The organism is Streptomyces sp. NPDC026522 (assembly GCF_055567555.1).
On sequence record NZ_JBVHQF010000007.1, the window covers coordinates 252,541 to 361,172 of the forward strand.

Consider the following 108,632-nt stretch of genomic DNA (forward strand, 5'->3'; position numbering starts at 1 on the left):
TACTTCACACAGACAACGATCCTCAGGCTCACGCCGACTCTCCTACCGCATCGTCTTTTTCTGGTACCGCCTTGTGCAGGCAGCATAGGCGCCTTGCCGGGCGGATCCCGATCGGGGCGGCCCGCGCCCCGAAGGGAATGTTACTCGTCAGTACACAGTGGGTCTTCCCCGGTTGCAAGGCCGTCGAACTGTGATCTGGCCAACGCCACCCGAACCCGCCCCAGCAGGGACGATTCAGTCCCGCAACGCGTTGAAGCGGCCCTGGTGGTAGAGCAGGGGACGGCCCTCGCCGCCGCCGTGCCCCGTGGGGTCCCCCGCCACCACCTCGGCGATGATCACCCGGTGCGCACCGGCGGGCACCCGCGCCACCACCCGGCACACCAGCCACGCCAGCACCCCGGACAGGACCGGCACCCCGTGCGGCCCGTCGGCCCAGTCCGTGGCCGGCCCGAAGCGGTCGGCGCCGCTGCGCGCGAACAGCCCGGCCAGCTCCCGCTGGTGCTCGGCGAGTATGTGCACGCCGAGGTGCTCGGAGTCGCGTATCGCGGGCCAGCTGGAGGAGCCGGTGCCGATGGTGAAGGAGAGCAGCGGCGGGTCGGCGGAGACGGAGTTGAGGGAGGTCGCGGTGAACCCCACCGGGGCACCGCCGCTCGTGGTGGCGGTGATGACCGCGACTCCCGCGGCGTGCTGCCGGAAGACGGAGCGCAGCAGGTCGGGGGAGCCGGCCGTGCCGGTGCCGAAACGGGGGGACGGTGCCGTCGGGGCCGTCATGAGGGGGCTTCCTTCTGCCGCGCCGGGCGCGGGCACGTTCGGGGATCGGGAGTGGGGGGCGTTCAGTGATCCCAACAGCGCGCACTCGCGTAGCGGACGAGGTCCACGTGGACCCGCCCGTAAAGCAGGAGTTCATACCTCATGCGGCCAGCCTCGCGATCTCTCGTGTACACAGTCAAGCCGCACCGGCCAGATGTCGGGCGCGTCACGCCGGGTACGGGCGCGCGCACCGGCGCGTGCGACCCCCGGCCCGCACCCGGCCCGTCATACGGCGGCTCCCAGCGCGGCGATCACGTCGGCCTTGCGCGGCAGCCCGGCGGCCCGCCGGACGACCGTCCCGGCCGCGTCCAGCACCAGCACGGTGGGAGTCTTCTCGATGCCCAGCGCGCGCACGAGTTCCAGGTTGCGCTCGGCGTCCACTTCCACGTGCGCGACGCCGTCCACCATGGAGGCGACATCGGCCAGGATCCGCCGGGTCGCCCGGCAGGGCTGGCAGAACGCGCTGGAGAACTGGACCAGGGTGGCCCGCTCCCCCGGTTCCGCGCCCAGTTCGGCCGCGCCCAGCCGCACTCCGTCCCCGTGTCCGTTCACCCCGGCTCCCCTCGCTGTCCCGGCTCCTGCTTCGGCGTACGCTGATCACGAGCGCCCCGCCGGTGCACCGCATTCCCGGCGTGACGAGAATCTCCCCGGGCACACGCGTCTGGACTGGCTCATCGGCCGGTATGTGGGGCACCATCCCCATGGTCGCGTACCTACGCTTCCGTAACTTCCAGCCGGGAGCACCTCCCCAGGCAGAAAGCGGGGTCTCCCCACCATGGCTGAGCTCGTCTACCCTCCCGTCATCGGCGCCGCGCACACGCTCTTCCGCGCGCTGGACATCCGCATCGACATGAAGGGTACGGAGAACATCCCGCGCAAGGGCGGGGCGGTCCTCGTCTCCAACCACATCGGCTACCTCGACTTCATCTTCGCCGGCCTGGCCGCGCGCCCGCAGAAGCGGCTGGTGCGGTTCATGGCGAAGGAGTCGGTGTTCCGGCACAAGGTGTCCGGCCCGCTGATGCGCGCGATGAAGCACATCCCGGTGGACCGCGCGCAGGGCGAAACGGCGTACGAGCACGCGCTGGACTCGCTGCGCTCCGGCGAGATCATCGGGGTGTTCCCCGAGGCGACCATCTCCCAGTCCTTCACGCTCAAGAGCTTCAAGTCGGGTGCGGCCCGGATGGCTCAGGAGGCCGGCGTCCCGCTGATCCCCGTCGCACTGTGGGGCACCCAGCGACTGTGGACCAAGGGCCGCCCGAAGGACCTCAAGCGCAGCCACATCCCGGTGACGATGCGGGTGGGCGAGCCGCTGGAGGCACCGGCCGACCAGTACGCCGGGGCCATCACCCGCCGGCTGCGCGAGCGGGTGCAGGAACTGCTGGACGCCGCGCAGCGGGCGTATCCGGCCAAGCCGAAGGGCCCCGAGGACGCCTGGTGGCTCCCGGCCCACCTGGGCGGCACCGCCCCGACCCCGGCCCAGGTCAAGGAAGCGGGCTGAGGGCCGTCCCGTAGCGTTTGGGCGGTTCGCCTCCGGGGGCATGGGGACGGCCGTGGTGCCGGTGGCGGCCCCGGCTTCGGCGGGGGGGGGCGACGGACTCTCCTGGCGGCCTCCGGCGCGGCGGACGCTGCTGCTCGGGAGCGCCGGGCTCCAGGCGGCCGCGCCCGTGCCCGACCCGGGGCGGCCGCGGCGGTCACAGGGCCGTCGGCAGCCTCCGCCACAGCTCCGGCCGGTCCGCGGACTCCCGGAGCGCCGTGAGGGCGCCCGCGTGCGGGGCGGCGTACAGCGTCGGGTAGTCCACCTCGCCGAGCTCGGGCCGGACGGGGAAGGCGAGTTGCTCCCGGTCCAGGTCGAACCGGGCCTCCACGCCGGGCTTGTTGCCGCGCGCGTCCAGCCGGGCCCAGCGGCCGCCGCCGGGCAGCCGAAGGGCGACGAGCCCGTGCAGGACGGGCCGGGAGCCGTCGTCCTCGGTGAGCCGCTGGTAGCAGAGGGCGGCGGGGACGCCCTTGGCGCGCAAGAGGGCGACGAGGGCGTGGGACTTGGCGTGGCAGATGCCGTTGCGCGTGTCCAGCACGTCGGAGGCGCGCCAGCTGACCCGCATGTCCCCCGAGTCGCCGGAGTGCGGGATGGTGTCGCGCACGAACTCGAACGCCGCTTCGGCGTACGCGTACGGGTCGCCGCCGACGGCGGTCCACAGCGCGTCGGCGGTCTCGCGGACGAGCGGGTGCCCGTGGTCGATGGCCCCGTCGGCGGCCAGGTAGGCGGATACGTCGGAATGCTCCTGGATCAGTTCCATGACCCAGGAGCATACCTATGCGCTTGACCGCATGACTATCGAGTCATCGCGCGAGCTCTTCCTTCAGCGCCTGGAGGAAGCCGTCGACGTCCTCCTCCTGCGTGTCGAAGCTGCACATCCAGCGGACATCGCCGGCGATCTCGTCCCAGAAGTAGAAGCGGTAACGCTTCTGCAGCCGCCGCGAGACCTCGTGCGGCAGCCGCGCGAACACCGCGTTCGCCTGCACCGGGTACAGGATCCGGACGCCGTCCGTCTCCCGCACGCCCGCCGCGAGCCGCTGCGCCATCGCGTTGGCGTGGCGGGCGTTGCGCAGCCAGAGGTCCTTCGCGAGCAGCGCTTCCAGCTGCACCGACACGAACCGCATCTTCGACGCCAGCTGCATCGACATCTTGCGGATGTGCTTCATCTGCCGCACGGCATCGGGGTTCAGGACGACCACGGCCTCGCCGGCCATCATGCCGTTCTTGGTGCCGCCGTACGAGAGCACGTCCACGCCGGCCGCGTTGGTGAAGGCGCGCATGGGCACGTCGAGCGAGGCGGCGGCGTTGGCTATCCGGGCGCCGTCGAGGTGCACCTTCATGCCCAGGGAGTGCGCGTGGTCGCAGATCGCCCGGACTTCCTCGACCGTGTAGACCGTGCCGAGTTCGGTGTTCTGGGTGATCGAGACGACCTGCGGCATGGCCCGGTGCTCGTCCTCCCAGCCCCATGCCTGCCGGTCGATCAGCTCCGGGGTGAGCTTGCCGTCGGGAGTGGGGACCGTCAGGAGCTTGAGCCCGGCCATCCGCTCGGGCGCACCGCCCTCGTCGACGTTGATGTGCGCCGACTCGGCGCACACCACGGCGCCCCAGCGGTCGGTCATCGCCTGGAGGGCGGTGACGTTGGCGCCGGTGCCGTTGAAGACCGGGAAGGCCTGCGCGTACGGCCCGAAGTGGCTGCGGAAGATCTTCTGCAGGTGTTCGGTGTACTCGTCGTCGCCGTAGGAGACCTGGTGGCCGCCGTTGGCCAGCGCAACGGCCTCCAGGATCTCCGGATGCACCCCCGCGTAGTTGTCGCTGGCGAATCCGCGCACCGCCGGGTCGTGGTGGCGGCGCGCATCGGTCGTCCCGCTCGCGGTTCTCACGGTTGCGGAGTGAGCCACAGACGCTGTCCGTTCACATCGGAGGCGGGCTCGCCCCATACGCCGGCGATGGCCTCGGCCAGCTCCTTGACGTCAGTGAAGCCCGCGAACTTCGCATTGGGGCGCTCCGCGCGCATGGCGTCGTGCACCAATGCCTTGATGACCAGGATCGCAGCCGCGGCCTGCGGGCCGTCCTCGCCCCCGGCCTTGCGGAAGGAGTCGGCCATGGCCAGGGTCCAGGCCTCGGCGGCGGCCTTGCCCGCGTTGTAGGCGGCGTTGTTGGCGACCGGCTTGTGGGCGCCGGACTGGCTGACCAGGACGTAGCGGCCGCGGTCACTGCGGAGCAGGCCGTCGTGGAACGCGATCGAGGTGTGCTGAACGGTGCGGATCAGCAGCTTCTCCAGGAAGTCCCAGTCTGCGAGGTCCGTCTCGGTGAACGAGGCGCTCCCGCGCCAGCCGCCGACGAGGTGGACCAGGCCGTCGACGCGGCCGAAGTCCTTCTCGATCCGCTCGGCCCAGGCCTTGGTGGCGGCCAGGTCGAGCAGGTCGACGGTGTCCCCGATGACGGTCGCGCCGCCGTGGGCGTAACGGGCCGCGTCCACGGCTTCGGCGAGGCGCGCCGGGTCGGCGTCCGACGCGACGACGGTCGCGCCCGCCTCGGCGAGGCGGAGCAGGGCGGCGCGCCCGGCGGGGCCGCCGGCCCCGGCCACCGCCACCACAGCCCCCTGGAGCTTCGCGTTGTCGTTCCCCGAGCCGTTCATCCGTGCAGCCTCCTGAGGGCGAGTGGTCACGCGGCCACTCGCTGCGCGTCGTCAGCGTTCACAGCAGTGATGCCCTTCGTGGAGGCGATCACTCCCTTGAGCTTCTTGGCGAGCGCCTCGTAGAACATGCTCAGCGGAAACTCGTCCGGAAGCACGTCGTCCACGAGCTTGCGCGGCGGCAGCGTCAGGTCGAGGGCGTCGGGGCCCTTGGCCCACTTGGAGCCCGGGTGGGGGGCCAGGTAGGTGGAGACGAGCTCGTACGCCTTGAACCAGTGGACGAGCTTCGGACGGTCGATGCCGGCCCGGTAGAGGTCCTCGATCTCGGCGCAGAGCTGGTTGGTGACCTGCGGGGCACGCATCCAGTCGATCTTGAGGGTGTTGTCCGTCCAGCGCACGACGTCGTGCTTGTGCAGGTAGGCGAAGAGCAGCTGGCCGCCGAGGCCGTCGTAGTTCCGGTTGCGGTCGCCGGAGACCGGGAAGCGGAACATCCGGTCGAAGAGGACGGCGTACTGCACGTCACGGCCGTGCTCGTTGCCCTCGGACTCCAGCTTCACGGCCTCCTTGAAGGCGGTGAGGTCGCAGCGCAGCTCCTCCAGGCCGTACATCCAGAACGGCTGGCGCTGCTTGATCATGAAGGGGTCGAACGGCAGGTCGCCGTGGCTGTGGGTGCGGTCGTGGACCATGTCCCACAGGACGAAGGCCTTCTCGCAGCGCTCCTGGTCCTCGACCATCCGGGCGATGTCCTCGGGCAGCTCGATGCCGAGGATGTCGACGGCGGCCGCGGTGACCTTGCGGTAGCGGGCGGCCTCGCGGTCGCAGAAGATGCCGCCCCAGGTGAACCGCTCGGGGGCCTCGCGCACGGCGATGGTCTCCGGGAAGAGGACCGCGGAGTGGGTGTCGTAGCCCGGGGTGAAGTCCTCGAAGGTGATGCCGAGGAACAGCGGGTTGTCGTACCGGGTGCGCTCCAGCTCGGAGAGCCACTCGGGCCACACCATCTTGAGCACGACGGCCTCGAGGTTGCGGTCCGGGTTCCCGTTCTGGGTGTACATCGGGAAGATCACCAGGTGCTGGAGCCCGTCGGCGCGCTCGGCCGCCGGCTGGAAGGCCAGCAGGGAGTCGAGGAAGTCCGGCACCGGGAAGCCGGCCCCGGCCCACTTGCGCAGGTCGGCGACGAGGGCCTGGTGGTAGGCGGTGGCGTGCGGGAGCAGCGGCGACAGGGCCTGCACGGCGGTGACCACGCGCTCGACGGCCGCGGCGGCGTCGGACCGGTCGGGGGCGGCCTCCGCCTCGAAGTCGATGGAACCGTCAGCGGCCTGCCACGGGCGGATCTCCTCCACGGCGGCCTTGAGCTCGGGCCACACCGGGTGGTCGACCACCCGCATCCCGGCGGTTATCACGGCGCCGCCGGTGCCCGGCACAAGAGTTTCCGTCATGTCACTTCCTCCACAGGAGAACCTCACGTCTGGGCAGCGTAAGCGCGTGAGGCTCTCCTGTTCAAGAGGAGACTCGGGAAAATATCCTGCACGACCCCCCACTCCACGGGAATTCTTCCCGTTCTACAGTGCGGAGGCAGTCGCTCCGGCCGCTCATCCGGCCCTGTGCGCCTCCGCGTTCCTGAAGTGCGGGATCACTTTCTCCCCCCACTGGCGCAAGGTCTCCAGACAGGCCTCCTGGGGGACGGTCCCCATCTGTATGAGGCACATCACCTCGTCGGCCCCGGCCGCACGGAGCCGTTCGACGTACGCGACGGCCTCCTCCGCGCTCCCGTAGGCATGGTCGGCGTTGAAGGTGGCCGTCGACGTGGGCCGTACCGGGATCTCCAGCTCGTGCAGGCGGGCCACCACCTGTTCGGCCGCCTCGCGCATCCCCGCGGCCTCGTCGGCGCCCGCCACCACGGCCTCGTCGGGGACGCCGGCCCCGCCGTACCAGTGGCCGATGGACTGGGCGAAGAAGCGCTGGCCGCGGATGCCGATCCGGCGGGCCCGCTGCGGGTCGTCGAGCACGATGGTCGGGCAGAGCACCGAGAAGTGGTCGTTCACCGCACTCGACACGAAGCGCGTGCCGTCCCGCCGGGCGATCGCGGCGTCGTAGGCCGCCCGCATCCCGGCGATCGAACCGGGTCCGGCGAAGCCCATCACCAGCGCGCCGACGCCCAGCTCGGCCGCCTGCTCCAGGGTCTCGGTCCGGCTGCAGGCCAGGAACAGCGGCGGGTGCGGCGTCTGGGCCGGCCGGGGCAGGATCGGATGCGGTCCGATGTCCAGCAGTTCCCCGTGGTACTCCAGCTCCTCCTCCTGCCAGGCCCGCCCGATGATCCGCAGCGCCTCCTCCACCTCGGCGGTGGTCCGCTCCTTGTCCACTCCGAACAGCGAGGTCTCCTGCGTGGTGCCGCCGCGGCCGGCGCCCAGGTCGAGCCGTCCGCCGGAGAGCAGGTCGAGCATCGCGGCCCGCTCGGCGACCCGGACCGGGTGGTTGAAGCGGAAGGGCATGCAGACGACGCCGTGGCCGATGCGGATGGTGCTGGTCCGGGCCGCGACCCAGGTCAGGAAGATCTCCGGGCTGGAGAGGTGTGCGTACCACTTGAGCGCATGGTGCTCGACCGCCCAGATCCGGTCGAATCCCATGCGTTCGGCGAGCACGGCCTGTTCAACGCAGTCGCGGATGACCTGGTGCTCGCGTTCCACGGTCGGGTCGGCCAGCTGTGCTTCGAAGATCACGGAAAATTTCACGGTGCCTCCAAGGTCGCGTCCGACGCGTCCCGAGTAAGGACTTGCTTCGAATAGGAATATGACTAGTAGTCATAAGTCGAAGAAGCAAGACCCCGGGCGGTACGCGTCCGCGGCGGCCGCCGGACCCCACCGTCGTCAATTCAGCGGGGACGCGCCCACCCGCGGGTGACCGCGCAGCGCGGCGGCGGGGGCGCACGGCCCTGGCGGGAAGCGGCCGGGCAGGCCTTCCGGGGCGCCGCACGGGCGGTCCCATCGCGACCGGGGCGCACTAGCATGCGTCCTCACCGCGCGCGGCCGGTCGGGACACCGCGACCGCGCGGGAGCCGCCGTCGACGGAAGCGAGAGAACCTTGACTTTCCTCACCATCGGTCACCGCGGGGTCATGGGTGTCGAACCGGAGAACACCCTGCGGTCCTTCGTCCGCGCGGAACGCTGCGGTATGGACGTCATCGCGCTGGACGTGCGCCTGAGCAAGGACGGCGCACTCGTCGTCCTCCATGACAGCGAGGTCGACCGCACGACCGACGGCGCCGGCGCCGTCGCGGAACTGACCCTGGCCGAACTGCGCGAGCTGGACGCCGGGCACGGTGAACGGGTGCCGCTGCTGGAGGAGGCGCTGGAGGCGGTGCGCATCCCGCTCCAGGTGTCGGTACAGGACGAGGCCGCGGCGCATGCGCTCACGGACCTGGTGCTGCGCCGCGACCTGGGCGCCCGTATCGAGGTGGCTTCGTTCCAGGACGCGGTCCTCGCCGGGGCGGCCCGGCGGGTGCCGGGCCTGCGCACCACCCTGTACGCGGATCCGTACGGAGCCGACGTGGTGGAGCGGGCGCTCGCCGCGCACGCCCGGACGATCGCCCTGCGGCTGCGCCGGATCACCCTGGAGACGGTGGAGGCGGCGCACTCGGCGGGGCTGCGGGTGACCGGCTGGACGGTGGACTCCCTGGACCAGCTGCGGCTGGCGCGCGCGCTCGAACTGGACGGCGCGCTGACCGGCTTCCCGGAGATCCGCAGTACGGGCCGCTTCACCGCCTGAGCGGGCGGCCCCGGCGCGCTTCCGCTACAGCGGCTTGACCAGCAGCTCGAAGGCCAGGTCGGTGCGGAGCGGGATGCCGAAGCGCTCGTCGCCGTACGGGAAGGGGCTCAGCTCGCCGGTGCGCCGGTAGCCGCGGCGCACGTAGTAGGCGATGAGCTCCTCCCGGACGTTGACCACGGTCATCCGCATCTCCTTGGCGCCCCACTCCTCGCGGGCCCGCCGCTCGGCCTCGGCCAGGACCTCCTTGCCGAGGCCGCCGCCCTGCAGCCCGGGGCGCACCGCGAACATCCCGAAGTAGGCGTGGTCGCCGCGGTGTTCCAGCTGGCAGCAGGCGACGGCTTCGCCCGCGCGCTCGACCACGAGCAGCACGCCGTCCGGGGCTCCGATGATCTGGCGGACCCCGTCCGGGTCGGTGCGCTGGCCGTCGAGGTAGTCCGCTTCGGTGGTCCAGCCGGCCCGGCTGGCGTCACCGCGGTAGGCCGACTCGACGAGTGCCACCAGTTCCGGTACGTCCGCCTCGACGGCGGGCCGGAAGCTCAGGGCGGCGGGGTGGGCGGTCGGCATCGACGACTCCGTTCTTCTGATCGGCATATGACATGCCGGGTACGGCACGCTGAGCCTATCCCGGGGCGGCGTGCCGGCCCTCGCACAGGGGCATCTCTTCCCCTGACGCCGACGAACCGGGAGGTTCCGCCGTGCACGGATCCGCACTGCCCTCCGCCGCCTCAGCCGTCTCGGGCTGGCTGCTCGTCGCGCTCTGCGCGACCAGCGGTACGTACTGCCTGCTGCGGGCGCGCAGAGCGGGCCGGCAGACGCGCGGCGCGGCGCCGGGCGAGGCCCTGATGGGCTGGGGGATGGCCGCGATGGCCGCACCCTCCGGCATCGGCCCGTGGGGGCCCGGCATCTTGCTGGGCGTCTCCTGCGGGGCGGCCGCGCACGCACTGTGGCTGCTGCGGGGCGGGCTGCGCCACACCCACCACGCGCACCACGCGGTCGGTGCCCTGACCATGGCCTACATGGCGTACCTCGGGCTGGCGGCGGGCGCCGGGCACGCGCACCGGCACGGGGCCGGGGAGAGCGCCGGGCTGCCGCTCGTGACGGGGGCGCTGCTCGTGTACTTCGCGGCGTACGTCCTGCTGGGCGGGGCCCGGCTGGTGACGGCGGGCGGCGCGCCGCCGGCCGCCGTGGGGGCCGGGCCCGCCGCGGACGCTCCGGGCGAGCTGGTCCGGGCCTGCCGACTGACCATGGGCATGGGGATGTTGGCGATGCTGCTGAGCATGTGAACGGGGCCGAAACGTGTCCTGCGTCACCAATGGTGCGGACCGTACCCGCAGGTAGCGGCTCGCTCATAGGCTGGCGGCCATGATGGTCCCCGCCGCTCTCCTGCTGCTCGGCGCACTGACCGCGGTGCTCGCCCCCCGTCTGCTGGCCCGGGCCGGGTGGCCCGACCGTGAGCCGGTCGTGGCGCTGTGGGTGTGGCAGTGCGTGGTGGGCGCGGTGCTGCTGTGCCTGGCGCTGTCGATGCTGCTGAGCGCGGCGGCGGCCTGGCAGGCGGTACGGGGACGGCTGTTCGCCGCCGCCCCGCACGGGGTGGTCGACGCCTACGCACTGGGGGCGGCGGGCGGCACCTGGGCCGCCGCCACCGCGCTGGCGCTGGCGGGCGGGGGCTTGTGGACCGGCGCGATGCTGACCCGCGAAGTGCTGCGGGCGCGGGCCCGGCGGCGCGCCCGCGGCGCCGAACTGCTGGAGCGCGCGCCGCTGTTGCCCGGGGAGGACCCGCAGGCCGCGCGGCTCGTCGTCCTGGAGGGACCGCGGCCGGAGGCGTGGTGGCAGCCGGGTACGGTGCCGCAGCTGGTGGTCACGACCGCCGCGCTGGGCCGGCTCAAGGGCAGTCAGCTGGACGCGGTCCTGGCCCACGAGCAGGGGCACGTGGCGGCCCGCCACGACTGGCTGCTGCACTGCTCGCGGGCGCTGGCCGGGGGCTTTCCGCAGGTGCCGGTGTTCGCGGCGTTCGAGGCGGAGATGCACCGCCTGGTGGAACTCGCCGCCGACGACGTGGCCTCGCGGCGGTTCGGGCGGCTGACCGTCGCGCTGGCCCTGGTCGGCCTGAACGAGGACCGCGGGGTGTTCGGTCTGGGCGCCGCCCCGGAGGCGCACGTCCCGCAGCGGGTGCGCCGGCTGCTGTCCGCCACCCCGCGGCTGTCCCCCGCCCGGCGGCTGCGGCTGACGGCGCTGGCGACGCTGCTGCCCGCCCTGCCGCTGGCGGTGGCCGTCGTCCCGGGGCTGAGCGCGCTCGCCCAGGGCGTGTTTCGAAGGTAGCGCCGGCCGCCCGGACGGCGGGCCCCGCGGCGTCCGGTGCGTGCGATCGCAAGGCGGAGGGTCGCCCTCGTACCGGGCGTACGCGGGCGATCCCGACAACGCTGGGGGCACCTCCCAGCGGTAGCTGGGGGACGAGCGCGCGTGCCGGGCGTCGCGGGGCGGGCGGGACCTTCGAAACCCGCCCTAGCCGGCCCTGTGGCCGGGTGCCGAGGAGTGGGTGTGCTGTTCGTAGAGGCGGTCGGCGAGCAGGGCGTGCGCGAGGGTGCCGCCCGCGCGGACGGAGGCGGTCACGAAGGCGGCCTCGGCCAGTTCCTCGGGGGTTACGCCGTGGCGGCGGGCGGCGGCCGTGTGTACGTCCAGGCAGTAGGAGCACTGGGTGACGAGCGCGACCGCCACGGAGATCAGCTCGCGGTAGCGGCGCGGCACCGCCCCGTCCTCCCGGTCCACGGCCTGCTGGAAGGCGACCCATGCGGCGAACTCCGCCGGGGCGTTGCCGCCGACGGAGCGGGCGCGGTGGAGGTCGTCGGGGTGTGCGTACATGGGCGGGCTCCTGAAGCTCTGGGCTGGGGTGGTCGCGGCGGGCCTGTTGCCCGGCGCCCGGCACCAGCTCACCGCGGGTGCTGCGGTGGTGTCCAAGACCAGTTGCGGGGGGATGGGTTCGTTCTCGGTATCGTGGCTGGTCATGGACTTGCGGGCCTTGCGCTGTTTCGTCGCCGTCGCCGAGGAGGGCCACTTCGGCCGCGCCGCCGTACGCCTGCGTCTGGCCCAGCCGCCGCTGAGCCGCCGTATCCGGGAGCTGGAGGCCGACCTCGGGTACCGGCTGTTCGAGCGGATCCCCACCGGGGCGCGGCTCACCCCTGCGGGCGAGGTGCTGCTGGCGGAGGCGCGCGATCTTCTGGAGCGTGCCGAACGCGCGCGCGAGCGGGTCCGCGGCGCGGTGGCCGACCGGGTGCTCGTACTGGGCACGGTCGCCGGCGCGGGCCTGGAGGTAGGCCCGGCAGCGCTGGCCGCCTTTCGGCGCACGCGCCCGGGGGTGCGGGTGCGGCTGCGCGAGGCGGCGGTCACCGATCCGACGGCCGGCCTGCGCGAGGGCCGGGTGGACCTCGCACTGACCCGTCTGCCCTTCGACACCGCCGGCCTGACGGTTCGGCTGCTCGGCGAGGAGCCGCTGGTCGCGGCCGTCCCTGCGGATGATCCGCTGGCGGGCCGGCCGCGCCTGCACGTCACGGAGCTGGCCGACCGGCCGCGGTTCCGCCTGCCCCGGGGAGCCGATGCCCGGTGGCGGGCCTACTGGCTCGCTGCCGAGGAGGACGCGCCCGGCCCGGTCGTGGCGTCGGTCGAGGAGTGCCTGCACGCCGTCCTGTGGGAGGGCGCGGTCGGCCTCCTCCCGGCCGGGGCCGCGCTGCGGCACGCGCGGTCCGGCATCGCCTTCGTACCCGTCGACGGCCATCCGCCGAGCCGTGTCGTCACTGCCCGGCCGGCCGGAGTCACCGACCCGCTCGTCGATGCGCTCGCGGACGCCCTCGACGCCGCGGGGCAGGCACCGGCGCGACGGGGGCGGCGCGAGGCGCCCGGCGCCCGGCCCTGATGACGAGCTGCCCGGCCGCCTGACAGGCTGGGCTCATGGACACCCCCACCCCCGGTGCCTGGCTGCGCGCCGGAATCAGCCGCGACGGCGGACCGCTGCGCGAGGCCGAGCACGTCGTCTGGCTCCAGAGCGGCCCCTGTTACGCCGACAGCCGCGGCTTCGCCGGAACCACCTCGTACGACGGGCAGCGGGTCACCTTCCACCACGAGGTCGGCTCCCCCGGCGAGGACACCGGAACCCTGCGACCGGAGGGCGACGGCATGGTCGAGACCGGCACGAACACCGACGGGAGCACGTTCCTGGAGGTGTGGACGCCGCTGAGCGGCGCCGAAGGGCCCGAGGGCTCCTGGCGCGCGGGCGCAAGCCAGACCGTCCGCGTCGGCCGGCACGTCGTCCACGTCGACGGTGCCGGCACGGGCGCCCACTTCGTGCTGCCCGACGGCGGGCAGGCCTGAGCGCTCGGCGGCGGCCCCGACCGCGCCGAGCGTCCCGTACGGGCTTGCTGGATCGGGCCGGCTGTTCTGGGCGATCCCCCGCGTCGCCCAGAACAGCAGACCCGCGCGCTGAGTATATTGGCTCGGAGCCAGTCAACGCAGGAGTAAGCATGGTCCCGCGCAGCCCATCGGTCAATGAAGAACTGCGCAGACGTTCCCGGGAACGGCTGCTCCAGGCGACGGTGGAGCTCGTCGGCGAGCGCGGCTACGAAGCCACCACCCTCGGCGACATCGCCGACCGGGCCGGCGCTGCCCGGGGCCTGGTCTCGTACTACTTCCCCGGCAAACGCCAGCTGCTCCAGTCCGCCGTCCACCGGCTGATGCACCAGACCCTGGAGGCGGCCCTGGAGCGGCCGCCCCGCACCGACGACGGCCGCGAGCGCATGGCCCGCGCCATCGACGCGATCCTCGGGCTGGCCGTGGACCGGCCCCGGCTGATGCGCACGCACATGGCGGGCATCCTCCAGGCGGAGGGTTTCGTCCGGTGCGCCGAGCAGCAGCGCCTCGCGGAGCTGCTGACGGACACCGTCACCCGGTACGGCTCGGCGGACGTGGACACCGACTACCCGCTCCTTCGGGCGTTGTTGATGGGCGCCGTGGTGGCGGTCCTGCTGCCGGGGGCGCCGATGCCCGCCGCCCGGCTGCGGGCCGAGCTGTTCCAGCGGTACGGACTGGAGTGGGAGCTGGGCGCCCCGCCGGCCGGCGGACCGTCCGGCGGAACCTTTCCGCCGCCGCGGCAGTGAGCGGCCCCGTCAGTGGTAGGCGGGCTGGCTCTGCACGTTGAGCCGGTCCTGCCACACCCACTTGGCGCTGTCCGTGCGCCGGTCGTCGAGCCGGAGCACGTCGAGGCCCTTGACGATGTCGTTCGAGTAGATGTGGCCCCGGTAGTAGTACGCCGACCACGAGCCGCCGAGTCCGAGCTTGTCGGTGGTCAGCGGACCGCGCTCGAAGTAACCGATCTCCTGGGGACGGTCGGAGTCGGTGAAGTCCCACACGGACACTCCGCCCTGGTACCAGGCCTGGACCATGACGTCCCGGCCGCCGCCGACCGGGATCAGCGAGCCGTTGTGGGCCACGCAGTTCTCCGTGTCGGCCTGGTGGCGCGGGATCTTGAAGTAGCTCTTGAAGACCAGCTTGCGCTGGTCGCCGCGGCCGGTGATGTCGTAGATGCCGTCGGCGCCCCGGTCCGGACCGGTGGCCTCGTTGCAGGTGGCGCTGCCGCCGCCGCCCAGCTCGTCGGTGAACACCACCTTGTCCGCCCGCTCGTTGAAGGTGGCGGAGTGCCAGAACGAGAAGTTGACGTTGTCCTGCACCCGGTCGATCACGCGCGGCTGCTCGGGCTCGCTGATGTCGAAGAGGATGCCGTCGCCCATGCAGGCGCCCGCGGCCAGGTTCTTGGCGGGCAGCACCGTGATGTCGTGGCAGCCGGTGGTCTTGGAGACGCCCGGGTTGGTGGGCGCGCCCGGGTTTCCGCCGTCCGGGAAGAGGACCGGGAAGGCGACGACCGCCGCCCGGGTCGGGTCCTTCCTCGGGACCTTGACGACCGAGATGCCGTCGTGCGGCGGCAGGCAGTCCGGGAAGGCCTCGCTCGGCGAGTACGAGGAGACGTAGAGGTAGACGTCGCGGCCGCCCGGCACCAGGGTGTGGGTGTGGGAGCCGCAGGAGGTCTCCACGGACTTGATGTACTTCGGGTGCTTCTTGTCCTTGATGTCGAAGATCTTGATGCCCTCCCAGGAGGACTTCTCCGTCGCGGGCTGCGAGACGCTGTGGCAGGAGTCGTCGCTGCGGGAGGAGTCGGTGGAGAGGAAGAGCAGGTCGCCGTAGACGGAGACGTCGTTCTGGCCGCCGGGGCAGAGCACGGTGGCGACGGTCCTGGGGGCCTTGGGGTTGCCGATGTCGTAGATGGTGAAGCCGTCGTAGCTGCCCGCGTAGGCGTACTGGTCCTGGAAGGCGAGGTCGGAGTTGATGCCGCTCGGATAGCTGCTCGGGACGTTGGCCAGGGGGGTGATGTTCTTGCTGTGCACGATCTCGTCCTGGCCCGGTACCTCGCCCGGGGCGAGTTCGCGGTCCGGCGCGGCGGCGGCGCTGCGCGGGGTGCCGGCGCCGGAGGAGGAGCCGGGCGTCAGATCGCCCGGGTCGGGGGTGGCGGACGCCGGTCCGGCGCCCGCGAGGAGCGCCGTGAGGAGCCCGGCGGCCGCGAGGGCCGCCCCCAGGCTCCGGGGCCGCACTCCGGTGGTGTGCAACAAGGTCACTGTGCCTCCCGTGGGGGCCCGTGCGTTTCCGTTCGTACGGGGAACGGAACCTGGACCCCGGCAGTATGTTCCTTCCCATGGACATGGCAAATGCGTTACTCGGCCGATTCCTGGGCGCGGCGGCCCTCGCCGCGGGACTCCTGTTCACCGTCACCGGCTGCCAGACGGACGGCGGGTCCGACGAGGCGGATGACGGCAGGCCGTTCGTGATCGCCCCCGGCAGTCCGGGCGAGGAGGCCCGGACGCTCTCGCCCGGACAGGCCGCGAAGGAGCGGCCCGACGACACGCCCAACGCCGCCGACCACGCCTACGTGCGCCACATGATCGAGCACCACCGCCAGGCCCTGGCGATGAGCGCGCTGGCGCCCGGACGGGCCTCGGCGGACGGGGTCAAGCGCCTCGCGGAGCGGATCGCCGCCGCGCAGGGGCCCGAGATCGCGGCGATGGAGAAGTGGCTGGCGCGCTACCCCGAGCCCTCCCCCGCCGACGGCGCGGGGGCCGGCCACGGGCACGGCGCGATGCCGGGGATGGCGACGGAGCAGCAGCTGGGAGAGCTGGCCGGGGCCGGCGGGCCGGAGTTCGACCGGCTCTTCCTGCGCCTGATGACCGCCCACCACGAGGGCGCCCTGAAGATGGCCGGCGACGCGCTGGCCCGGGGCAACAACGTCGCCGTCGAGGAGATGGCGACCGAGGTGGTGGCCACGCAGAGCGCCGAGATCCACCGGATGCGCGCGATGGGCTGACGGGTACGGCACCCGGTGTCATGCTGGGAAGCACCTGCGGGAGGAGCTCCGCCGTGCTTCGTGTCGCCGTCGTCGGTTCGGGCCCCAGCGGGGTCTACGCCGCGCAGACCCTGGTCCAGCAGCGCGAGGTGCCGGGCGTCCGGGTGGACGTACTGGACCGGCTGCCGGCCCCGTACGGGCTCGTGCGGTACGGGGTGGCCCCCGACCACGAGAAGATCAAATCGCTGACCGGAAGTCTGCGCTCCGTGCTGGAGGACGAACGGATCCGCTTCCTCGGCAACGTGGAGGTGGGCGGTCCGGCCCTGCCGACGGCCCGGCTGCGCGAGCTGTACCACGCGGTGGTGTACTGCGTCGGCGCCGCCCAGGACCGCCATCTGGGCATCCCCGGCGAGGAGTTGGCCGGCGTGCACTCCGCGACGGCCTTCGTGTCCTGGTACAGCGGGCACCCCGACGCGGCGGACGCGGACTTCGACCTCTCCGGCGTCGCGTCGGCCGTGGTGGTCGGCGCGGGAAACGTGGCGGTCGACGTGACCCGGATCCTGGCCCGCGGGGTACCCGAGCTGACGCCGACCGACATGCCGCAGGCCGCGCTCGGCGCCCTGGGGGCCAGCGGGGTGCGCGCGGTGTCGATGGTGGCGCGGCGGGGCCCTTCGCAGGGCAAGTTCACCACCAAGGAGTTGCGGGAGCTGGGCACGCTGCCGGGCGTGGGCGTCCGGGTGGATCCCGCCGAGCTCGCGCTGGACCCCGCGTACGAGGACCCGGGGGCGGCGGCCGCGCTGCCCGCGGTGGCCCGGCGGAACCTGGAGGTGCTGCGCACCTGGAGCGCGACGGAGCCGCAGGGGGCGGAGCGGAACATCACGCTGCGGTTCTACCTGCGGCCGGTGGAAGTGCTGGCCGGGCCCGACGGCAGGGCCGCCGCGGTGCGCTTCGAGCGGACCGCCCCCGACGGCGGCGGCGGGGTGAGCGGCACGGGCGCGTACGAGGACGTCGAGGCGCAGCTGGTGCTGCGCTCGGTGGGCTACCGGGGCGTGCCACTGCCCGGGCTGCCCTTCGACCCGGCGACGGGCACCGTCCCGCACGCGGCGGGCCGGGTGCTGCGCGGGGGCCGGGCCTCGGTCGGCGAATACGTCGCGGGCTGGATCAAGCGCGGCCCGACCGGGGTGATCGGCACCAACCGGCCGTGCGCCAAGGAGACGGCGTCCTCGCTGCTCCAGGACGCGGGGGTACTGGCCGCCCGGGAGCTGGCGCAGGACCCGCTGGACGTCCTGCGCGCGGCGGGCCTGCGGCCGGTGCGGTGGCCCGGCTGGCTGGCCATCGAGACGGCGGAGGCCGATCTGGGCCGCTCCCTGGGCCGCGGCTCGGTGAAGATCCCGGACTGGGCCGGCCTGCTGGGTGCGGCGGGAACGTAGCGCTCAGGAACGGGCGGCCGGTCCGGTCAGCCGGGCCGCTTCGGCGGTGGCCGCCGCGAGGACGGTGTCCAGCAGGCCCGGGAAGAGGGTTTCCAGGTCGGCGCGGCGCAGGCCGTTCAGCTTGGTGGTGCCCCGGTAGGTCTGGCGGACGACGCCGGCCTCGCGCAGCACGCGGAAGTGGTGCGTGGTGGTGGACTTGGTGACCGGCAGCAGGAAGGTGGAGCAGCCCAGTTCCTCGGTGGCCGCGGCAAGTTCCCGCACGATGGACAGCCGGACCGGGTCTGAGAGGGCGTGCAGGACGCCCTCCAGCCGGATCTCGGCGGTCTCGGGGTGGGCGAGCGGGCGAGTGGGGGCGGCCGGTTCCGGCATCTGCTCCTCCACTCGCTCGCTCGTTTCGTACACGTGGTCGGCTCGGTCGGCTCCGCGCGGCGCGCTCGGACACCGAGGTACGAGATCCATCGTAGGACACGTCGGGCCGGGCGGGCGGCGATCGACGCCGCCCGCGGTTCACCAGGCCCGGTGGTAGGGGGCGGGCGTACGGGGCTCCACGCCCAGTTCGACGGCGGCGCGCCGGGCCCAGTAGGGGTCCCGCAGCAGTTCACGGCCGAGCAGGACCGCGTCGGCCTCGCCGTTGGCCAGGATCTTCTCCGCCTGGGCGGGCTCGGTGATCAGCCCCACCACGGCCGTCGGCAGGCCGGTTTCGCGCTTGACCTGCGCCGCGAAGGGCACCTGGTAGCCGGGGGCGACCGGGATCTCGGCGTGCGGGGCGAGTCCGCCGGTGGAGACGTCCAGCAGGTCCACGCCGTGCTCGCGCAGCAGTCCGGCCAGCCGGACGGTGTCGTCGGCGGTCCAGCCCCGCTCCGCCAGCCAGTCGGTGGCGGAGATCCGGAAGAACAGCGGCAGTTCCTCCGGCCACACCGCCCGTACGGCGTCCACGACGTCGAGGGCGAGGCGGGTGCGGTTCTCGAAGGAGCCGCCGTACTCGTCGGTGCGCCGGTTGCTGTACGGGGAGAGGAACTCGCCGATGAGGTAGCCGTGGGCGCCGTGGATCTCCAGGAGTTCGTAGCCGGCCTCCAGCGCGCGCCGGGCGGCGTCGGCGAACTGGCCGACGAGCGTGCGGATCTCCTCCCTCGTCAGCTCGTGCGGTACGGGGTCGCCTTCGGCGAACGGCACCGGGCTGGGGGCGAGGGGCTGCCAGCCGTGCCCCTCGGCCCCGACCGGCCGGCCGCCCTTCCAGGGGCGCTCGGTGGAGCCCTTGCGGCCGCTGTGGGCGATCTGGATGCCCGGGACGGCGCCCTGCGCCTTGATGAAGGCGGTGATCGGGCGCAGCGCCCCGGCCTGGGTGTCGTTCCAGAGGCCCAGGTCGTAGGGGCTGATCCGGCCCTCCGGGGAGACGGCGGTGGCCTCCTGGATGATCAGGCCGGTGCCGCCGACGGCACGGGCCGCGTAGTGGGCGACGTGCCACTCGTTGGCCACGCCCGCGCCGGGGCCGGCGGGCTCGGCGCTGTACTGGCACATCGGGGCCATCCACACGCGGTTCGGGATGGTCACCGATCGCACGGTGTAGGGCTGGAACAAGGCGGCGAAGGCGGCGGGGGCTGCACTCATCAGGCTCTCCAGGGGTGACCGGGGACGCGCGCCGGGACTCGGCGGCAAGTACGAGGATCACCGTACTACGAATGTCCTCGTACTACGAGACCTCTCGTAGTACCTGTCGCCGCGCCCCCTCGCTCCCCGCGCCGCACCGCCGCTGCGCGCCACTGTCAGCGGCCGGGTGCACACTGGCCGGAAAGCTGCCGTGAAGGACAAGAACGTCCGGAGGTGTCGGCCATGTCCGACGTGCTACTGCTCGCTGGTACCCGCAAGGGGCTGTTCATCGGCCGGCGGGGGGAGGCCGGCGCCTGGGAGTTCGACGGGCCCCACTTCAACGCCCAGGCGGTGTCCGCAGTCGCCATCGACCTACGGGGCCCCGCACCACGGCTGCTGGCGGGCGGCGACAGCTCGCACTGGGGGCCGTCCGTCTTCCACTCCGACGACCTGGGCGCCACCTGGCGCGAGCCGGCCGCCGCGGCCGTCAGGTTCCCGCGGGACACCGGCGCCTCGCTGGAGCGGGTCTGGCAGCTCCAGCCCGCCGGGCCGGAGGCCCCCGACGTGGTCTACGCCGGTACGGAACCGGCGGCGCTCTTCCGCTCCACCGACCGCGGCGAATCCTTCGAACTGGTCCGCGCCCTGTGGGAGCACCCCACCCGCTCGCGCTGGGTGCCGGGCGGCGGCGGCGAGGGCCTGCACACGGTGATCACCCACCCGGCCGACCCGCAGGCGGTCACGGTGGCCGTCTCCACCGCCGGCGTCTTCCGCACGAAGGACGGCGGCGCCAGCTGGATCCCGGCCAACCACGGGGTATCCGCGGTGTTCCTGCCCGATCCGCAGCCCGAGTTCGGGCAGTGCGTCCACAAGATCGCCCGGGATCCCGCCGACCCGGACCGGCTCTACCTCCAGAACCACTGGGGGGTCTACCGCAGCGACGACGCGGGCGACGCCTGGACCGACATCGGCGCCGGGCTGCCGTCCGACTTCGGCTTCACGGTGGCCGCCCACCCGCACCGCCGGGACACCGCCTACGTCTTCCCGCTCAACGCCGACTCCGACCGGGTCCCGGCCGGGCACCGCTGCCGGGTCTTCCGCACCCGGGACGCGGGGGCGAGCTGGGAACCGCTGTCGAAGGGCCTGCCGCCCGAGGACCACTACGGGACGGTACTGCGGGACGCGCTCTGCACGGACGACGCGGATCCGGCGGGCATCTACTTCGGCAACCGCAACGGCGAGCTGTACGCCAGCCATGACGACGGGGACAGCTGGCAGTTGCTGGCGGAGCACCTGCCGGACGTCCTGTGCGTGCGGGCGGCGGTCCTGCGTCGATAGGGCGGCGGATGGGCCAGTAGAGTGACTGCCCGTGGCAGCACGACCGTTGAACGAGATCGTCGAGCCGGGCTGGGCCCGGGCTCTGGAGCCGGTGGCGGCGCAGGTCGCCGCGATGGGCGACTTCCTGCGCGCCGAGATCGCGGCGGGCAGAACGTACCTGCCGGCCGGAGCGAACGTGCTGCGCGCCTTCCAGCAGCCCTTCGACGAGGTCAAGGTGCTGATCGTCGGGCAGGACCCCTACCCGACGCCGGGCCACGCGATGGGCCTGTCCTTCTCCGTCGCGCCCGAGGTCAGCCCGTGGCCGCCGAGCCTGGACAACATCTTCCGCGAGCTGCACGCGGACCTCGGTGTGCCCCGGCCGGCGAACGGCGACCTGACGCCGTGGACCCGCCAGGGCGTGCTGCTCCTCAACCGGGCGCTCACCACCGCCCCGCGCAAGACCGGCGGCCACCGCGGCAAGGGCTGGGAGGCGGTCACCGAGCAGGCGATCCGCGCGCTGGCCGCGCGCGGGAAGCCGCTGGTGTCGGTGCTGTGGGGCCGGGACGCCCGGAACCTGCGCCCGCTGCTCGGCGAGCTGCCGGCCGTCGAGTCCGTGCACCCCTCCCCGATGTCGGCCGCCAACGGCTTCTTCGGCTCCAGGCCGTTCAGCAAGGTGAACGACCTGCTGGCGCGCCAGGGCGCGGCTCCGGTGGACTGGCGCCTGCCGACGGCCGGTTGAACCGTTCCGGCCAATACGTGGCCTGTACAGCCGACCGTGTCTCACATTCAGCGGATAAATACGGACAGAAGCCGCCGGAAATGACCCTGCTTGAACAACCGGTTCCGATAAACCAGTAGCATGCGGCGCCATGAGCTCCCCCACTGGGCCCGCAAATGGCCTGCCCGTACGAATGCCGCGACCCCGCCCTGCCGGACGGCACCGCCGCCCCGAGCCCGCGGTGGCGCCCGAGGGCGCGCCCGCGCTGGTGCTCGCCGTGCCCGGTGCCCCTTCGGCCGCCTCGCGCGGGCTCGCGGAAGAGATCCTGAGCATCGGCCGCTCCGAGCTGCCCGGCCTGGACGGCCGGATCGGCTACCTGGAGGGTGACGACTCCGAGGGCGCCGAGTTCCCGTCGCTGTCCGGTGTGCTCACCGCCGTCGCGCAGGAGCGCGCCGCGCGCGCCGAGTTCGCCCGCGCCGCCGGCCACGAGGTGCCCGCGGCCACCGGTCCGGACGCCGTGGTCGTGCCCCTGCTGGTCGGCCCGGACGGCGACCTGCTGCGCCGCGTCCGCCAGGCGCTGATGGACTCATCGGCAGCCGCCGAGCTGGCCGACGTACTCGGTCCGCACCCGCTGCTCGCCGAGGGGCTGCACGTGCGGCTCTCGGAGGCGGGGCTGGCCCGCGCCGACCGGGCCCGGCTGTTCACCGTCACCACCGCCGCCGACGGCATCATCCTGGCCACCACCGGCGGCGAGGAGGCCGTCCAGGCCGCCGGGATCACCGGCATGCTGCTGGCCGCACGCCTCGCGGTGCCGGTGAAGGCCGCCGCGCTGGACCAGGAGGGCTCGGTGGCCTCGATCGCCGAGCAGCTGCGCGCCGAGGGCTCGACGCAGCTCGCCCTGGCGCCGTACCTGATCGGCCCGGAGGCGGCCGAGGGGCTGCTGGACACCGCGTGCAAGGAGGCCGACTGCGCCACCGCCGAGGTGCTCGGGGCCTACCCGGCGCTCGGCAAGCTGGCCGTCGCGCAGTACAGCGCGGCCCTCGGGATCGCCCTGGGCGCCTCCGCCCACTGATCGGCTCCCCGCACGACGAGGGGCCCGCGGACCGCCGTCACCGGCGCGCCGCGGGCCCCTCGTGCGTCCGGGGCTACGGCCCGAAGACCACGCAGGCGGCGGCCGGCACCTCGATGGAGCCGGCCGCCCGCGGTTCGCCGGTCAGCGGGTCCAGGTCGAACCAGGTGACGTCACCGGACCACTCGTTGGCCACGTACAGCCTGCGCCCCGCGGGATCCACCACGAGGTCGCGCGGCCAGCTGCCGCCGCAGTCCACGCTCCCGGTGAGACGGGGTTTGGCCGGCCCGTCGGCGAGGGAGAAGGCGGCGATGGTGTTGACGCCCCGTACGGCCGCCCACGCGAACCGGCCGTCGGGCGAGACGGCGACGACCGAGGGGTACGGCCGGGTGCCCGCCGGGGCGTCCCCGGAGAGCACCGGAACCTCCGTGGCCGGTTCCAGCCGCCCCTCCCGCGCGTCCCAGCGGCAGACGGTGAGCACCGGCTCCAGCTCGTGCAGGACGTAGACCGTCTCCCCGTCCGGGTGGAAGGCGAGGTGGCGCGGTCCGGAGCCGGCCCGCAGCTTCGTCTCCGCGTGCGGGCGCGGGCCGCCTTCGGCCGGGTCGAGGGCGTGCACCCGTACGGAGTCGGTCCCGAGGTCCACGCTGAGCACCCAGCGGCCGCTCGGGTCGGGCGTCACGTGGTGGGCGTGCGGCCCCTCCTGGCGTTCCGTGTCGGGCCCCGACCCCTGGTGGGCCACGACGGCCGGCGGCCCGGAGGGGATGCCTTCCGCGTCGAGCGGGAGGCTGCTGACGCTGCCCGAGGTGTAGTTGGCGGTGAGCAGGCGCCGACCGGCGAGGCTCAGGTGGGTGGGGCCCGATGCGCCGACCGGGGCGGGCGAGCCGTGGGCGGTCAGCCCGTCGGCGCCGGTCAGGAAGGCGGCGACCGCACCGTGTTCGGCCTCGCTCACGGCGTAGAGCACGCCCCGGTCCGGGGCGAGGACGAGGCACGACGGGTTCTCGGCCGTCCCGGTGACCGCCAGGGGCGTCAGCGCCCCGGTGGCCGGATCCACGGCCGCGGTGGTGATGCCGCGGCCGCCCCCCGAGGTGAACGAGCCGATGTAGGCCCGGTGTCCGCCGCCCTGGTCCGTGCTGCGCGCGCCATCCACAGGTGCCTCGTTCCGCCGTCCCGGATCCGGTCGCAACGACGGTAACAGAAGGTCTAGACCAAGTCCCGTCCCTTGGCCCGTTCGTGGGCCGCGGCGTGGTGGACGTACGTGGTGCTGCTCGGCCGGTCCTCGTACGTGCGGTGGAAGACCGGGGTCGCCGCCCCGGAGATCGGCGGCACGATCCAGGACCAGTCGGCGCCCACCTGGCGGCCCTTGCGCTCCTCGCGCTCCAGGTGCGAGAGGAACCGCCGGGACTCGGTGTGGTGGTCGGAGATGCTCACCCCGGCCTCGTCGAAGGAGTGCAGGACCGCCCGGTTCAGCTCCACCAGGGCGCGGTCCTTCCAGAGCGAGCGGTCGCTGGAGGTGTCGAGGCCCATCCTGCGGGCAACAGCGGGAAGCAGGTTGTACCGGTCGGTGTCGGCGAGGTTGCGGGCGCCGATCTCGGTGCCCATGTACCAGCCGTTGAACGGCGCGGCCGGGTAGTGGATGCCGCCGATCTCCAGGCACATGTTGGAGATGGCGGGGACGGCGTGCCAGCGCAGGCCCCAGTCGTCCCAGTGGTCGGGACCGTCGGGGTGGCGGATCGGCACCTCCAGCACGGCGTCGGCCGGGGTGTCGAACCAGCGGGGCTTGTCGTCGACGCCCTGGACGACGAGCGGCAGGAGGTCGAAGGGGGTGCCGGGACCGCCCGGCCAGCCGAGGTCGAGCAGGGCTCTGGTGAGCGGGGCGCTGCGGGCGTCGCCGACGGTTATGGAGGGGTGGTCGCCGTACCCGGCGTAGCGGATGAGCTGCTCGCTCCAGATGAGCGGTCCCGGGCGGTCCGGGGCGTCGGGGGCGAAGACCGTGATGGTGGGCCGGATCCGGCCGCCGTTGGTGGCTTCCCGCAGGTGCGCGAAGCACTCCTCGGCGATGGAGTCGGCGTCGGTGAGCTCGCGGCGGTCGCGGACCCGCAGCGAGTTCCAGTAGAGCCTGCCTATGCAGCGGTTGCTGTTGCGCCAGGCCACCCGGGCGCCGTGGACGAGTTCGGCCTCGGTGTGCCGGTAGGTTCCGGTCCCGTCGAGTTCGGCGCGCACGGCCGCCAGCCGGGCCTGCGGATCTCCGGCTTCCGGGTTCTCGCGGTGGAAGAGCCGGATGAACTCCTCGGCGGCTTCCCACACCTGAGCGGTGTCCGAGCGCTGTTCAAGAATTTCCATTCCGGGCCGTTACCCCCTGTCCGTTCAGATCCACCCTGTACATGCCGAATGAATGTGCTGTGAACATCACCCGTTGTACACGGGGCAGGTCAGCGGCGCGGGCGGGTGACGGCCGGAACACTCCTCCGGGTGGTCTCCGGGGGCCGGCCGGGAGGCGGATCTGCAAGGGGCCTAGTATGCGCGCCTGTTCGAGCCCGGCCGGCGCCGGGGGTCAGGCGCTGACGACGAGCGGGGCGCGCGGGTGGGTCCGCAGCGGGACGTGCAGTGCCACGAGGGCGTGCTCCAGGCCGTGCAGGTGCGCGAGGACCGGCTCCGCCGGGGCGGGGGCGGTCGCCGGAACGACGGGGTGGTTGCCCGCATGCGGCGCGGTCAGCGCTTCCACCGCCGACTCGACCCGCCAGCACGCGGCGGCGAGCCGGGCGTCGTGCGAGGCCTGCGGATCGGCGGCGACGGCCACCAGGCCCCGCACCTCCCGCGCGCACGCGTCGAGCAGTTCCAGCACCTGCCGCGCGCGGGCCTTGCGGGCGCGCAGCGGGCTCAGCGGGTGCACCAGGGGCGCGAGTGCCATCCGGACCCGGCCCAGCAGCAGTTCGAGTTCGGCGGCGTGCGGGGCCGGGTCGGCGTCGGGGTGACCGGCGAGGCGGTCGAGGGACGCCGCCGTGGAGGCCCGTACGCAGTGCAGGGCGCGCTGGATCCAGGCGTCGTTGGCGGCGTGCGTGGTGACGGGGAGCACCAGCACCACGGCGAGCGCGGCGCCCAGCGCGCCGATGGCGGTCTCCTGGAAGCGCAACAGGAGCAGGCCGGGGTGCAGCACGCCGAGGAGCCCGTAGAGCAGACCGGCCATCACGGTGACGAAGAACATCATCCACGAGTACGACGGCGCGGCGGTGTAGAAGATCCCGAAGACGCATACGGCGACCAGCGCGGCGGTCGGTACCGGCGCGCCGTGCAGCGGTACGGCGACCAGCAGTCCGGCGGCGATCCCGGTGACGGTCCCGACGACCCGGCGGAAGCCTCGCACGAGGGTCTCGCCCCGCGAGGCGGTGTTCACGAAGATCCACCAGGCGGTGCCCACCGCCCAGTACCAGCGGTCTTCGGAGAGGGCCTGGCCGATGCCGAGCGCGAAGGCGCACGCGGCGGTGGCCTGGAAGGCCTGCCGGGTGGTGGGCCGGGCCAGCCCGGTCCCGGGCAGCCCGGGCGGGGCGGCGGGGGGCGGTGTGCGGCGCTCGATGGGCCAGAGCACGAACCGGGCGGCGCCGGCCGCGAGCAGGGCCAGCCCGACGGCGGCGAACAGCTCGGGCAGCTGGGCGGGCACCGCGTGCAGGAACTGGGTGATGAAGAAGTTCATGAACGCGAAGACGCCGAGGGCGTGGCCGCGCGGCCCCCAGCGGCGGGCGTAGACACCGGCGAAGACGACGGCGAGGAAGGCGAGGTCGCGGGCGAGGGGCAGCCCGTGCAGGGCGGTGGCCAGGGCGAGGACGGGGAATCCGGCGGCGGGCAGCAGGACGGTGGTCTCCCGCTGGGCGCGCACGGTCGGGTCGAGCACGGTGAACAGCGCGAGCAGGGCGGCCAGTCCCCCGGTGATGGAGGCGGTCAGCGAGAGCCCCACGGCTTGGGCCGCGGCGACGGCGAGCCCCACGCCGACGACCGCGCGCAGCGAGTTCCGCAGTCTCATCAGCCCCGGATCCGGAGCCACGAACATCCTCTTCACGGCGGTGTGCCGCCCCCCTCGCGATGGTGCGCGCCGGGCCCGCTGGCCGCCCGGGGTGGTGGGCGGCGTACGGGCACGGCGAAGGCGCCACGGTCCGGAGCGGCGTCGTTGCCGTCCGGCGCTGCGTGGCGCCGTCAGTTGCATGGATACGACACAGATAACCATCCGGGGGCCCACTGGCTCAACCGAGCCCAGGGACGCTGGGCCATTGGTATTGCCGATGTGGCGTTCTTCCGGCCATTGGATGCCAACGGACCAGTCGGTCATGCCTCACCGATGCGCAGCAGTGCCAGGGTGATGTTGTCCGGCCCTCCGGCGTCGATGGCGGCCTTCCACAGCTCGAAGGCGGCGCGCCCGTCGTCGTGGTCCCGCAGCAGCCCGTCCAGGACCTCCTGGGGAACCGGGTCGGTCAGCCCGTCCGTACAGATCAGGTAGCGGCCGCCGACGGCGAGCGGGGACGTACGGACGTGCGGCGTGACGGCCTGGAAGCCACGGGCGCCGCCGAGGGCCTGGGTGATCAGGGAGGTGGTCCGGCGGCCCGCCGGAAGCGGGGGGCTGTCATCGACGCTCATCTGGCGCAGCGCCCCGTCCGAGGCGTCGAGGACCCTGCTGTCGCCGACGTTGAAGGTCAGCAGGGAATCGGGCAGGACGACCGCACCGGCGACAGTGGTGCCCATGCCGGCCAGCTCCGGGGCGCGCTCGGCGGCTTCGTACACCGCGCGGTTGCACCGTTCCAGCGCCTCGCGGACGGCCTCCTCGCCGTCCAGCGACGGACCGAGCTCCGCGAGCCGCCGTACGACGAGCGCGCTGGCCACCTCGCCGGCCGGCTGCCCGCCGATGCCGTCGGCGACCGCGACGACGAGCGGCGCACCCAGGGGGAACACCAGCAGCTGCGGGTTGCGGGTCTCGGTGGCGCACAGCGTCCAGGGCCCGATCACCAGGCTGTCCTCGTTGTGCTCGCGCAGCAGCCCGGCGTGGCTCAGTGCGCTGACGGCTGCGTACGGCATCGGTTCCGCCTCTCCGGCGCCCGCGGGGGACCCGCCCCTCTCATTGTGGCCCCGCGGGCGGGGCCCGGCGGAGCCGGGCGAGGACGAGGACGGTGTCGTCGGTCGCCGGCTCGGACAGCAGGTTGGCGAGGATGCGGTCCGCCGCCTGCTCCAGGCAGTCCACGGGGGCGCGCAGCTGGGCGCACAGGGCGTCGATGCCCGTGTCGATGTCCTGGCCGCGGGCTTCCACGAGCCCGTCGGTGTAGAGGGCGACGACGGCGCCGTCGGGGATCCGCGTCCCGGTCGAGCGGAACGGCACGCCGCCCACCCCGAGCGGGACGCCCAGGACGTCGCCGATCCTCTCCACGGTTCCGTCGGGGTGGCGCAGCAGGGGCGGGGGGTGTCCGGCGCTGGCGACGCGCGCGTGGCCCGTGTGGGGGTCGTAGCGGATGTACAGGCAGGTCGCGAGTTCGATGCCGGCCTCCTGCGCGCAGTCGTCGAGTTCCGTGAGCAGGGCTTCGGGGTCGCGGGTGTGCCGGGCGAGCGTCTTGGCGGTGATGCGGAGCCGGCCCATGGCGGCGGCGGCCGGGACGCCGTGGCCCATCACGTCCCCGACGAGCAGGGCGAGCTCGTCGCCGGGCAGCGGGATGACGTCGTACCAGTCGCCGCCGACCTCGGTGCCCCGGCTGCCGGGCAGGTAGCGGTGGGCGATGTCGGCGTGCGGGCCGGAGACGGGGGCGCTGGGCAGCAGCGCGCGCTGGAGGGTGAGGGCGATGTCCTGGACCCGGCCGTAGAGGCGGGCGTTGTCCAGGCACAGGGCGGCGCGCGAGGCCAGCTCGCCCGCGAGACTGAGGTCGGGCTCGGCGAAGGCCGGGCGGGCGGCGGAGCGGCCGAACATGGTGATTCCCTGGACGGTGCCGCGGGCGACGAGCGGTGCCATGAGGATGCCCTCGATGCCGCTGCCCAGGAGCAGCCGGGCGCGTTCCTGGTGGGCGACGGTGCTGGTCACGAACTCTTCGTTCACCGCGACGCAGAGCGGGCGGCCGGTTTCGAGCATCGCGTGGATGCTGGAGCCGGGCGGGTACGTGACCTGCTCCAGGCCGCCCACCAGCTCCCCGGCGGGCGGGGGCAGGGTGGTGCCGTGCGCGATCCGGTGGGTGACGAGCGGCAGCCGGGGATCGAAGACCTCCGGCTCGTGCATCCACTGGACCAGTTCCACCACGGCGGCGTCGCAGAACTCCGGGACCACCGCCTCGACCAGCTCGCGCGCGGTGACGTTCAGGTCCAGGGTGGTGCCGATGCGGGCGGCGGCGCGGTCCAGGAGCGCGAGCCGCTGCCGGGCCGCGGTGGCCTCCATGATGGCCCGTTCCCGGTCGGTGACGTCCACCAGCAGGCCGCCCACCCCGCGCCGGGTGCCGACCGCACCGCTCAGCGGGAACAGGCTCACCGACCGCACCTGGTCGCGGTCCGGGTGGCCGGGGGTGCGCAGTCCGACGAGGGTGTCCACCACGGTCCGGCCCTCCCGGGCGACGGCCCGCAGCAGGCGCTCGTACTCCCCGGCGTCGGAGGTGAGCATGATGTCCGTCATCCGGCGGCCGATGTGGTCGGCCAGGGGGATGCCGTCCATGTCGGCGAGGGCCTGGTTGAGGTGGACGTAGCGCAGTTCCTCGTCGAGCAGGACCAGGCCGATCGGGCAGGTCTCGAAGAGCGCGTCGAGGAAGGCCAGGTTGGTCTTGACCCGGTCCAGCTCGACGCTCCGGCTCGCCAGGGCCAGCACCACGGAGCGGCCCGTGCTGCCTGTGAGCGGGAAGACCCGGAAGCCGCAGTCGAACACCGAGCCGTCCAGGTGGAGCGCGGGCATCCGGACGCGCCAGTACCCGAGGGTGCGGGCGCGCTCGGCGAGCAGGGGGGCCGCGCCGGGGTCCGGGAAGAGCACCGCCGCGGGCCGGTCCAGTACGGCCGGGGCCTCGTGGCCGAACAGGCCGCGCGCGCCGGGACCCCAATAGCAGATCCGGTCGGCGTCGTCGATGCCGAGGACGGCGACCGGGACGTGCTCCAGCAGCGAGCCGGGTTCCGACCAGAGGGGGCCGGGATCCGGCTCGCCGCCCCCTTCCCGGTCCGGTGGCATCGCTGCCCCCTTCTGTGCGCCGCGCGCGGGGTGGCTGTCCGGCGCCCGTGCGGCGGGCTCGGGCGGCCCCTTCAATTCTGCCCGCCGGGCCGGTCGGCGGCCCGCCGAGGTGCGCGGGGCCGGGCGGGTGGCGAGACTGGTCCCATGACGACCATGGCGACCACGGCGGCCCTCGAGGGCGGCCCGGACGATCTTCCGGAGCGTCTTGTCCCGGCCCCCGCACCGGGCGAGGACGTGAAGGTGGCGCACCGCGGCGGGTACGAGCACTTCAGGGCCACCTCCCGGTTCCGGGACGCCCCGCAGGGCCGGGTTCCCGTCTACGAGTGGTGGGAGCGCACGGAAATCGCCGAGTGAGCTCAGCGGCCGCCCCGCGCCTGGGCCACGCGGAGGTGGAGCGTGGCCAGGTCCAGGAGGGGCGTGGGGACGTTCAGGGCGCGGGCGCGGGTGGTCAGGTCGGCGAAGACGTGCTCGACCTCGGTCGGGCGGCCGGCGAGCAGGTCCCGGTACATCGAGGGGGTGAGCGGTGAGCCGGGCGCGGTCACGGTGCGGGCGGTGGCGTCCAGTTCGCCCGCGGGGACGGGGTGTCCCGCCGCGGCGGCGACGGAGGCGGCCTCCGCGAGGACGGCCCGGGCGAGTTCGGGGCCGCCCGGAGCGGCGCTGACCTCGCCCACGGATCCGCGCATCAGGCAGGTCACGGCGGCGAGGGTGGTGATGAAGACCCACTTGTGCCACATGGCGGCGACGATGTCGGGGACTTCGGGGCTGTCGATGCCCGCGCCGCCGAGCAGGGCCCGGACGGCCTCGACGCGGGCGGAGGGCCGGCCGTCGCGCTCCCCGGTGAGGACCGCGGAGGGCGGGGCCATGCGGACGATGTCGCCGTGTTCGTCCAGGGTGGTGACCACCTTGGCCACGCCGCCGAGTACGGCCCCCGCGCCGAAGTGGTGGGCCAGCAGGTCGAGATGGGCCATGCCGTTCAGCAGCGGCACGATCGCGGTGCCGGGGCCCACGGCCGGGGCGAGGTCGCGTACCGCCTGGTCGAGCGCCGTCGACTTCACCGACAGCAGGACCAGGTCGTAGCTGCCCTCCAGCGCATCGGCCGTCACCAGCGGGGGCCGCAGGACGAGTTCCTCCCCGAGTCCCGTGACGCGCAGTCCGCGCGCGGTCAGGGCCGCGGCCCGCCGGGGCCGGACGAGGAAGGTGACGTCCTGTCCGGCCTGGGCGAGGCGGGCGCCGAAGTAACCGCCGGTGGCGCCGGCGCCGACCGTCAGGATTCTCATGCCCGGGATCCTTTCGTGAGGGGTATCGGCCGCAGCAGCCGGTGGGGCCGGTGCAGGGCCGCGGTGACGGGGTCGTCGGCGGCGGACGGTGCGGGCAGTCCCGGGCCGGGTGCGACGAGGAGTTCCGCGACGTCCACGGCCGCTCCGCAGTCCGCGCAGCGGCCGTCCTCGCCGACGGGCGCGTCATCGGTGGCGTGCCGGAACACGCGGCGGGGACCGCCGGGAGCGGGGCGGTGCTCCTCGCCCCACTGGGACAGGGCCCGGACGGCCGGCCAGAGCCGGATGCCCTTGGGGGTGAGTACGTACCCCTCCCGCGGCGCCCCCTCGGTCACCCGGGCCAGCACTCCGGCCTCGGTGAGGAGGGCGAGCCGGTCGGTGAGGACGGCGCGCGGGATGCCGAGATGGGCGGCGAAGTCGCCGAACCGCCGCACCCCGAAGAAGGCGTCGCGCACGATCAGCAGGGTCCAGCGCTCTCCGACGACCTCCATCGCGCGGGAGAGCGAGCAGGCCTGACCGCGGTAGTCGCGTGGCAGCGTCATGTCCGCACCCTACCGCATCAGTTCGGTGACCGAACCGATAACTGCGCGGCCGCGTTGGCCCGTTCCTCACCCGGCCCCGGCGTTGATCCGCCGGATCCCCTACACCGGCTGCTCCGTCGGCACGCACAGCACCGGTACCGGTGACAGGTGCAGCAGTTTGTGCGGCGTCGAGCCGAGGAGCGCGCCGCGGATGGGGCTGTCGCCCCAGGTGCCGACGATGATGACCCGCGCCCCGTGGCGCTCGGCGGCGTCGAGGAGGGCCTGGGCCGGCTTCTCGTCGGCCACCTCGACCGCCGAGGGGACGCCCGCCTCGTCGGCGGCCGCGACGGCCCGGGCCAGGGCACTGCGGCCGGCCTGGCGGACGGCTTCGCGGTGGGCCCGGTACTCCTCCCCGCCGGGCCCCGGCGCGGCCGCGCCGAAGACGAGGACGAGGGGCTCGCCGAAGGCGGCGGCGACCTCCAGGGCGACCCGCAGGGCCCGTTCCGCGCCGGGCGATTCGTCGTACCCCAGGACCACGGACATCGCGTACTCCTCCCTTTCCCGGTCCACGCCCTCAGGGCGACCGCCGGTGCCGGCCCGGGACGAGCGCCGGGTCGGCCACCCCGCGCCGCTCCTGCCAGAAACGCCCGTCCCGGATCCGCCAGAAACACATGACCAGCACTCCGACGACGGCGATGCCGATCCCGATCAGCAGCGGGGGGCTGATGCCCAGCCAGGAGACGCCCCCGGCCGACTTCCGCGGATCCGACATGTCGTTGACGGATTCCACCAGCAGCCAGGCCAGCAGTCCGGCGCCGACGACCGGGCCGACCCCGATGAGCAGGAAGTTGTGCGGGCTCTCCAGCAGGTGGCGCCGGTAGTAGACGGCGCAGGCCAGGCCGGTGAGCGCGTAGTAGAAGGCGATGAGCAGCGAGAGCGCGGTGAGCGAGTCGAGGAGGGCGTTCTCGCTGATCTGGTTGACCACGAGGTACCAGCCGATGGCGATGCCGGCCACCCACCAGGTGCTCACGTCCGGGGTCTGGAACCGGGGGTGGATGCGCGCCAGCGACGGCGGCAGCGCGTGCCGACGGGCCATCGACAGGGCGGTGCGGGAGGCGGGGATGATCGTGGTCTGGGTGGAGGCGAGCGCCGAGGTGCAGACCGCGAGGAGCACCACCCAGTCCCAGCCGCCCATCACCTCGTGCGCGAGCACGCCGAAGACGGCCTCCTCCTCGCCCGCGTTCTGCGCCAGGAACCCGGTCCCGGCGTAGGCGACGACGGCGTACCCGACGGACAGGTAGGTCACCAGCAGCACGACGGTCGACCAGATGCCCGCCTTGCCGGGCGCGGTGGCGGAGTCCTCGACCTCCTCGGTCAGGTTGACCGCGGACTCCCAGCCCCAGTAGATGAACACGCCGAGCAGCAGTCCGCCGGTGAGCGCGGCGCTGCCGGCTCCGAACGGGTTGAGCCAGTCGACGGACGGTTCCATCGCGTCGAGGCTGCTGGTGCCCGCGTAGACGCGGTAGAGGGCGACCACCGCGAAGACCAGGAGGAAGAACACCTGGGCCAGGATCAGCACGTCCTGGAGCCGGGCGGACATCTCGGTGCCGATGACGCAGACGGCGGTCATGGCCAGGATGACGACGACCGCGAGCGTCTGGCGGACCACCTCGTTCCCGGCGAGGCCGTCGAGGCCGGCGGCGAGCAGCCCGAAGCGCACCGCGACGTCCGCGAGCGAACCGATCACGAGGACGCCCGTCATGGTGATCGCCCAGCCGCCGAACCAGCCCGCCCAGGGGCCCATGGCCCGGGTCACCCAGGAGAAGGTGGTCCCGCAGTCCTGGTCGACCTTGTTGAGGTAGTAGAAGGCGGCGGCGATCAGCAGCATCGGTACGAAGGACGCCAGCATGACGCCCGGCGCGTAGATGCCGGCCACGGCGACGATGGGGCCGATGACGGCGGCCAGCGAGTAGGCGGGCGAGGTGGAGTTCAGGCCGATGACGAGTGCGTCGAGGAAACCGATCGCGTCGGCCTTGAGCCCCGCGTCGGCCTCCGCGGTGTGCTGCTCCTGACCGCCGCCGCCCCTACCGTCCTGCGCCATATACGCATGCTCGGGTACGGGGCGGCGGGGCGCGAGGCGGGGCTGCGGCCCCGGGCCGGCGGCCGGGCGCGGCGCGGCGGCGCCGCGGGCGGGCTCAGGGGCGGGTGTTCCAGCCGGCGACGACCGGCAGGCCGTGTTCGGTGGACAGGACGCCGACCGTGCCGGTGCGCAGCAGGAACAGCCGTCCGTCCTGCGGGGCCAGGCCGAGGTAGCGCGCCGTGAGGACGCGCAGGAAGTGGCCGTGGGCGACGACGACGGCGTCGCCCCGGTCCTCGCGGAGCACCTTGTCGACCCGGGCCAGCGCGCGGTCGGCGCGGGCGCCGACCTGCTCGGCGTTCTCCCCGGGGTGCTCCGCGTCGCCGGGCGGGACCCCCTCGGTCCACAGCGACCACTCCGGCCGGGTCCGCCGGATCTCGGCCGTGGTGATGCCCTCGTAGCCGCCGTAGTCCCATTCGTGCAGGTCGGGGTCGGTGGTGCCGCCGGACAGCCCGGCGAGTTCCGCAGTGGCCACGGCCCGGCGCAGCGGGCTGGTCAGGACCAGGGCGGGATGTCGGTCCCGGAAGAACGGGGCGAGGGAGATGGCCTCCTCGACCCCGCGCGCGGTCAGCGGTACGTCGGTCAGGCCGGTGTGCCGCCCGGTGGCGCTCCACGCCGTCTCACCGTGTCTCACCAGCAACAAGTCGCTCATCCTTGGACCCTAGACGGTCCACCGCGCCGACGGGGTGACCGGAGCGTGTCATGTACGCCACGGGCCGTGATTCGCTGCGGAAACGATGCGAGTTGGCCGGGCGGGTCCCGCTGGCCAGGCTCGGTCCATGGACGACCTGATCCACGAGCGGGCCCGGGCGGCCCGTCCGAGCGGCGGCCCGGCCCAGGAGGCCCGCATAGCGGCCGCTTTCGCGGCGGGTGACGAGCGCTCCATGGAGGCGGCCTACCGCCGCTGGCGGCCGCTGGTGCACTCGCTCGCGCGGCGCGCGCTGGGCGACGAGCGCGAGGCGGAGGACGTGACCCAGCAGGTCTTCCTCGCCGCCTGGCGCGGCCGGGGCCGGTACCGCCCCGGCCCCGGCGGACTCGGCGCCTGGCTCACGGGCATCACCCGCCACAAGGTGGCCGACGCGCTGGAGGCCCGGACCCGGCGGACCCGGGCCGCCGCGGCCGCCGCGCACGCCCTGCACGAACACATCCGGTCCCCCGCCGCCCACGCCCCGCCGGAGCCCGAACAGGCGCTGGACCGGTTGCTGGTGCTCGGCGAACTGGCCCGGCTGCCCGCGGCCCAGCAGCGCGTGCTGTGGCTGGCGTTCTACGGGGACCTGACCCAGTCCCAGATCGCGGACCGCACCGGGCTGCCGCTGGGCACCGTCAAGAGCCATATGCGCCGGGCGTTGCAGGTCCTGCGCCGGTCGCTCGGGGACCCGGCGCCGTCACGAGCCGCTCGATGACGGCGAGGCCGGAGCGCAGGCCGAACAGCCGCTCGGTACGCGGGCCGGGCGGCCGCGTACCCCAGCCGGGCCCCGCCAGCAGCAGCGTCGAGTGTCCGCGGGCGCCGTGCGGCCCCCATTCGATGCGGGCGACCGCCCGGGCCAGGGCGCGGTCCGCGGTGCCGCCCGACTGGGACCAGAGCACGGCGGCGCGCGGCCCCGTGCGGCGTACGGCCTCGCGCAGCGCCTCGGCGGGCAGGGCCGGGCCGAACATCAGGGCGGGCAGGCCCCGTTCCCCGAGGGCGGCGGCCAGCGCCTCGATGGGCAGGCTGTGCTGCTCCTCCGGGGCGCAGGCTAGGAGCACGGGCGGCGCCCCCTGCCGTCGGGGGGCGGGCCGCAGCCGGCGCAGGGCGCCGGAGACGTGCCAGGACAGCAGGTGCTCGACCTCGACGTAACGCTCCCCCGCCGAGGCCCATTTGCGGCCCACGGCGTGCAGGGTCGGCGCGATGACCTCCTCCCACGCCGCGACCGGGCCGAGCTCCGCCAGCGCGGTGTCCAGCAGGTGCTCCACCGCCGGCGCGTCCAGTCGTACGGCGGCCCGTGCGAGCCCCCTGCATTCCGCCCGCACCTCCCCGAGCGGAAGGGCGGTGGGGCCGCCCGGCTTCCCGGCCGCCGGGCGGGCCGCCGCGGAGCTGCCGGGGGCTGCGCCGAGCGCGGCCCTGGCCGCCGCCGAGGGGGGAACGCCCTGCGCGGTGAGCCGGCACATCAGTTCCAGGCGGGCGATGTCGGCGGGCGTCCAGCGGCGGTGCCGACCGCCCTCGCGGCGGGCGGGGCCGATGGCGTACCGGCGCTCCCAGGACCGCAGCGTGGTCGGCGAGACCCCGAGGCGGCGGGCGACGGCGCCGGTACTCAGTGCGGCGGCGGGCAGCGGGGGCGGACCGGCGGCGGGCGGTACGGGGTCGGCGGGCGGAATGGGGTCGGCGGGCGGAATGGGGTCGGCGGGCGGAATGGGGTCGGCGGGCGGCACGGGGTCCACCCGCTCACGATAGGGCGCCGGAGCGCCCCGAGGGGGTCACCCGCTCCCCCGCCCCTGCCGGAAACGGGCGAGCCCGTCGCCGAGTTCCACCACCGGCCCGGGGTAGTCGTACCGGGCGCGCTCCGCCGCGGGCAGCCGCCACGGTTCGTGCACCCGGGGCGCGGGCAGCCCCGCGAGTTCGGGCACCCAGCGGTGCACGTAGGCGCCGTCGGGGTCGTAGCGCAGGCCCTGGCGGACCGGGTTGAGGACACGGTTGGGCCGGGTGTCGGTGCCGGTACCGGCGACCCACTGCCAGTTGAGCTGGTTGTTGGCCAGGTCCCCGTCCACGAGCAGGTCCAGGAAGTGTTGGGCGCCGATCCGCCAGTCCACGTACAGGGTCTTGGCGAGGAAGCTGGCCGCCAGCAGCCGCCCCCGGTTGTGCATCCAGCCCTCGTGGCGCAGCTGGCGCATGGCCGCGTCGACGATCGGATAACCGGTGCGGCCCTCCTTCCAGGCCTGGATCTCCTCCTCGGCTTCGGGGCCGCCGCGCCAGCGGTCGTGCCGGGCGCGGTAGTCGTGGGCGGCCGCGCCGGGGCGGGCGGCCAGCACCTGGTGGTGGAAGTCGCGCCAGCACAGCTGCCGGACGAACGCCTCGGCGCCGGGGCCCTTGACCGCACGGGCCCGCTGGACGGCCTCGGCGGCCGAGACGGTGCCGAAGTGCAGGTGGGGAGAGAGCCGGGAGGTGGCGTCGCCCGCCAGGTCGTCGTGGGCCTCGTGGTAGCCGTCGACGCCCGAGCGCAGCCAGCCGGCCAGCAGCCGGCGGCCCTCGCGTTCGCCGCCGCGCGCCAGGGCCGGGGAGATCCCGGTGACGGCGGCGCGCTCGGGCACCGGATCGGAGCGCACGGAGCCGGGCACCCGCAGCGCGCGCGGGGCGGCCGTGACGGCACGCGGGGGCTGCTCCGTCCAGCGGCGCAGGTAGGGGGTGAAGACGGAGAAGTGGTCGGCGGCGGCGGGCCGCAGCACGCCGGGGGCCACGGCCGTCACCACCATGTCGTGCACGTACAGCCGCCGGCCTTCCGCTTCCAGGGCGGTGCGCAGCCGTTCCTCGCGGGAATGGGCGTACGCGCTCACCCCGGCCGCCATGTGCACCTCGTCGGCGTCCGACTCGCGTACGAGGGCCAGCACTTCCCGGACGGCGTCGCCGGAGCGGATCACCAGGCGGCCGCCCCGCTCGCGCAGTGCGTCGTCGAGCCCGGCGAGGCAGTCGGCGAGGAAGGCCCGGCGGTTGGGCGCGCCGAACCCGGATTCCTCGATGGCCCGGTCCCGGACGAAGAGCGGGACCACCTGGTCGCACGAGGACAGCGCGGCACGCAGCGGCGGATGGTCGTGCACGCGCAGGTCGGAGGTGTACAGGACCACCGCGACGTTCATGGGTTCACGCTCCGGCTCAGGGCTGTGGGGTACTGCTCGCGCCGGGTACTTCGGCACCGCCCGCCGGAACGGATGCGTCCTTCGGCCTCCCGCGTTCCAGCCGCTCGGCTGCCTTGGCGATGTTGCGCGCCATTCCGCCGAACACCACGGCGTGGAAGGGGGACACGCTCCACCAGTACATGTGGCCGAGCAACCCGCGCGGATGGAACAGCGCGCGCTGACGGAAGCGCGAGCGCCGGCGGTCCGCCGGGTCGGGGTCGGCATGCAGTTCCAGCCAGGCCAGGCCGGGCAGCCGCATCTCGGCGCGCAGCCGCAGCAGGGCGCCGGGCTCGATCTCCTCCACCCGCCAGAAGTCGAGGCTGTCGCCCACCCGCAGCCTGGCCGCGTCCCGGCGGCCGCGCCGGATGCCGACCCCGCCGACGAGCCGGTCGAGCCAGCCCCGTACGGCCCAGGCCAGCGGGAAGGAGTACCAGCCGTTGTCCCCGCCGATGCCTTCGACCACCTGCCACAGCGCGGCGGGCGACGCCTCGACGGGCAGCTCCCGCCGGTCGGTGTAGAGGCTGCCGCCCGCCCAGTCGGGGTCGGTGGGCAGCGGGTCGCTGGGCGCGCCGGGGACGCCGGCCGAGGACCAGCGGGTGGTGACCTTGGCCTCCCGCACCCGCTGGAGGGCGAGCACCAGGGCCCGGTCGAAGGAGAGCGGGGCGCCGGGCGGATCCGGCACGTAGGCGGCGATGTCGTGCTCGTGGCAGACCACCTCGTGCCGCAGCGACTCGGCGAGCGGCCGGGCCAGCGCCCTCGGGACGGGGGTGACCAGGCCGATCCAGTGGCTGGAGAGCCCGGGGGTGAGCATCGGGACCCGCATGATGAGCCGTTTGGGGAGCTCCGCGACCTCCGCGTAGCGACGCATCATCTCCTCGTAGGTGACCACGTCGGGGCCGCCGACGTCGAAGGCCCGGTTGACCTCCGGCGGCATGCCGGCGCTGCCGACGAGGTAGCGCAGCACGTCGCGGACGGCGATCGGCTGGCAGCGGGTGCCGACCCAGCTGGGGGTGACCATGACGGGCAGCCGCTCGGTCAGGTAGCGCAGCATCTCGAAGGAGGCGGAGCCGGAGCCGATGATGACGGCGGCGCGCAGCACGGTGGCCGGTACGGCGGCGGCGAGGAAGATCTCGCCGACCTCGGCGCGGGAGCGCAGGTGCGGGGAGAGTTCCGGGCGCGGGATCCCCTCCGGGGTGAGGCCGCCGAGGTAGACGATGCGCCGGACCCCGGCCGCCCGGGCCTGTTCGGCGAAGACGTGCGCGGCCGCGCGGTCGCGGTCCTCGAAGCCGGAGCCGGAGCCGAGGGCGTGCACGAGGTAGTAGGCGACGTCGATGCCGCGCATCGCCTCGGCGACCGATCCGGGGTCGGTGACGTCGCCGCGCACCGCCTCGGCGCGGCCCGCCCAGGGGTGGTCGCGCAGTTTCTCCGGCGTCCGGGCCAGGCACCGCACCCGGTGTCCGGCGTCCAGCAGCTCCGGCACCAAGCGGCCGCCGATGTAGCCGGTGGCCCCGGTGACCAGGCAGTGCAGGGATCCGCCGCCCGTCATCGCTGTCCCGTCATGGCCGTCTCCGCTCTCCTGCCCCCGCTCCCGTGCCCCCGTACAGGATTCCGCACGGGTTCGCGCTCGGCATTCCGTAGGGGATTCCGCGCGGCGGGCGGCTGCGGATGCACTCGGGCGCGGTGACGCCCGGACGCGCAGGCGGCGCAGGCGGCGCACGGGCCGTCCCCCGGGGCATCGGGAGGCCATCCGCGCCCCTTCCGGCTCCGAACCCACCGCCGGAAGGAGGACGCGATGACCGAGCGAGGACGAGCACGGCCGCGTACGGCTGTCGTCGGCGGGGGCGTCTCCGGGCTGACGGCGGCCTACGTACTGGCGCGCTCGCACGAGGTGACCGTGTACGAGGCCGACGACCGGCTGGGGGGCCACGCCCACACCCATGCGCTGACGGGCCGGGACGGCCGCGTGCGCGGGGTGGACTCCGGGTTCGCCGTGCACGACGACCGGACCTATCCCCACCTCCTACGGCTGTTCGGGGAACTGGGCGTGGCCACGCGGGCGACCACGATGAGCCTTTCGGTGCGGTGCGAGGGCTGCGGGCTGGAGTACGCGGGTCCGCGCGGGCTGCTGGCCCGGCCCCGGTCTGCGGCGCGGCCCGCCTACCTGCGCATGCTGGCCCAGGTGCCGCTGTTCCACCGGCAGGCCCGGCTGCTGCTGGCGACCCCGGCCGTCTCGGCGGAGGTCACCCTGGGCGAGTTCCTGCGCGAGTGCGGATTCGGACCGTACTTCACCGCCCACTTCGCGGTACCGCTGGCGGCGTCGGTGTGGTCCTGTCCGCCGCGCACGGCGCTGCGCTACCCCGCCCGGTACCTGTTCCGCTTCCTGGCCCACCACGGGATGCTCTCGGTGGGCGGCTCCCCGCGCCGGCGGACGGTCGAGGGCGGCTCGGCGCGGTACGTCGAGCGGTTGCGGGGGCACCTCGGTGCGGACGCGGTCCGGGCGGGCACCCCCGTGCGGGGCCTCGCGCGCACCGCGGACGGGGTCCGCGTCTGCACCGCCGACGGCGCCGTCACCTACGACTCGGTGGTCGTCGCCGTCCACGCCGACCAGGCGCTGCGGCTGCTGGCGGACCCGACGGACGCCGAACGGTCGGTGCTCGGCGCCTTCCTCTACTCCCGCAACCGGACGGTGCTGCACACCGACGCCTCGGTGCTGCCGCGGTCGCCGGGGGCGCAGGCCTGCTGGAACTTCCGGCTGTCCGGCTGCGACCCGCACGACGCCCGGGTCCACGTCAGCTACGACATGAACCGCCTCCAGGGGCTGGACGCGCCGGAGCGGTACCTGGTGACCCTGAACGCCGACGACCGGGTGCGGCCCGAGCTGGTGCTGGCCGAGATGGCCTACGAACACCCCGTGTACACGCCGGAGTCGGTGGCGGCCCAGCGGCTGCTGCCCGCGCTCTCGGGTCCGGTGACGGCCTTCGCGGGGGCGTACCACGGGTGGGGGTTCCACGAGGACGGCTGCCGGTCGGGCGTGGAGGCGGCCGCCGCGCTGGGGGTGTGCTGGTGAAGGCGGTGGTGTACGAGGCGGACGTCCGGCACGTGCGCTCCGGGGAGCGGGCGTACGCCCTGCGCCACCGGACCTACCTGTGGCTGGTGGACCTCGATGAACTGCCCCGGTTCCCGGCGCCGTTGCGGTTCCTGGCCCGGTTCGACCCGCGGGACCACTTCGGCGGCCGGCCGCCGAGCATCCGGGCGGGGCTGGAACGGTTCCTCGCCGCGCGCGGCGCCGGACTCCCGCCGGGCTCGACGGTGTTGATGCTGGCGAACGCCCGGGTACTCGGTTTCGCCTTCAACCCGCTGTCCGTGTACTGGTGCCACGGTCCGGACGGGACCCTGCGACAGGTCGTCGCCGAGGTGCACAACACGTACGGCGAGCGGCACTGCTACCTGCTGGGCCCGCAGGTCGCGGCGGGGACGGCCCGGGTGGCCAAGGAGTTCTGCGTCTCCCCCTTCCTGGAGGTGGACGGCGGGTACCGGATGCGGCTCCCGGTGCCGGGCGAGCGCCTGGCCCTGAGCGTGGGCCTTGCGGGCGGGGCGGACGGCGCCCGGCTGACGGCGACGGTGCGGGGCTCGCGCCGGGCCGCCGGCGTACGGGGGCTGCTGCGGGCCTCGCTGCGCCACCCGTGGCCCACCGCGGCCGTGGCGGTGGGTATCCGCTACCACCTCGTCCGACTGTGGCTGCGCGGACTGCCGCTGCTGCCGCGGCCCCGGCACGATCTCCAGGAAGGGATGGAAGAAGGGGTGAAATGAGCGCGGTGGACCACCCCGGCGGCGCCGTCCCGGGTGGCCGGGCCGTTGGTACAGTCGCGGCATGGCGGTGGACGAGCTCGACACCCGGATCCTGCGCCTGCTGATCGAGCAGCCGCGCACCAGCGTGCGCGAGTACGCCCGGCTGCTGGGCGTCGCTCGCGGCACCCTCCAGGCGCGGCTGGACCGGCTGGAGCGCACCGGGGTGATCACCGGAACGGGTCCCTTCCTGTCCCCCGCGGCGCTCGGCCACCCGGTGCTGGCCTTCGTCCACATCGAAGTCACCCAGGGGCACCTGGACGAGGTGGGTGACGCCCTCGCGGCGGTGCCCGAGATCATCGAGGCGTTCTCGATCACCGGTGGCGGTGACCTGCTGACCCGGGTGGCGGCCCGCGACAACGCGCACCTGGAGGACGTCATCCAGCGGCTCATCCGGCTTCCGGGTGTCGTCCGCACCCGTACCGAGGTCGCGCTGCGCGAGCGGGTGCCGCACCGGCTGCTCCCGCTGGTCGAGGCAGTGGGAAGATCAGCGGGCAAATCCTGACAAGATGGTCGAGACACGTATACGACCGGCAGGACAGGCAGAACGGATGCTTTCCGTCATATTCGATCTCGACGGCACCCTCGTGGACAGCGAGCCGAACTACTACGAGTCCGGGCGGCGCACCTTGGAGCGGCACGGGGTCCTCGATTTCACCTGGGAGCAGCACGCCCCCTTCATCGGCATCGGGACGATGGAGACGCTGGAGATCCTCAAGGAGCGGTACGGGCTGCGCGCGCCGGTCTCGCGGCTGCTCGCGGAGCAGAACGCCGCCTACCTGGAACTGGCCCGCGCGGGGACCCGGACGTTTCCCGAGATGCGCAGGTTCGTGGAGCGGCTGCACGCCGACGGCGTTCCGATGGCGGTGGCGTCCGGCTCCTCGCGCGAGGCGATCGAAGCGGTGCTGGCCGGGACCGGCCTGGACGCCCTGCTGAGCGTCACGGTCTCCGCCGAGGAGGTCGCGCGCGGGAAGCCCGCCCCGGACGTGTTCCTGGAGGCGGCCCGACGGCTCGGCGCGGAACCCGCCGACTGCGTGGTGGTCGAGGACGCGGCGCCGGGCGCGGAGGCCGCCCGGGCGGCGGGTATGGAGTGCCTGGCGATCCCGTCCGTGGCGGCCGCCGCCCACCAGCCCGCCTTCGCCTCGGCCGGGCTCCTCTTCCGCGGCGGGCCGGGGGAGTTCGACGTGGAGACCGCCTACGAATGGCTCGGCGAACACCGGGCGGCCTGATCGCCCGGCCGCGGGAAGAGGGCGGGCCGGTCCGAGGTTGGTAGAACCGTGAACGACTTCGTGGAGCGGGACCCGGCGGCGGTGGACGTGGTGGTCATCGGCGCCGGGCAGGCGGGCCTGTCCGGCGCCTACCACCTGGCCCGGGCGGGCATCGGCCACGTCGTCCTGGACCGGTCGCCCCGCCCCGGCGGGGCCTGGCAGTTCCGCTGGCCCACCCTCACGTACGGCAAGGTGCACGGCATGCACGCGCTGCCCGGCATGGAGCTGACCGGCGCCGATCCGCTGCGGCCGTCCGCCGAGGTCATCGGGGAGTACTTCGCCGCGTACGAGGACCGCTTCGGCCTGCGCGTGCGCCGCCCGGTGGCCGTGACGGCGGTGCGGAACGGCCCGGGCGGGCGGCTGCTGGTGGAGTCCGCGTCCGGCGACCGGTGGTCCACGCGGGCGCTGATCAACGCCACCGGCACCTGGGAGCGGCCGTTCTGGCCCCGCTATCCGGGCCAGGAGACCTTCCGGGGCCGCCAGCTGCACACCGCGGATTACCCGGGGCCGGCCGCGTTCGCCGGGGCCCGGGTGGTGGTCGTGGGCGGCGGCACCTCGGCGGTGCAGCACCTGCTGGAGATCTCCGAGGTGGCGACGGAGACCACCTGGATGACGCGCCGCCCGCCGGTGTTCCGCGACTCCCGCTTCGGCGAGGCCGAGGGCCGGGCGGCGGTGGCGCTGGTCGAGGAGCGGGTGCGCCGTGGGCTGCCCCCGCAGAGCGTGGTCAGTGTGACCGGGCTGGCGCTGAACGATGCCGTACGGGCCGGGCTGGAGTCTGGGGTGCTGGAGCGCAGGCCGATGTTCGACCGGATCACCCCGGCCGGCGTCGGCTGGGCCGACGGGCGGAGCGTGGAGGCCGACGTGATCCTGTGGGCCACCGGTTTCCGGGCGGCCGTCGACCACCTGGCTCCGCTGCGCCTGCGGGAACCGGGCGGCGGCATCAAGCTGGCGGGCACCCGGGCGGTCCGCGACGAGCGGATCCACCTGGTCGGCTACGGCCCTTCGGCCTCCACCATCGGGGCCAACCGCGCGGGCGGCGCCGCCGTCCGCGAGATCCGCCGCCTCCTGGCCCGCGAAACGGCCGCGGCCCCGGCAAACCGCCCCGCCCTGACGGAGGCCGTCGCCCGCTGACCCTCCCGTTGATGTTCCCGCTAGTCGGGACGGGGGGCCGCCTTGCCGGTCGCCGCGGCGCGCAGTGCGTTGAACTCCGCGACGTGCTTCTGGTGTTCCTCGTACGTCGCCGAGAAGCGGGTGTCACCGGGTTTCACGGTGACGAAGAACAGCCAGTCGCCGGGCGGTGGCGCGACCGCCGCCGCCATGGCGTCGAGGCCGGGGCTGTCGATGGGAGTGGGCGGCAGGCCCTGGCGCCGGTAGGTGTTGAAGGGGGTGTCGAGCCGGGTCTCGCCGAAGGTGGTGTCGACCGTCCTGCGGTTCAGCGCGTAATGGAGGGTGGAGTCCATCTGGAGCGGCATCGACCGCGCCAGCCGGTTGTGGACGACCCGGGCGACCTTGCCCATGTCCGCGCGGGTGTCGGCCTCCGCCTCGATGATGCTGGCCAGGACGACCGTCTGGTACGGGGTGATGCCGAGGGCCGTGGCTGCGGCCGCGACGGCCGGGGTGGCCAGCTTCTGGTTCGCCGTCCCCACCATCGCCCTGAGCAGCGTGGCCGGGGTGGACTTCGCGGTCACCGGATACGTGGCCGGGAAGAGGTAGCCCTCCGGGTTGCCCTTCGCCTCCGGCGGCAGGTCCAGTCCGGCCGTGGCGACGGCTGACCGTGCGGAGCCCGCGGGCAGCTTCAGTTCCCGGTCGATGGCGGCGTAGATCTGGGCGGCTCGGTGTCCCTCGGGGATCAGCAACCGGCGTGGTTGCTCCGGCTCCGGTGCGTCGGGACGCAGCAACGGGATCAGGAGCACGGCCCCGAGCCCGAGACCGAGGAGGGTGCCGAGGATGAGCGCCATCCGGCCCCGGCGGGTGAGCCGGGAGCGGCGCTGCGACGACCGGTAGCCATGACGCATGCGGGCACGCTAACCCGCTGGGCGTCGCATTCCGGGCAGCCGGCCGGTGTGCCCGTCATACCGTCACACGTTCACCGGGGCCGGCACGGCGTCCTTCGCCGGGCCGCCGTGAGCGGTGTTCCCGTTCAGCGCCTTGGTACGCGGCGTGCCGGTACGGGAGGCGGGCTCGCCGTCGGCCGGTCGCGGCGCCGACTCGGCGTCCCGGTCCCGGCGGACGAGGGCGGCGTACCGTCCGTCGGCGGCGAGGAGTTCCTCGTGGGTACCGCGTTCGGCTATGCGTCCGGCGTCCAGGACCACGATCTGGTCGGCGTCGCGCACGGTGGAGAGCCGGTGCGCGATGGTGATGGTGGTGCGGCCCGCGGACAGTTTGTCGATGGCCTGCTGCACCGCGTGCTCGGTACGGGTGTCCAGCGCACTGGTCGCCTCGTCGAGGATCAGGACCGGCGGGTCGCGCAGGATGGTCCGGGCGATGGCCAGGCGCTGCTTCTCGCCTCCGGAGAACCGGTAGCCGCGTTCACCGACCAGCGTGTCGTACCCGTCGGGCAGGGACTCGATGTGGTCGTGGATCTGGGCGGCGCGGGCGGCGTCGGCTATCTCCTCGTCGGTGGCGTCGGGCTTGGCGAAGCGCAGGTTGTCGGCGACGGAGGCGTGGAAGAGGTAGGTCTCCTGGGAGACCACTCCTATGGACCGGGCCAGCGAGTCGAAGTCGAGGTCGCGGACATCGATCCCGTCGAGGGCGACCCGGCCGCCGGTGACGTCGTAGAGCCGGGGCACCAGGTAGCTGAGGGTGCTCTTGCCGGATCCGGTGGGGCCGACCACGGCGAGGGAGCCGCCGGCCGGGACGGTGAGGTCGATGCCGGTGAGCGTGGGCCCGCTCTTGCCGTCGTAGGCGAAGTGCACGTCCTCCAGCCGGATCTCGCCCTTCGCGCGGCCGATGCGGACCGCGTCCTCGCGTTCGGTGATGTCCACCGGCAGGTCGAGGTACTCGAAGATGCGCGCGAACAGCGCGAGCGAGGTCTGGATCTGCACACCGGTCGACAGCAGGCTCACCGCGGGCCGGAACAGGCCCTGCTGGAGGGTGACGAAGGCGACGAGGGTACCGACGGAGAGCGACGGCGCGCCGGTCTGGAGGGCTATGCCGGCGGCCCAGTAGATCAGCGCGGGCATGGCGGCCATGACGATGCCGATGGTGGACATCCGCCAGCGGCCGGCCATGCTGGAGCGCACTTCGAGGCCGACCAGCTTCTCGGATTCCTCGGAGAAGGACCGGGTCAGGGAGTCCGCCCGGCCCATGGTGCGGCCGAGCAGGATGCCGCTGACCGACAGGGATTCGGTGACGGTGGCGGCCATGGCCGCCATCTGCTTCTGCCGCTGGGTGGTGATCTTCTTGCGCTCGCGCCCGACCCGCCGGCTGATCCACACGAAGACCGGCAGCAGCAGGAGCGAGACGAGGGTCAGCCGCCAGTCGAGTGCGAGCATCGCGACGACGGAGGCGATCACGGCCGTGAGGTTGGAGACCAGGGAGGTCGCGGTAGAGGTGACCGTGGCCTGCATACCGCCGATGTCGTTGGCTATCCGGGACTGGACCTCACCGGTACGGGTGCGGGTGAAGAAGGCCAGCGGCATGCGCTGGAGCTGGGCGTAGACGGCGGTGCGCAGGTCGTGCATCACGCGCTGGCCGACGGTGGTGGAGATCAGGGTCTGGAGCACGCCGAACACGCTGGTGACCACGGCGGTGAGGATCATGCCGAGGGCGAGCAGGCTCAGCAGGCCCGTCCTCCCCTGGGGGATCGCCACGTCGAGGATCGCCTTGAGCAGGAACGGCGAGGCCACGGCGACCAGTGAGGAGGCGGCGACGAGCGCCCCGACCACGGCGAGCCGGCCCCGGTAGGGCCGGAACAGACCCATGATGCGGCGCAGCTGGCGCGGCTGCTCCGCCGGGTCCGGGCGGTTGGGGTCGAGGGATTCCTTGGACGGCGTCCATTCGGGTTCTTTGGGGCGCATGGGCCTCCTTCTGACGAGACTCCGCTGAGCATAGCTCATTGTTACCTATACTCACAATGAGTCTGGTCCTGATACTCTTCCCATTATGAGGACCGCAGCATGAGCACCGCTTCCGATTCCACCGTGACCAGCCCGGACGGCGCGGACGGCGTCGACGCCCCCGACAGCGACGACGGCGTCCTCGCCGAGCAGCTGCTGCGCCTGACCCGCCGGCTCCACCGCATCCAGAAGCGCCATCTCGAACCCCTCGGGATCACTCCAGCCCAGTCAAGGCTGCTCCGGCTGGTCTCGCACTACGACAGCGGCGAACCGCCCCGGATGGCGGAACTCGCCGCCCGCCTCGAAGTCGTCCCCCGGGCCGTGACCACGCTGGTCGACGGCCTGGAGTCGGCCGACTGCGTGCGCCGCGCGCCCGACCCCGCGAACCGGCGGGTCATCCGGATCGAGCTGACCGACACCGGACGCGCCACCCTGCGCCGCCTGCGCAACGCGCGGACCGCCGCGGCCGAGGAGATCCTCGCCCCCCTGACCGCCGCGCAGCGCGAGGTGCTCGGCGGCCTGCTCGACGCCCTGGCCGGCGCCCCGGCGGAGCACGACTGCTGAGCGCCTGCACGGCGCGGCAGTTGACCTGCCCGTAGGCCAACCGGCGTGCCCGCAAACCTCGCTGCCGACGCCCCCGCCCGGAGAAAATCGTTTGCCCGGGCCCGGTCCGGAAGACGAACCTTGTGTGGTTTGAGTCACTCGACCGTCATGGGGCGTCATGCAGATCAGCGATCTTCCGCATCCGGACCCCGGGGTACCCGACGCCCGCTCCGGCCCCCGGTTCCTGCTCTGGCTGGGCGGCACCCAACTGGGCGGGCAGGCCAGGAGCCTGGGCTGGGGCCTGCTCCACCACTGCGCCATCGCCGGGCTGCCGTTCGCGGTCGGCCTCGGCGTCGAGGCGGCCGTGCACGGCGACGGCCACCGGCTGCTGCTCGTCGGCGCGCTGGTCGCGCTGCTCGGGGTCGCCATCTCCCTCGGCGACACCATGCTGCACCGGACCAGCGTCACCAACTGGATCACCGCCGCCGCCCGGGTGCAGCAGCTGCTCGCCCGCAAGACCGCCGACCTGGGCTCCGCCCTCACCCGCCAGGTGGCGGCCGGCGAGGTGGTCGCCGTATCCACGGCCGACGTGGAGAAGATCGGCTGGTTCGTCGAAGCGGTCTCCCGCTTCCTCGCGGCGGCCGTCGCGATCGTCGCCGTCTGCGTGGCCCTCGTCCTGTACGCGCCGTCCCTCGGCGTCGTCGTCGCCGTCGGGATGCCGCTGCTGGCCCTGTCCTCCCTGCCCCTGCTCCCCCGCGCCACCCGGCGCGCCGACGTCCAGCGGGAGAAGGCGGGCAAGGCGACCGAACTGGCCTCGGACACCGTGGCGGGGCTGCGCGTCCTGCGCGGCATCGGCGGCGAGGAACTGTTCCTGGGCCGCTACCGCGAGGCCTCGCAGGAGGTGCGCACGGCCGCGGTGCGCAGTGCGCGCATGTGGGCGCTGATCTCGGCCGTCCAGGTGTTCCTGCCGGGGGCGCTGCTGATCACGGTGGTCTGGTACGGCTCCTCGCTCGTCGTGGCCGGCCGGCTCGCCGTCGGTGAACTCGTCGCGGTGTTCAGCGCGGTGTCGCTGCTGCTCTACCCCTTGCGCAGCGTGGAGGAGATCGCCATGGCCTACTCGTTCTCGCGGCCTTCCGCCACCCGCGCGGCCCGGGTGCTGCGCCTGACGCGCGACGAGGGCGCGCCGCCGGCCGAGGCCGCCGCCCCCGTCGGGGCCCCCGCTCCGGGCGGGGACCTGTACGACCCGCAGACCGGGCTGCTGGTCCCCGCGGGCCGGTTCACCGCCGTCGTGTGCGGGGATCCCGACCTCGCGGGGCGGCTCGCGGAACGGCTGGGCGGCCATCCCACGGGCGCCGGGGACGGCACCGCGTCGGCGCTGCTGGGGGGCGTGGCGCTGGGCGAGCTCGCGCTGGACACGGCGCGCCGGCTGGTCCTCGTACAGGACAAGGACCCGGTGCTGCTGTCCGGCACGCTGCGCGAGCTGTTCGACGTACCGGCGTCCGGGGCGGTGACCCCGGGGGCGGCCCTGGAGGCGGCCCAGTGCGGCGACGTGCTGGCAGCCGTGCTCCAGTCGGCCCCCGAGGGCGTGCGGGACCCGATGGACGCCCGGATCACCGAGCGGGGCCGGTCGCTGTCGGGCGGTCAGCGCCAACGGCTCGCGCTGGCCCGCTCGCTGGTCACCGACCCGGAGGTGCTGGTGCTGGACGAGCCCACGTCGGCGGTCGACTCGCACACCGAGGCCCGCATCGCCGACGGCGTCGCGGGACTGCGCGCCGGGCGCACGACCGTGGTCCTGACCTCCTCGCCGCTGGTGCTGGACCGCGCCGACCGGGTCGTCCTCATCCACGGGGGCGTGGCCCTGCCGGCCGGGACCCACCGCGAACTGCTGCGCGAGGAGCCGCGGTACCGGGCGGTCGTCACCCGCGAGAGCGAGGCGGAGCAGCGCCCCGACGGGCTGCCGCTGACCGCGCCGGACGCGGAGATCACCGGCCGGCTCGACGAAGAACTCACCGAAATCGAGGAATCCGCATGATCGGCGTCGCACCGCCGCACTACGATCCGGCGGCCCCGGAGTCGGCCGCGACGCTGCCCGTCGGCACGTCGGCGACCGTACGGGGCTACGTGCGCGGCCTGTTGCGCCGGCACCGGCGGGCCTTCGTGCTGCTGGTGAGCGTCAACGCGGTCGCGGTGATCGCCTCCATGGCGGGTCCGTACCTGCTCGGGCGGGTCGTGGACGACCTCGCGGCGGGGGCGCGCGAACTCCACCTGGCGCGCGTGGGCCTGTTGTTCGCGCTGGCGCTCGCCGTCCAGACCTGCTTCGTACGCCTGGTCCGGCTGCGCGGGGCGATGCTCGGCGAGGAGATGCTGGCCGACCTGCGCGAGGACTTCCTCGTGCGTTCGGTCGGGCTGCCGCCCGGCGTACTGGAGCGGGCCGGGACCGGTGACCTGCTGTCCCGGATCACCACCGACATCGACCGGCTGGCCAACGCAATGCGGGAGGCCGTGCCGCAGCTGTCCGTCGGGGTGGTGTGGGCGGGTCTGCTCTTCGGGGCGCTGGCGGTGACCGCGCCGCCGCTCGCGCTGGCCGCGCTGGTGGCGCTGCCGGTGCTGGTGGCCGGCTGCCGCTGGTACTTCCGGCGGGCGCCCTCCGCGTACCGCTCCGAGGCGGCCGGCTACGCGGCGGTCTCGGCGGCGCTGACCGAGACGGTGGACGCGGGGCGCACGATCGAGGCGCACCGGCTCGGGCGGCGCCGGGTGGCGCTGTCGGAACAGCGCATCGGCCAGTGGACCGCGTGGGAGCGCTACACCCTGTACCTGCGGTCCGTCCTCTTCCCGGTCATCAACGTCACCTATGTGACGATCCTCGGCTCCGTGCTGATGATCGGCGGCTACTGCGTGCTGCACGGCTGGATGACGGTGGGGCAGCTGACGACGGGTGCGCTGCTGGCCCAGATGATGGTCGACCCGATCGGCCTGATCCTGCGCTGGTACGACGAACTCCAGGTCGCCCAGGTCTCCCTGGGCCGCCTGGTCGGCATCCACGAGATCGAGCCCGACGGCGGTGACGCGAGCGTCGCTCCGCGGGGGCGGACGGTCCGGGCCGATGAGGTGCACTTCGGCTACCGGGAGGGCGTCGACGTCCTGCACCGGGTGTCGATGTCCGTGCCGCCGGGGACCCGGATGGCGCTGGTCGGGCCGTCGGGGGCAGGGAAGTCGACCCTGGGCCGGCTGCTGGCGGGCATCTACGCGCCACGGGCCGGCGAGGTCACCCTCGGCGGGGCGCGGCTGTCGCGGATGCCGGCGGAGCGGGTGCGCGAGCACGTGGCGCTGGTCAACCAGGAGCACCACGTCTTCGTGGGCTCGCTCCGGGACAACCTGCGGCTGGCGCGGACCGGCGCCGGGGACGCCGAACTCTGGTCGGCGCTGGCGGCGGTGGACGCGGACGGCTGGGCGCGGGCGCTGGAGGCGGGGCTGGACACCGAGGTCGGTTCGGGCGCCGCGGCGCTGACCCCGGCCCAGGCGCAGCAGGTGGCGCTGGCCCGGCTGGTGCTGGCGGATCCGCACACGCTGGTACTGGACGAGGCGACCTCGCTGCTGGATCCGCGGGCGGCGCGGCACCTGGAGCGTTCGCTGGCCCGGGTACTGGAGGGCCGTACGGTCATCGCGATCGCGCACCGGCTGCACACCGCGCACGACGCGGATGTGATCGCGGTGGTCGAGGGCGGCCGGATCAGCGAGTACGGCTCGCACGAGGAACTCGTCGCGGCGGACGGCGCCTACGCGGCCCTGTGGCGGTCCTGGCACGGGTGAGGCCGGACCCCCGGCGGTGCGGCGGGCCGCGCCGCCAGGGGGACCGCGCGGACGCCACGCGGGGGTCGGTGGCGTCCCCGCGGCCGCTCGGGGGCCGTTACGCCTTGCGGAGGCGGTCGATGATCCCGTCGAGGTCGCGCCACATCATGTAGTCGCGGACGAAGTGGCCGCCGGGCTCCTCGTGCCACTCGTGCGGGATCCCGGCCCGGTCGAGGAGGCCGCGGAACTCCCGCTGGCCCGCGAGGACCTGCGTTTCGTTGAACGAGTCGAACGCGTTGGTCGGGTCGGGGCTGGTTCCGGCGACGAGGAAGACCCGCTTGTTGCGGTAGCTCTCGATGCGCTCGACCGGGTTGTCCGCGGTGACCCGGGCCTGGTCCCAGGGCACGCCGTAGACGGTGCCGCCGGCCAGGTCCAGGGCGGCGGAGGACAGGTTGGCCCAGTGCACGACCGCCCCGTTGTCCCGGCGCACGCTGGCGGGCCCGGAGTGGGAGCTCACCGAGGCGAAGTGGCCCCAGTACTTGGCCGCGTACTTGAGGGCGCCGAAGCCGCCCATCGAGAACCCGGCGACGGCGCGGCCGTCGTACTCGGCGAACGCCCGGAAGTTCGCCTCGACCCAGGGCAGCAGCTGGTTGATGTGGAAGGCCTCCCAGTTGCGGGGGCCGGTGTTGGAGCTGACGGCGTTGGAGTACCACCCCGCGTGTCCGCCGTCCGGCATGACCACGATGATCGGCCTGCCCGCGGTCCAGGCACGGATGCCGAGGCGGTCGAAGGTGATGAAGTCCTGGTCGGTGCCGCCGCCGTGGAAGAGGTAGAGGACGGGGTACGTGCGTCCGCTGGTGTGGTAGTCGTCGGGGAGCAGGACGTTGACGGCGGGCTGCCAGCCGATCGCGTCGGTCTGGAAGCGGTAGTACCACATGCGGGCGTCGCCCTCGTTGCGGTCGACGATGCGCAGCCCGAAACCGTCGCCGGCCGCGCTCGCCGCCGAGGCCGTCCCGAGGACGCCGGCGCCGCCGAGGGCCATGGCGGCGGAGAATCCGCCGACGGACTTCAGGACGCTCCTGCGGGTGGGGCGGTGCTCGCTCACGGTGACCTCCTGGTCGATGGGTAAGGGTGGTACGTCAGTTGGTGGTGGTCCAGGTGCCGCGGTCGGGGCTCCAGTGGATCGAGGCCTTCTGGAACCGCTGGACCTTGCCGCCCGGCTCGTCGCCCTCGTCACCGACCGGGTAGCCGAACACGCCCTCGTGACCACCCGCGTGGAACGCCTGGTAGATCGCACCGTGCACCACGTGCGTGCCCGTCTTCGGCGACCACATGAACAGACCCTGCTCGAAGAACTGGTACCGGCCCCGCGTCCCGTCCGGAGCCTGCGCCGCATCCGCCTCGTCCATCGTCGGGAAACCCCAACGCCGCTCCGCGTCCGACGCCCAGAACTTGCTCAGGATCTCCCCGTACACCGCGAACGCCGCATCCGGATGCCAGATCACGATCCCGTTGCGGAAGCCCTGGAAGCGGCCGCCCATCATGGAGTCGCGTTCACCGGAGGTCGGCGGCCCCAGCACGCTGTCCAGGCCGCCCATGCTGTCGTACTTGACCCTGATCGCGCCGTACGGCATCAAGTCGTCCAGCGTGTTGTAGCGCCGGGGCGTGAATCCGCGCAGGCCGTTGGCCCACACCCGCTCCTCGGCCACGTGCCCGAAGTCGTACGTCTCGCGCACCACCGGCTGGGTGTGGGCGGCGTCGGCCCAGCGGACGAACAGCGCCACGTGGTCGGTGCCGTCGGAGTCGCGCAGCAGGGCGTCGCCGGGCTGCAGGTCGGCGGCCGGGATGTCGGAGGTGACGTTCCACAGGCTCCAGGTCGTCAGTGACGTACCCAGGTGCCAGGCCATCGACACGAAGCCCGAGCAGTCGGGGCGGTAGCAGCCGAACTGGTTGGGGTAGCAGCCGCTCTGGCTGTAGGGCACCTGCTCGGCGACCCAGGACCAGGCGCGGTCCATGACCTCACCGCGCCCGATCGGGCCGTCCGGTTCGGAGGCGCTCGCGGCCGGCGCCGGGAAGAGGGTGACCGCGATGGCGGCGAGCAGCGGCGCCGTGGCCTTGGCCAGGCGCCGGAGGATCAGCGATCTCATGGCGTCTCCCGGTCAGTTGGTGGTGGTCCAGGTGCCCCGGTCGGGGCTCCAGTGGATCGAGGCCTTCTGGAACCGCTGGACCTTGCCGCCCGGCTCGTCGCCCTCGTCACCGACCGGGTAGCCGAACACGCCCTCGTGACCACCCGCGTGGAACGCCTGGTAGATCGCACCGTGCACCACGTGCGTGCCCGTCTTCGGCGACCACATGAACAGACCCTGCTCGAAGAACTGGTACCGGCCCCGCGTCCCGTCCGGAGCCTGCGCCGCATCCGCCTCGTCCATCGTCGGGAAACCCCAACGCCGCTCCGCGTCCGACGCCCAGAACTTGCTCAGGATCTCCCCGTACACCGCGAACGCCGCATCCGGATGCCAGATCACGATCCCGTTCTGGAACAGCTGGAACCGTCCGCCGAGCTGGGCGGCTTCCTCGGCGCGCAGCGGCCATCCCAGGGGGCCGTCGTGGCCGCCCGTGCCGTAGTACTTGGCGCCGATCGTCCCGTAGGGCTGGAAGGCCTCGTCCCGCATCTGCCGGGCGATGTCCTCCGCCTGGGGGTAGCGTTCCGGGTAGCCGGACCGCTGGACGGCCTGGGCGAGTTCCCCGGCGCTGCTGCCCTCCATGCCGGGCTCCATCTGCTGGGCCACCTCGAAGAACTTGTTCGCCGCGTAGTCGACGTCCAGGACCTGCTCGGGGGTGCCCCAGCCCTGGGAGGGCCGCTGCTGGAAGACGCCGAGCGAGTCCCGGTCGCCGCAGTCCAGGTTGTTCATCCGGGACTCCACCCAGCCCGTCTCGAAGCCGGCCAGCATCACCTTGTCGGACACTCCCCGGCGCTGTCCGACCTCGTAGACCTTACGGGTCACTGCTATGTCGCGGTCCGGGGGGATGTCGCAGTACGACTCGGCCGTCCTGGCGTGCCCGAGGGGGCCGGGCACGCCGGCCGCGTCGCGGGCGGACGCGGGGCCGCCGCCGAGGGCGGACACGGCCGCCGCGACCAGGAGGACCGCCGTCACGGATCTCGCGCGCCCAGCTGTTGTGCCACGCACGTTCCAGCTCCTTTTCATCGCAATCACGGTGTGGTGCGGGGGTGTTGGACGGGGCTGGCTACGTGCGCGGCCGGCCCGCCGACAGCCGCAAGCTAGCCGCGGGCCCGGCGGGCAGGGCATCCGGAACGATCCGGAGTGACAGCGCCGGAGCCGCTGCGATAGGGATGGGCGGTACGACCGGCCGCGCGGGCCACGGGTCAGCGTCCGGGGGCGGGCACCGGGCAGGGCGGGACGCCGGGGCGGTCCTTGGTGCGTACGGCCGGCAGCCAGGCGGTGGGCCGCGACGAACCGGCGGGCAGCCGGACGCGGAACCACTGGGGGGACCAGGTGTCGCGCTCGTCGATGATGGGGATGCCGTGCGCCAGCAGGCACTCGACGGCCAGTTCGTCGCCCTGCCACACCCGGGTCGGGACGACGTTGTCCGCGGTGTAGGGCCGCTGGGGGTCGATCGCGAGGCCGAGGCTGCAGTCGGGGTCCCGGTCGGTGCGGGCGGTGCAGCTCGGCTCCGCGTTGAACACCCGGATGCGGCCACCGGCTCGGGTGGGGGCGGACGGGGCGTCAGGCGCGACGTACGGCCCGCTCGCCGCGGCAGTCCCGCACACCAGCGCGGACACGAGCGCGGCGCGGACCGCCCTGCGCATCCGGCCCGCCGCGGTCTGCCGGGGTTCCTTCGGGGCGTCCGGCCGGGCGGTGACGCGCGCCAGGAGGCGCTCCGCCGTGTGGGCGGCGCGGGCGGCGTGGGTGGGGGCCAGGCAGTCGGCGGCCAGGGCGCGCCAGAACGGCGGTACGGCGGGGTCCAGGCGCAGCGGGGCGCGCCCGTCGGCGTACTCCTGTGCCGCCGCGCCGCGCGCCATGGGCGTGGCGCCGGGGAACGGCGGGGTGCCGGACGCGAACACCTCGTGGATCACTATCCCGAGGGCCCAGATGTCGGCGCTCGGCCGGACCTGGACGCCGTGTTCACCGAGGGGGGCCTTCCAGCGCTCGGGCGGGAGGTAGTCGAAGGTGCCCATCGGGGGCGCGTAGCCGTGCGTGCCGCGGGTGCCGGTGAGTTCGGCGGCGAGACCGAAGTCGGAGAGTCTGACCGAACCGTCCGCCATGAGCAGGATGTTGTCCGGTTTGAGGTCGCCGTGTACCCAGCCGGTGCGGTGCAGGTGGGCGAGGCCCTCGCAGATCTCGGTGATCAGGCGCGCGCCTTCGGGCTCGCTGACGGCGCCCGCCCGGAGGAGGTCCCGCAGACTGCGCCGGGCCCGCTCCATGACGAGGACGAGCGCACCGTCCAGGAACGGGTGGTCCGGCTCGCTGAGCACGACGGAGTCCAGGAGCCGGATCAGCCTGGGATGGCCGGCGCGGCGGCCGAGTTCGACCTCGCGCCGGGCGGTGTCCACGACGTTGCGGGCCTGGCGCGGGGCGAGCCCGGAGGTCGGCAGGAACTTGAGCGCGACCCCGTCCCCCACGGGGTTCTCCGCGCCGATCGGGCGGCCGGCGTAGACCGTTCCCCAGCCGCCGGCCGCGATGGGCCCGGTGACTTCCCAGCGCCCGACGCGGTAGCCGCGCGGAAGCAGCTCCGTAGAGTCAGTTCCCGAGGTGTCGGCCGGGCCGTGCACCTTCCCCTCCTCCGGTCGGCTCGGTGCGCTGGCTCGTCCCGTTCCGGGGCGGCAGCAGCGCCAGGTGGTCTTCCCGTACGAGCCCGAACCGCAGGGCGAGGCCGACGATCGACTCCCGCTTGCCGTTGCGGCGGGCGGCGCGGCCGGGATCCTGCTCGACGGGCGGGGCGACCCGCATCTTCTCCTCGGCGAGGTAGTCGATGTGCGAGCTGACCGCGCGTGCCGTGAGCCGGCCGCAGGCCGGGTGGTCCCTGAGCCGTTCGACGATCTGGGGCGTGGTGGGCACCGCGACCGGTGACTCGTCACGCAGCCGCGGTTCGCAGAGCGCCACCAGGACGAGGAAGTAGGTGGCCGTCTCGTCCAGGGAGTACGCGGTCACGGTGCGGCCGCCCCACTGGCCGCCGGCGCCGCCCAGGGCGCCCGGGTCGAGGTAGACGTGGTCGGGGGCGAAGACCTGGAAGGAGACGGTGGTGTCGCGGCGGGTGGGCAGTACGACGCGGGAGAACTCGAAGGGGATGGGCGCTCCAGCCCGGCGCGGCGGGACCCGCAGGTACTCGCCGGCCCCTTCGGGGTTCTCCACGAGGTAGCTCTGGGTCGCGCTGAGGTTGCTGAGCTGCCAGTGGTCGTCGGTCACCCGGATCTCCCCCGCCAGCCGGGAGATCGCCGCGTCGACGAGGCGGAGTTCGACCGGCGTGGTGGCCGACCCCCGGCCGAACCGGGCCACTTCCCCCGGACCGAGGCGCAACGTCACCGCCTCGTCGCCCGGTTCCGCCCCGCCCGTGCCGCCACTCCCTGGTGGCAGGTAGATCACTATCCCGCTCACAACCTGCTCCTCGCCCCCCGTACGGGCGGTCGTCACGCCCGCCGAACGTTATACATCCCGGGGAAACCGGCAGTGCCCGGTCTTTGGCCGTAATGAGCCGGTACGCACCGTGCCGCCGCCGGGCCGGGCCCGGGCGTATCCGGCTGTACGGGGCGCCGGACGGACCTGCCCATGCGGCCTTCGCGGAGGCGGCCCGACCGCCCGGCCGGTCAGTCCCGCCCGCGCCGAAACGGCGCGAACCGCACCCCTCGCCGGCTCAGTAGACGACGCTGATCCGGCGCGCCGGGCCGTCCACCCGGATCCGTCCGCCGACGGGAATCACGAGCTGGGGATCGGTGTGGCCGAGATCGACGTCGAACACCACCGTCGCTTCGGGGGCGTACTGCCGCAGGGCACGCAGGACGGCTTCCCGCTGCTCCCGGCGGAAGTGCTGCTTCTCCCGCGCGTCGAGCCGGTTCTCGAACGACCAGCTCCTGGCCCGGCCCATCAGCAGCGCGGGGAACTGCCGGAGCAGTCCGCGTTCGCCCATGCTCCGAAGGACCCGGTAGACCTCCTCGGCGCGCGGCATCTCTTCGGAGGTTTCGAGGAAGAGCACGTTCCCGGCGTAGGTCTCGACGGGCAGTACCGCACGATCGGCCATCAGCAGCCAGGAGATGATCTCCAGGTTGCCGCCCCAGCTGATCCCTTCGACCACGCGGTCGTCGTTGTGCCAGGACCAGCCGTCGGCGGGTTCCATCTCGGGTTCGGAATCGAAGGTGCGGGGGTCGTCCCAGGGTCGGCCGATGTCCCCGTAGCCGACGGCGGGGGTGAGCTCGTACTCGCCGGAGGTGAACAGCGCCGCCCTGAGGGAGTCCGCGGTCAGCGGGTGCATGGTGCCGGGGCGCCCGAACTCCACCATGACCGTGCCGCCGTGGTATCCGACGATGCCCAGGTTCCTCAGGTACAGCAGCAGGTTGGTGTTGTCGCTGTACCCCAGGAACGGCTTGGGGTTGGCGCGCAGGAGGCCGGGGTCGAGGTGGGGCAGGACGGTCAGCTGGTCGTCGCCGCCGATGCTGGCGATCGGGTCGTCGGGTATTCCACCGGCTGCAACCCGAAGTCGTCCCGGAGCCTGCGCAGCCCCAGTTCGTAGGGCAGGGGGAAGGCACCCGGCAGACCGGACGAGGGGGACAGCACGGCGACCCGGTCTCCGGGACGGGGCTTCGCGGGGTAGCGGGGGTCTGTCATCCCATGATCATAGGAATCGGCGGCCCCCTTCCTCGCCGGCTCCCTTGACCCCGGCCCCGGCACTAGATGAAGTTCAGGGCCCCCGCGCCGCCCGCCGCGCCGAGGAGCATGAACACCGGCATGAGGACCTTGAGCTCTACCCAGCTGCCGGCCCGGAAGCGCATCGGCTTGGGCGGACCGATCGGGTACCAGCGCTTGCCCGCGATGGGGAGCGGCCACAGGATCGGGCACCCCGAGACGGTCAGCGCGTCGCCGATGTCGTGGACCAGGGCTCCGAGCACGATCGGCAGGCCGAGCCACAGGTACTCCTGGCCGGGCTCCGCGAACAGCCAGCCCGCGCCGTTGCCGGGCTGGTCGAGCACGCCGGCCAGGATCCAGGCGCTGGTGGCGCCCAGCAGCCACACCAGGATGTCGCTGGACATCCTGGCGGCCCGCCACAGCAGGCCCTCGACGGCGAGCACCAGGTGCACGAAGAGCAGGAGCAGGACACCCCAGCGGTCGGTGGTGACCGCCAGGACGGAGGACCCGGCGCCGATGAGCACGGCCCACAGCCAGGTGTGCGTCAGGGTGCGGTGTCCGCCGCTGCGGCGGGCGTCGCGCGGGGCGCGGGTCGCTTTGTAGACGGCGTAGGAGATCTTGTCGACCACCTCGCACAGCCCCCGGGACAGGGGGCCGAAGGCCCGCGAGATCGTCGCCGACTTGTGGTCCAGGTCGGGAGCGAGGGCGGCTCCGGCGCAGATGAGCGCGCCGACGACGAGCACGGGCCACGGCATCGGGTGCCCGGCGGCCGCGGCCGCCGCCCCCACCCCCAGCCAGGCCGCCGCGCCGGACAGAGAGTGCGCCGGACCCATCATGTTTCTTTTCCCGCCCCGGTTCGGTCGTGTCGGGCCCCGGTGACTGATTCGCTCGGGCCGCGTCGACGGCACAGCGTACAGTCGATGATCTTCCTTCCGGCCGCCGGTTGCCTGATCCGGCGGGAAGCCAGGCAAGATGGGGGGTGTGACCCTCATTGATCAGCTCCCGCCGACCGCCGACCCCGACGCCCTCTTCGAGGCTTTCTCCTCGTGGGCGGAGGACCAGGGCATCACCCTGTACCCGGCGCAGGAGGAGGCCCTGATCGAGGTCGTCTCCGGGGCGAACGTGGTCCTGTCCACCCCGACCGGCTCCGGAAAGAGCCTGGTCGCCGCGGGTGCGCACTTCACCGCCCTGGCCCAGGACAAGGTCACCTTCTACACCGCTCCGATCAAGGCGCTGGTGTCGGAGAAGTTCTTCGACCTGTGCAAGCTCTTCGGCACCGAGAACGTCGGCATGCTGACCGGCGACGCCTCGGTCAACGCGGACGCACCGGTGATCTGCTGCACCGCGGAGGTACTGGCCTCGATCGCGCTGCGCGACGGGAAGTACGCCGACATCGGCCAGGTCGTCATGGACGAGTTCCACTTCTATGCCGAGCCGGACCGCGGCTGGGCGTGGCAGATCCCGCTGCTGGAGCTGCCGCAGGCACAGTTCGTCCTGATGTCGGCGACCCTCGGTGACATGAAGCGGTTCGAGGAGGACCTGACCCGGCGCACCGGGCGGCCGACCTCGGTGGTCCGCTCCGCGACCCGGCCCGTGCCGCTGTCGTACGAGTACGTCACCACGCCGATCACCGACACCATCACCGAGCTGCTGGAGACCCGGCAGGCTCCGGTGTACATCGTGCACTTCACCCAGGCCCAGGCGGTCGAGCGGGCGCAGTCGCTGATGAGCATCAACATGTGCACCCGCGAGGAGAAGGACAAGATCGCGGAGTTGATCGGCAACTTCCGCTTCACCACCAAGTTCGGCCAGAACCTCTCCCGCTACGTGCGCCACGGCATCGGCGTGCACCACGCGGGCATGCTGCCCAAGTACCGCCGCCTGGTGGAGAAGCTCGCGCAGGCCGGCCTGCTGAAGGTCATCTGCGGTACCGACACGCTCGGCGTGGGTGTCAACGTGCCCATCCGCACGGTGCTGTTCACCGCGCTCACCAAGTACGACGGCAACCGGGTGCGGACGCTGCGCGCCCGCGAATTCCATCAGATCGCCGGCCGGGCCGGGCGGGCCGGCTTCGACACGGCGGGCTACGTCGTGGCGCAGGCGCCCGAGCACGTCATCGAGAACGAGAAGGCGCTCGCCAAGGCGGGCGACGACCCGAAGAAGCGCCGCAAGGTGGTCCGCAAAAAGGCGCCCGAGGGCTTCGTGGCGTGGTCGGACACCACCTTCGAGAAGCTGATCGCCGCCGACCCGGAGCCGCTCACCTCGCGCTTCAAGGTCACCAACATCATGCTGTTGTCGGTGATCGCCCGTCCGGGCGACGCCTTCCAGGCGATGCGGCACCTCCTGGAGGACAACCACGAGCCGCGCAAGGCACAGCTGCGCCACATCCGCCGGGCCATCGCCATCTACCGCTCGCTGCTCGACGGCGGCGTGGTCGAGCGGCTCGACACCCCGGACGCGGAGGGCCGCAGCATCCGGCTCACCGTCGACCTCCAGCAGGACTTCGCGTTGAACCAGCCGCTGTCCACCTTCGCGCTCGCCGCCTTCGACCTGCTCGACCCGGAATCCCCCTCCTATGCCCTGGACATGGTGTCGGTCGTCGAATCCACCCTGGACGACCCCCGCCAGATCCTGGCCGCGCAGCAGAACAAGGAACGCGGCATGGCCGTGGGCGCGATGAAGGCCGACGGGATCGAGTACGAGGAGCGGATGGAACGGCTCCAGGACGTCACGTACCCCAAGCCCCTCGAAGAGCTGCTCCTGCACGCCTATGACGTGTACAGCAAGAGCCACCCCTGGGTCCGGGACCACCCGGTCTCCCCGAAGTCGATCATCCGCGACATGTACGAGCGGGCGATGACCTTCACCGAGTTCACCTCCTACTACGAGCTGGCCCGCACCGAGGGCATCGTGCTGCGCTACCTGGCCAGCGCGTACAAGGCGCTGGACCACACCATCCCCGACGACCTCAAGTCCGAGGACCTCCAGGACCTCATCGCCTGGCTCGGCGAGCTGGTGCGCCAGGTGGACTCCAGCCTGCTGGACGAGTGGGAGCAGCTGGCGAACCCGGAGGTGGAGACGGCGGAGGAGGCGCAGGAGAAGGCCGACCAGGTCAAGCCCGTCACCGCGAACTCGCGGGCCTTCCGGGTCCTCGTCCGCAACGCCATGTTCCGCCGGGTGGAGCTGGCCGCCCTGGACCACGTCAACGTGCTGGGCGAGCTGGACGGCGACTCCGGCTGGGACGCCGACGCCTGGGGCGAGGCCCTGGACCGCTATTGGGACGAATACGACGACCTGGGTACCGGCCCCGGCGCGCGCGGGCCCAAGCTGCTGCAGATCGAGGAGGACGCGGCGCACGGCCTGTGGCGCGTCCGGCAGACCTTCGCCGACCCGAACGGGGACCATGGCTGGGGCATCAGTGCCGAGGTCGACCTCGCGGCCTCCGACGAGGAGGGCCGGGCGGTCATCCGCGTCACCTCGGTCGGCGAGCTCGGCCAGCTCTGACCCGGCCCCGCAAGCCCGCGCCGCCGGACCCGACGGACCCGACAGTGGAGAACCCCTGATGACCAACCCCGCCGAGAGACTGGTCGATCTGCTCGACCTGGAGCAGATCGAGGTCAACATCTTCCGGGGCGCCAGCCCCCAGGAGTCCCTCCAGCGCGTGTTCGGCGGGCAGGTCGCCGGCCAGGCGCTGGTGGCCGCCGGACGCACCACCGAGAGCGACCGTCCCGTCCACTCGCTGCACGCGTACTTCCTGCGCCCCGGCATCCCCGGGGTGCCCATCGTGTACCAGGTGGAGCGGGTGCGCGACGGGCGTTCCTTCACCACCCGCCGCGTCACCGCGGTCCAGCAGGGCAAGACCATCTTCAATCTGACCGCTTCCTTCCATCACCCGGAGGAGGGCGGCATCGAGCACCAGCTGCCTCCTCGTCTGGACTTCCCGCACCCGGACACGCTCCCGAAGGTGGTCGACGAGATCCGCGAGCACCTGGGCGCGCTGCCCGAGGCGCTGGAGCGGATGGCCCGCCGGCAGCCCTTCGACATCCGGTACGTGGACCGGCTCCGCTGGACTCCCGAGGAGCTCAAGGACGCCGATCCCCGCAGCGCGGTGTGGATGCGCGCCGTCGGCCCGCTGGGCGACGACCCCCTCGTCCACACCTGCGCCCTCACCTACGCCAGTGACATGACCCTCCTCGACGCCGTGCGCATCCCCGTCGAACCCCTGTGGGGGATGCGCGGTTTCGACATGGCCTCCTTGGACCACGCCATGTGGTTCCACCGGCCGTTCCGGGCGGACGAGTGGTTCCTGTATGACCAGGAGTCACCCATCTCGCACGGCGGCCGGGGCCTGGCCCGCGGCCGTATCTACGACCTGGAGGGCAGGCTGCTCGTCTCGGTGGTCCAGGAAGGCCTCTTCCGTCCCTATCCGGCCCCGCCGGCCGTGCCGTCCACCTCCTCCACCTGATCCGCGCCGTCGTCCCAGGAGAACTGAGCCCCACCGTGACCACGCCTGCCCTCCCCTGTCCCTGCGGGCTGCCCGCCGCCTATCCGCAGTGCTGCGGCCGCTTTCACTCCGGTGAGCGGCAGGCCCCCACCGCCGAACTGCTCATGCGCTCCCGGTTCAGCGCGTTCGCCGTCGGCGACACCGGCTACCTGCTGCGCTCCTGGCACTCCTCGACCCGCCCGGCCGGGCTCGAACTGGACCCGGGCCAGCGCTGGGAACGGCTGGAGGTCCTCGCGACGGAGCGCGGCGGGATGTTCGAGACGGAAGGTTCGGTGGAGTTCCGGGCGCACTACCGCGAGGGCCGGCACACCGGATCCCTGCACGAACTCAGCAGCTTCTGCCGGGAGGAGGGGGCCTGGGTCTACGTCGGCCCCCTCTCCCCCGTCGACTTCGACTGACCGCGCGCCCCGGTGAGGGCGAAGTCCAGGCTGGTGCGGTACCAGTGGATCTCGTCCGGATCCTGGGCCCGCAGCAGCCGCAGCGCCACGGCCGCGGCCGCCGGAAGCTGCGGATGCCCGTACGGCAACGGTGGAGCAAGTGCGGCGAGCACGATCCGTTCCGCCGGGTCGGGCACCACCGCCCGCACTTCTTCCTCCGGGAGGACGGAGGCCAGTACGGCCGCCCGCTCCCAGGGATCGGCGGTTCGTCTCAGCAGCAGTCCCACATGCCGTCCGCGCCACGCCCGCGGCCGCAGGTCCGTCTTGGCCGCGATCAGCTCGCGGTCCGCAGGAGGCGCGATCCCCCTCAGCATTCCGGCCTCCCGGACGGCGAACTCCCGCAGTTCCGCCGCCAGGTAGAGCCACACCACGGCCCGGTACCGGTTGATCCGGTAGCCGACCGGGATGAGGTGCCCGCAGCGCGCAAGCCGGGTCACCCGGCTCGGCCCGACACCCAGGACCTCGGCCGCCGCGTCCGCGCCTGCCACGGTCTCGACCCGCGCGCGCAGCGCCTCGGGAAATCCCTCGGCCGCGCGGACCCGGTCCAGCTCGGCGCGGGTGAAACGGACCGCCCCGCTGGGCGCCCGCGGGCCGGCGCGCACCAGCCCCAGCTGCACGGCCCGGGCGAACTCACTCCGTTTCAGACCCAGTTCCCGGGCCGCCGGGACAGCGCCCGACAGCTGCTCCTGCGGTGCGTCCGCCGACGTCTCCGCCCGCGCTCCGGGCGCGGTACGCCCCGGCCCGGTCCGCCCGGGCACGTCCAAGACGGCGCAGGCCTGCAGATCACTCTTCATCACGGTCCTCCCCCACGAGTGGCGATCACTCTGTGTGAAGACCGTAACCGCAAGTCATGACAGGGCGCAGGGCCTGTGGATAACTCCGGCTCGGGCCGCCCGGCCACGCCCCGGACCCCGCGGGCCGTCAGCCCCCCGTGATCCGCCGCTCCGTGACGCCCAGGTGCTCGCCCACCCGGTTCACCATCAGCGTCATCTCGTACGCGACCTGAACGATGTCCGCCTCCGCCGCACTCAGCGCGCACAGGCAGCTGCCCGCGCCCGCCGCCATCACGAACAGGAACCCCTCGTCGTACTCGACCATCGTCTGCCGGACGTCACCCGCCCTGAAGTGCCGCCCCGAGCCCTTCGCCAGGCTCTGCAGTCCGGCCGCGACCGCCGCCAGGTGCTCGGCGTCCTCCCGGGCCAGCCCGGCGCTCGCGCCGGTGACCAGCCCGTCGTTGGACAGCACCACCGCGTGCCGGACCTGCGGCACCCTGCGCGTGAGATCGTCCAGTAGCCAGTCGAGCTGCTTGTCCAGTGCCATGTGGAGCCCCTCCCCGTCGGCGCGGCCCACGTGGCCGCGCCCCGCCCTGCTCGGTCGTCCGCAAGCCTTCCCCACCAGCTGCTTTCCGGCAAGGAGGACGGACCTCCGGCGCAGAAATGACTCAAGAGGAACGGCGGGTGCCCGCCCGGGCACCCCCGCCGCACCGGCCATCCCCCATCGCCGCCGGTCAGGACGGCCCCGCCGGCAGACCCACGGAGTCGAGCAGCCGGGCGGTGTGCACCCGCCCGGCGTATTCGACCAGTCTGACCAGCACTTCCTTCCCCGAATCCTTGTCCCGCGCGTCACACAGCACCACCGGGGTCCCCTGCTCCAGGTCCAGGGCCCGTGCCACCTCGTCCGCCCCGTACCGCCGTGCCTGCCTGAAGCAGTTGACGGCCACGACGAACGGGATCCCCCGGTGCTCGAAGTAGTCCACGGCCGGAAAGCAGTCCTCCAGGCGGCGCGTGTCCGCCAGTACCACCGCACCCAGCGCGCCCTGCGACAACTCGTCCCAGAGGAACCAGAACCGGTCCTGCCCGGGTGTCCCGAACAGGTACAGCGACAGGCCGGCCCTGATGGTGATCCGCCCGAAGTCCATCGCCACCGTCGTGGTCGTCTTCCGGCCGACGCCGCCGGTGTCGTCGACGAGCTCCCCCGCCCGGCTGAGCGCCTCCTCGGTCCGCAGCGGCCTGATCTCGCTGACCGCTCCGACCAGGGTGGTCTTGCCGGCCCCGAAACCGCCGGCCACGAGGATCTTGAGTGCGAGCGGAGCCGAATCCGCCTCCGCTCCGGCGGCCGGGGCCGGTCCGTCGTCCTGCAGTTCCATCACAGCGCTCGCAATCCTTCGATGACTTCCCGCAGAATCCGTTCGTCGGGCAGCCGGGCGGGCGGTACCGGCCGGCTGACCTTCACGTGACCGCCCTCCAGCAGGTCCCCCAGCAGGACCCGCACGACGCCCACCGGCAGGTCGGCGTCGGCGGCGAGTTCCGCCACCGACTGCGTCTGCGCCCGGCAGAGCCCGAGCAGCGCCCGGTGTTCGGGTCCGAGCAGCGCCTCGTCCGCCGCGTCCGCGCCCGACCGGTCGACCACGACCAGGGCGATCAGATCGAACCTCACGCCGTGCGGGCCCGGCTTGGTGCGCCCTCCGGTCACGGCGTACGGGCGCACGAGCGGGCCCGCCTCGGCGTCGTACCACTGGCCTTCCATCCGCGCGGCCGCCGCCCTCAACCGGCGGCCGGCGGCCGCGCCGGGAACCGCGGCGGGGTGTAGAGGTGTTCACCGACGCGCTTCACCAGCCGCGCCATCTCGTAGGCGATCAGTCCGATGTCGGCGCCCGCGGAACTGAGCACGGCCAAGCAGGAGCCCTCCCCGGCAGCCGCCACGAAGAGGAAACCGTCGTCCATCTCCACCATCGTCTGGCGCACGCCCCCGGCGTGGAAGTGCCGCCCCGCGCCCTTGGCGAGACTCTGGAAGCCCGAGGCCACGGCGGCCAGGTGCTCGGCGTCCTCACGGCTCAGCCGGCTGGAGGAACCCACCGCGAGACCGTCATTGGACAGGACCACCGCATGGCGGACCTCCCGGACCCGTACCACCAGGTCGTCCAGCAGCCAGTCCAGCTCGCCGGACCCGTGGACCGAGTCGGGGCCGGGTCTCTGGTGTTCGGTCATCGCCATTCTCCTTCGCTGTCTTCGTGCGGGGACTGTTCCCGGGCGCCGCGGTCCCAGCCGGTCCGGTACGCCGCCATCCGGTCCCGGGCCTGCTCGGGGCTGCGGCCCGGCGGATCCCCGAAGCGGCGTTCCCCGGCCGGGTCCACCGGGGCGGGGACCTCGCGCAGTTGCGGGACCAGGCTGGCCTGGCGGACCCGGCGCGGCAGTCCGGTCACCGGGGCGGTGGCGGGCGACGGGGCCGCCGGGACCTGCCCCCGGAGGTCATCGCGGCCGGCACCGCGCGGCCGGAGCGGGGCCACCGGAGCGGGCCGCCGCCCCTCGGGCTCCTCGGCGTACGCCGGGTCCCCGTCCGGATCCCGGTCCGGGACGCCGCGCGCCGGCTCCCGCAGGACACCGGCCGCGGGCTCCGCTTCCGGCGGTGCGGGAGCTTCGGCCCCGGCCGGGGCCGCGGGCCCCGCGCTGCGTGGCGCGGCGCCGTCCGTGATCGCGCCCTGCATAACGGAGTTGGGCAGCAGCACCACCGCGGTGGTCCCCCCGTACGGTGACGTGCGCAGGTGTACCCGGATCCCGTGCCGGGCCGCGAGCCTGCTGACGACGAACAGTCCGAGGCGGTCGCTGTCGAAGAGGTCGAGGGCCTCGGACTGCTCGATGCGGCGGTTCGCCTCCTCGAGCGAAGCGCAACCCATGCCGAGCCCGCGGTCCTCGACCTCGATGACGTAACCGGCGCCCACCGGCTCGCCGGTGACCCGGACCTTGGTGTGCGGAGGCGAGAACTGGGCGGCGTTCTCCACGAGTTCGGCGAGCAGGTGGGTGAGGTCGGCGACGGCGCCGCCCACGACGGCGGCCTCGGCGAGCCGGCGGACTTCGACGCGCGGGTAGTCCTCGATCTCGGCGACGGCGGCGCGCACGACACTGGTCAGCGGCACCGGCATCCGCCACGCCCGACCGGGGGCGGCGCCGGAGAGGATGATCAGGCTCTCGGCGTGCCGCCGCATCCGGGTGGTGAGGTGGTCGAGCCGGAAGAGGTCACCGAGCTCGCCCGGGTCGTCGGCGCGCCGTTCCATCGAGTCGAGCAGGCTGAGCTGCTTGTGCACCAGGACCTGACTGCGCCGGGCGAGGTTGACGAAGACGCCGCTGACGCCGTCGGCGAGTTCGGCGCGTTCGACGGCGGCGCTCAGGGCGGCCCGGTGGACGGTGGACAGCGCCTCGCCCACCTGGGTGATCTCGTCGTCGGCCGCCGGCCCGGGCGCGGTCTCCGCGTCGATGTCGATCTCCTGTCCGGACCGCAGCCGCTCCATGGCGTGCGGGAGCTTGCGGTGGGCGATCTCCAGGGCGGTGTTGCGCAGCGCGACCAGCTCGACGACCAGGGCGCGCCCGATGCGCACGGAGATGACGAGGGACGCGGCGACCGCGGCCAGACCCAGCAGCACGGCGGCGCCGGCCGCCCCGAACGCTCCTTCGGCGAACGGGGCGGCGCGGCCGGCGGCTCCGACGCCGGCCGCGTCCGCGATCTGCCGCAGGGAAGCGCTGACGCCGGCGTAGGCGGCGTCCCATCCGGCCGGTACTCCGTGGGTGTCCTTCGCAGCCGTCCCCGGGGCGGTCGTGCTCAGCACTCGTTCCTCGGCGCCGGTGAGCTCCCCGTACGGGGCGCTCCCGGTCACCTCCTCCCAGGCCCGCCGCCCGGCGCCCGGCAGGTCCCGCGCGGCGGCTTCGGTCACCGCGCGCCGGGTCTCGATGACCCCGGTCAGGCGGCGCAGCGTCTCCGCGCTCCGCGCTCCCGGCAGGGCGAGCAGCGCGTCCTCCCGGGACAGCAGTTCCCCGGCGCGGCCGAACTCCAGCAGTACCCGGTCCGCGGCGCCGAGTTCGGGGGCCGTGCCGCCGGACAGGGCTCCGGCGGCGGCGAGGGCGGAGTCGGCCACGCGGGTGTAGGTCTCGTAAGCGGTGGCGGGGTCCGCGCCCCGGGCGGTGATCTGCTCGCGGAACGGCCCGAGCGCTTCTGCGGCGGCCACGAAGGCCCCGAGCCGGGTGGCCACCTCCCTCGGGTGGTCACCGGAGTCGGCCACCGTGTTCCGGTCGCCGAGCCGCAGGCGGCGTACGGCGGCGTCGGTGCGCCGGGCCTGCTGCTCCAGGGCGGCGTCCGGGCCGGCCCCGGGATCGGCCAGGAAGCGGACGGCCGCCCGCCGCTCGGCCTGGAGTTCCGTGAGGGCTGCTGTCAGGGGGGCGCGTATCTGCGCGTCGACCCGCTGGACACGGCTGAGGCGGGCGATGTCCTGCGCGGTGCTGACCGTCGCGAAGGCCCACAGGCCGAGCAACGAGACCACCGGGACCATCAGCAGGGAGACGACCTTGGCGCGCACGGTGGCGGGGCGCAGGCGCAGCCCGGGTCGGGCGGTGGAGGCCGCGGTCCGTGGGGCCCGGCCCGCCGGGCCGCCCGGCGGCTCCTCGGCCGGTGGCCCGGCGTGCGCCCGGCGGCCGGGCGCCGGGGGCGCGGGCGGTCTCGGCGGCGCTGCTTCCGGTCTCCTGCGGGGTGTGCGCATGGGACTCCTCGTCCAGGGCGGTACGTCATCGCGGTCGGTGCGGGCGTTGGCCGGAGCGGGACGGACAGAGCCGGCCCGGTCGCTCAGCTGGCTGTCACGGCGCTCTCCCCGAGGCTGCGTGCCGACTCCGAAGCGGCCCGCTCACCGGCGGTCGGGGACAGGGCCACGAACGCGGCGGTGAGGAAGAGGTAGGAGCCGAGCCCGACCGCGAGGGGGAAGACGAACTGCATGGCGCTCGCCCCGGGCAGTGCCGTGTCAGAGGGGGTGACGCGGACGGTGACGGCCAGCATCCCGGTGTAGTGCATGCTGCTGACGGCTGCGCCCATGACGAGCGAGGCGACCGCGACGGCCAGCGGCGACTCGATGTGGAGCGCGGCCCACAGCGCGGCCGTCGCGGCGACGACGGCGATGGCGACCGAGAGCCCGACGGTGAGCGGCCGGTAGGAGACCGCTCCGTGCAGTCGAAGGGCGGCCATACCGAGGTAGTGCATGCTCGCGACCCCGAGGCCGGTGGTGAGGCCGCCGAGGACCAGGGCCCGGCCGCGACCCTTGCCGTAACCGACGGCGAAGACCCCCGCACCGACGACCAGGACGGCGACGAGCAGGCTGAGGATGGTCAGCGGCACGTCGTAGTGGATGTCGGTGCCCGTGACCTCGAACCCGAGCATGGCGACGAAGTGCATCGTCCAGATGCCGGTGCCGATGGCGGAGGCGGCGGTGAGGAGCCAGTTGCGGCGGGTGGATCCGGTCGCGGCGAGGGCACGGACGGTGCAGCGCAGCCCGAGGGCGGCGCCGATGCAGGCCATCACGTATGACAGCGCGGGTGTCAGCCAGCCATAGGCGGCGTGGTGCAGGTGTCCCATGGCCAACGGACGCTAGTGCGGGTGAGGGCGCGAACAAGGGGCGCATTCCGAAAGCCACTGGAACTGCTGGAATATGACAGAGCTACGTTCGTCTTCGATCAGGCCGCATGTCACCTTGTCCACGGCCGCCGCGCGGACGGGACCCGCACGGCATACGGCTGGGAGATCATGGGCTCATGAGCGAAGACCACACGCATGTCCAGGAGTTCTTCGGGGCGCGCGCCGCGGACTGGGACCGCAAGTTCCCCGGGGACGGCCCGGCCTTCTCGCGCGCCGTGGCCGAGTTCGGGCTGCGGCCGGGAGACCGGGTGCTCGACGCGGGCTGCGGCACCGGACGGGCGCTGCCCGCGCTGCGCGCGGCCGTCGGCTCCTCGGGGACGGTGATCGGCGCGGATCTCACCCCGCAGATGCTCACCGCCGCGCGGCAGGCCGGCCGGGGCGACGACGCGGCGCTGCTGCTCACGGACGTCGCCCGGCTGCCGTTGCGTGACGGGGTACTGGACGCGGTGTTCGCCGCCGGCCTGATCGCGCACCTGCCCGATCCGGAGTCGGACCTGCGCGAGCTCGCCCGGGTGGTCCGCCCCGGCGGGCTCCTCGCGCTGTTCCACCCGATCGGGCGGGCGGCACTGGCCGCGCGCCACGGTCGCGAACTGAGCCCGGACGACCTGCGGGCCGCGGCGAACCTGGGCCCGCTGCTGTCCGCGGCGGGCTGGGAGATGACCTCGTACGCCGACGAGGACGACCGCTTCCTGGTACTGGCCGCCCGCCGCCCCTGACCCCCGCACCCGGAGTCGCGGAGGCGGTACGGGGGATGCGGCGACGGAGCCAGCCCCGGCCGGCTTCCCGCGCCACCCGCGTGAGCGGCTTGGAATTCGAAGGCCGCCGACTCTCGACGGGTGAGTTACCCACTGGTTAAGGTGCGCCGACGAGCGAGCGACCGGATCGGGAGGAGGCCACGTGTCAGAAGCGGAGGACGGGGGTTCGCTGTACGTGCTGACCGCCGTGCTGGTGACCCCGACCCAGTTCCCGGCCGTTCTCGGCGACGACTTCCCCGAAGCGTGCGCGCTCCTGGGCGTGCAGCCGGTCGCGGACGGGTACGGGCTGGTGCTCGGGCAGGACGAGGAGGGCGCACGCTGGACGGTCGTCGTGGACGACGTCGCGCTGGTGGCGACTGCGATCGCCTCCTGGGACTGCGGGATGGAGTACGACCTGTCCCCCGACGAGCGGACCATCGTGGTGTCGCTGGCGGGCTGGCCACTGGAGCTGACGGTCTCCGCCTCCGCCCTTCCCGCGCCGCACGATCCCGAGCAGGGCGCGGACGGCACCGGGCGGGTGCCGCTGGCCCCGCCCTCGGCAGAGGTGTGGGGGCCGGTGCAGCGCCGGTTGGGCGCGGACCAGATCGCCCGGGACTGGTCCAACTGGCTCGACCGGGTCGCGTCGGACGGCGGGGCGGCCGCCGCCGCGCACCCGGGGCTGGCCCGGGCGCTGGAGGAGGCCGCAGGCTACGCGGAGCAGGCGCCGCCGCCCGGCAGGGTGCGGTCCTCCTTCGCGGAGGAGGGCGCGCGGACGCTCCGGGCGGACGGGCCCGGATGGTCACTGGTGGCACGCACCGGTGAGGCGGCGTTCGTCCTGCTCGACGACGAGCCCGGCGAGGTGCTGGCGGTACCGCGCGAGGGCTACCCCGACCGCCCGGAGCTGCCCGCGCTGCCCGGCTTGCTGGCGGCGCTGCACCGCATCGCGGTGCGGCCCGTCTGACGGCCCGCGAAGGCTGCGCCGCCGGGCGCCCGCCCGTCAGACGCGTTCGAGCGGGGTGTGCGGGGACGGCGGCAGGGTGACGGCTATGGGGTCGCCCGCGCGGACGGTACCGCCCTGCCGGACCACGCCAATGACGCCGGCCTTGAGCACCGGGCGGCCCGCTTCGTCCCGGCCGACGACCTGCTTGAGCAGCCCGCGCCGGAACTTGTCGATCTGCAGGCACGGGTTGCGCAGGCCGGTCACTTCCACCACCGCCTCCTCGCCGAGGCGCAGCAGCGTCCCGACGGGCAGGCCGAGGAGGTCTACGCCCTCCGTGGTCACGTTCTCGCCTAGCTGGCCCGGTTCGACGGTGAAGCCTGATCCGGCGACCTCGTCGAACAGTTCCCGGTGGATCAGGTGGACCTGCCGCAGGTTCGGCCGGGTCGGATCCTGTGCCACCCGTGAACGGTGCTTGACGGTGACCCCGGCGTGCACGTCTCCCTCGACGCCGAGCCCGGCGAGCAGGGTGATGCTCTCCCGCCGGGGCTTGGTGAACGAGTAGACGCCGTTGCTGCTGACCGCCGTAACCCGCGCGCTGTCCGTGTGCATGTCCCTGTACGCCCCCCTGGCCGCCGTCAGCGGCCGATCTGCTTCCTGGATACGCCCCGAAGCCGACGCCGCTGAGAGGAGTCCAGCATGAAGTACGCCACTGCGGGCACCCCGATCAGGACCAGGAGCCCGGCCCAGAATCCGACCGTGGCGAACAGCACGATGGCTGCCACCACTCCGGCAACCGCGACCTTTCCGCCTGTGGACATCTGCGGACACCTCCTTCTGCGTCGGCCACTGCCCCTTCAACGCGTGACCCCCGCCTCGCGTTCCCGCGCCCGGGGGCCGGCTCCCGCCCGAAGGCGTGTTCCCGGCCAGGGCGAGCGCTCCACGCACCGCCTTCCGGACAGATCCGCGGCGCCGGACCGGCGCCGCGACGGGCGCACTACGGTGGACGCGGAACTCCGGCCACGGCGGCACCAGGGGAGGCTGACATGGGCGGTCCGTCGGTGGCGCTGCCGGACGGGTCCGACCCCGCGGAACGGGCCCGGGTGCTGCTCCGCGCCCATGACTCCTTCACGCTGGACGGCCGCGTCGAGCCCCCCGTGCGGGCGGTGATCGCGAAGTCCTGGCGGCGCTGCGCCCGGGCCGGGGTCAGCCCGGAGTGCGCCCCGCGCGTGGACCTGGCGGAGGCGGAGCTGCGCGCGTACCGCGAGCAGCACCCGCTGGCCCGGGTGATGCCGGTGGTCCGGGAACTGGTGGGTGCCTTCGCCGCGCACGGCGCGCACCTGCTGGCGGTCTGCGACGCGCGGGGCACGCTGCTCTGGGTGGAGGGCGAGCCGGGCACCCTCCGCCGGGCCGAGCGGCTCGGCTTCGTCCCCGGCGCGCGCTGGGCGGAGGCCGCGATGGGAACCAACGCACCCGGCACGGCGGTCGCGGCCGGGGAACCCGTCCAGGTCTTCGGGGCCGAACACTTCAACCGCCGCGTGCACCCCTGGACCTGCGCCGCGGCTCCCGTACGCGATCCCCGTACGGGCGCGCTGCTCGGCGCCGTGGACATCACTGGCGGCGACGGGCTGGCGCACCCGCACTCGCTGGCGTTCGTACAGGCGGTGGCCCGCGCGGCGGAAGCCCAGCCGGCCCTGCTGGAGCCGGCCCCGCGGGCGGCTCCGGACACCCTGACGGCACTGGGCCGGGACGAGGCGCTGCTGGTCAGCGGTGGCCGCCGGATCCCGCTCGGCCGCCGGCACAGCGAGATCGTGGCGTTGCTCGCCCACCACCCCGAGGGGCTGTCCGGCGAGGAGCTGGCGGTCGCCCTGTACGAGGACGAGTCGGTGTCGGCGGTCACGCTGCGCGCGGAGATCTCCCGGCTGCGGGGCCTGTGGGGTGCGCGGAACCTGCTGTCCCGCCCGTACCGGACGGCCGCGGCGCTGGAGGCCGACTTCACCGCCGTGACCCGGCACCTGGCGGCCGGCGCCGTCTCGGCCGCCCTGTCCCGGTACCCGGGGCCCCTGCTGCCGTCCTCCACCGCTCCCGGGATCACCCGGCTGCGGCGCCGGATCGAGGAGCAGGCGCGGGCCGCCGTGATCGCCCGGGCGGACCCGGGGCTGCTGGCCGACTGGGTGTGCAGTCCGTGGGGCGCGGACGACCCGGAGGTGTGGCGGGCGCTGGCCGGGGCGCTGCCCGCCGAGGGGCGCCCGGCCGCGCTGGCCCTCGTACGGTCGCTGGACCGCGAGCTGTCCGCCCGCCCGGCGGATCCGCGTTCCCGGACGGCCGGGTGAGTGCCCGCGCCGGCGCGGGGGCCGGGGGTTCGCTCAGGCCTCGCGCACCAGTCCGGTGACGTGGTCGGTGATCATGTCCAGGATCTCCGCCGCGGCCTTCTCGTCCCCGAGGACGAGGAAGTTCAGGGTCAGTCCGTCCGTCATGGCGGCCAGGTACCGTGCGAGGACATCGGCCGGGGCGCCGAGTTCGAAGTCCATGGCGGCGGCGAGCTGTTCGATGAGTTCGACGTAGGTGTCGGAGTACAGCTGGTACTGCCGTCGCGCCAGGTGGCCGAAGTCGGGGTGGCGCACGGCGTACTGGGTGAGTTCGTAGGTGAGCATGTGCTCGCCGGGATGGGCCACCACGTGGTCCCAGTAGGCCTGGAAGCCGGCCCGGATGGTTTCGTGGAGGGTGGCCCGGGGGCGGAGCGCCTCCCGGACCACCCGGATGCAGTGTTCGGTGATCGTCTCGATGACGGATTCCAGCAGCGCCTGCTTCGAGTCGAAGCAGTAGTGGAAGACGCTCAGGGACAGCCCGGCCTCGGCGGCGATGGACCGGGTGGTCGTCCGGGCGACGCCGTCGCGGGTCATCGCCCGGATCGCCGCCTCCGTCAGCTGGCGCCGCCGGTCGGCCAGGGGCATGCGTCCCATGCGTGTTCCTTCCGTACGCGTTCGCCGCCGGGACGGGGGCCGCGCGGTCAGCTGCTGTAGACGCCGACCTCGTTGAGGGAGTAGCCCCACTGCGTGCCGCGGGCCTGCCCGTGGATGCGGACGTAGCGGGCCGGGACCCCCGCGAACTGGGCGGTGTCCAGGCCGCCGTCACCCGTGGTGGTGGACCAGACGGTTTGCCAGTGGGCGCCGTCGGCGGAGGTCTCGATGCGGTAGGCCCGGCCGTAGGCGCGCTCCCAGTCCAGCGTGACGCGCTTGACGAGCTTCGAGGAGCCGAGGTCGATGCCGAGCCACTGGTCGTCGCTCCAGTCGCTGGCCCAGCGCGTGCCCCGGTCGCCGTCGACCGCACGGCCGGGCGCGTAGCTGGTGAACGGGTTCCACTCGGACGCACTGGCCGTCGCCGTCGCGCCCGCCGCCAGGTTGACCCCGGCCTGGTGGTGCTCGGACGCGCCCCACGTCCGGAGATACGATTCGGCGCCGCGGAAGAGGTCGTCCACGACGCCCTGGCCACCGACGATCCGGATGTCCTCGATCCAGTCCGGGACCAGCCCGTAGTGGGCGGCTCCGTCGGTGTTGAGGTCCCAGGTGCGCTGTCCGGCGGTCTGCCGGTCGATGACGGACCCGCCGTCGGTGCTGCGGAACGGGTACGTGACCGGGTTCGGGGTGTCCGCGCCGCGCGGGCCGGGCCAGCCGCCGACGCCGTTCATGTCGGTGCCGTAGCCGTAGCCGACGTGGTACTTCTCGCGCAGCGCCTTGGTCCGCTGCGCTTCCGCGCTGAAGCCTTCGGAGCCGTTCATGTACTGGGCGGCGAATCCGCCGAGCTGGTAGAGCCGCTCGGTCCAGCCGAGGTCCATCCAGCTGTGCGAGGAGATCACGCCCGGGTAGGACTCGGTCTCCAGGATGTCGAAGGCCTGCCCGGCGGCCTTGACGCTCATGTGGTCGACTTCGAGCATCATCTTGCGTTTCATCATCCCGCGCACCGCGTACTCGCCGAGTGCCGTGAGTCCCCGGGTGTTGCACTGGGCGTCGGCCGCGTAGGCCGGAACGCTGACGCCCGGCGGCAGTTCGCTCTGCGCCTGCGGCGCCGGGGCGAGGCCGATGGGGTTGTCGTGCTGCGGGCCGGTGCACTTCTCGGTCTGCCAGAAGGTGCCGGTCGACAGGAACTGTCCGACGTTGATGGCCGTGCCGAGGGCGCCTTCGTCGAAGCGGACGCCGCAGAGGGCGTTGTCGAACTTGTGGCAGAGGAACATGCTGCGGACACCGAGGCGGTAGAGCTCGTCCAGGCCCCGGTCGACGTCTTCCTTGCTGCACTGGGCGACGTCGAGGATCTGCTTGCAGCCGAACGGCTCGGAGGTCTCGACGCCGAGGACGACGGCGAGCTTGCCCTGTTTGACGACGTCGCGGGCCTGGGCGGAGTCGGTGACGATCCGGAACCAGCCCTTGCCCGGGCCGCCGTACATCTTGTCGACGAAGGCCTGCATGTCGTACGACTTCTGCGCTTCGAGACGGATGGCGGCCATCTCGTCACAGCCGCGGTCCTTGAAGAAGTAGACCGAGCAGATGACCCCGTTGGTGACGAGGTCGTTGACGAGCACCCGCTGGCCGCCGCGCCAGGCGCGTTCGATCCAGGCGTAGTAGTTCTGCTGGTGGGTCAGCGAGTCGTGGGCGGGCCAGTCCTTGAAGGTGGGCCAGCCGACGGGGTCGTGCCTGCCGTCGCCGCCCTTGGTGATGAAGTCGAAGACGGCGAGGGAGCCGTCGGGGTAGTGCTCGGGGCAGTCCTTGAGGGCGTCGGCGACGCCGAGGTCGGAGAAGGGCTTGCCGCAGATGAGGCGGCCGCCGAAGCCCTCGTTGGACATGATGTGGTCGTGGGCGTCGACGAAGCCGCGTACGTTGCCCTGCGCGTCGGTGCCCTTGAAGGGCTCGCCGGCGACGTTGATCCCGGAGTCCGGTGCCGGGCGGGCCACGGGGTCCCACCAGTTGGGGTCGGCCGCGGCGGCCCCCTGGGTGGGGCCGAGGACCATGGCGAGCATGGCGATGAGTAAGGACAGGACCGCGATCGGCCTGCCTCCGCTGTGCGGCTGTCGGGTCACGGCCATCACCATGTCTCCGGTCGGCGGACGGCGCGGGATTGTCATGTCCCGCGCAAGATGTCCCGAGGATCCCGACTGCGGGCACCAGAGTCAAGGGTCCGGGACGCTTGACCTGACGACCCGTCGGATCCGCTCGGCCGCCGGTCGGCGCATACCCCGGTCCATCCCTTTTGAGCCGGATCCGGGAAGCGGCCGCCGGTACCGGAGGCCCGCAATCACCGCCGTCGCGGCGCCCGGCGGCCACCTCGGTCCGATTCGCGCCCTTGCGGCCGGATCCCGCCCGCCGCCACCGTCGGTGCAGGCACTCGTGCCGATCACGAAGGGGGATACGTTGGCCAATCCGACCGCACCCGAACCCCATCCGATCGCCCACTGGACCGGCCGCGCGTCGCTGTACTGGGCGTTGCTGCTCCAACGCACCGTCACCGGTGCCGCCCGGCGTCAAGCCCTGCTCGCCCGCCGGAACGCGGCCATGCGTGCCGCGCACCGGCGCGGGGTGGACCGCGCCACCATCGCCCGGGCCGTGGGCCTGGGCCCCGATACGGTCCGCAAGGCGTTGAAGGGTGAGCCCACCCCGGAGTAGTCGCCGCCCCGTGCGGCCTGGCCGTTCGGCCGGGCCGCACCGCCCGCTGCGAGGGGGGCGGAAGTGGTGCCGCCGCCCTGCGCCACGACTCCTGCGCCCCGGGACCTCCCGGAGGGCGAAGCCGCCGGCCCGCAGCAGCGGCACCGTGCTGGCGAAGTCGCGTGCGGTGGCCGCGAGCCGGATCGAGCTGACGTCCCGCATCAGGTGTTCCCGGTAGCCGTCGGACAGGTACCGCTTCGCGGCCGAGGTCACCTGGCGAGCTGGGCGGCTCGGTGTTGCCGCGCGGATCGGCGCAGTACTCCGGCCGGTACTCCGTGCCCCGGGCGCCGAATGCGTCGTACTGGTCGGTGGTGAGCACGGCGTCGAACCAGGGCGCCGGGACCCCGTCCCCGAAATCCCGCGTCCGGAGGGAAGCCGATCGGGCTGGGTACGCCGAGGCCGGGCAGGCGCCGGGGCACCGTGGCCAGGTCGCCGGCGCGTTCGACCGAGAGCCCCGTGCCGCCGGCACCGAGCGTTCCGTCCCGGCCCGGGAGGTCGCCCACGCCGAACAGTTCGAGACAGGTCTCGCGCCCCGTCAGGTAGCGGCCGGTCCAGCTCTCCCCGCCCGAGCCGGTCGTGGTGCGCACCTGGAAGCCGGCGAACTCCCGCAGCTGGTCGCAGTGCTCGATGGCATCGGCGGTCTCGCGGTCGAAGACACCGTAGGCGTGGTTGCAGAACAGCAGTCGCGGGCTCGTGGGCGATCCGTACCCGTCGGCCCACGCGGCGCTCGTGGCACCTCCGGCCGCCCAGGTCAGGGCCACGGCGAGGACGAGCAACATGCCGGGCACCTGCCGGGCAAGGGCTGCCCCGCCTTCGTTCCGGCAGGGAGGCCGGGGAGCAGCGGGCCGCCCTCAGACCACGGAGAGCAGGTCCACCACGAAGACGAGCGTAGAACCCGCCGGGATCAACGGCGAGGGGGACTGGTTGCCGTAGCCGAGGCGCGGGGGAACGATGATCTCGCGCCGGCCGCCGACCTTCATCCCCCTGATTCCCCGGTCCCAGCCCTTGATGACCCTGCCGCCACCCACGGCGAACTTGAACGGCTCGCCCCGGTCCCAGGAGGCGTCGAACTCCGTTCCGGACTCGAAGGTGACCCCGACGTAGTGAACCCGGACAACCCTGCCCGGCTTCGCCTCGGGGCCGTCCCCGACGACGAGGTCCCGGATGGTCAGTTCCTGGGGAGCGTCACCCCCCGGAAGTTCGATCTCGGGCTTCGTCGGTTCGCTCATCGCCGCCTCGTTGCTCTCCGCCGGAGTCCCTCGTCCGGACCGGCCGGGCGCATGGTCACTCCATGCAGTAGATGATCAGGCTACCCAGAGGCCGATCGACTGAAGTACATCACGAACGATCACACCATGAGACGGGACGCCCTAGAAGAGGCCGAGCTTCTTCGGGGAGTAGCTGACCAGCATGTTCTTCGTCTGCTGGTAGTGCTCCAGCATCATCTTGTGCGTCTCGCGGCCGATGCCGGACTGCTTGTAGCCGCCGAACGCCGCATGCGCGGGGTAGGCGTGGTAGCAGTTCGTCCAGACCCGGCCGGCCTGGATGGCGCGGCCGGCCCGGTAGGCCGTGTTGATGTCGCGGGTCCAGACCCCGGCGCCCAGTCCGTACGCCGTGTCGTTGGCGATCCGGACGGCGTCGTCGAAGTCGTGGAAGGAGGTCACCGACACCACCGGCCCGAAGATCTCCTCCTGGAAGATCCGCATCCGGTTGTCGCCCTCGAAGATCGTCGGCTGGACGTAGAAGCCGCCCGCCAACTCGCCGCCGTGCTCCACCCGCTCACCGCCCGTCAGGATCTTCGCTCCCTCCTGCCGGCCGATCTCCACGTACGACAGGACTTTCCTCAGCTGCTCCTCCGACGCCTGCGCCCCGATCATCGTCGCGGTGTCCAGCGGGTGCCCCGGCACGATCAGTTCCGTACGGGCGACGGCCGCGTCGAGGAAGTCCCCGTAGCGCCCGCGCTCGATCAGCGCGCGGGAGGGGCTGGTGCACACCTCGCCCTGGTTGAGGGCGAACATGGTGAAACCTTCCAGCGCCTTGTCACGCAGGTCGTCGTCCGTCGACCAGATGTCGTCGAAGAACAGGTTGGGGCTCTTGCCCCCGAGCTCCAGGGTGACCGGCTTGAGGTGCTCCGCCGCGTACTTCATGATCAGCCGCCCGGTGGACGTCTCCCCCGTGAAGGCCACCTTCGCCACCCGCGGGCTGGAGGCCAGCGGCTTGCCGGCCTCCTCGCCGAAGCCGTTGACGACGTTGACCACACCCGGCGGCAGCAGGTCCGCCACCAGGCTCAGCCAGTAGTGCACCGAGGCCGGGGTCTGCTCCGCCGGCTTGAGCACCACCGTGTTCCCGGCCGCCAGCGCCGGCGCCAGCTTCCACACCGCCATCAGGAGGGGGAAGTTCCACGGGATGATCTGGGCGACCACGCCGAGCGGTTCGTGGAAGTGGTAGGCGACCGTGTCCTCGTCCAGCTGGCTGAGCGCCCCTTCCTGGGCGCGCAGCGCACCCGCGAAGTACCGGAACTGGTCGATGGCCAGCGGCAGGTCGGCGGCCAGCGTCTCGCGGACCGGCTTGCCGTTCTCCCAGGTCTCGGCGACCGCGAGCGCCTCCAGGTGCTGCTCCATCCGGTCCGCCATGCTCAGCAGGACCGCGGAGCGTTCGGTGACCGAGGTGCGGCCCCAGGCGGGCGCGGCGGCGTGCGCGGCGTCCAGGGCGCGCTCCACGTCCTCGGCGGTGCCGCGCGCGACCTCGGTGAACGTCTCGCCGTTGACGGGCGAGGGGTTGGCGAAGTAACCGCCCCGGGCGGGCGGTACGTACGCGCCGCCGATGAAGTGGTCGTAGCGCGACGCGTACGACATGAGCGCGCCTTCGGTACCGGGCGCAGCGTAACGGGCCATGGTTCCTCCCCTTGCCGGGCTCCGGCCGCCGTCGGCCGGAGCTCGGGGGAAGGCTAGGAGCGGGAAGGTTGCGCCTGGGTTGCACAGCCCGACGGCCGTCCCGGGCGCTCCCGCGTACCGGTCAGAGGCCGATGTCGCGGGCCCGGAAGTCCTCGAGCGACTCGCGCCGCACGAGGAGCCGCACCCGGCCGTCGGCAACGGCGACCACCGGGGGCCGCCCGACCAGGTTGTAGCCGGAGGCCATCGAGAGGTGGTAGGCACCGGCCACCGGGACGGCGAGCAGGTCGCCGGGGCGGACGTCCGCGGGGAGTTCGGTGTCGGTGGCGAGCACGTCACCGGCTTCGCAGTGCCGGCCCACCACCGTCGCCCGGCCGGGCGGGGCGGCCGAACGGCGTCCGATCAGCCGGGGCGCGTACCGCACCCCGTACAGGGCGGGCCGGGGATTGTCGCTCATGCCTCCGTCGACGGCGACGAACACCTGCTCGCCGCTGCGCTTGACGGCGAGTACCCGGTAGAGCGCGATCCCGGCGGGCCCGGCCACCGCCCGGCCCGGTTCGACGGTCAGCCTGGGCACGGGCAGCCGGGCGGCCGCGCAGCTCGCGGCGAGTTCGGTACGCATCCGGCCGGCCAGCACACCGGGGTCGAGGGCCGCCTCGCCGGGGCGGTAGGCGACGGCGTGCCCGCCGCCCATGTCGAGTTCGGGCAGCACCACCCCGTGGGTGTCCCGGACCCGGGCGATCAGGCCGACCATCCGGCGGACGGCGGCCAGGTACGGCTTGACCGAGGTGATCTGCGATCCCAGGTGGCAGTGCGGGCCGGTCAGTTCGAGTTGCGGCTGGGCGAGGATCCTGGCGATGGCGTGCTGGGCGGAGCCGTCGGTGAGGGACAGGCCGAACTTCTGGTCGTCGGTGCCCGTACGGATCTTCTCGTGGCCGCCGGCCGAGATGCCGGGGGTGATGCGCACCATCACCCGCTGGCGCCCCCGCGGCCCGACCGCGGCGGCCAGCCGGGCGATCTCGGACGCGCTGTCGATGACGATGCGGCCCACTCCGAGCCGGAGGGCGGCTGCCATGTCCTGGGGGGACTTGGCGTTGCCGTGCAGGGTGATCCGCTCGGGCGGGAACCCGGCGGTGACGGCGAGTTCCAGCTCACCGGCCGAGCAGACGTCGAGGCCGAGGCCTTCTTCGTCGACCCAGCGCACCATGGCGCGGCAGAGGAAGGCCTTCGCGGCGTAGAGGACTTCGGCGTCCGGGAAGGCCCGGCGGTAGCGGCGGCAGCGCTCGCGGACCTCGCCCTCGTCCAGGACGTAGACCGGGGTGCCGAAGCGTTCGGCGACTTCGGTGAGCGCGACCGCGGCTACGGTGAGGCCGCCGTCGGGGAGCCCGGTGGCCGAGGCGGGCCACACCGACAGGTCGTCCGGGGCGGCCGGAAGGGCGTCCGGCGGCACGTGCGGATTGGCCAGGGCATGGGTGGTCATGGCATGGGTGGTCATGGCATGGGTGGTCATGGCGTGGGTTCCCTTCTCCGCGTGCGCGCGGTCAGCCGGTCCGCAGGGCGAGGGCCGCCCCGACGGGCTCGGCGTCCGCGGGAGCCGGGGCCGCGCCGCACGCGGGGCGCGGCGGTGCGGAGCGCGGGATGCACAGCTGTGGGTCCACCGTGACCGTGGTGATGCCGAGCGGCCGGACCAGCGCCCGCAGCGCGGGTTCGGCGAGCCGGATCCAGGGCTGGTCGGGGCCGAGGGTGGCGGCCAGCCGGTCCGGGGTGGTGAAGCCGACGGCGGTACGGCCGCCGAGGGGCGTGCGGAAGGTACGGGCCGCATACCCCGGGGGTCCCGGCCGGACGGGGACGCAGAGCGGTCCGGCCGGGACGCGTTCGCAGGGTTCGGGGTCTTCGCCGTACGACAGCGCTGCCATGGGTTTCCTCCTGGAGGACCCTCGGTGGGGACTGGCGCCCCGGCGCGGGGAGGCGGCCCGGGGCGTGCCCCCGACGCTACTCGGGCCGCCCCGGGCCCGTGGGACCTCCTGACACGACGCTGACGGGCAACGGCCCGGCGTTGACGGACTCCTTACGGGGCCCGTCGCGTCGGCGGGTCCCACCCGGCCGGGCGGGGCGTCGGCCCCGGCCCGGCAGGACCTCGTCCGGGGCACCCCGGACCGTTCCGGCTCAGCGGCACTGGCCGGACCGGGGCCCGGCGACGGTGTTGTCCGCCTGGTGCGGGGCCGGCGCGTTGTCCGCGCAGCGCAGCGGACCGGTGACCCGGTTGCCCGCGAGCACCACTCCCCCGGTGTTGGCGTCGAGGTTGACGGGTCCGGTGAGCCGGTTGCCGCCGCACGCCCGCGCCTCGGTGCTGCCGTCCTCGTCGGAGCCGAGCAGCACCTGGCCGGTGCTGCCCCGCACGCCGATGGGGCCGGTCAGTTCGGAGCGGCAGACCGTGAGGGCGCGGGCCCCGTCGGCCGATACCGGGCCGGTGATCTCGGCGTCCAGTACGGCCAGTGCCCCGCCGGGCCGTACGGTGACGGGACCGGTCTGCCTGCCACCGGAGGACAGGCAGACGGCCTGGCCGGCGCCCACGGTCAGCGGGCCGGAGCGGGCCGTCGTGACGCAGGGGCCGCTGAATCCGACCGTGACGCCGGTCGGCTCCGCCGTGGCGCCGGCCGCGTCGGCGGCGTCTCCGCCGTAGGAGGCGGTGAGGGCGTGCGCTCCGGGCTGGAGCCCGCTGGTGCTGAACGCCGCCTGACCGCCCGACAGCGGAACGGTCGCCAGCTGCCGGGTCCCGTCGGAGAAGGTGACGGACCCGGTCGGGGCGGCCGCCGGGTTCGCCGGGGTGACCGTCGCGGTGAGCGTGACGGGGTGTCCGAACAGCGGGGTGGCGGTGTCCGCGGTGAGGGTGGTCGCCGTGTCGTAGCGGAACGAGACGACCGCCTTGCCGTCGCCGTGGCGCACCCCGGGGAGGAGGACCGCCCCGGTCGCCGGCGCGGCCGCGTAGCTGCTGCCCCCGCCGCCGCCCGCGGCGTAGAGGTTGCCGGGGTTGCCGCCGCCGGAGCCGCCACCGCCACCGAAGTAGCCGCCGCCTCCGCCGCCTCCGCCGTTGCCGCCCCGGGCGCCGTTGCCGCCGGTGCCGCCGCTGCCGGGGTTGGGCTGGCCGGTGTTCTGGTCGGTGTCGCTCGCGTTGCCGCCGGGCGCGCCGAGCGGGGAGGTGCGTACGCCGGTGCCGGGTCCGGTCTGGCTGCCGCCGGTGCCGCCGAGTCCGGAGCCCTCCGGTCCACCGCCCTGGCCGCCGGACTCGGCCGTGGTGCCGCCGCCGTCGCCACCGCGCAGCAGGGGTCCGCCGTTGCCGGCGCCTCCCCCGCCGCCCGCGACGAGGAGCCGCCCGGCGGGACCGGAGCCGTCGGCCCGTACGTCCGAACCGCCGCCGCCGGAGCCGCCGCCGCCGTGCGCTCCGCCCCCGCCGGACCCGTGGCCGTAGCCGCCGGGGCGGGCGAATTCGCCGTGCCGGGACGATCCGGGGATGCCGGCGGCGCCCAGGGTGATCGCGAAGCGCTGCCCCGGGGTCACGGGCAGGGTCGCCCGGGTCTCGCCGCCGAGGCCGCCGCGTGCTCCGGTGTTCGGCGGGTTGGGGTCGACGTAGCCGGCCGCGCTGCCGCCTTCGGCGCCGAACAGGTCGATGTCGACCGCGCTCACGCCCTGGGGCACGGTGAAGGTGTCCGTGCCCGGCGCCGTGTAGACGCAGGAGGGTGTCCCGGCGGTGAAGGTTCCGCCGGAGCCGCACGGGCCGGGGGCGCCGGTGGAGTCGAGGGTGTCGGCGCCCGCGGCGAGGGGGGTGACGAGGGCGGCGAGGAGGACCGCCGCCCCCAGGACGGCCGTGGTCCTGCTCTTCGTTCTGTGGTGCACGGCTCAGACTCCGTCGTTGGCGCAGAGGGCCCACGCGTCGGTGTAGGTGCTCGGCGAGCTGCCGCCGCCGGTGTGGGCGTAGGCGGTCCAGTAGGCGGCCGTGGTGGTGCCGTCCGCGACCGGGCTGCCGCCGGAGTCGCTCGGGTAGTCGCCGTTGAGGTGGTCACCGGGCGAGCCCGGTCCGGTGAAGTCGGTGGTGGTGACGCTGCCGCCGCTGACGGCGGCGCCGCCGCTGATCAGCTTGCCGTCGTTGCCGGAGCAGCCGGCCGTCGCGCTCTGGCCGGCGGTGGCCGCGGTGGGGCCGCTCACCTCGGTGAAGCGGACGGTTACGGTCGCGCCGCTGACGCCGATGCCGCTCCCGCTGCAGATGGCATAGGCGTAGGTCTCGTTGTTCGAGCCGCCGCCACCGCCGTTCCAGCCCACCGCCGTCCAGGAGTCGGGGTTGGTCTCGCCGTTCGCCGCGGCCTTCTGCCCGTAGTCGTGGGCCGCGTTGTTGAAGGTGGGGAAGCTCGCGATCGGCTTGAGGCTGCCGACGTCGGCGGGGGTGATCCGGGCGCCGCCGCCCAGCAGCCGGGTGTTGGCCGGGCAGGTGGCGGTGACCAGGCCCACGGTGGAGGCGGAGGTGGGTCCGGCGACCTTGTTCATGACCACCTGGGTGTGGTTGATCAGGTTGCTGGTGAAGCACATCGCGTACGGGGTGGAGGAGAACGAGGCGTTGACCGCGCCGCCGCTGCCGCCGATGCCGAGCCAGTGCGTGACGTCCGTGCCCACGACGCCGGTCGAGCCGGTGTACTCGGTGGTGCCGTCGGGGCTGGGCGAAGTGCCGTTGATCTTGTTGCCGTTGGACGAGGTACCGGTCCCGATGGCCTGGTTGATGCCGCCGCCGGCGACCAGGCCGGTGGAACAGTCCGCGTGGGTCGATATCTCGGCGAAGGCGGCGGCCGGGCCGGAGGTGGCTCCGGGTGTCTTGACGGTCACGCCCACGGTGTTGGCGTATGCGGTCGCCGGTACGGCCAGGGCCAGTGCGGCGCCGATGACGAGCGCCTTCCCGGTGACGCGGTGGAGCAGAAGCCCCTTGGTCATGGAGTCTCCCTTGTGGGATGCGCGGCGGGGAACGCGGGACGGCGACGGGTGCGGAAGCGCCGGGCCCGCGGGAAGTGCCGAACGCTGGCGGTGAGGGCGGGCGAGCCGGGTGTGCCGGCCCGTGGGGAGGGGCCCCGGGATGGTGGGGCCGGATACGGAACGGCCGGTTCGCCGCTCTCACCTGCATTGCGCCTGCGGACTCTAACAGGCTTCTTACGCCGCATCTACGGCACGAACCAATACCACCGGGTAGCATCTGCGGCCTCCGCGCGAGGGCTGCGCGAGGATGTGACGGAAGTCTGACGGCGCGCCGTTTCCCCTGGTGGCGGGCTCCCCTTCGGTGGTCCAATCGGCGCGTGAGAACAGACCGGACCGGCACACCGCCACCCGAAACGGATCCCGACCCCGACGCGACCGGCACACCGGTCGGCCGCAGGCTGGTCCTCGGCATGGTCGGGCTCGGCGCGGCCGGGCTGCTGGCCGCGCCCGTCCTGCAGCGCGGGGTCGAAGCCGCGCTCGGCGCGGCCGCCGACAAGGATCCGACGGGGCTCACCGGGCTGCTGCCGAACGGCGGCGGGTTCCGGTACTACTCGGTCGCCTCCTCCGTTCCTGAACGTGGCCCGGCGAACTACCGCCTGACCGTGGACGGGCTGGTCGAGCGACCGGCCGCGTACGACCTCGACGCGCTGCGGCGGCTCCCGCAGACCCGCGTGGTCCGGGACGTCCAGTGCGTGACCGGCTGGCGCGTGCCCGGTACGGCGTTCGAGGGCGTTCCGGTGTCACGGCTGCTGGACGCGGCCGGGGTGCGGCCCGAGGCGCGGGCCATCCGGTTCAGCTGCTTCGACGGCGCCTACACCGAGAGCCTCACCCTCCCGCAGGCCCGCCGGGACGACGTCATGGTGGCCTTGCGGATGCAGGACGAACCGCTGAGCCACTCCCACGGCGGGCCGGCGCGGCTGTACGTGGCCCCCATGTACTTCTACAAGTCCGCGAAGTGGCTCTCGGGCATCACCGTCACCGACGAGGTGGAACCGGGTTACTGGGAGCGGCTCGGCTACGACGTCGACGCGTGGGTCGGTAAATCGAACGGACGCGACGATGCCCCCACTGTCTGAAGGGCCGGGACGGGTGCACCGGTTCGGCGGGTCCCAGCGCTGGGTGCACCGGGCCACGGCGGCCCTGACGGGCGTGTGCGTGGCGTCCGCCGGGTGCCTCTACCTGCCGCCGCTCGCGGAGCTGGTGGGGCGCCGCCACCTGGTGGTCACGGTCCACGAGTGGTCGGGGACGCTGCTGGTGGTCCCGGTCCTGCTCGGTCTGGCGTCCCGGTCCCTGCGCGCCGACCTCGGGCGCCTCGGCCGGTTCGGGCCGCACGACCGGGTCTGGCTGCGCAGCGCCTTCGGGAGGGGCGCGGAGCGGCCCGCGGGGAAGTTCAACGCCGGGCAGAAGGTGTACGCGGGTTGGCTGGCCGGGGCGGTGCTGGTGATGCTGGGCACCGGGCTGCTGATGTGGCTGACCGGCCTCGCCCCGCTGGTGCTGCGGACCGGCGCCACCTTCGTGCACGACTGGCTCGCCCTGACCCTGGGCATCGTCCTCGCCGGGCACATCGGGATGGCCCTGCGCGATCCGGAGGCCCGGCGCGGCCTGCGCACGGGCTCAGTCGACCGGCGGTGGGCGGAGCGCGAGCATCCGCTCTGGCGGCACGGCGGGTGAGGGGCGGCGCTCCGGATGCGCCGCCGCCGCCCGTTCCAGCGCCCGTCAACTGCCGTCGCGTACGGCGACGATGCCGTTGAACACGCCGACGTAGGCCGTACCGTCGGGGCCGAGCGTGATCGGTGCCCAGTTGTTGTCGTACAGGGGTCCGGTACCCGTCAGTCGGCGCCAGCGGCGCTCGCCGGTACGGAAGTCCACCGCGGTGAGGTACCAGGCGTCGATGCCCCAGGCGTTGGGCTCCTTCTCGTAGAAGTAGAGCAGCCCGTTGCCGGTGGACAGCTTGGGTACGACGGAGGGTGAGCGGACGGCGCTCTGCCAGACCGTGTCGCAGCCGCTGCCGTCGGGGCGCACGTCGATCCGGCTGACTCCGCCGACGACCGACTTGCCGAGCAGCAGGCTGGTGGGGTTCTCGTAGCCGTAGTTGTTCTCGACGACGATGCTGTTGCCCCAGGTGATCAGGGAGTTGTCGGTGGTGGAGGCGCCGGAGCCGAACACCGGGACCTTGCAGACCAGCCGCCGGTCTGCCGGCACGTCCGCCCCTCGCCGGTAGACCAGTACGTTCATCCGGTCGTCGGCGTTGTCCGTGATGGCGACGTAGCCGTCACCGAAGAGGTCCGGGGTGGTGCCGGATCCCTGGTTGACCGAGCCGGGTTTGGTCCCGGTCCCGCGGTCGTAGGTCTGGCGCCACTGGACCTCAGGGGTGCCGTCGGCGGCGGCCCGGAAGCTGTACAGCGCGTGGTCGGTGACGATGGAGACGCCGTCCTCGGCGACCGAGAAGGAGTTCTGGATCTCCTCGCCGTCCAGCCGGACGGAGCGGATCCGGGAGGTGGCCGGGTCCACGGTGCCCACCCGGCCCTGGCGGGTGACCCACCAGATGCGGCCGGTCCAGTCGGGCATCACGGAGGTGACCGGGTCACAGGTGCCGCTGGGCCACAGGTTGGTCCAGCCGACGCAGTCGTGCGGGACGTGGCCGGTGAGGTCCCAGTCGGCGTCGATGGTGAACTTCCAGGTGCCGTCGGCGTTCTGGGAGTGGGCGAGGCGCAGGACGTGCTGCCGGGAGTCGGCCAGCACGGCCCGGTCCTGGTCGTCCAGGTAGAAGTAGGCGCCGCCCGAGGTGTCCTTGAAGATCTTGGAGAAGTCGAGGGAGGTGATCGCCTCGACGGTGGAGGAGCGCTGCGGCAGCTGGTACTCGGCGAGGGTGGCCAGGGTCTTCGGGTCGAGGAGTTTGACCTCGAAGCCGGAGAAGGTGCCGCAGACGGTGGCCAGCCGGCCGCCCGCGTCGAAGGTGGCGGTGGCGCACTCGCCGCCGAGAGCGGCGATCTTCTCGCTGGTCACCTTCGGGTTCCGGCCGAGGGGGCCGGACCAGGGCGACGTGGCGCTGCCGGCCGCGTCGGAGTGCATGCCGCTGCGGCCGTTGGGCGCGAGGTAGGGGTGCTGCGGCGGGGCGTCGCCGGGCAGCGGCACGGCGGCGGCCGGGCTGCCGTCGTACTGGCTGACCAGGCGGTGGCCGGGGGTCTGGGGTATCTCCTCCGCCTGCGCCGGGGAGATCCCGTACGTCGCCACGAAGACGGCGACGGCGGGGATCACGGCGCAGTTCAGCGCTCTTCGCACCATCTGGACTTCCTCCATTCCTGTCGGTTCTGCTGACACCACGTCTGATATCGCGCCGCCGCCAGACGCTAGGCCGAACCGTGGGAGGAGTCCATGGAGGAGCCGGATGATTCACGAACGCGCAACAGACGGTCACCGTGCCCGGTTCAGGGGTTGAGTCCGGAGACGACGCTCGCCGTGGCTTCGAGACCGCTGTGGATGGTCGCGGCGATGCTGCTGCTCGCGAGGTAGAAGCCGAGCAGGACACAGACGAGGGCGTGGGAGACCTTGAGGCCGCCGCCGCGCAGGAAGATCCACGCGAGGACGAGGAGCAGGACGATCACGGAGAGGGAAATCACCATCGAAACCTCCTTCGGGCGCCCGCCATGGTGGCGCAGCGCAGGGGGCCGGCGTGCGAAACCGGTGTCCGCCGTACGGGTGTTGACCGTGCGTGACCCGTCCCGGGCAGGTGGCGCACGGGACTTGCCCGGCCCGGCCAGGCCGTGCCATATATGTCTAGACCTTTACGAGGCCTGCGGCGGAAGGCGCTCCCCGTGCGAGAACCCGCGCGTCACCCCCTGGGGCGGACCACCGCCGCACTCTCCCTCTGCCTGGCCCTGGCCGGCTGCTCGGGTGACGGGGCATCGCCGCCGGCCGCCCCGGTCGGCGTCACCGCCCGGGCCGGCAGCGCCACTTCGGTCCACGTGATGTGGGAAGCGGCCGAGGGGGGCACACCGGTGACCGGGTACCAGCTGTTCCAGGCGGACCGGCTGATCCGGGACCTGCCCGTCGACAAGACGATGGTGGACGTCACCGGGCTCAGCCCGCTGACCGCCTACGCCTTCACCGTCCGGGCCAAGGACGCCGCCGGACACCGCTCGGCCCTCAGTGCGGCGGCCCGGGTCACCACTCCGGCCGCGCGGCCGGAGGACCGTCGCGCCCCCACCGCCCCGGCCGCCACCACCGGCCGCGCCGACGGTCCCCGGGCGGCCCGGCTGACCTGGACGCCGGCGAGCGACGACACGGGGGTGACGGCCTACGACGTCTACCAGGGCGGGGTCCGCATCCACACCACCGGCCCGGACGAGACCGCCACCGCCCTGACCGGCCTCCAGCCCGGCACGCGCTACGAGTTCACCGTCCGGGCCCGGGACGGGGCCGACAACGTCTCCCCGGACGGCCCGGTCGCCGAGGTGACCACGGCCTCCGACCCGGGGCAGGGGCCGGACACGGCGCCCTCCGGCTTCACGGCGGCCCCTTCCCCGGGTGCGGTCACCCTGTCCTGGACCCCTCCCGACACCGGGCACGAGACCTCCGAGTACCAGCTCTACGTCAACGGACAGCCCGTCACCGTCATCCAGTTCGGGGCCGGCGCCGTTCCCCACGGCACGGTGGAGCACCGGCTGACGGTGACCGAGCCGGCGGGGACGCCCTGGTCGCTGAAACTGCGGGCCAGACTGCCCGACGGCACCTGGGGCGCCTTCACGCCCGAGCGGCGGATCGTCCTCGCCGGCTGAACGGTCCACTTGAGATCCGGTGGTGATTCCGACGCGAACGGCGCGACCGCGAAAGAAGATCACGCACAATACATCCGTGTTCGGTGAGTACTCGGTCAACAACAGTCAGGCACACTCCGCAGGTGACGGCCCTGGGCCAGACTCCCGCGGCGTGCCCGGAAACCTGCCGCCGGAGCCGGCGGGATTCGTCGGCCGGGAGCGCGAACTGACGGATTTACGGGAGCTGTTGGAGCTGAGCCGACTGGTCACCCTGACCGGGGTGGGCGGTGTCGGCAAGTCCCGGCTCGCCCTCCGTGTCGCCTCCACCGGCCGGCCCCGCCGCGACGGGGCCTGGTGGGTCGAGCTGTCACCGCTGCGCGATCCCGCACTGCTCACCACCACCGTGGCGCACGCCGTCGGGCTCGCGGACCACTCCGCACGCCCCCTCGACGAGGAACTGTGCGCGTGGATGGCGGACAAGGAACTGCTCCTGGTCCTGGACACCTGTGAGCACCTGATTCCCGCGTGCCGCCACCTCGTCGGTGAACTCCTGCAGTCGGCGCCCGGCCTGACGGTCCTCGTCACCTCGCGCGAACCGCTGGGCAGCCCGCGCGAGATGGTCTTCGAGGTGCGCCCGCTGCCGTACGAGGAACCGGACAGCGACGCCGTCGCCCTATTCCGCGCCCGCGCCGTCGCCGCGCTGCCCGAGGCCGCCGACGCGTTCCGGGATCCCGAACGGGCACTGCTGGCCGCCGAGGTGTGCCGCCGGCTCGACGGGATCCCGCTCGCCCTGGAACTGGCCGGCGCCCGGATGCGGCGGTGGACGCTGGAGCAGATGGTGCGACGGCTGGACGCGCGGTTCGAGGTCCTGGCCGACACCCGGGCGCTGCTGCCGCGCCACCAGACCCTGCGGACCGCGATCGGCTGGAGCCACGAGCTGTGCGAGCCGGTGGAGCGGTTGCTGTGGGCCCGGCTGTCGGTCTTCACCGGGGACTTCGACGTGGCCGCCGCCCGGACGGTCTGCGCCGGCGGCCCGCTGCCCGCGGCCCGGGTGGAGCGGGTACTGGCCGCACTGGTGGCGAAGTCCGTGGTCCGGCGGACCGACGAGCGCGGTGCGGGGACCCGCTACCGGATGCTGGACACGATCCGGGAGTACGGGCACGACTGGCTGTCCGAGCTCGGGGAGGTGCGCACGCTCGCGGACCGGCACGCCCACTGGTACGCGGCGCTGTGCCGGGCGGCGGAACGCGGCTGGATGGGGCCGGGGCAGGTCGACTGGTACCGCCGCACGACCGCCGAACACGCCCAGCTGCGGACCGCCCTGGAGCACCTGCTGCGCACCGATCCGGCGGCGGCGCAGGAGATGGCCGGGGCGCTGTGGTTCTTCTGGTTCGCCTGCGGCCACGTCCACGAGGGCCGCGGCTTCCTGGAACGGGCGCTCGCGGCCGGCCCGCGCTCCGGGCCTGCGTACGCCCAGGCGGTGTGGGCGCTCGGGCTGACCGCCCTGGTCCAGGGTGACATGGAGGCTGCCGCGGCACTCGGCCGCCGCTCGGCCCGCGAAGCGGCCCGGCTCGGCGACCCGGAACCGGAGCTGCGCGCCGCCTACCTGCGCGCCGTCTCGGTCCTGATGCCGGGCGACCCGGTCGGGGCGCTCGCGCTGGCGGGCCCCCGGGCGCGGGCGGCCCACGGCGGCCGGCCGGACGGGACGGGCCGGCTGCTGTGCCGGTTGGCCTCCGGCTACGCGCTGTGCGACGAGCGGCGGTTCGAGGAGGCGGCCGAGGAGGCGCGGGGGCTGCGCGAGGCGTGTGCGGAGCTGGGTGAGCGCTGGCTGCGGGCCTACGCCGACTACATCCTGGCCGTCGCGGCGCTGGGCGTCGGCAACCACGGGGAGGCGGCCCGCCACGTCCGGGCCATGCTGTCCGGCAAACGGCTGCTGGGCGACCGCTTCGGCATCGCGCTCGGCCTGGACCTGCTCGCGGCGGCCGTGGCGGGGCTGGGCGACGGCGAACTGGCGGCGCGCCTGCTCGGGACCGGGCACGCGTGGTGGCGCACGGTGGGGCGCCCGCAGATGGGCTCCCCGTCCCTGACGGCCCTGCGGGACGAGGGCGAGCGGCAGGCCCGCGCGGCGATCGGCGACGCGGCGTACGAGAGCGCCTTCCGGGGCGGCGCGGCAGCGGCCACCGCCTGAGCGCGCGCCCGCCGCCGGCCCCGGCTCCCGGGCCGGCGGCGGGCGGGCTGCCGTCAGTACGGGAGGGGCCTGCCCGACGGGGTGCGCAGGTCCAGGTCTCGGGGGGCGGGCTTGGGGACGGGCTTGCGGATCAGCTGCTGGCGCATGCTGCCTCCTGGCTCAGACCAGGGCCGGTCGGCGGGGTTCCACCGTGCGGCCGTCGGGGAGCAGCTCCCCGGTGTCGTCGAACACCACCAGACCGTTGCAGAGCAGGCTCCATCCCTGTTCCGGGTGGAAGGCCACGGTGCGGGCAGCGTCGTGATCGGCGCTGTCGGCGGACGGGCAGGGGGGCTGGTGGGAGCACATGGCGCACCTCCTCGCAGTGTGGGGCGGGAGGGCCGGTGGTCACCCGGTCGAATCCGCGATCCACGGTGGCGGTGAGTATTACTGATCGCCGCCCCCGGACGGAACCCATATTGACGGTCGAGTTCAGGGTGTGTATGCCCGATTACCATGCGCTCATGCCCCCGATCCGGATCGTTCACCGCACCTCCCTCCCGGCGGCCGAGGCCTGGCTGAGGCTCACGGACTGGCCGCGCCACGGGGCGCAGGTCCCGCTCACCCGGACGACCGTCGAGACGGCGCCGCCCACGCGTACCGGAACGCGTTTCACGGCGCGTACGGGAGTGGGGAGGGTCACCTTCGACGACCCGATGGAAGTCACCGTCTGGCGGCCCCCGACGGCGTCTTCGGCGGGGCTGGTGCGGCTGGTCAAGCGCGGGCGCGTCGTCCTGGGCTGGGCGGAGATCGAGGTCCGGCCGCTGGAGCCGGCCGGCGCGGAGGTCGAGTGGCGCGAGGAGCTGCGGGTACGGGGGCTCGGGCGGCCCTTCGACCCGGTCGTGGCGGCGGCCGGCCGGCTCCTGTTCGGCCGCGCGCTCATCCGGTTGCTGCGTTCCTGACAAGTCGGGCTAGGGTGCCGTGATCACCGCGCCCGGTGATCACGTCACGTCTCCCGAGGGACCGCCATGGCCACTCCGCCACCCCCGCAGCAGGGCGCCGCCCCGCAGAACCCGTACAGCACGCCGCCGCAGCAGGGCGCGGCCCCGCAGCACAACCCGTACGCGACGGCGCAGCAGCCGCCGGGGGCTCCGTACGGCTACGCCTACCCGGCCCACCCGCAGCAGCCCCAGTACGCCGGGTACGCCTGCCGCGTCTGCGGAGCCCAGCCGGCCGCGCCCGGCACCGTGCGCGGCCACCAGGGGATGGTGCTGATGATGCGGTTCCTGAGCACGCACGGCCCCTTCTGCCGTGACTGCGGCACCTCCGTCGTGCGCGAGATGTCGTCGAAGACCCTGTGGCAGGGCTGGTGGGGCCCGGCGTCCCTGTTCATCACGCCGCTCACGGTGCTGGTCAACCTGGTGCCGCGCGCGGCGTTCCGCAAACTCGCCCCGCCGGTGGGCGGCTTCCGGCCGCCGCTCGACCCGGGCAAGCCGCTCTGGCAGCGGCCCCCGGCGCTGATCATCGCGACGCCGATGGCCCTGATCGCCCTGGCGATCGTCGCGCTGATCGTGATCGGCGCCGTGACGAGCTGAACGCCGACCGCCCCCGTACCCCATGAGGGGGGACGGGGGCGGCCGGACCGCACTAACGGATCGGCATCTGCGAGATCGTGCGGGCGATCACCAGGCGCTGGATCTCGCTCGTGCCCTCGAAGATGGTGTAAATCGCACTGTCGCGGTGCATGCGCTCCACCGGGTACTCCCGGGTGAAACCGTTGCCGCCGAGGATCTGGACCGCCTGGGCCGTCACCTTCTTGGCGACCTCGCTCGCGAAGAGCTTGGACATCGAGCCTTCCGCCGAGGTGAACGGCTTGCCCGCGACCGCCATCCAGGAAGCGCGCCACACCAGCAGCCGGGCCGCGTCGATCTGCGTCCGCATGTCGGCGAGCTGGAAGGCGACGCCCTGGTTGTCGATGATCGGACGGCCGAACTGGGTACGGGTCCTGGCGTAGTCCAGCGCGACCTCGTAGGCGGCGCGCGCCGTACCGACGGCCATCGCGCCCACCGCCGGGCGGGACGCCTCGAAGGTGGCCATCGCCGCGTTCTTCAGCCGCTCGCCGCCGCCCGCGCGGGCCCGCTCGCGGGCGCGCGCGAGGCGCTCGTCCAGCTTGTCCTTGCCGCCGAGCAGGCAGGAGCCGGGGACCCGGCAGTCCTCCAGCACCACCTCGGCGGTGTGCGAGGCACGGATGCCGTGCTTCTTGAACTTCTGCCCCTGGGCCAGGCCGTGGGTGTTCGGCGGCACGATGAAGGAGGCGTGGCCCTTCGTCCCGAGTTCGGGGTCGACCACGGCGACGACGATGTGGACGTTGGCGATGCCGCCGTTGGTCGCCCAGGTCTTGGTGCCGTTCAGCACCCACTCGTCCTTGGCCTCGTCGTAGACGGCGCGGGTACGCATGGCCCCCACGTCGGAGCCGGCGTCGGGCTCGGAGGAGCAGAAGGCGGCGACCTTGACGTCGGTCGCGTCGCCGTACATCTGCGGGATCCAGGTGCCGATCTGCTCCTCGGTGCCGTTGGCGAGGACGCCGATGGCCGCGAGGCCGGTGCCGACGATCGACAGGGCGATGCCGGCGTCACCCCAGAAGAGTTCCTCCATCGCCATCGGGATGCCGAGGCCGGTCGGGTCGAAGAACTGCTGGGCGTAGAAGTCGAGGGAGTAGATGCCGACCTTGGCCGCCTCCTGGATGACGGGCCACGGAGTCTCTTCGCGTTCGTCCCATTCGGCGGCCGCGGGCCGGATCACATCGGCGGCGAACCCGTGGATCCAGTCACGCACCTGCTTCTGGTCGTCGTTGAGCTCCATGGTGAACTCCGCCATGTCCCCTCCAGCTGTCTCGCGTGCACGCCGTCACCGGCAGGCCGTTACCTGCGGTAACCAGGCACGGCGCCCCAGTCTGTTACCGACGAGTAAGCACTGTCAAGCGAGGCACGGACCGGCCAGGGACCGCCGTCGATTCGATCGACAGGGTGTGCGGGGTGTTACGTTGCGTGGGCGTCACGCACATCGCAAGGGCGGGGAGAGAAACACGTCATGGAGACCACGCATCAGGCCGGGGAACCGGGAGCCGCCGAGCGCCGGCGGCGGGAACTGCTCGAAGCGGCCGACCGCGTCGTACTCAGGGACGGGCCCAGGGCCTCGATGAACGCCATCGCCGCGGAGGCGGGCATCACCAAGCCCATCCTCTACCGCCACTTCGGCGACAAGGCCGGCCTCTACCAGGCGCTCGCCGTCCGGCACACCGACGCCCTGCTGGACTCGCTGCGGGCCGCGCTGGACGCGCCGGCCGAGCGCCGCAGCCGGGTGGAGTCCACGCTCGACACCTACCTCGCGGCCATCGAGGCGCGGCCGCAGGTGTACCGGTTCCTGATGCACCCGGCGGAGGACTCGCACTCCGCCGAACGCGGCTTCGACGTGGGCCTGCACTCGGCCCCGCTGCTGCGCCGGCTCGGCGAGGAACTGGCCCAGGTCATCGGCGAACGCGTCGACCTCGGCCCGGGCAGCGAACGCCTGGCCCGGGTATGGGGACACGGCATCGTCGGCATGATGCACGCGGCGGGCGACTGGTGGCTCGGGGAACGACCCTGCGAGCGCGCCGAGTTGGTGGCGGCGCTCACCGACCTCCTGTGGGGGCGCCTGGCCACGGCCGGCAACCGCGTGGGCGGGCCCGGCTTCTGAGCGCCGCCCGGCTCCCGTCAGGCCTGTGGGCCCGGTTCCGCGACGAGTGCCCGCGCACCCCACGCCGTCCTGCCGATCGCCCGGCGCAGCCGGCGGGCCCGCAGCCCGGTGACCCGGTCCGCGTAGACCGTGCCCTCCAGGTGGTCGCACTCGTGCTGGAGGCAGCGGGCGAAGAACCCCGTCCCCGAGATCCGGACCGGCGCGCCGCCGGAGGTGACCCCCTCGACCACCGCGTGGTCGAAGCGGACCGTCCCGGCCTCCAGGCCGGGCAGCGACAGACACCCCTCCGGGCCGCGGAAGGCGTCACCGTCCGCGGTCACCAGGCGGGGGTTGACGACGTGTCCGACGTGCCGGACGTCCTCGTCGTCGGGGCAGTCGTAGACGAACACCCGCTGCCCGACCCCGATCTGGTTGGCGGCGAGGCCGACGCCCTGGGCCGCGTACATCGTCGCGAACATGTCCTCGATGAGCCGGTCGAGGGCGGGACCGAACTCGGTGACCTCCGCGCACGGCGAGTGGAGCACCGGATCGCCCAGCAGGCTCATGGTGCGGACGAGTCCGGTGGTACCGGGGAGGGTGCGCTGTCGCATGGCCGTAAGCGTACGACGGGCGAAGATATGAGCAGATCCGCGCCGCCCCTGGGGCGCCGCGGTCAAGGCCCCGGCAGGTACTGGATAGGCTGGGGCCGACCGACGCTAGGAGGACAAGGGACGATGGCAGGCAACACGGAGCCGCTTTCGCCGCGGGCCAAGCTGGCCGTGACGGCGGGCAAGGCCGCGGCGGCGGTGTCGCGGGCCGCGGGACGCGGAAGCGGATCGGTGATCGGCGGCAAGGTCGCACTCAGGCTGGACCCCGATCTTCTCGGCGCGCTGGCGCAGCATCTCGATGTCGTCCTCGTCTCCGCGACGAACGGCAAGACCACGACCACCCGGCTGATCGCGGAGGCCCTGCGGGCCAGCGGTCCGGTGGTCTCCAACGCCCTCGGCGCGAACATGCCGGCCGGCATCACCTCCGCGCTGGCGGGCGGCTCGGACGCCAAGTACGGCGTCATCGAGGTCGACGAGAAGTACCTCGCCGGAGTGGCCAGGGACGTCACCCCCAAGGTGATCGCCCTGCTCAACCTCTCCCGCGACCAGCTGGACCGCGCCGCCGAGACCCGCATGCTCGCCGAGAAGTGGCGCGAGGGGCTCCAGGGCTCCAAGGCCGTCATCGTGGCCAACTGCGACGACCCCCTGATCGTGTGGTCCGCGTCCTCCTCGCAGAACGTGGTGTGGGTCGCGGCCGGCCAGGAGTGGAAGGACGACGCCTGGTCGTGCCCCTCCTGCGGTGGCGTCATGCAGCGCCCGGGAGACGACTGGTTCTGCGGCGAGTGCGGCTTCCGCCGCCCCACCCCCAGCTGGGTGCTCTCCGGCGACCACGTACTGGACCCGCACGGCAGCGCCTGGCCGATCCACCTCCAGCTGCCCGGCCGCGCCAACAAGGCCAACGCCGCGACCTCGGCGGCCGTGGCCGCCGTGTTCGGCGTCCCGCCGCAGGTCGCGCTGGAGCGGATGTACCAGGTCCAGGCCGTCGCCGGCCGCTACGACGTGGTCTCCTTCCAGGGCCGGGAGCTGCGGCTGCTGCTCGCCAAGAACCCGGCGGGCTGGCTCGAAACGTTTTCGCTGATCGACCCGCCGCCCACGCCGGTGATCCTGTCCGTCAACGCGCGCGGCGCCGACGGCACGGACACCTCCTGGCTGTGGGACGTGGACTACCCGCGCCTGGCCGGGCACCCGATCTTCGTGATCGGCGACCGCAAGCTGGACCTCGCGGTCCGGCTGGAGGTCGCGGGCCTGGACTTCCGGGTCTGCGAGAGTCTCGACGAGGCCGTGCAGCTGGCCCCGCCCGGGCAGATCGAGCTGATCGCGAACTACACCGCCTTCCAGGACGTGCGCCGCCGCGTCGGCAACTAGTACCCGTACCCTCTAAGGACACAAGAGCATGAGCGACAACAGCCTGCGTCTGGTGTGGGTCTACCCCGACCTGCTCAGCACGTACGGAGACCAGGGCAACGCCCTCGTGGTGGAGCGCCGGGCGCGCCAGCGCGGCCTGGACGTGCAGCGCGTGGACGTGCGCAGCGACCAGCCCATCCCGACCTCGGGTGACATCTACCTGATCGGCGGCGGCGAGGACCGGCCACAGCGCCTGGCGGCGGAGCGCCTGCTGCGCGACGGCGGCCTGGAGCGGGCCGTCTCGAACGGGGCGATCGTCTTCTCGGTCTGCGCCGGTTACCAGATCCTCGGCAACGAGTTCGTCAACGACATGGGCGAGCGCCAGCAGGGCCTGGGCCTGCTGGACGTGGTCACCGTGCGCGGCGAGGGCGAGCGGTGCGTCGGCGACGTGCTCGCCGACATCGACCCGCGGCTGAACCTGCCCCCGCTGACGGGCTTCGAGAACCACCAGGGCGTGACCCACCTCGGCCCGACGGCCAAGCCCTTCGCCCGCACCCGGCTGGGCCGCGGCAACGGCACCGGCGACGGCACCGAAGGCGCGTACAACGACACCGTGTTCGGCACCTACATGCACGGTCCCGTGATGGCCCGCAACCCGCAGATCGCGGACCTGCTGCTGAAGCTGGCCCTCGATGTGAACGCGCTGCCGGGCCTGGACGACCGCTGGTACGAGGCGCTGCGCGACGAGCGCATCGCGGCCGCCACACAGCCCGCGTAACGTCCGCGTCACGCACCGTTCGGCCCGGATTCCCCCGGTGGATCCGGGCCGACGTGCGTTCGCACCACGGATGTGACCAGCATGTGGAGGATGGTGCAGTCCAGTGGGGATCCGCTTGTAGGCTGGCTGTCAGTACCAACCGGACGACGTGGTCCGGTCGTCGGCCCACGTTGCAAAGGTTCTTCCTGCCATGCGCATTGGTGTGCTCACTTCCGGAGGCGACTGCCCCGGCCTCAATGCCGTCATCCGCTCCGTCGTGCACCGCGCCGTCGTCGACCACGGGGACGAGGTGATCGGCTTCCACGACGGCTGGCGAGGCCTGCTGGAGTGCGATTACCGCAAGCTCGACCTGGACGCCGTCAGCGGCATCCTGGCCCGTGGCGGCACCATCCTCGGCTCCTCCCGGGTCCAGCCCGCGCACCTGCGCGACGGCGTGGAGCGGGCCCGCGGTCACCTCGCCGACCTCGGTCTGGACGCCATCATCCCGATCGGCGGAGAGGGCACGCTGAAGGCGGCGAACCTGCTGTCCCAGGGCGGCCTGCCCATCGTCGGGGTCCCCAAGACCATCGACAACGACATCGCCTCGACCGACGTGACCTTCGGTTTCGACACCGCCGTCGGGGTCGCCACCGAGGCCCTGGACCGGCTCAAGACCACCGCCGAATCGCACCAGCGCGTGATGGTCGTCGAGGTCATGGGCCGGCACACCGGCTGGATCGCGCTCCACTCGGGCATGGCTGCGGGCGCGCACGCCATCGTCGTGCCGGAGCGCCCCTTCGACATCGACGAGCTGACCGCGATCGTCGGCGAGCGGTTCTCGGCCGGCAAGCGGTTCGCCATCGTCGTCGTCGCCGAGGGTGCCAAGCCCGCCGCGGGCAGCTCGATGGCACTGGAGGCGGGCGGCACCGACATGTACGGCCACGAGCGGTTCGCCGGCATCGGCAACCGGCTCGCCGTCGAGCTCGAGGACCGCCTCGGCAAGGAAGCCCGCCCGGTGATCCTCGGTCACGTGCAGCGCGGCGGCACGCCGACCGCGTACGACCGCGTCCTGGCCACCCGCTTCGGCTGGCACGCGGTGGAGGCCGCGCACCGCGGCGAGTTCGGGATGCTGACCGCGCTGCGCGGCACCGACATCGTGATGGTGCCGCTCGCCGACGCCGTGCGGACCCTCAAGACGGTCCCGGCCGAGCGCTACGCCGAGGCGGAGACCGTTCTGTGATGTTTCCCCCCTTCTGACTGCCGCCCCCGGACGCTTCGACGTCCGGGGGCGGCACTACTGTGGTGGAGCGCCACAGTCAAGGGAGTGAAGAGATGGATCACAGCGGTCACGGCATGGACATGAATATGGACATGGACATGGACCTGCCGCCGTTCACTCTCGGGCGCGGGCTGGAGTTCTCCTTCGACGCCTTCTTCCTGATCGGCTCGGTGCTGGGGCTCGCCCTGTACGTGTGGGGCGTGGCGCGGCTGCGGCGGCGCGGGGACGCGTGGCCGGTGGGGCGGACCGTCTCCTTCACCGCCGGTGTGCTGACCGTGGCCCTGATGATGTGCACCAAGCTGAACGACTACGGCATGGTCATGTTCAGCGTGCACATGGTGCAGCACATGGTGATCAGCATGCTCTCCCCGATCCTGTTGCTGCTCGGCGCTCCGGTCACGCTGACCCTGCGGGCGCTTCCGCCGGCCGCGCGGGGCGACAAGGGGCCGCGCGAGGTGTTGCTGATGCTGCTGCACAGCCGCTACCTCAAGGTGATCACCCACCCGGCCTTCACGATTCCCCTGTTCATCGCCAGCCTCTACGGCCTCTACTTCACCCCGCTGTTCGACACCCTGATGCAGAGCCGGGCCGGGCACATCGGGATGATGGTCCACTTCCTGGCCGTCGGTCTGATCTTCTTCTGGCCGATCATGGGCGTGGACCCGGGCCCGCACCGCCCCGGATACGTGATGCGGATGCTGGAGCTGTTCGCCGGCATGCCGTTCCACGCCTTCTTCGGCATCGCGCTGATGATGGCGAGCGAGCCGATGATCAAGACGTACCGGAACCCCCCGGCCTCCCTGGGCGTCGACGCGCTCCTCGACCAGCAGTGGGGCGGCGGCATCGCCTGGGCGTTCAGCGAGATCCCCTCGGTGCTGGTGCTGATCGCGCTCGTCTACCAGTGGTACCGCTCGGAGCAGCGGGCCGCGAAGCGCTCGGACCGGGCGGCGGAGCGCAACGGCGACCAGGAGCTGGAGGCGTACAACTCGTACCTGGCCTCGCTCCAGGGGCGTGGCCGGTAGCGCGGCGGCCCCTCCCCGCGCCACCATGGGGCATGAGCGGATCCGTTAAGGCGATGGCCGTGATGACCTTCGGCTCTCTGGTGGCCGTCGCCGCTTACTCCGTGGCGCTCGGCAGCAACGGCTGGCTGTGGTTCGTGTGGGTGGTGCTCGGGCTGCTGACCGCCGGAATGGCCGCCGCCCGCGGTACGTGAGCCTGCCGCCTCGCCCCGTCGGCCCGCCTGCGGGCGAGCCGACCCGTGCTGCCCTCGTGCGCCGCCCGGCGGCCCGCTCGCCGCTTTGGCCGATTCCCGACCGTACTCGAGTGAACTCCGGGCGACGCCGTCCGTTCTATCTGGCAACGGAAGTCCGTGCGACACCCCCCACCCGCCCGGAGGAGCCCATGTCCAACGGCGTTGCGCGCATCGGGAAACCCGCGAACGGCACCGGCGGCACCGACGCCGGAGAAGACGAACAGGCATGCAAGGCCTACGCCGAGATACTCCAGGAGGTGCGCATCGCCCAGACGGCGGTGCAGTTCCTCCTCGGTTTCCTGATGGCCGTGGCGGTCACACCGCGGTTCGCGAACCTCGCGGCGGCCGACCGGACGGTGTACGTCACCGCGCTGATCCTGGCCTTCGGATCGGTCGGCCTGCTGACCGCACCCGCACCCCTGCACCGGCTGGTGTGCGACTCCATGGACAAGGACCGGCTGGTGCGCATCGCGGGCCGGCTCGCCCTGTGGGGAGTCCTGCTGCTGATGCTGGCGATGTCCTCGGCCGTCCTGCTGGTATTGAGCCTGGTGATGAGCCTGTCGCGGGCCGGACTGCTGTCGTCGGTCGTCATGCTCTGGCTGATCGGGTTCTGGTTCGCCATGCCCATCTGGCACCGGGTGCGCCACACTGACCTGTCCACCAGGTGAAGGGAGACGGCCGGTGTTCTACCACCTGCTCAAGCACGTGCTGCTCGGCCCGCTGCTGCGGCTGCTGTTCCGGCCGCGGATCGAGGGCCTGGAGAACATCCCGCCGGAGGGCGCGGCGATCGTCGCCGGCAATCACCTGTCGTTCTCCGACCACTTCCTGATGCCGGCGATCCTCAAACGCAGGATCACCTTCCTGGCGAAGGCCGAGTACTTCACCGGCCCCGGGATCAAAGGGCGGCTGACGGCGGCCTTCTTCCGCAGCGCCGGCCAGATCCCGGTGGACCGCTCCGGCAAGGACGCCGGACAGGCCGCGCTGCGCGAGGGGCTCGGGGTCCTGGCCAAGGGAGAGTTGCTCGGCATCTACCCGGAGGGCACCCGCTCGCACGACGGCCGGCTCTACAAGGGCAAGGTCGGGGTGGCGGCGATGGCGCTCGGCGCCGGCGTCCCCGTCGTGCCGTGCGCGATGGTCGGCACCTTCGAGATCCAGCCGCCCGGGCAGAAGCTCCCGAAGATCCGGCGGGTCACGATCCGTTTCGGCCGGCCGCTGGAGTTCTCCCGCTACGCGGGCCTGGAGGGCGAGCGGGCGATCCTGCGGGCCGTCACCGACGAGATCATGTACGCGGTCCTGGAGCTGTCCGGCCAGGAGTACGTCGACCGGTACGCGGCCGAGGTGAAGGCGGAGGAGGAGCAGGCGCGGAAGAAGGCCCGGCGCAGGACGCGCTGAGCCTTCTCCCTGTGGCATGCCCGGGTGCCGCCGGCGTCCTAGCGGACGGCCGGGAGCTCCTCGTGCTTGGCCAGTTCGGCGCCCGAGGCCTGCGCCGACGACTTGGCGGCGGCCGGAGCCGGGGCGACCGGGGTGGCGTGCGGCTCGCACGTCACGTCCTGGGCGTCCACCTTGCCGGTCAGCAGGTAGCTGTCCACGCGGGTGTTGATGCAGGGGTTCACCAGGCTGGTGACACCGTGCGAGCCCGCGTTCTTCTCGGTGATCAGACGCGAACCGCCGAGGCGGCGGTGCATCTCGACGCCGCCCGCGTACGGGGTGGCCGCGTCGCGCTCGCTCTGGACGACGAGGACCGGCGGCAGACCGCGCTTGGCGCTCGCGCCGACCTCGATCGGGGTGCTCTGCTTGGCCTTCCAGGTCGCGCAGGGCAGGTTCATCCACGCGTTGGACCAGGTCAAGAAGGGGTACTGCTTGTTCAGCGCCGTGTTGTCCTTGTCCCACTTGGCCCAGCTGGTGGGCCACTTGGCGTCGGCGCACTCCACCGCGGTGTAGACGGCGTTGCCGTTCTCCGTCGCGATGTTGCCCTTGATGTCCGAGAGGTCCGGGGTGACCGCGTCGATCAGCGGCTTCTCGTCACCCGCGACGTACGCGCTCAGGGCCTGGGCGGTGGGCACCCACGAGGAGTCGTAGTACGGGGCGCTCTGGAAGAAGCCGATGAGCTCCGCCGGACCGGCCACGCCGCCGAGCGGGCTGGCCTTGGCCTTGGCGCGCAGTTCCAGCCACTTGGCCTCGACCTTGGCGCGGGTGTCGCCGATGTGGAAGACGCTGTCGTTCTTGGCGACCCAGTCCTCCCAGTCGTTCCAGCGCACCTGGAAGGCGACGTCCTGCTCCAGGTTGGCCTGGTACCAGATGTTGTCCTGGTCCGGGTTGACCACGCTGTCGACGATCATGCGGCGCACGTGGCCCGGGAACAGGGTCGCGTAGACCCCGCCGAGGTAGGTGCCGTAGGAGACGCCGAGGTAGTTCAGCTTCTTCTCGCCGAGCGCGGCCCGGATGACGTCCAGGTCACGCGCGGTGTTCGGCGTGGTCATGAACGGCAGCATCTCGCCGCTGCGCTCCTTGCAGCCGTCCGCGTACTCCGCGGCGAGCTTGCGCTGGGCGCGCTTGTCGGCCTCGTTGGACGGGACCGGGTCCGCCTTGGGGACCTTGACGTACTCCTGCGGGTCGACGCAGGAGATGGGCGCCGAGTGGCCGACGCCGCGCGGGTCGAAGCCCACGAAGTCGTACGCCTTGGCGGTGTTGACCCACAGCGGGGACTTGGTGGTGATCCGGCGCGGGAAGCGCATGCCGGAACCGCCCGGGCCACCGGGGTTGTAGACGAGCGCGCCCTGGCGCTCCTCCTTGGTGCCGGTGCTCACCGCGCGGTCGACGGCGAGGTCGATGGTCTTGCCGTACGGCTTGGCGTAGTCGACCGGGACCTTCACCCAGCCGCACTGGATCGGCTTCTCGAAGCCCCAGTCGGCCGGGCAGTCCTTCCAATCGATCCCGGTGCGGGCCGCGCGGGCGGCGGCGACCTGAACGCCGATCGCCTCGTTGTAGCCGTTGCCGCCGGAGACCGGGGCGGCCTCGGCGGTCGGGGCGAGCAGCAGGCTCGCCGCCAGCGCACCGGTGATCAGAGTGGCAGCGCTCCCCAGCGCCGCGGTGCGTATCACGTGGTTGATCCCCCTGCGTCATCTGCCGTCGTGGGCAGCCGTATTGGTCGATTCGGTCGTTGACGTGCAGGGGGATCCTTGCGCCTGACCGGGACCGGGCGACAGAGCACGGTCCGGTTCTTTGCCAACCCGATATGCGGACGGGAGTGTACCGCTGAGCGGTGTCCGGTTCGCCCCGGGTCCGCCCTCCCGTTACCAGCCGTACGCCGAGCAGGCCGCGTCGAGCAGTTCCCGCAGCCCCAGCGCGTCCGGGGCGAGGGCGGTCACCAGGACGGCCGGTCCGGCGAGCGGGGTCACCGCCGCGAACTCGCCCAGCAGCGCCGCCTGCGGCGGGGCCTCGGCGAATGCCGGGTCGACCACCAGGAGTTGGCCCAGCGCCCGGTGGCCCGCGAGCCCCGCGGGGCCGTCCCAACCGCCGGGGGCGCCCGGTCCGCAGGCCAGTTCCTGGTCCAGCAGCGGGCGGCCGCCCCGGAAGACGGTGAGCCGGCTGCGGAGCAGGCCCGGGACCTCCCCCGTACGGCCGAGCACCTGCTCCTCGCGCAGCAGCAGCCGGGCGGTGGGGGCGAGTTCCACGCGGGTGCGCACGCGCAGGTCGCTGCCGCGTACGGAGACCAGCGGTTCGGGGAGCCAGCGCACCGCCGCGTCCTCGGCCAGCGTCAGCCGTACGTCGTACCGCGCGGGCGCGCCGCCCCGGCCGGGCAGCGCCAGGGTGGCCGCCGCCGAGCGGAGCCCGAGCCGGGCCCCCGGTCCGGCGTCGGCCTCCACGCTCAGGTGGTCCCCGCCGAGCGGCGCGCTCATCGCGCCGACCAGCATCACGCCGGCCTCGGCGCCCTCGCCCCGGGTGCGGCGCAGCGCGAGCGGGCCGTCCCCGGCCAGCAGCGGCAGGGCGGTGCCGCCCCGGCCGTCGGCGACGGCGGCGATCTTGGCGGTGGCCCGCAGGCCCGCCGGAGCGAGGGCTCCCGGGGCGACGGGGGGCGCGCTGGTCACCGTACGACCCAGGCGGCGATCCGGTCGCGCACCCAGTCGGCGACCGGGGTGACGCCCTCGGGCCCGCGCAGGGACTGGAACGCCACGGGCAGGTCGCCACGCTGTTCGGCGGCGTCGCGGGCCATCCGGTCCAGGTCGGAGCCGACGTGCGGGGCGAGGTCGGTCTTGTTGACGATGAGCAGGTCGGCGGTGGTGACGCCGGGTCCGCCCTTGCGCGGGATGTCGTCGCCGCCGGCCACGTCGATGACGAAGATCTGGGCGTCGACCAGGCCCCGGGAGAAGGTGGCGGTCAGGTTGTCCCCGCCGGACTCCACCAGGATCAGGTCGAGCGGTGCGGTGTGCCGGTGGGCTTCCTCCAGTTCCTCGACGGCCTCCAGGTTGGCGGAGATGTCGTCCCGGATGGCGGTGTGCGGGCAGGCTCCGGTCTCCACGGCGCTGATCCGCTCGGGCGGCAGGACCGCCTCGCGGAGCAGGAACTCGGCGTCCTCACGCGTGTAGATGTCGTTGGTGACGACGGCCATGGACAGTTCGGCGCGCAGGGCCCGGCACAGCGCCGCCACGGTGGCGGTCTTGCCGGAACCGACCGGTCCGCCGAGGCCGACGCGCAGGGCGCGGCGGGTGCCGTCGGCGCGTACGGGCTCGGCGCTGTGGGTGTGGCGGTGGGGGTAGCTGCCGCCGTGGTCGAGGTGCATGGTTCTCCTTGGGTGGGGGCGGTCAGGAGGCGAAGAGCCGGACCGGCCAGTCGGCATGGGCCTGCGCCGCGATGTCCAGCAGCGGGGAGGAGGCGGCCGGCAGTGCCTCCAGACCCTCGTGCCGGGCCAGCAGGGCGGCGCTCGCCGCCCGGCCGGACACGGCGTCGAGTTCGGGCGCGAGACCGGCCAGGACCGCGCTCGCCTCGAAGGGGTCCAGGCCCAGCAGCCGGACGGTGGCGGTGGCGGGACCGCTGACGCTCTCGTACGCCGCCACGTGCGCGGCGTCCAGCGGCCCGAGCCCGGCGGCCCTGGCCGTGACGCCGAGCACCACGGGCTGGTGGGCCCCGCGCGGGAAGGCCGCGGCCAGCGCGTCGAGTTCGGCGGCCGGCCAGGTGGCCCGGGCGGCCCGCATCAGCTGCCGGCCGAGCCGCCGCGCGGCCAGGCGCAGCGCGGGCGAGGGGGTGCGGGCGTCGGCGGCGGCATCGAGTTCCACCGGGTCGAGGCCGTGGGCGGCGGCCGCGGCGAGGCCGGCGGCGACGAGGCCGGAGGTGTGCAGCCGCCCCCGGCAGAACTCCGCGAGGGTGGCGGCGTCGTGGATCCGGCCCGCCTTGCAGGCGGCCTCCGCCCCGCCGGAGTGGGCGTGCCCTCCGGCGGGGAAGCGGCCGTCGGCGAGGACGAGCAGCGCGGCGAGGCTCATCGGGCGAGGCCTCCGCCGGTCACGGTCCGCGCATCGGAAGGGGCGCCCATCAGAACAGGAAGTATCTCTGTGCCATGGGCAGTTCCGCCGCCGGAGCCGGCTCCACGACCTCGCCGTCGATGGTGACGGTGAAGGTGTCGGCGTCGACCTCGACCCGGGGCATGGCGTCGTTGTTGCGCATGTCCGTCTTGCCCACCTTCCGGGTGCTCTCGATGGCCACGAACTGCTTGTCGAGGCCCAGCCGTTCGGGCAGCCCGTCGTCGAGTGCGGCTTGCGCGGTGAAGTTCAGCGAGTTGAGGGCCGGCGCGCGCCCGTAGGCCCCGTACATGGGGCGGGGCAGGACGGGCTGCGGGGTGGGGATGGAGGCGTTGGCGTCGCCCATCTGCGCATAGGCGATCTGGCCGCCCTTGACGACGACCTCCGGCTTGACCCCGAAGAAGGCGGGGCTCCACAGGACCAGGTCGGCGAGCTTGCCGACCTCGACCGAGCCGATCTCGCGGGCGAGGCCCTGGGCGACCGCGGGGTTGATCGTGTACTTGGCGACGTAGCGGCGGGCCCGGTGGTTGTCGGCCGGGCCGTCGCCGGGCAGGAAGCCGCGCCGCTTCTTCATCACGTGGGCGGTCTGCCAGGTGCGCAGTACGACCTCGCCGACCCGGCCCATGGCCTGCGAGTCGGAGGAGATGATGGAGATGGCCCCGAGGTCGTGCAGGACGTCCTCGGCGGCGATGGTGGAGGGCCGGATCCGGGACTCGGCGAAGGCGAGGTCCTCGGGTACGGCGGGGTTGAGGTGGTGGCAGACCATCAGCATGTCGAGGTGTTCCTCGATGGTGTTGACGGTGTGCGGCCGGGTGGGGTTGGTGGAGCTGGGCAGGATGTTCGGCTCGGAGACCACGGTGATGATGTCGGGCGCGTGTCCGCCGCCCGCGCCCTCGGTGTGGTACGAGTGGATGGTCCGCCCGGCGATCGCCGCGAGCGTGTCCGCGACGAATCCGGCCTCGTTGAGGGTGTCGGTGTGGATGGCGACCTGGGCGCCGGTCTCTTCCGCGACGGTCAGGCAGGCGTCGATGGCCGCGGGCGTCGCCCCCCAGTCCTCGTGGATCTTGAAGCCGAGGGCGCCGCCGCGCAGCTGGGAGTACATGCCCTCGCGGGACATGGTGTTGCCCTTGCCGAGCAGGCCGATGTTGACGGGGTAGGCCTCCAGCGCGGCGAACATCCTGGCCAGGTGCCAGGGTCCGGGCGTGACGGTGGTGGCCTTGGAGCCCTCCGCGGGTCCGGTGCCGCCGCCGACGAGGGTGGTGATGCCGGACGCGAGGGCCTCGTCGATCACGGTGGGGGCGATGAAGTGCACGTGGGCGTCGATGGCCCCGGCGGTGACGATCTTCCCGTTGCCGGCGATGATCTCGGTCTCGGGGCCGATGACCAGGGAGGGGTCGACCCCGTCCATGGTGTCGGGGTTGCCGGCCTTGCCGATCCCGCAGATCCGGCCGTCGCGGATGCCGAGGTCCGCCTTGACGATGCCCCAGTGGTCGAGGATCACCACTCCGGTGATCACCGTGTCGGGGGCGCCTTCGGCGCGGGTGGTGCGGGCCTGGCCCATGGACTCGCGGATGACCTTGCCGCCGCCGAAGACGGCTTCGTCCCCCGACTGTCCGGGGCCGCCGCTGAGGTCCTGTTCGATCTCCACGAAGAGGTCGGTGTCGGCGAGCCGGATCCGGTCGCCCTTGGTCGGTCCGAAGAGGTCCGCGTACGTCTGGCGGGAGATCTCAGCCATCGAGCGGCCCTCCGGTTTCCCCGCGCAGGCCCGGCACGGTGCGCAGACCGCCCAGCGGGACGAGTTCGACGGAGACGGGGATGCCCGGCTCGAAGCGGACGGCGGTACCGGCGGCGATGTTGAGCCGGAGCCCGTGGGCGGCGGCACGGTCGAAGTCGAGACCCGGGTTGACTTCGGCGAAGTGGTAGTGCGAGCCGACCTGCACGGGGCGGTCGGCGGCGTTGAGCACGGTGAGACGGGTGATGGCGCGGCCTTCGTTCAGGCGCACCGGACCGTCCCCGAAGGCGATTTCGCCGGGGATCATGCTGGTGCTCCCGTTCAGACGATGGGGTCGTGGACAGTGACGAGCTTGGTGCCGTCCGGGAAGGTCGCCTCGACCTGGACGTCGTGGATCATCTCGGGGATCCCCTCCATGACCTCGTCGCGGCGCAGCACGGTGCGGCCGGAGGCCATGAGCTCGGCCACGGTCCGCCCGTCACGGGCGCCTTCGAGGATGTGCGAGGTGATCAGCGCCACGGCTTCGGGGTGGTTGAGGCGCACCCCGCGCGCCCTGCGCTTCTCGGCCACGTCGGCCGCGACGTGGATGAGCAGTCTTTCCTGCTCGTGCGGTGTCAGTTGCACACGTATCACCAAGCTTCCGGGACAAGATCAACTTCGCGCCAAGAAGACCCTAATCGCCTTCAACACTTTGTTGACCTGCGCATATCCGTGCCAAGCATCTCTTGCCCAACACAGGGAGAGGCTTTCCGTCCCGATCACCAGTCCTTTACCGGCCCATGGGTGATCATTGGCGGAAGGCCGCGGGCGCCATAGTAGGACCCGCAGTTTTCCGCCGAGTTAAGCCACGTTTCCGGGAGGCTCCCGGTTCAGCCCCGGGCGCCGTCCATGGAGGTCTTCGTATACGGAAGCACCCCGCGGCGCGGCGTGGAGCGGCGGCGGCACCTCGGCCGCGGCGCCCTCAACAACCGGTGGTGGTCCGCGCCGGGGCCGCGACGGCCCAGGGGAGCGCGATCCACACGGTCTTGCCGCCGTCTTCGGTCGGGGTGACCGAGAGGCGGCCGCCCGCCTCCGCGGCGAGCCAGCGGATGATCACCATCCCCCGGCCGTTGTCCTGCTGGACGGCGGCCGGCAGTCGCCGGGGCCGGCGCGGGTGACTGTCCGTCACACCGACCCGCAGCCATTCACCGCGCTCCAGCCGGAGGTCCACGGTGAAGGTGGGCGACTGGCCGAAGGTGTGCTGCACCGCGTTGGTCGCGAGCTCCGAGACGATCAGCCGGACGGTGTCGGCCGT

Annotated in this window: 108 protein-coding genes and 4 pseudogenes (2 of these 112 only partly in view); 43 read left to right on the forward strand and 69 right to left on the reverse strand. The window is 73.3% G+C overall.

The genetic code is table 11. The annotated features are described in order from the left end of the window. The 4 genes from ACZ4M3_RS20100 to ACZ4M3_RS20115 form a co-directional block, all read right to left on the reverse strand. On the reverse strand, nt 1-32 hold the beginning of the coding sequence (locus tag ACZ4M3_RS20100; protein ID WP_467734414.1) for an electron transfer flavoprotein subunit beta/FixA family protein. The gene continues 754 nt to the left of window position 1, outside the view; the window shows 32 of its 786 coding nt (coding positions 1-32); the start codon lies at nt 30-32; its stop codon lies beyond the left edge, outside the window. Nucleotides 33-234: 202 nt separating this feature from the next. Then, nucleotides 235-771 carry a flavin reductase family protein gene (locus tag ACZ4M3_RS20105; RefSeq protein WP_467734416.1) on the reverse strand — a complete coding sequence of 179 codons (537 nt, stop codon included), beginning with the start codon at nt 769-771 and terminating at the stop codon, nt 235-237. 62 nt (nt 772-833) lie between these two features. Further along, nucleotides 834-914, reverse strand: coding sequence for a putative leader peptide (locus ACZ4M3_RS20110; protein ID WP_356870695.1), 81 nt, complete (start codon nt 912-914; stop codon nt 834-836). Between the two features lie 121 nt (nt 915-1,035). Further along, a complete protein-coding gene (locus ACZ4M3_RS20115) occupies nt 1,036-1,362 on the reverse strand; it encodes a thioredoxin family protein (protein WP_467734418.1) in 327 nt (108 codons plus the stop codon). Between the two features lie 223 nt (nt 1,363-1,585). On the opposite strand from ACZ4M3_RS20115, the gene ACZ4M3_RS20120 reads away from it, so the two are divergent. Continuing rightward, on the forward strand, nt 1,586-2,308 hold the full coding sequence (locus tag ACZ4M3_RS20120) for a lysophospholipid acyltransferase family protein (protein WP_453356279.1): 723 nt from the start codon (nt 1,586-1,588) through the stop codon (nt 2,306-2,308). Between the two features lie 193 nt (nt 2,309-2,501). Here ACZ4M3_RS20120 and ACZ4M3_RS20125 read toward each other — a convergent pair whose 3' ends face one another. From ACZ4M3_RS20125 to ACZ4M3_RS20145, 5 genes are all read right to left on the reverse strand, one after another. Then, nucleotides 2,502-3,104: a transglutaminase-like domain-containing protein gene (locus tag ACZ4M3_RS20125; protein WP_467734420.1), complete on the reverse strand. Its 603-nt coding sequence runs from the start codon at nt 3,102-3,104 to the stop codon at nt 2,502-2,504. Between the two features lie 43 nt (nt 3,105-3,147). Beyond that, entirely contained in the window at nt 3,148-4,242 is a 1,095-nt protein-coding gene (locus tag ACZ4M3_RS20130; RefSeq protein ID WP_467734422.1) for a threonine aldolase family protein, read from the reverse strand. Further along, complete coding sequence (locus ACZ4M3_RS20135) at nt 4,221-4,982, reverse strand: SDR family NAD(P)-dependent oxidoreductase (protein ID WP_453354062.1); 762 nt, start codon at nt 4,980-4,982, stop codon at nt 4,221-4,223. Before ACZ4M3_RS20135 ends, ACZ4M3_RS20130 begins: the two co-directional genes overlap by 22 nt. 26 nt (nt 4,983-5,008) lie before the next feature. After that, nucleotides 5,009-6,415 (reverse strand): DUF6421 family protein, encoded by a 1,407-nt coding sequence (locus tag ACZ4M3_RS20140; RefSeq protein WP_467734424.1) that lies wholly within the window; start codon nt 6,413-6,415, stop codon nt 5,009-5,011. Nucleotides 6,416-6,568: 153 nt separating this feature from the next. Then, nucleotides 6,569-7,708 (reverse strand): LLM class flavin-dependent oxidoreductase, encoded by a 1,140-nt coding sequence (locus ACZ4M3_RS20145; RefSeq protein ID WP_467734426.1) that lies wholly within the window; start codon nt 7,706-7,708, stop codon nt 6,569-6,571. A gap of 349 nt (nt 7,709-8,057) precedes the next feature. Here ACZ4M3_RS20145 and ACZ4M3_RS20150 point away from each other — a divergent pair, with 349 nt between their 5' ends. Beyond that, entirely contained in the window at nt 8,058-8,741 is a 684-nt protein-coding gene (locus ACZ4M3_RS20150) for a glycerophosphodiester phosphodiesterase (RefSeq protein WP_467734428.1), read from the forward strand. Between the two features lie 24 nt (nt 8,742-8,765). Here ACZ4M3_RS20150 and ACZ4M3_RS20155 read toward each other — a convergent pair whose 3' ends face one another. Then, nucleotides 8,766-9,305, reverse strand: a complete 540-nt coding sequence (locus tag ACZ4M3_RS20155; protein ID WP_467734430.1) for a GNAT family N-acetyltransferase — start codon at nt 9,303-9,305, stop codon at nt 8,766-8,768. Between the two features lie 131 nt (nt 9,306-9,436). Between ACZ4M3_RS20155 and ACZ4M3_RS20160 the strand changes: the two genes are divergently transcribed. Continuing rightward, a complete protein-coding gene (locus tag ACZ4M3_RS20160; RefSeq protein ID WP_467734432.1) occupies nt 9,437-10,024 on the forward strand; it encodes a DUF5134 domain-containing protein in 588 nt (195 codons plus the stop codon). A gap of 79 nt (nt 10,025-10,103) precedes the next feature. Beyond that, complete coding sequence (locus ACZ4M3_RS20165; RefSeq protein ID WP_467734434.1) at nt 10,104-11,060, forward strand: M56 family metallopeptidase; 957 nt, start codon at nt 10,104-10,106, stop codon at nt 11,058-11,060. 183 nt (nt 11,061-11,243) lie between these two features. On the opposite strand, the gene ACZ4M3_RS20170 is transcribed toward ACZ4M3_RS20165, so the two are convergent. Beyond that, complete coding sequence (locus tag ACZ4M3_RS20170) at nt 11,244-11,600, reverse strand: carboxymuconolactone decarboxylase family protein (protein WP_467734436.1); 357 nt, start codon at nt 11,598-11,600, stop codon at nt 11,244-11,246. A 142-nt stretch (nt 11,601-11,742) separates the two neighbouring features. Here ACZ4M3_RS20170 and ACZ4M3_RS20175 point away from each other — a divergent pair, with 142 nt between their 5' ends. The 3 genes from ACZ4M3_RS20175 (at nt 11,743) to ACZ4M3_RS20185 (ending at nt 13,885) form a co-directional block, all read left to right on the forward strand. Continuing rightward, entirely contained in the window at nt 11,743-12,648 is a 906-nt protein-coding gene (locus tag ACZ4M3_RS20175) for a LysR family transcriptional regulator (protein ID WP_467734758.1), read from the forward strand. 35 nt (nt 12,649-12,683) lie between these two features. Next, nucleotides 12,684-13,103, forward strand: a complete 420-nt coding sequence (locus ACZ4M3_RS20180) for a hypothetical protein (RefSeq protein ID WP_467734438.1) — start codon at nt 12,684-12,686, stop codon at nt 13,101-13,103. Between the two features lie 149 nt (nt 13,104-13,252). Next, nucleotides 13,253-13,885 carry a TetR/AcrR family transcriptional regulator gene (locus ACZ4M3_RS20185; protein ID WP_467734440.1) on the forward strand — a complete coding sequence of 211 codons (633 nt, stop codon included), beginning with the start codon at nt 13,253-13,255 and terminating at the stop codon, nt 13,883-13,885. A 9-nt stretch (nt 13,886-13,894) separates the two neighbouring features. Here the strand turns inward: ACZ4M3_RS20185 and ACZ4M3_RS20190 are convergent, their stop codons facing one another. Further along, nucleotides 13,895-15,394, reverse strand: a complete 1,500-nt coding sequence (locus ACZ4M3_RS20190) for an LVIVD repeat-containing protein (protein ID WP_467734442.1) — start codon at nt 15,392-15,394, stop codon at nt 13,895-13,897. Between the two features lie 77 nt (nt 15,395-15,471). Between ACZ4M3_RS20190 and ACZ4M3_RS20195 the strand changes: the two genes are divergently transcribed. Both ACZ4M3_RS20195 and ACZ4M3_RS20200 read left to right on the forward strand, forming a co-directional pair. Then, nucleotides 15,472-16,137: a DUF305 domain-containing protein gene (locus ACZ4M3_RS20195; RefSeq protein ID WP_467734444.1), complete on the forward strand. Its 666-nt coding sequence runs from the start codon at nt 15,472-15,474 to the stop codon at nt 16,135-16,137. A gap of 53 nt (nt 16,138-16,190) precedes the next feature. Continuing rightward, nucleotides 16,191-17,546, forward strand: coding sequence for an FAD-dependent oxidoreductase (locus ACZ4M3_RS20200; protein WP_467734446.1), 1,356 nt, complete (start codon nt 16,191-16,193; stop codon nt 17,544-17,546). Between the two features lie 3 nt (nt 17,547-17,549). On the opposite strand, the gene ACZ4M3_RS20205 is transcribed toward ACZ4M3_RS20200, so the two are convergent. Both ACZ4M3_RS20205 and ACZ4M3_RS20210 read right to left on the reverse strand, forming a co-directional pair. After that, a complete protein-coding gene (locus ACZ4M3_RS20205) occupies nt 17,550-17,915 on the reverse strand; it encodes an ArsR/SmtB family transcription factor (protein ID WP_467734448.1) in 366 nt (121 codons plus the stop codon). Between the two features lie 138 nt (nt 17,916-18,053). Beyond that, complete coding sequence (locus ACZ4M3_RS20210; protein ID WP_467734450.1) at nt 18,054-19,154, reverse strand: NADH:flavin oxidoreductase/NADH oxidase; 1,101 nt, start codon at nt 19,152-19,154, stop codon at nt 18,054-18,056. A 222-nt stretch (nt 19,155-19,376) separates the two neighbouring features. Here ACZ4M3_RS20210 and ACZ4M3_RS20215 point away from each other — a divergent pair, with 222 nt between their 5' ends. From ACZ4M3_RS20215 to ACZ4M3_RS20225, 3 genes are all read left to right on the forward strand, one after another. Next, nucleotides 19,377-20,468 (forward strand): WD40/YVTN/BNR-like repeat-containing protein, encoded by a 1,092-nt coding sequence (locus ACZ4M3_RS20215; protein WP_467734451.1) that lies wholly within the window; start codon nt 19,377-19,379, stop codon nt 20,466-20,468. Nucleotides 20,469-20,499: 31 nt separating this feature from the next. Beyond that, complete coding sequence (locus ACZ4M3_RS20220; RefSeq protein WP_467734453.1) at nt 20,500-21,186, forward strand: uracil-DNA glycosylase; 687 nt, start codon at nt 20,500-20,502, stop codon at nt 21,184-21,186. 130 nt (nt 21,187-21,316) lie between these two features. Next, nucleotides 21,317-22,237, forward strand: coding sequence for a sirohydrochlorin chelatase (locus ACZ4M3_RS20225; protein WP_467734455.1), 921 nt, complete (start codon nt 21,317-21,319; stop codon nt 22,235-22,237). A gap of 73 nt (nt 22,238-22,310) precedes the next feature. Here ACZ4M3_RS20225 and ACZ4M3_RS20230 read toward each other — a convergent pair whose 3' ends face one another. From ACZ4M3_RS20230 to ACZ4M3_RS20250, 5 genes are all read right to left on the reverse strand, one after another. After that, complete coding sequence (locus ACZ4M3_RS20230) at nt 22,311-23,381, reverse strand: lactonase family protein (protein ID WP_467734457.1); 1,071 nt, start codon at nt 23,379-23,381, stop codon at nt 22,311-22,313. A gap of 53 nt (nt 23,382-23,434) precedes the next feature. Then, nucleotides 23,435-24,574 (reverse strand): nitric oxide synthase oxygenase, encoded by a 1,140-nt coding sequence (locus tag ACZ4M3_RS20235; protein ID WP_467734459.1) that lies wholly within the window; start codon nt 24,572-24,574, stop codon nt 23,435-23,437. A 211-nt stretch (nt 24,575-24,785) separates the two neighbouring features. After that, nucleotides 24,786-26,276 carry an FUSC family protein gene (locus ACZ4M3_RS20240; protein WP_467734760.1) on the reverse strand — a complete coding sequence of 497 codons (1,491 nt, stop codon included), beginning with the start codon at nt 26,274-26,276 and terminating at the stop codon, nt 24,786-24,788. Nucleotides 26,277-26,548: 272 nt separating this feature from the next. After that, nucleotides 26,549-27,292, reverse strand: a complete 744-nt coding sequence (locus ACZ4M3_RS20245) for a PP2C family protein-serine/threonine phosphatase (protein WP_467734461.1) — start codon at nt 27,290-27,292, stop codon at nt 26,549-26,551. Nucleotides 27,293-27,332: 40 nt separating this feature from the next. Further along, nucleotides 27,333-29,399: a SpoIIE family protein phosphatase gene (locus ACZ4M3_RS20250; protein WP_467734463.1), complete on the reverse strand. Its 2,067-nt coding sequence runs from the start codon at nt 29,397-29,399 to the stop codon at nt 27,333-27,335. 153 nt (nt 29,400-29,552) lie between these two features. Between ACZ4M3_RS20250 and ACZ4M3_RS20255 the strand changes: the two genes are divergently transcribed. After that, complete coding sequence (locus ACZ4M3_RS20255) at nt 29,553-29,753, forward strand: DUF5988 family protein (protein WP_389658622.1); 201 nt, start codon at nt 29,553-29,555, stop codon at nt 29,751-29,753. Between the two features lie 2 nt (nt 29,754-29,755). On the opposite strand, the gene ACZ4M3_RS20260 is transcribed toward ACZ4M3_RS20255, so the two are convergent. The 5 genes from ACZ4M3_RS20260 to ACZ4M3_RS20280 form a co-directional block, all read right to left on the reverse strand. Continuing rightward, nucleotides 29,756-30,676: a ketopantoate reductase family protein gene (locus tag ACZ4M3_RS20260; protein WP_467734465.1), complete on the reverse strand. Its 921-nt coding sequence runs from the start codon at nt 30,674-30,676 to the stop codon at nt 29,756-29,758. After that, nucleotides 30,673-31,215 carry a winged helix-turn-helix transcriptional regulator gene (locus tag ACZ4M3_RS20265; RefSeq protein ID WP_467734467.1) on the reverse strand — a complete coding sequence of 181 codons (543 nt, stop codon included), beginning with the start codon at nt 31,213-31,215 and terminating at the stop codon, nt 30,673-30,675. The genes ACZ4M3_RS20260 and ACZ4M3_RS20265 overlap by 4 nt, the downstream gene beginning before the upstream one ends. 99 nt (nt 31,216-31,314) lie before the next feature. Beyond that, nucleotides 31,315-31,737 (reverse strand): universal stress protein, encoded by a 423-nt coding sequence (locus tag ACZ4M3_RS20270; protein WP_467734469.1) that lies wholly within the window; start codon nt 31,735-31,737, stop codon nt 31,315-31,317. A 31-nt stretch (nt 31,738-31,768) separates the two neighbouring features. Further along, nucleotides 31,769-33,295: an APC family permease gene (locus ACZ4M3_RS20275; RefSeq protein WP_467734471.1), complete on the reverse strand. Its 1,527-nt coding sequence runs from the start codon at nt 33,293-33,295 to the stop codon at nt 31,769-31,771. A gap of 94 nt (nt 33,296-33,389) precedes the next feature. Beyond that, the gene (locus ACZ4M3_RS20280; protein WP_467734473.1) at nt 33,390-33,983 is read right to left on the reverse strand and encodes a histidine phosphatase family protein; all 594 of its coding nucleotides are present in this window, start codon (nt 33,981-33,983) and stop codon (nt 33,390-33,392) included. Between the two features lie 127 nt (nt 33,984-34,110). Here ACZ4M3_RS20280 and ACZ4M3_RS20285 point away from each other — a divergent pair, with 127 nt between their 5' ends. Continuing rightward, the gene (locus ACZ4M3_RS20285; protein WP_467734475.1) at nt 34,111-34,734 is read left to right on the forward strand and encodes an RNA polymerase sigma factor; all 624 of its coding nucleotides are present in this window, start codon (nt 34,111-34,113) and stop codon (nt 34,732-34,734) included. Here the strand turns inward: ACZ4M3_RS20285 and ACZ4M3_RS20290 are convergent. From ACZ4M3_RS20290 to ACZ4M3_RS20300, 3 genes are all read right to left on the reverse strand, one after another. After that, complete coding sequence (locus tag ACZ4M3_RS20290; RefSeq protein WP_467734762.1) at nt 34,655-35,686, reverse strand: MerR family transcriptional regulator; 1,032 nt, start codon at nt 35,684-35,686, stop codon at nt 34,655-34,657. The genes ACZ4M3_RS20285 and ACZ4M3_RS20290 overlap by 80 nt on opposite strands. A 99-nt stretch (nt 35,687-35,785) precedes the next feature. Beyond that, complete coding sequence (locus tag ACZ4M3_RS20295; protein WP_467734477.1) at nt 35,786-37,159, reverse strand: cryptochrome/photolyase family protein; 1,374 nt, start codon at nt 37,157-37,159, stop codon at nt 35,786-35,788. A gap of 16 nt (nt 37,160-37,175) precedes the next feature. Then, nucleotides 37,176-38,744, reverse strand: coding sequence for an SDR family oxidoreductase (locus ACZ4M3_RS20300; protein ID WP_467734479.1), 1,569 nt, complete (start codon nt 38,742-38,744; stop codon nt 37,176-37,178). 246 nt (nt 38,745-38,990) lie between these two features. On the opposite strand from ACZ4M3_RS20300, the gene ACZ4M3_RS20305 reads away from it, so the two are divergent. From ACZ4M3_RS20305 to ACZ4M3_RS20325, 5 genes are all read left to right on the forward strand, one after another. Next, on the forward strand, nt 38,991-40,265 hold the full coding sequence (locus ACZ4M3_RS20305; RefSeq protein ID WP_467734481.1) for an NAD(P)/FAD-dependent oxidoreductase: 1,275 nt from the start codon (nt 38,991-38,993) through the stop codon (nt 40,263-40,265). After that, the gene (locus tag ACZ4M3_RS20310) at nt 40,259-41,008 is read left to right on the forward strand and encodes a DUF1365 domain-containing protein (RefSeq protein WP_467734764.1); all 750 of its coding nucleotides are present in this window, start codon (nt 40,259-40,261) and stop codon (nt 41,006-41,008) included. The genes ACZ4M3_RS20305 and ACZ4M3_RS20310 overlap by 7 nt, the downstream gene beginning before the upstream one ends. Nucleotides 41,009-41,069: 61 nt before the next feature. Beyond that, nucleotides 41,070-41,549, forward strand: coding sequence for an Lrp/AsnC family transcriptional regulator (locus ACZ4M3_RS20315; RefSeq protein ID WP_467734483.1), 480 nt, complete (start codon nt 41,070-41,072; stop codon nt 41,547-41,549). A 46-nt stretch (nt 41,550-41,595) separates the two neighbouring features. After that, entirely contained in the window at nt 41,596-42,273 is a 678-nt protein-coding gene (locus ACZ4M3_RS20320; protein WP_467734485.1) for an HAD family hydrolase, read from the forward strand. Nucleotides 42,274-42,321: 48 nt separating this feature from the next. Continuing rightward, nucleotides 42,322-43,443 (forward strand): FAD-dependent oxidoreductase, encoded by a 1,122-nt coding sequence (locus tag ACZ4M3_RS20325; RefSeq protein WP_467734487.1) that lies wholly within the window; start codon nt 42,322-42,324, stop codon nt 43,441-43,443. A gap of 20 nt (nt 43,444-43,463) precedes the next feature. On the opposite strand, the gene mltG is transcribed toward ACZ4M3_RS20325, so the two are convergent. Next, nucleotides 43,464-44,327: an endolytic transglycosylase MltG gene (gene mltG / locus ACZ4M3_RS20330; protein ID WP_467734489.1), complete on the reverse strand. Its 864-nt coding sequence runs from the start codon at nt 44,325-44,327 to the stop codon at nt 43,464-43,466. Nucleotides 44,328-44,390: 63 nt separating this feature from the next. After that, nucleotides 44,391-46,331 carry an ABC transporter ATP-binding protein gene (locus tag ACZ4M3_RS20335; protein ID WP_467734491.1) on the reverse strand — a complete coding sequence of 647 codons (1,941 nt, stop codon included), beginning with the start codon at nt 46,329-46,331 and terminating at the stop codon, nt 44,391-44,393. A gap of 99 nt (nt 46,332-46,430) precedes the next feature. On the opposite strand from ACZ4M3_RS20335, the gene ACZ4M3_RS20340 reads away from it, so the two are divergent. The 3 genes from ACZ4M3_RS20340 (at nt 46,431) to ACZ4M3_RS20350 (ending at nt 50,723) form a co-directional block, all read left to right on the forward strand. Beyond that, nucleotides 46,431-46,934, forward strand: a complete 504-nt coding sequence (locus ACZ4M3_RS20340; protein ID WP_467734493.1) for a MarR family winged helix-turn-helix transcriptional regulator — start codon at nt 46,431-46,433, stop codon at nt 46,932-46,934. A 157-nt stretch (nt 46,935-47,091) separates the two neighbouring features. Next, nucleotides 47,092-48,945 carry an ABC transporter transmembrane domain-containing protein gene (locus ACZ4M3_RS20345; protein WP_467734495.1) on the forward strand — a complete coding sequence of 618 codons (1,854 nt, stop codon included), beginning with the start codon at nt 47,092-47,094 and terminating at the stop codon, nt 48,943-48,945. After that, a complete protein-coding gene (locus tag ACZ4M3_RS20350) occupies nt 48,942-50,723 on the forward strand; it encodes an ABC transporter ATP-binding protein (protein WP_467734497.1) in 1,782 nt (593 codons plus the stop codon). Before ACZ4M3_RS20345 ends, ACZ4M3_RS20350 begins: the two co-directional genes overlap by 4 nt. Nucleotides 50,724-50,820: 97 nt before the next feature. Here the strand turns inward: ACZ4M3_RS20350 and ACZ4M3_RS20355 are convergent, their stop codons facing one another. From ACZ4M3_RS20355 to ACZ4M3_RS20385, 7 genes and pseudogenes are all read right to left on the reverse strand, one after another. Continuing rightward, nucleotides 50,821-51,807 carry an alpha/beta hydrolase gene (locus tag ACZ4M3_RS20355; RefSeq protein ID WP_467734499.1) on the reverse strand — a complete coding sequence of 329 codons (987 nt, stop codon included), beginning with the start codon at nt 51,805-51,807 and terminating at the stop codon, nt 50,821-50,823. A gap of 34 nt (nt 51,808-51,841) precedes the next feature. After that, nucleotides 51,842-52,849, reverse strand: coding sequence for a hypothetical protein (locus tag ACZ4M3_RS20360; RefSeq protein ID WP_467734501.1), 1,008 nt, complete (start codon nt 52,847-52,849; stop codon nt 51,842-51,844). 12 nt (nt 52,850-52,861) lie between these two features. After that, complete coding sequence (locus ACZ4M3_RS20365; protein WP_467734503.1) at nt 52,862-53,890, reverse strand: LGFP repeat-containing protein; 1,029 nt, start codon at nt 53,888-53,890, stop codon at nt 52,862-52,864. Nucleotides 53,891-54,087: 197 nt separating this feature from the next. Continuing rightward, nucleotides 54,088-55,494: a serine/threonine-protein kinase gene (locus ACZ4M3_RS20370; RefSeq protein ID WP_467734505.1), complete on the reverse strand. Its 1,407-nt coding sequence runs from the start codon at nt 55,492-55,494 to the stop codon at nt 54,088-54,090. Continuing rightward, nucleotides 55,463-56,317, reverse strand: coding sequence for a serine/threonine protein kinase (locus ACZ4M3_RS20375; protein WP_467734507.1), 855 nt, complete (start codon nt 56,315-56,317; stop codon nt 55,463-55,465). Before ACZ4M3_RS20375 ends, ACZ4M3_RS20370 begins: the two co-directional genes overlap by 32 nt. Before the next feature lie 256 nt (nt 56,318-56,573). After that, a pseudogene (locus ACZ4M3_RS20380) lies at nt 56,574-57,541 on the reverse strand (S66 family peptidase). 62 nt (nt 57,542-57,603) lie between these two features. Beyond that, a complete protein-coding gene (locus ACZ4M3_RS20385; RefSeq protein ID WP_467734509.1) occupies nt 57,604-58,395 on the reverse strand; it encodes a metal-dependent hydrolase in 792 nt (263 codons plus the stop codon). 145 nt (nt 58,396-58,540) lie between these two features. Here ACZ4M3_RS20385 and ACZ4M3_RS20390 point away from each other — a divergent pair, with 145 nt between their 5' ends. From ACZ4M3_RS20390 to ACZ4M3_RS20400, 3 genes are read left to right on the forward strand one after another with little or no spacing between them, the layout of a single operon-like run. Further along, complete coding sequence (locus ACZ4M3_RS20390) at nt 58,541-61,063, forward strand: DEAD/DEAH box helicase (protein WP_467734511.1); 2,523 nt, start codon at nt 58,541-58,543, stop codon at nt 61,061-61,063. 58 nt (nt 61,064-61,121) lie between these two features. Beyond that, nucleotides 61,122-62,024 (forward strand): acyl-CoA thioesterase, encoded by a 903-nt coding sequence (locus ACZ4M3_RS20395; RefSeq protein ID WP_467734513.1) that lies wholly within the window; start codon nt 61,122-61,124, stop codon nt 62,022-62,024. A 35-nt stretch (nt 62,025-62,059) separates the two neighbouring features. Beyond that, a complete protein-coding gene (locus tag ACZ4M3_RS20400; RefSeq protein WP_467734515.1) occupies nt 62,060-62,461 on the forward strand; it encodes a YchJ family protein in 402 nt (133 codons plus the stop codon). Here the strand turns inward: ACZ4M3_RS20400 and ACZ4M3_RS20405 are convergent. The 7 genes from ACZ4M3_RS20405 to ACZ4M3_RS20435 all read right to left on the reverse strand — a co-directional run bounded on the left by ACZ4M3_RS20405 (nt 62,425) and on the right by ACZ4M3_RS20435 (nt 68,887). Further along, nucleotides 62,425-63,294 (reverse strand): DUF6397 family protein, encoded by an 870-nt coding sequence (locus ACZ4M3_RS20405; protein WP_467734517.1) that lies wholly within the window; start codon nt 63,292-63,294, stop codon nt 62,425-62,427. The genes ACZ4M3_RS20400 and ACZ4M3_RS20405 overlap by 37 nt on opposite strands. Nucleotides 63,295-63,421: 127 nt before the next feature. After that, nucleotides 63,422-63,820: a roadblock/LC7 domain-containing protein gene (locus ACZ4M3_RS20410; RefSeq protein WP_136211471.1), complete on the reverse strand. Its 399-nt coding sequence runs from the start codon at nt 63,818-63,820 to the stop codon at nt 63,422-63,424. A 187-nt stretch (nt 63,821-64,007) separates the two neighbouring features. Then, nucleotides 64,008-64,646: a GTP-binding protein gene (locus ACZ4M3_RS20415; RefSeq protein WP_467734519.1), complete on the reverse strand. Its 639-nt coding sequence runs from the start codon at nt 64,644-64,646 to the stop codon at nt 64,008-64,010. Beyond that, nucleotides 64,646-65,026, reverse strand: a complete 381-nt coding sequence (locus ACZ4M3_RS20420; RefSeq protein WP_467734521.1) for a DUF742 domain-containing protein — start codon at nt 65,024-65,026, stop codon at nt 64,646-64,648. Before ACZ4M3_RS20420 ends, ACZ4M3_RS20415 begins: the two co-directional genes overlap by 1 nt. A 17-nt stretch (nt 65,027-65,043) precedes the next feature. Further along, complete coding sequence (locus tag ACZ4M3_RS20425; protein ID WP_467734523.1) at nt 65,044-65,487, reverse strand: roadblock/LC7 domain-containing protein; 444 nt, start codon at nt 65,485-65,487, stop codon at nt 65,044-65,046. After that, nucleotides 65,484-68,024 carry a sensor histidine kinase gene (locus tag ACZ4M3_RS20430; protein ID WP_467734525.1) on the reverse strand — a complete coding sequence of 847 codons (2,541 nt, stop codon included), beginning with the start codon at nt 68,022-68,024 and terminating at the stop codon, nt 65,484-65,486. The genes ACZ4M3_RS20425 and ACZ4M3_RS20430 overlap by 4 nt, the downstream gene beginning before the upstream one ends. Nucleotides 68,025-68,107: 83 nt before the next feature. Beyond that, nucleotides 68,108-68,887, reverse strand: a complete 780-nt coding sequence (locus ACZ4M3_RS20435) for an MHYT domain-containing protein (RefSeq protein WP_467734527.1) — start codon at nt 68,885-68,887, stop codon at nt 68,108-68,110. Nucleotides 68,888-69,063: 176 nt separating this feature from the next. Here ACZ4M3_RS20435 and ACZ4M3_RS20440 point away from each other — a divergent pair, with 176 nt between their 5' ends. Together ACZ4M3_RS20440 and ACZ4M3_RS20445 are read left to right on the forward strand one after the other, a co-directional pair. Next, nucleotides 69,064-69,663, forward strand: a complete 600-nt coding sequence (locus ACZ4M3_RS20440) for a class I SAM-dependent methyltransferase (protein ID WP_467734529.1) — start codon at nt 69,064-69,066, stop codon at nt 69,661-69,663. A gap of 181 nt (nt 69,664-69,844) precedes the next feature. Continuing rightward, nucleotides 69,845-70,642 carry a hypothetical protein gene (locus tag ACZ4M3_RS20445; protein ID WP_467734531.1) on the forward strand — a complete coding sequence of 266 codons (798 nt, stop codon included), beginning with the start codon at nt 69,845-69,847 and terminating at the stop codon, nt 70,640-70,642. A gap of 36 nt (nt 70,643-70,678) precedes the next feature. On the opposite strand, the gene ACZ4M3_RS20450 is transcribed toward ACZ4M3_RS20445, so the two are convergent. Together ACZ4M3_RS20450 and ACZ4M3_RS20455 are read right to left on the reverse strand one after the other, a co-directional pair. Further along, the gene (locus tag ACZ4M3_RS20450; protein WP_467734532.1) at nt 70,679-71,230 is read right to left on the reverse strand and encodes an MOSC domain-containing protein; all 552 of its coding nucleotides are present in this window, start codon (nt 71,228-71,230) and stop codon (nt 70,679-70,681) included. Nucleotides 71,231-71,256: 26 nt separating this feature from the next. Next, complete coding sequence (locus ACZ4M3_RS20455; RefSeq protein WP_467734534.1) at nt 71,257-71,439, reverse strand: hypothetical protein; 183 nt, start codon at nt 71,437-71,439, stop codon at nt 71,257-71,259. Between the two features lie 225 nt (nt 71,440-71,664). Between ACZ4M3_RS20455 and ACZ4M3_RS20460 the strand changes: the two genes are divergently transcribed. Then, nucleotides 71,665-72,951: a GAF domain-containing protein gene (locus ACZ4M3_RS20460; protein ID WP_467734536.1), complete on the forward strand. Its 1,287-nt coding sequence runs from the start codon at nt 71,665-71,667 to the stop codon at nt 72,949-72,951. Nucleotides 72,952-72,984: 33 nt separating this feature from the next. On the opposite strand, the gene ACZ4M3_RS20465 is transcribed toward ACZ4M3_RS20460, so the two are convergent. Continuing rightward, nucleotides 72,985-73,581, reverse strand: coding sequence for a TetR/AcrR family transcriptional regulator (locus ACZ4M3_RS20465; protein WP_467734538.1), 597 nt, complete (start codon nt 73,579-73,581; stop codon nt 72,985-72,987). A gap of 47 nt (nt 73,582-73,628) precedes the next feature. Continuing rightward, nucleotides 73,629-75,620 (reverse strand): galactose-binding domain-containing protein, encoded by a 1,992-nt coding sequence (locus tag ACZ4M3_RS20470; RefSeq protein WP_467734766.1) that lies wholly within the window; start codon nt 75,618-75,620, stop codon nt 73,629-73,631. A gap of 400 nt (nt 75,621-76,020) precedes the next feature. Here ACZ4M3_RS20470 and ACZ4M3_RS20475 point away from each other — a divergent pair, with 400 nt between their 5' ends. Next, complete coding sequence (locus ACZ4M3_RS20475; RefSeq protein ID WP_467734540.1) at nt 76,021-76,272, forward strand: hypothetical protein; 252 nt, start codon at nt 76,021-76,023, stop codon at nt 76,270-76,272. 153 nt (nt 76,273-76,425) lie between these two features. Here the strand turns inward: ACZ4M3_RS20475 and ACZ4M3_RS20480 are convergent. From ACZ4M3_RS20480 to ACZ4M3_RS20520, 9 genes and pseudogenes are all read right to left on the reverse strand, one after another. Further along, nucleotides 76,426-76,473: pseudogene (locus tag ACZ4M3_RS20480) on the reverse strand (hypothetical protein); the annotation flags it as partial. Between the two features lie 88 nt (nt 76,474-76,561). Beyond that, nucleotides 76,562-76,780: pseudogene (locus ACZ4M3_RS20485) on the reverse strand (DUF5829 family protein); the annotation flags it as partial. Then, a pseudogene (locus tag ACZ4M3_RS20490) lies at nt 76,746-77,090 on the reverse strand (DUF5829 family protein); the annotation flags it as partial. The pseudogenes ACZ4M3_RS20485 and ACZ4M3_RS20490, both read right to left, overlap by 35 nt. 72 nt (nt 77,091-77,162) lie before the next feature. Continuing rightward, a complete protein-coding gene (locus tag ACZ4M3_RS20495) occupies nt 77,163-77,540 on the reverse strand; it encodes an FKBP-type peptidyl-prolyl cis-trans isomerase (protein ID WP_467734541.1) in 378 nt (125 codons plus the stop codon). Between the two features lie 141 nt (nt 77,541-77,681). Then, nucleotides 77,682-79,205 (reverse strand): acetaldehyde dehydrogenase ExaC, encoded by a 1,524-nt coding sequence (exaC, locus tag ACZ4M3_RS20500; protein WP_467734543.1) that lies wholly within the window; start codon nt 79,203-79,205, stop codon nt 77,682-77,684. 121 nt (nt 79,206-79,326) lie between these two features. Continuing rightward, nucleotides 79,327-80,682, reverse strand: a complete 1,356-nt coding sequence (gene lysA, locus ACZ4M3_RS20505) for a diaminopimelate decarboxylase (RefSeq protein WP_467734768.1) — start codon at nt 80,680-80,682, stop codon at nt 79,327-79,329. A 61-nt stretch (nt 80,683-80,743) separates the two neighbouring features. Further along, nucleotides 80,744-81,118, reverse strand: a complete 375-nt coding sequence (locus ACZ4M3_RS20510) for an SAV_915 family protein (protein WP_467734545.1) — start codon at nt 81,116-81,118, stop codon at nt 80,744-80,746. Nucleotides 81,119-81,368: 250 nt separating this feature from the next. Beyond that, the gene (locus ACZ4M3_RS20515; RefSeq protein ID WP_467734547.1) at nt 81,369-83,096 is read right to left on the reverse strand and encodes an Ig-like domain-containing protein; all 1,728 of its coding nucleotides are present in this window, start codon (nt 83,094-83,096) and stop codon (nt 81,369-81,371) included. A 3-nt stretch (nt 83,097-83,099) separates the two neighbouring features. Further along, nucleotides 83,100-84,179 (reverse strand): hypothetical protein, encoded by a 1,080-nt coding sequence (locus tag ACZ4M3_RS20520; RefSeq protein ID WP_467734549.1) that lies wholly within the window; start codon nt 84,177-84,179, stop codon nt 83,100-83,102. A gap of 449 nt (nt 84,180-84,628) precedes the next feature. Between ACZ4M3_RS20520 and ACZ4M3_RS20525 the strand changes: the two genes are divergently transcribed. After that, a complete protein-coding gene (locus ACZ4M3_RS20525; RefSeq protein ID WP_467734770.1) occupies nt 84,629-85,294 on the forward strand; it encodes a molybdopterin-dependent oxidoreductase in 666 nt (221 codons plus the stop codon). Continuing rightward, nucleotides 85,278-85,889, forward strand: coding sequence for a cytochrome b/b6 domain-containing protein (locus ACZ4M3_RS20530; protein ID WP_467734551.1), 612 nt, complete (start codon nt 85,278-85,280; stop codon nt 85,887-85,889). The genes ACZ4M3_RS20525 and ACZ4M3_RS20530 overlap by 17 nt, the downstream gene beginning before the upstream one ends. A 45-nt stretch (nt 85,890-85,934) precedes the next feature. Here ACZ4M3_RS20530 and ACZ4M3_RS20535 read toward each other — a convergent pair whose 3' ends face one another. Together ACZ4M3_RS20535 and ACZ4M3_RS20540 are read right to left on the reverse strand one after the other, a co-directional pair. Next, complete coding sequence (locus ACZ4M3_RS20535) at nt 85,935-87,503, reverse strand: hypothetical protein (protein WP_467734553.1); 1,569 nt, start codon at nt 87,501-87,503, stop codon at nt 85,935-85,937. A 143-nt stretch (nt 87,504-87,646) separates the two neighbouring features. Further along, nucleotides 87,647-87,841, reverse strand: a complete 195-nt coding sequence (locus ACZ4M3_RS20540; RefSeq protein WP_467734555.1) for a hypothetical protein — start codon at nt 87,839-87,841, stop codon at nt 87,647-87,649. Between the two features lie 192 nt (nt 87,842-88,033). Between ACZ4M3_RS20540 and ACZ4M3_RS20545 the strand changes: the two genes are divergently transcribed. After that, the gene (locus ACZ4M3_RS20545) at nt 88,034-88,996 is read left to right on the forward strand and encodes a fibronectin type III domain-containing protein (RefSeq protein ID WP_467734557.1); all 963 of its coding nucleotides are present in this window, start codon (nt 88,034-88,036) and stop codon (nt 88,994-88,996) included. Nucleotides 88,997-89,147: 151 nt separating this feature from the next. Next, a complete protein-coding gene (locus tag ACZ4M3_RS20550; RefSeq protein ID WP_467734559.1) occupies nt 89,148-91,163 on the forward strand; it encodes an ATP-binding protein in 2,016 nt (671 codons plus the stop codon). Nucleotides 91,164-91,322: 159 nt separating this feature from the next. On the opposite strand, the gene ACZ4M3_RS20555 is transcribed toward ACZ4M3_RS20550, so the two are convergent. Next, the gene (locus ACZ4M3_RS20555) at nt 91,323-91,508 is read right to left on the reverse strand and encodes a DUF5999 family protein (RefSeq protein ID WP_136211506.1); all 186 of its coding nucleotides are present in this window, start codon (nt 91,506-91,508) and stop codon (nt 91,323-91,325) included. Nucleotides 91,509-91,663: 155 nt separating this feature from the next. On the opposite strand from ACZ4M3_RS20555, the gene ACZ4M3_RS20560 reads away from it, so the two are divergent. Continuing rightward, entirely contained in the window at nt 91,664-92,101 is a 438-nt protein-coding gene (locus ACZ4M3_RS20560; protein ID WP_467734561.1) for an SRPBCC family protein, read from the forward strand. Nucleotides 92,102-92,167: 66 nt separating this feature from the next. Continuing rightward, complete coding sequence (locus ACZ4M3_RS20565; RefSeq protein ID WP_467734563.1) at nt 92,168-92,734, forward strand: hypothetical protein; 567 nt, start codon at nt 92,168-92,170, stop codon at nt 92,732-92,734. A gap of 52 nt (nt 92,735-92,786) precedes the next feature. Here the strand turns inward: ACZ4M3_RS20565 and ACZ4M3_RS20570 are convergent, their stop codons facing one another. Continuing rightward, nucleotides 92,787-94,016 (reverse strand): acyl-CoA dehydrogenase family protein, encoded by a 1,230-nt coding sequence (locus ACZ4M3_RS20570; RefSeq protein WP_467734564.1) that lies wholly within the window; start codon nt 94,014-94,016, stop codon nt 92,787-92,789. A 213-nt stretch (nt 94,017-94,229) separates the two neighbouring features. Between ACZ4M3_RS20570 and ACZ4M3_RS20575 the strand changes: the two genes are divergently transcribed. Beyond that, complete coding sequence (locus tag ACZ4M3_RS20575) at nt 94,230-94,874, forward strand: TetR/AcrR family transcriptional regulator (RefSeq protein ID WP_467734566.1); 645 nt, start codon at nt 94,230-94,232, stop codon at nt 94,872-94,874. Nucleotides 94,875-94,891: 17 nt separating this feature from the next. Here ACZ4M3_RS20575 and def read toward each other — a convergent pair whose 3' ends face one another. Beyond that, nucleotides 94,892-95,464 (reverse strand): peptide deformylase, encoded by a 573-nt coding sequence (def, locus tag ACZ4M3_RS20580; protein ID WP_467734568.1) that lies wholly within the window; start codon nt 95,462-95,464, stop codon nt 94,892-94,894. A 123-nt stretch (nt 95,465-95,587) separates the two neighbouring features. On the opposite strand from def, the gene ACZ4M3_RS20585 reads away from it, so the two are divergent. The 7 genes from ACZ4M3_RS20585 to ACZ4M3_RS20615 all read left to right on the forward strand — a co-directional run bounded on the left by ACZ4M3_RS20585 (nt 95,588) and on the right by ACZ4M3_RS20615 (nt 101,485). Then, entirely contained in the window at nt 95,588-96,826 is a 1,239-nt protein-coding gene (locus tag ACZ4M3_RS20585; protein ID WP_467734570.1) for a MurT ligase domain-containing protein, read from the forward strand. Nucleotides 96,827-96,854: 28 nt separating this feature from the next. After that, a complete protein-coding gene (locus ACZ4M3_RS20590) occupies nt 96,855-97,583 on the forward strand; it encodes a type 1 glutamine amidotransferase (protein ID WP_361137584.1) in 729 nt (242 codons plus the stop codon). A gap of 190 nt (nt 97,584-97,773) precedes the next feature. Continuing rightward, on the forward strand, nt 97,774-98,802 hold the full coding sequence (locus ACZ4M3_RS20595; protein ID WP_467734572.1) for a 6-phosphofructokinase: 1,029 nt from the start codon (nt 97,774-97,776) through the stop codon (nt 98,800-98,802). Between the two features lie 92 nt (nt 98,803-98,894). Then, nucleotides 98,895-99,863: a cytochrome c oxidase assembly protein gene (locus tag ACZ4M3_RS20600; RefSeq protein ID WP_467734574.1), complete on the forward strand. Its 969-nt coding sequence runs from the start codon at nt 98,895-98,897 to the stop codon at nt 99,861-99,863. A 32-nt stretch (nt 99,864-99,895) separates the two neighbouring features. Then, complete coding sequence (locus ACZ4M3_RS20605) at nt 99,896-100,054, forward strand: hypothetical protein (protein ID WP_467734576.1); 159 nt, start codon at nt 99,896-99,898, stop codon at nt 100,052-100,054. Nucleotides 100,055-100,242: 188 nt separating this feature from the next. Further along, nucleotides 100,243-100,761, forward strand: a complete 519-nt coding sequence (locus ACZ4M3_RS20610; protein WP_467734578.1) for a DUF6328 family protein — start codon at nt 100,243-100,245, stop codon at nt 100,759-100,761. Nucleotides 100,762-100,774: 13 nt separating this feature from the next. Further along, nucleotides 100,775-101,485 (forward strand): lysophospholipid acyltransferase family protein, encoded by a 711-nt coding sequence (locus tag ACZ4M3_RS20615; RefSeq protein ID WP_467734580.1) that lies wholly within the window; start codon nt 100,775-100,777, stop codon nt 101,483-101,485. 38 nt (nt 101,486-101,523) lie between these two features. Here ACZ4M3_RS20615 and ACZ4M3_RS20620 read toward each other — a convergent pair whose 3' ends face one another. The 8 genes from ACZ4M3_RS20620 to ACZ4M3_RS20655 form a co-directional block, all read right to left on the reverse strand. Further along, the gene (locus tag ACZ4M3_RS20620) at nt 101,524-103,194 is read right to left on the reverse strand and encodes an alpha/beta hydrolase (protein WP_467734582.1); all 1,671 of its coding nucleotides are present in this window, start codon (nt 103,192-103,194) and stop codon (nt 101,524-101,526) included. 192 nt (nt 103,195-103,386) lie between these two features. Beyond that, entirely contained in the window at nt 103,387-104,181 is a 795-nt protein-coding gene (locus ACZ4M3_RS20625; RefSeq protein WP_467734584.1) for an urease accessory protein UreD, read from the reverse strand. After that, nucleotides 104,178-104,873 carry an urease accessory protein UreG gene (gene ureG, locus ACZ4M3_RS20630; protein ID WP_467734585.1) on the reverse strand — a complete coding sequence of 232 codons (696 nt, stop codon included), beginning with the start codon at nt 104,871-104,873 and terminating at the stop codon, nt 104,178-104,180. Before ureG ends, ACZ4M3_RS20625 begins: the two co-directional genes overlap by 4 nt. Nucleotides 104,874-104,895: 22 nt before the next feature. Continuing rightward, nucleotides 104,896-105,570, reverse strand: a complete 675-nt coding sequence (locus tag ACZ4M3_RS20635; RefSeq protein ID WP_467734587.1) for an urease accessory protein UreF — start codon at nt 105,568-105,570, stop codon at nt 104,896-104,898. 49 nt (nt 105,571-105,619) lie between these two features. Next, the gene (locus ACZ4M3_RS20640) at nt 105,620-107,341 is read right to left on the reverse strand and encodes an urease subunit alpha (RefSeq protein ID WP_467734589.1); all 1,722 of its coding nucleotides are present in this window, start codon (nt 107,339-107,341) and stop codon (nt 105,620-105,622) included. After that, nucleotides 107,334-107,645 (reverse strand): urease subunit beta, encoded by a 312-nt coding sequence (locus tag ACZ4M3_RS20645; protein WP_136211536.1) that lies wholly within the window; start codon nt 107,643-107,645, stop codon nt 107,334-107,336. The genes ACZ4M3_RS20640 and ACZ4M3_RS20645 overlap by 8 nt, the downstream gene beginning before the upstream one ends. A gap of 14 nt (nt 107,646-107,659) precedes the next feature. Continuing rightward, nucleotides 107,660-107,962: an urease subunit gamma gene (locus ACZ4M3_RS20650; protein ID WP_190186959.1), complete on the reverse strand. Its 303-nt coding sequence runs from the start codon at nt 107,960-107,962 to the stop codon at nt 107,660-107,662. Between the two features lie 337 nt (nt 107,963-108,299). Beyond that, a protein-coding gene (locus tag ACZ4M3_RS20655; RefSeq protein WP_467734591.1) for an ATP-binding protein crosses the window boundary here: on the reverse strand, nt 108,300-108,632 show its 3' portion. Its footprint extends 117 nt past the window's final position; the window shows 333 of its 450 coding nt (coding positions 118-450); its start codon lies off the right edge, out of view; the stop codon is at nt 108,300-108,302.

What these genes read in the sequence shown, in the direction of transcription:
- ACZ4M3_RS20120 (WP_453356279.1), top strand. Translation starts at nt 1,586, where the DNA reads ATGGCTGAGCTCGTCTACCCTCCCGTCATCGGCGCCGCGCACACGCTC.
- ACZ4M3_RS20640 (WP_467734589.1), bottom strand. Translation starts at nt 107,341, where the DNA reads ATGGCTGAGATCTCCCGCCAGACGTACGCGGACCTCTTCGGACCGACC.
- ACZ4M3_RS20585 (WP_467734570.1), top strand. Translation starts at nt 95,588, where the DNA reads ATGGCAGGCAACACGGAGCCGCTTTCGCCGCGGGCCAAGCTGGCCGTG.
- ACZ4M3_RS20565 (WP_467734563.1), top strand. Translation starts at nt 92,168, where the DNA reads ATGGCCACTCCGCCACCCCCGCAGCAGGGCGCCGCCCCGCAGAACCCG.
- ACZ4M3_RS20180 (WP_467734438.1), top strand. Translation starts at nt 12,684, where the DNA reads ATGGACACCCCCACCCCCGGTGCCTGGCTGCGCGCCGGAATCAGCCGC.
- ACZ4M3_RS20110 (WP_356870695.1), bottom strand. Translation starts at nt 914, where the DNA reads ATGAGGTATGAACTCCTGCTTTACGGGCGGGTCCACGTGGACCTCGTC.
- ACZ4M3_RS20360 (WP_467734501.1), bottom strand. Translation starts at nt 52,849, where the DNA reads ATGAGATCGCTGATCCTCCGGCGCCTGGCCAAGGCCACGGCGCCGCTG.
- ACZ4M3_RS20535 (WP_467734553.1), bottom strand. Translation starts at nt 87,503, where the DNA reads ATGGTGCGAAGAGCGCTGAACTGCGCCGTGATCCCCGCCGTCGCCGTC.
- ACZ4M3_RS20215 (WP_467734451.1), top strand. Translation starts at nt 19,377, where the DNA reads ATGTCCGACGTGCTACTGCTCGCTGGTACCCGCAAGGGGCTGTTCATC.
- ACZ4M3_RS20450 (WP_467734532.1), bottom strand. Translation starts at nt 71,230, where the DNA reads ATGCACACGGACAGCGCGCGGGTTACGGCGGTCAGCAGCAACGGCGTC.
- ACZ4M3_RS20300 (WP_467734479.1), bottom strand. Translation starts at nt 38,744, where the DNA reads ATGACGGGCGGCGGATCCCTGCACTGCCTGGTCACCGGGGCCACCGGC.
- ACZ4M3_RS20285 (WP_467734475.1), top strand. Translation starts at nt 34,111, where the DNA reads ATGGACGACCTGATCCACGAGCGGGCCCGGGCGGCCCGTCCGAGCGGC.
- ACZ4M3_RS20595 (WP_467734572.1), top strand. Translation starts at nt 97,774, where the DNA reads ATGCGCATTGGTGTGCTCACTTCCGGAGGCGACTGCCCCGGCCTCAAT.
- ACZ4M3_RS20455 (WP_467734534.1), bottom strand. Translation starts at nt 71,439, where the DNA reads ATGTCCACAGGCGGAAAGGTCGCGGTTGCCGGAGTGGTGGCAGCCATC.
- ACZ4M3_RS20530 (WP_467734551.1), top strand. Translation starts at nt 85,278, where the DNA reads ATGCCCCCACTGTCTGAAGGGCCGGGACGGGTGCACCGGTTCGGCGGG.
- ACZ4M3_RS20425 (WP_467734523.1), bottom strand. Translation starts at nt 65,487, where the DNA reads ATGACCGAACACCAGAGACCCGGCCCCGACTCGGTCCACGGGTCCGGC.
- ACZ4M3_RS20155 (WP_467734430.1), bottom strand. Translation starts at nt 9,305, where the DNA reads ATGCCGACCGCCCACCCCGCCGCCCTGAGCTTCCGGCCCGCCGTCGAG.
- ACZ4M3_RS20260 (WP_467734465.1), bottom strand. Translation starts at nt 30,676, where the DNA reads ATGAGAATCCTGACGGTCGGCGCCGGCGCCACCGGCGGTTACTTCGGC.
- ACZ4M3_RS20560 (WP_467734561.1), top strand. Translation starts at nt 91,664, where the DNA reads ATGCCCCCGATCCGGATCGTTCACCGCACCTCCCTCCCGGCGGCCGAG.
- ACZ4M3_RS20465 (WP_467734538.1), bottom strand. Translation starts at nt 73,581, where the DNA reads ATGGGACGCATGCCCCTGGCCGACCGGCGGCGCCAGCTGACGGAGGCG.
- ACZ4M3_RS20210 (WP_467734450.1), bottom strand. Translation starts at nt 19,154, where the DNA reads ATGAGTGCAGCCCCCGCCGCCTTCGCCGCCTTGTTCCAGCCCTACACC.
- ACZ4M3_RS20460 (WP_467734536.1), top strand. Translation starts at nt 71,665, where the DNA reads ATGGGCGGTCCGTCGGTGGCGCTGCCGGACGGGTCCGACCCCGCGGAA.
- def (WP_467734568.1), bottom strand. Translation starts at nt 95,464, where the DNA reads ATGCGACAGCGCACCCTCCCCGGTACCACCGGACTCGTCCGCACCATG.
- ACZ4M3_RS20305 (WP_467734481.1), top strand. Translation starts at nt 38,991, where the DNA reads ATGACCGAGCGAGGACGAGCACGGCCGCGTACGGCTGTCGTCGGCGGG.
- ureG (WP_467734585.1), bottom strand. Translation starts at nt 104,873, where the DNA reads ATGCACCTCGACCACGGCGGCAGCTACCCCCACCGCCACACCCACAGC.
- exaC (WP_467734543.1), bottom strand. Translation starts at nt 79,205, where the DNA reads ATGGCCCGTTACGCTGCGCCCGGTACCGAAGGCGCGCTCATGTCGTAC.
- ACZ4M3_RS20405 (WP_467734517.1), bottom strand. Translation starts at nt 63,294, where the DNA reads ATGAAGAGTGATCTGCAGGCCTGCGCCGTCTTGGACGTGCCCGGGCGG.
- ACZ4M3_RS20225 (WP_467734455.1), top strand. Translation starts at nt 21,317, where the DNA reads ATGAGCTCCCCCACTGGGCCCGCAAATGGCCTGCCCGTACGAATGCCG.
- ACZ4M3_RS20350 (WP_467734497.1), top strand. Translation starts at nt 48,942, where the DNA reads ATGATCGGCGTCGCACCGCCGCACTACGATCCGGCGGCCCCGGAGTCG.
- ACZ4M3_RS20295 (WP_467734477.1), bottom strand. Translation starts at nt 37,159, where the DNA reads ATGAACGTCGCGGTGGTCCTGTACACCTCCGACCTGCGCGTGCACGAC.
- ACZ4M3_RS20165 (WP_467734434.1), top strand. Translation starts at nt 10,104, where the DNA reads ATGATGGTCCCCGCCGCTCTCCTGCTGCTCGGCGCACTGACCGCGGTG.
- ACZ4M3_RS20415 (WP_467734519.1), bottom strand. Translation starts at nt 64,646, where the DNA reads ATGGAACTGCAGGACGACGGACCGGCCCCGGCCGCCGGAGCGGAGGCG.
- ACZ4M3_RS20570 (WP_467734564.1), bottom strand. Translation starts at nt 94,016, where the DNA reads ATGGCGGAGTTCACCATGGAGCTCAACGACGACCAGAAGCAGGTGCGT.
- ACZ4M3_RS20525 (WP_467734770.1), top strand. Translation starts at nt 84,629, where the DNA reads ATGGTCGGGCTCGGCGCGGCCGGGCTGCTGGCCGCGCCCGTCCTGCAG.
- ACZ4M3_RS20495 (WP_467734541.1), bottom strand. Translation starts at nt 77,540, where the DNA reads ATGAGCGAACCGACGAAGCCCGAGATCGAACTTCCGGGGGGTGACGCT.
- ACZ4M3_RS20605 (WP_467734576.1), top strand. Translation starts at nt 99,896, where the DNA reads ATGAGCGGATCCGTTAAGGCGATGGCCGTGATGACCTTCGGCTCTCTG.
- ACZ4M3_RS20540 (WP_467734555.1), bottom strand. Translation starts at nt 87,841, where the DNA reads ATGGTGATTTCCCTCTCCGTGATCGTCCTGCTCCTCGTCCTCGCGTGG.
- ACZ4M3_RS20420 (WP_467734521.1), bottom strand. Translation starts at nt 65,026, where the DNA reads ATGGAAGGCCAGTGGTACGACGCCGAGGCGGGCCCGCTCGTGCGCCCG.
- ACZ4M3_RS20175 (WP_467734758.1), top strand. Translation starts at nt 11,743, where the DNA reads ATGGACTTGCGGGCCTTGCGCTGTTTCGTCGCCGTCGCCGAGGAGGGC.
- ACZ4M3_RS20645 (WP_136211536.1), bottom strand. Translation starts at nt 107,645, where the DNA reads ATGATCCCCGGCGAAATCGCCTTCGGGGACGGTCCGGTGCGCCTGAAC.
- ACZ4M3_RS20575 (WP_467734566.1), top strand. Translation starts at nt 94,230, where the DNA reads ATGGAGACCACGCATCAGGCCGGGGAACCGGGAGCCGCCGAGCGCCGG.
- ACZ4M3_RS20240 (WP_467734760.1), bottom strand. Translation starts at nt 26,276, where the DNA reads ATGTTCGTGGCTCCGGATCCGGGGCTGATGAGACTGCGGAACTCGCTG.
- ACZ4M3_RS20270 (WP_467734469.1), bottom strand. Translation starts at nt 31,737, where the DNA reads ATGTCCGTGGTCCTGGGGTACGACGAATCGCCCGGCGCGGAACGGGCC.
- ACZ4M3_RS20250 (WP_467734463.1), bottom strand. Translation starts at nt 29,399, where the DNA reads ATGCCACCGGACCGGGAAGGGGGCGGCGAGCCGGATCCCGGCCCCCTC.
- ACZ4M3_RS20555 (WP_136211506.1), bottom strand. Translation starts at nt 91,508, where the DNA reads ATGTGCTCCCACCAGCCCCCCTGCCCGTCCGCCGACAGCGCCGATCAC.
- ACZ4M3_RS20265 (WP_467734467.1), bottom strand. Translation starts at nt 31,215, where the DNA reads ATGACGCTGCCACGCGACTACCGCGGTCAGGCCTGCTCGCTCTCCCGC.
- ACZ4M3_RS20610 (WP_467734578.1), top strand. Translation starts at nt 100,243, where the DNA reads ATGTCCAACGGCGTTGCGCGCATCGGGAAACCCGCGAACGGCACCGGC.
- ACZ4M3_RS20430 (WP_467734525.1), bottom strand. Translation starts at nt 68,024, where the DNA reads ATGCGCACACCCCGCAGGAGACCGGAAGCAGCGCCGCCGAGACCGCCC.
- ACZ4M3_RS20195 (WP_467734444.1), top strand. Translation starts at nt 15,472, where the DNA reads ATGGACATGGCAAATGCGTTACTCGGCCGATTCCTGGGCGCGGCGGCC.
- ACZ4M3_RS20590 (WP_361137584.1), top strand. Translation starts at nt 96,855, where the DNA reads ATGAGCGACAACAGCCTGCGTCTGGTGTGGGTCTACCCCGACCTGCTC.
- ACZ4M3_RS20335 (WP_467734491.1), bottom strand. Translation starts at nt 46,331, where the DNA reads ATGCGCCCCAAAGAACCCGAATGGACGCCGTCCAAGGAATCCCTCGAC.
- ACZ4M3_RS20435 (WP_467734527.1), bottom strand. Translation starts at nt 68,887, where the DNA reads ATGGGACACCTGCACCACGCCGCCTATGGCTGGCTGACACCCGCGCTG.
- ACZ4M3_RS20600 (WP_467734574.1), top strand. Translation starts at nt 98,895, where the DNA reads ATGGATCACAGCGGTCACGGCATGGACATGAATATGGACATGGACATG.
- ACZ4M3_RS20125 (WP_467734420.1), bottom strand. Translation starts at nt 3,104, where the DNA reads ATGGAACTGATCCAGGAGCATTCCGACGTATCCGCCTACCTGGCCGCC.
- ACZ4M3_RS20205 (WP_467734448.1), bottom strand. Translation starts at nt 17,915, where the DNA reads ATGCCGGAACCGGCCGCCCCCACTCGCCCGCTCGCCCACCCCGAGACC.
- ACZ4M3_RS20235 (WP_467734459.1), bottom strand. Translation starts at nt 24,574, where the DNA reads ATGGAAATTCTTGAACAGCGCTCGGACACCGCTCAGGTGTGGGAAGCC.
- ACZ4M3_RS20635 (WP_467734587.1), bottom strand. Translation starts at nt 105,570, where the DNA reads ATGAGCCTCGCCGCGCTGCTCGTCCTCGCCGACGGCCGCTTCCCCGCC.
- ACZ4M3_RS20255 (WP_389658622.1), top strand. Translation starts at nt 29,553, where the DNA reads ATGGCGACCACGGCGGCCCTCGAGGGCGGCCCGGACGATCTTCCGGAG.
- ACZ4M3_RS20510 (WP_467734545.1), bottom strand. Translation starts at nt 81,118, where the DNA reads ATGGCAGCGCTGTCGTACGGCGAAGACCCCGAACCCTGCGAACGCGTC.
- ACZ4M3_RS20170 (WP_467734436.1), bottom strand. Translation starts at nt 11,600, where the DNA reads ATGTACGCACACCCCGACGACCTCCACCGCGCCCGCTCCGTCGGCGGC.
- ACZ4M3_RS20185 (WP_467734440.1), top strand. Translation starts at nt 13,253, where the DNA reads ATGGTCCCGCGCAGCCCATCGGTCAATGAAGAACTGCGCAGACGTTCC.
- ACZ4M3_RS20245 (WP_467734461.1), bottom strand. Translation starts at nt 27,292, where the DNA reads ATGCCGTACGCAGCCGTCAGCGCACTGAGCCACGCCGGGCTGCTGCGC.
- ACZ4M3_RS20395 (WP_467734513.1), top strand. Translation starts at nt 61,122, where the DNA reads ATGACCAACCCCGCCGAGAGACTGGTCGATCTGCTCGACCTGGAGCAG.
- ACZ4M3_RS20140 (WP_467734424.1), bottom strand. Translation starts at nt 6,415, where the DNA reads ATGACGGAAACTCTTGTGCCGGGCACCGGCGGCGCCGTGATAACCGCC.
- ACZ4M3_RS20280 (WP_467734473.1), bottom strand. Translation starts at nt 33,983, where the DNA reads ATGAGCGACTTGTTGCTGGTGAGACACGGTGAGACGGCGTGGAGCGCC.
- ACZ4M3_RS20385 (WP_467734509.1), bottom strand. Translation starts at nt 58,395, where the DNA reads ATGATGGGTCCGGCGCACTCTCTGTCCGGCGCGGCGGCCTGGCTGGGG.
- ACZ4M3_RS20345 (WP_467734495.1), top strand. Translation starts at nt 47,092, where the DNA reads ATGCAGATCAGCGATCTTCCGCATCCGGACCCCGGGGTACCCGACGCC.
- ACZ4M3_RS20410 (WP_136211471.1), bottom strand. Translation starts at nt 63,820, where the DNA reads ATGGCACTGGACAAGCAGCTCGACTGGCTACTGGACGATCTCACGCGC.
- ACZ4M3_RS20440 (WP_467734529.1), top strand. Translation starts at nt 69,064, where the DNA reads ATGAGCGAAGACCACACGCATGTCCAGGAGTTCTTCGGGGCGCGCGCC.
- ACZ4M3_RS20275 (WP_467734471.1), bottom strand. Translation starts at nt 33,295, where the DNA reads ATGGCGCAGGACGGTAGGGGCGGCGGCGGTCAGGAGCAGCACACCGCG.
- lysA (WP_467734768.1), bottom strand. Translation starts at nt 80,682, where the DNA reads ATGACCACCCATGCCCTGGCCAATCCGCACGTGCCGCCGGACGCCCTT.
- ACZ4M3_RS20135 (WP_453354062.1), bottom strand. Translation starts at nt 4,982, where the DNA reads ATGAACGGCTCGGGGAACGACAACGCGAAGCTCCAGGGGGCTGTGGTG.
- ACZ4M3_RS20315 (WP_467734483.1), top strand. Translation starts at nt 41,070, where the DNA reads ATGGCGGTGGACGAGCTCGACACCCGGATCCTGCGCCTGCTGATCGAG.
- ACZ4M3_RS20520 (WP_467734549.1), bottom strand. Translation starts at nt 84,179, where the DNA reads ATGACCAAGGGGCTTCTGCTCCACCGCGTCACCGGGAAGGCGCTCGTC.
- ACZ4M3_RS20470 (WP_467734766.1), bottom strand. Translation starts at nt 75,620, where the DNA reads ATGGTCCTCGGCCCCACCCAGGGGGCCGCCGCGGCCGACCCCAACTGG.
- ACZ4M3_RS20105 (WP_467734416.1), bottom strand. Translation starts at nt 771, where the DNA reads ATGACGGCCCCGACGGCACCGTCCCCCCGTTTCGGCACCGGCACGGCC.
- ACZ4M3_RS20340 (WP_467734493.1), top strand. Translation starts at nt 46,431, where the DNA reads ATGAGCACCGCTTCCGATTCCACCGTGACCAGCCCGGACGGCGCGGAC.
- ACZ4M3_RS20320 (WP_467734485.1), top strand. Translation starts at nt 41,596, where the DNA reads ATGCTTTCCGTCATATTCGATCTCGACGGCACCCTCGTGGACAGCGAG.
- mltG (WP_467734489.1), bottom strand. Translation starts at nt 44,327, where the DNA reads ATGCGTCATGGCTACCGGTCGTCGCAGCGCCGCTCCCGGCTCACCCGC.